This is a genomic window from Mesorhizobium sp. M7A.F.Ca.US.008.03.1.1, from assembly GCF_003997495.1.
Lineage (GTDB): Bacteria > Pseudomonadota > Alphaproteobacteria > Rhizobiales > Rhizobiaceae > Mesorhizobium.
Genome location: NZ_RZRU01000002.1, coordinates 279,882 through 388,695 on the forward strand (window position 1 = coordinate 279,882; position 108,814 = coordinate 388,695).

Annotated in this window: 122 protein-coding genes and 1 tRNA gene (2 of these 123 only partly in view); 60 read left to right on the plus strand and 63 right to left on the minus strand. The window is 63.6% G+C overall.

Annotation, left to right across the window (positions count from 1 at the left end; genetic code table 11):
- Positions 1–473, minus strand: partial view of an ABC-F family ATP-binding cassette domain-containing protein gene (locus EOA16_RS04240; protein WP_127255771.1) — the beginning only. 1,150 nt of this gene lie to the left of the window's left edge; only the first 473 of its 1,623 coding nucleotides appear in the window; it begins with the start codon at positions 471–473; the stop codon falls past the left edge of the window.
- Positions 474–745: 272 nt separating this feature from the next.
- Between EOA16_RS04240 and EOA16_RS04245 the strand changes: the two genes are divergently transcribed.
- Positions 746–1,033 (plus strand): hypothetical protein, encoded by a 288-nt coding sequence (locus EOA16_RS04245; RefSeq protein ID WP_127255773.1) that lies wholly within the window; start codon positions 746–748, stop codon positions 1,031–1,033.
- 162 nt (positions 1,034–1,195) lie between these two features.
- Here the strand turns inward: EOA16_RS04245 and EOA16_RS04250 are convergent, their stop codons facing one another.
- Positions 1,196–1,795, minus strand: a complete 600-nt coding sequence (locus EOA16_RS04250; RefSeq protein WP_127255775.1) for a YdeI/OmpD-associated family protein — start codon at positions 1,793–1,795, stop codon at positions 1,196–1,198.
- Positions 1,796–2,059: 264 nt separating this feature from the next.
- Between EOA16_RS04250 and EOA16_RS04255 the strand changes: the two genes are divergently transcribed.
- Positions 2,060–2,671: a hypothetical protein gene (locus EOA16_RS04255; RefSeq protein WP_164754108.1), complete on the plus strand. Its 612-nt coding sequence runs from the start codon at positions 2,060–2,062 to the stop codon at positions 2,669–2,671.
- Positions 2,672–2,693: 22 nt separating this feature from the next.
- Here EOA16_RS04255 and EOA16_RS04260 read toward each other — a convergent pair whose 3' ends face one another.
- Positions 2,694–3,167, minus strand: coding sequence for a cupin domain-containing protein (locus tag EOA16_RS04260; RefSeq protein ID WP_127255779.1), 474 nt, complete (start codon positions 3,165–3,167; stop codon positions 2,694–2,696).
- Between the two features lie 65 nt (positions 3,168–3,232).
- On the opposite strand from EOA16_RS04260, the gene EOA16_RS04265 reads away from it, so the two are divergent.
- Positions 3,233–3,694, plus strand: coding sequence for a MarR family winged helix-turn-helix transcriptional regulator (locus tag EOA16_RS04265; RefSeq protein ID WP_127255781.1), 462 nt, complete (start codon positions 3,233–3,235; stop codon positions 3,692–3,694).
- 122 nt (positions 3,695–3,816) lie between these two features.
- Positions 3,817–4,545 (plus strand): SDR family oxidoreductase, encoded by a 729-nt coding sequence (locus tag EOA16_RS04270; RefSeq protein WP_127255783.1) that lies wholly within the window; start codon positions 3,817–3,819, stop codon positions 4,543–4,545.
- Between the two features lie 16 nt (positions 4,546–4,561).
- Here the strand turns inward: EOA16_RS04270 and EOA16_RS04275 are convergent, their stop codons facing one another.
- Entirely contained in the window at positions 4,562–5,536 is a 975-nt protein-coding gene (locus EOA16_RS04275; protein WP_127255785.1) for a LysR family transcriptional regulator, read from the minus strand.
- 16 nt (positions 5,537–5,552) lie between these two features.
- Positions 5,553–6,458, minus strand: a complete 906-nt coding sequence (locus EOA16_RS04280) for a S1C family serine protease (RefSeq protein ID WP_013530631.1) — start codon at positions 6,456–6,458, stop codon at positions 5,553–5,555.
- A gap of 195 nt (positions 6,459–6,653) precedes the next feature.
- On the opposite strand from EOA16_RS04280, the gene yghU reads away from it, so the two are divergent.
- The gene (gene yghU / locus EOA16_RS04285; RefSeq protein ID WP_127255787.1) at positions 6,654–7,520 is read left to right on the plus strand and encodes a glutathione-dependent disulfide-bond oxidoreductase; all 867 of its coding nucleotides are present in this window, start codon (positions 6,654–6,656) and stop codon (positions 7,518–7,520) included.
- Between the two features lie 87 nt (positions 7,521–7,607).
- Here the strand turns inward: yghU and EOA16_RS04290 are convergent, their stop codons facing one another.
- A complete protein-coding gene (locus tag EOA16_RS04290; RefSeq protein WP_127255789.1) occupies positions 7,608–7,910 on the minus strand; it encodes a DUF1236 domain-containing protein in 303 nt (100 codons plus the stop codon).
- 623 nt (positions 7,911–8,533) lie between these two features.
- On the minus strand, positions 8,534–8,752 hold the full coding sequence (locus EOA16_RS04295; protein WP_348630308.1) for an exopolysaccharide production repressor protein: 219 nt from the start codon (positions 8,750–8,752) through the stop codon (positions 8,534–8,536).
- Positions 8,753–9,071: 319 nt separating this feature from the next.
- Here EOA16_RS04295 and EOA16_RS04300 point away from each other — a divergent pair, with 319 nt between their 5' ends.
- The 4 genes from EOA16_RS04300 (at position 9,072) to EOA16_RS04315 (ending at position 11,131) form a co-directional block, all read left to right on the plus strand.
- Positions 9,072–9,359 (plus strand): hypothetical protein, encoded by a 288-nt coding sequence (locus tag EOA16_RS04300; RefSeq protein WP_127255792.1) that lies wholly within the window; start codon positions 9,072–9,074, stop codon positions 9,357–9,359.
- Between the two features lie 334 nt (positions 9,360–9,693).
- Entirely contained in the window at positions 9,694–9,900 is a 207-nt protein-coding gene (locus EOA16_RS32840; RefSeq protein ID WP_127255794.1) for a hypothetical protein, read from the plus strand.
- A 647-nt stretch (positions 9,901–10,547) separates the two neighbouring features.
- Complete coding sequence (locus EOA16_RS04310) at positions 10,548–10,847, plus strand: DUF1236 domain-containing protein (RefSeq protein ID WP_127255796.1); 300 nt, start codon at positions 10,548–10,550, stop codon at positions 10,845–10,847.
- Positions 10,848–10,918: 71 nt separating this feature from the next.
- Positions 10,919–11,131 carry a hypothetical protein gene (locus tag EOA16_RS04315; RefSeq protein WP_127255798.1) on the plus strand — a complete coding sequence of 71 codons (213 nt, stop codon included), beginning with the start codon at positions 10,919–10,921 and terminating at the stop codon, positions 11,129–11,131.
- A 304-nt stretch (positions 11,132–11,435) separates the two neighbouring features.
- On the opposite strand, the gene EOA16_RS04320 is transcribed toward EOA16_RS04315, so the two are convergent.
- A complete protein-coding gene (locus EOA16_RS04320) occupies positions 11,436–11,987 on the minus strand; it encodes an isochorismatase family protein (protein WP_127255800.1) in 552 nt (183 codons plus the stop codon).
- Positions 11,988–12,155: 168 nt separating this feature from the next.
- Here EOA16_RS04320 and EOA16_RS04325 point away from each other — a divergent pair, with 168 nt between their 5' ends.
- Together EOA16_RS04325 and EOA16_RS04330 are read left to right on the plus strand one after the other, a co-directional pair.
- Positions 12,156–12,245 carry a putative RiPP precursor gene (locus EOA16_RS04325; RefSeq protein ID WP_127255802.1) on the plus strand — a complete coding sequence of 30 codons (90 nt, stop codon included), beginning with the start codon at positions 12,156–12,158 and terminating at the stop codon, positions 12,243–12,245.
- A gap of 216 nt (positions 12,246–12,461) precedes the next feature.
- On the plus strand, positions 12,462–12,557 hold the full coding sequence (locus tag EOA16_RS04330; protein WP_127255804.1) for a putative RiPP precursor: 96 nt from the start codon (positions 12,462–12,464) through the stop codon (positions 12,555–12,557).
- A gap of 34 nt (positions 12,558–12,591) precedes the next feature.
- Here the strand turns inward: EOA16_RS04330 and EOA16_RS04335 are convergent, their stop codons facing one another.
- The 12 genes from EOA16_RS04335 to EOA16_RS04400 all read right to left on the minus strand — a co-directional run bounded on the left by EOA16_RS04335 (position 12,592) and on the right by EOA16_RS04400 (position 27,091).
- A complete protein-coding gene (locus tag EOA16_RS04335) occupies positions 12,592–13,788 on the minus strand; it encodes a hypothetical protein (protein ID WP_127255806.1) in 1,197 nt (398 codons plus the stop codon).
- A gap of 194 nt (positions 13,789–13,982) precedes the next feature.
- Complete coding sequence (locus EOA16_RS04345; RefSeq protein ID WP_127255808.1) at positions 13,983–14,753, minus strand: exodeoxyribonuclease III; 771 nt, start codon at positions 14,751–14,753, stop codon at positions 13,983–13,985.
- 6 nt (positions 14,754–14,759) lie between these two features.
- Positions 14,760–15,404, minus strand: coding sequence for an alpha/beta fold hydrolase (locus EOA16_RS04350; protein WP_127255810.1), 645 nt, complete (start codon positions 15,402–15,404; stop codon positions 14,760–14,762).
- Positions 15,405–15,613: 209 nt separating this feature from the next.
- Complete coding sequence (locus EOA16_RS04360; protein WP_127255812.1) at positions 15,614–16,735, minus strand: tetratricopeptide repeat protein; 1,122 nt, start codon at positions 16,733–16,735, stop codon at positions 15,614–15,616.
- Positions 16,732–17,637 carry a Ku protein gene (locus tag EOA16_RS04365; RefSeq protein ID WP_127255814.1) on the minus strand — a complete coding sequence of 302 codons (906 nt, stop codon included), beginning with the start codon at positions 17,635–17,637 and terminating at the stop codon, positions 16,732–16,734. Before EOA16_RS04365 ends, EOA16_RS04360 begins: the two co-directional genes overlap by 4 nt.
- 221 nt (positions 17,638–17,858) lie before the next feature.
- Positions 17,859–20,342: a DNA ligase D gene (gene ligD, locus EOA16_RS04370; RefSeq protein ID WP_127255816.1), complete on the minus strand. Its 2,484-nt coding sequence runs from the start codon at positions 20,340–20,342 to the stop codon at positions 17,859–17,861.
- Positions 20,343–20,387: 45 nt separating this feature from the next.
- Positions 20,388–20,612: a hypothetical protein gene (locus tag EOA16_RS04375; RefSeq protein ID WP_127255818.1), complete on the minus strand. Its 225-nt coding sequence runs from the start codon at positions 20,610–20,612 to the stop codon at positions 20,388–20,390.
- Between the two features lie 220 nt (positions 20,613–20,832).
- On the minus strand, positions 20,833–22,038 hold the full coding sequence (locus tag EOA16_RS04380) for a glycosyltransferase family 9 protein (RefSeq protein ID WP_348630309.1): 1,206 nt from the start codon (positions 22,036–22,038) through the stop codon (positions 20,833–20,835).
- A 106-nt stretch (positions 22,039–22,144) separates the two neighbouring features.
- Positions 22,145–23,368, minus strand: coding sequence for a GNAT family N-acetyltransferase (locus tag EOA16_RS04385; protein WP_127255820.1), 1,224 nt, complete (start codon positions 23,366–23,368; stop codon positions 22,145–22,147).
- A 12-nt stretch (positions 23,369–23,380) separates the two neighbouring features.
- Entirely contained in the window at positions 23,381–24,610 is a 1,230-nt protein-coding gene (locus EOA16_RS04390) for a GNAT family N-acetyltransferase (protein WP_127255822.1), read from the minus strand.
- A 7-nt stretch (positions 24,611–24,617) separates the two neighbouring features.
- Positions 24,618–25,925 carry a hypothetical protein gene (locus EOA16_RS04395; protein WP_127255824.1) on the minus strand — a complete coding sequence of 436 codons (1,308 nt, stop codon included), beginning with the start codon at positions 25,923–25,925 and terminating at the stop codon, positions 24,618–24,620.
- Positions 25,922–27,091 carry a glycosyltransferase gene (locus EOA16_RS04400; RefSeq protein ID WP_127255826.1) on the minus strand — a complete coding sequence of 390 codons (1,170 nt, stop codon included), beginning with the start codon at positions 27,089–27,091 and terminating at the stop codon, positions 25,922–25,924. Before EOA16_RS04400 ends, EOA16_RS04395 begins: the two co-directional genes overlap by 4 nt.
- 357 nt (positions 27,092–27,448) lie before the next feature.
- Here EOA16_RS04400 and EOA16_RS04405 point away from each other — a divergent pair, with 357 nt between their 5' ends.
- Both EOA16_RS04405 and EOA16_RS04410 read left to right on the plus strand, forming a co-directional pair.
- Positions 27,449–28,618, plus strand: a complete 1,170-nt coding sequence (locus EOA16_RS04405) for a DUF1972 domain-containing protein (protein ID WP_127255828.1) — start codon at positions 27,449–27,451, stop codon at positions 28,616–28,618.
- Entirely contained in the window at positions 28,615–29,877 is a 1,263-nt protein-coding gene (locus tag EOA16_RS04410; RefSeq protein WP_127255830.1) for a cellulase family glycosylhydrolase, read from the plus strand. Before EOA16_RS04405 ends, EOA16_RS04410 begins: the two co-directional genes overlap by 4 nt.
- On the opposite strand, the gene EOA16_RS04415 is transcribed toward EOA16_RS04410, so the two are convergent.
- On the minus strand, positions 29,840–31,171 hold the full coding sequence (locus tag EOA16_RS04415; protein ID WP_127255832.1) for a VpsF family polysaccharide biosynthesis protein: 1,332 nt from the start codon (positions 31,169–31,171) through the stop codon (positions 29,840–29,842). The genes EOA16_RS04410 and EOA16_RS04415 overlap by 38 nt on opposite strands.
- A 1-nt stretch (position 31,172) precedes the next feature.
- The gene (locus tag EOA16_RS04420) at positions 31,173–33,275 is read right to left on the minus strand and encodes an exopolysaccharide transport family protein (protein WP_127255834.1); all 2,103 of its coding nucleotides are present in this window, start codon (positions 33,273–33,275) and stop codon (positions 31,173–31,175) included.
- 249 nt (positions 33,276–33,524) lie between these two features.
- On the opposite strand from EOA16_RS04420, the gene EOA16_RS04425 reads away from it, so the two are divergent.
- The 4 genes from EOA16_RS04425 (at position 33,525) to EOA16_RS04440 (ending at position 37,942) form a co-directional block, all read left to right on the plus strand.
- Positions 33,525–35,018, plus strand: coding sequence for a formyl transferase (locus tag EOA16_RS04425; protein WP_127255835.1), 1,494 nt, complete (start codon positions 33,525–33,527; stop codon positions 35,016–35,018).
- A gap of 118 nt (positions 35,019–35,136) precedes the next feature.
- Positions 35,137–36,327, plus strand: a complete 1,191-nt coding sequence (locus EOA16_RS04430) for an NAD(P)/FAD-dependent oxidoreductase (RefSeq protein ID WP_127255837.1) — start codon at positions 35,137–35,139, stop codon at positions 36,325–36,327.
- A 370-nt stretch (positions 36,328–36,697) separates the two neighbouring features.
- Entirely contained in the window at positions 36,698–37,729 is a 1,032-nt protein-coding gene (locus EOA16_RS04435; RefSeq protein ID WP_127255839.1) for a hydroxyacid dehydrogenase, read from the plus strand.
- A 102-nt stretch (positions 37,730–37,831) separates the two neighbouring features.
- On the plus strand, positions 37,832–37,942 hold the full coding sequence (locus EOA16_RS04440) for a putative RiPP precursor (protein WP_127255840.1): 111 nt from the start codon (positions 37,832–37,834) through the stop codon (positions 37,940–37,942).
- 75 nt (positions 37,943–38,017) lie between these two features.
- Here EOA16_RS04440 and EOA16_RS04445 read toward each other — a convergent pair whose 3' ends face one another.
- A complete protein-coding gene (locus EOA16_RS04445) occupies positions 38,018–38,227 on the minus strand; it encodes a hypothetical protein (RefSeq protein WP_127255842.1) in 210 nt (69 codons plus the stop codon).
- Complete coding sequence (locus tag EOA16_RS04450) at positions 38,224–38,439, minus strand: hypothetical protein (protein ID WP_127255844.1); 216 nt, start codon at positions 38,437–38,439, stop codon at positions 38,224–38,226. The genes EOA16_RS04445 and EOA16_RS04450 overlap by 4 nt, the downstream gene beginning before the upstream one ends.
- 454 nt (positions 38,440–38,893) lie before the next feature.
- Here EOA16_RS04450 and EOA16_RS04455 point away from each other — a divergent pair, with 454 nt between their 5' ends.
- The gene (locus EOA16_RS04455) at positions 38,894–39,619 is read left to right on the plus strand and encodes a Crp/Fnr family transcriptional regulator (RefSeq protein ID WP_127255846.1); all 726 of its coding nucleotides are present in this window, start codon (positions 38,894–38,896) and stop codon (positions 39,617–39,619) included.
- On the opposite strand, the gene EOA16_RS04460 is transcribed toward EOA16_RS04455, so the two are convergent.
- The gene (locus EOA16_RS04460; protein WP_127255848.1) at positions 39,620–39,958 is read right to left on the minus strand and encodes a hypothetical protein; all 339 of its coding nucleotides are present in this window, start codon (positions 39,956–39,958) and stop codon (positions 39,620–39,622) included.
- Between the two features lie 229 nt (positions 39,959–40,187).
- Between EOA16_RS04460 and EOA16_RS04465 the strand changes: the two genes are divergently transcribed.
- The 4 genes from EOA16_RS04465 (at position 40,188) to EOA16_RS04480 (ending at position 44,034) form a co-directional block, all read left to right on the plus strand.
- Positions 40,188–40,934, plus strand: coding sequence for a helix-turn-helix transcriptional regulator (locus tag EOA16_RS04465; RefSeq protein WP_127255850.1), 747 nt, complete (start codon positions 40,188–40,190; stop codon positions 40,932–40,934).
- 164 nt (positions 40,935–41,098) lie between these two features.
- Complete coding sequence (locus EOA16_RS04470) at positions 41,099–41,404, plus strand: hypothetical protein (RefSeq protein WP_127255851.1); 306 nt, start codon at positions 41,099–41,101, stop codon at positions 41,402–41,404.
- A 220-nt stretch (positions 41,405–41,624) separates the two neighbouring features.
- Entirely contained in the window at positions 41,625–43,595 is a 1,971-nt protein-coding gene (locus EOA16_RS04475; protein WP_127255853.1) for an acyltransferase family protein, read from the plus strand.
- A gap of 112 nt (positions 43,596–43,707) precedes the next feature.
- Positions 43,708–44,034, plus strand: coding sequence for a hypothetical protein (locus EOA16_RS04480; protein WP_127255855.1), 327 nt, complete (start codon positions 43,708–43,710; stop codon positions 44,032–44,034).
- 54 nt (positions 44,035–44,088) lie between these two features.
- Here EOA16_RS04480 and EOA16_RS04485 read toward each other — a convergent pair whose 3' ends face one another.
- Entirely contained in the window at positions 44,089–44,682 is a 594-nt protein-coding gene (locus tag EOA16_RS04485) for a DUF6456 domain-containing protein (RefSeq protein ID WP_127255856.1), read from the minus strand.
- Between the two features lie 250 nt (positions 44,683–44,932).
- On the opposite strand from EOA16_RS04485, the gene EOA16_RS04490 reads away from it, so the two are divergent.
- Entirely contained in the window at positions 44,933–45,214 is a 282-nt protein-coding gene (locus EOA16_RS04490; RefSeq protein ID WP_127255858.1) for a DUF982 domain-containing protein, read from the plus strand.
- 54 nt (positions 45,215–45,268) lie between these two features.
- Positions 45,269–45,631, plus strand: coding sequence for a DUF982 domain-containing protein (locus EOA16_RS04495; protein WP_127255860.1), 363 nt, complete (start codon positions 45,269–45,271; stop codon positions 45,629–45,631).
- 267 nt (positions 45,632–45,898) lie between these two features.
- Here the strand turns inward: EOA16_RS04495 and EOA16_RS04500 are convergent, their stop codons facing one another.
- Positions 45,899–46,570: a GcrA cell cycle regulator gene (locus EOA16_RS04500; RefSeq protein ID WP_127255862.1), complete on the minus strand. Its 672-nt coding sequence runs from the start codon at positions 46,568–46,570 to the stop codon at positions 45,899–45,901.
- A gap of 633 nt (positions 46,571–47,203) precedes the next feature.
- Here EOA16_RS04500 and EOA16_RS04510 point away from each other — a divergent pair.
- On the plus strand, positions 47,204–47,908 hold the full coding sequence (locus tag EOA16_RS04510) for a helix-turn-helix transcriptional regulator (RefSeq protein WP_127255865.1): 705 nt from the start codon (positions 47,204–47,206) through the stop codon (positions 47,906–47,908).
- A gap of 67 nt (positions 47,909–47,975) precedes the next feature.
- Here EOA16_RS04510 and EOA16_RS04515 read toward each other — a convergent pair whose 3' ends face one another.
- Positions 47,976–48,278: a hypothetical protein gene (locus EOA16_RS04515; RefSeq protein WP_127255867.1), complete on the minus strand. Its 303-nt coding sequence runs from the start codon at positions 48,276–48,278 to the stop codon at positions 47,976–47,978.
- Between the two features lie 185 nt (positions 48,279–48,463).
- Between EOA16_RS04515 and EOA16_RS04520 the strand changes: the two genes are divergently transcribed.
- The 4 genes from EOA16_RS04520 (at position 48,464) to EOA16_RS04535 (ending at position 50,691) form a co-directional block, all read left to right on the plus strand.
- Entirely contained in the window at positions 48,464–48,826 is a 363-nt protein-coding gene (locus tag EOA16_RS04520) for a hypothetical protein (RefSeq protein ID WP_127255869.1), read from the plus strand.
- 91 nt (positions 48,827–48,917) lie between these two features.
- Complete coding sequence (locus EOA16_RS04525; protein WP_127255871.1) at positions 48,918–49,499, plus strand: hypothetical protein; 582 nt, start codon at positions 48,918–48,920, stop codon at positions 49,497–49,499.
- Positions 49,496–50,125: a hypothetical protein gene (locus EOA16_RS04530; protein ID WP_127255873.1), complete on the plus strand. Its 630-nt coding sequence runs from the start codon at positions 49,496–49,498 to the stop codon at positions 50,123–50,125. The genes EOA16_RS04525 and EOA16_RS04530 overlap by 4 nt, the downstream gene beginning before the upstream one ends.
- On the plus strand, positions 50,122–50,691 hold the full coding sequence (locus tag EOA16_RS04535) for a hypothetical protein (RefSeq protein ID WP_127255874.1): 570 nt from the start codon (positions 50,122–50,124) through the stop codon (positions 50,689–50,691). Before EOA16_RS04530 ends, EOA16_RS04535 begins: the two co-directional genes overlap by 4 nt.
- A 217-nt stretch (positions 50,692–50,908) precedes the next feature.
- Here EOA16_RS04535 and EOA16_RS04540 read toward each other — a convergent pair whose 3' ends face one another.
- From EOA16_RS04540 to EOA16_RS04570, 5 genes are all read right to left on the minus strand, one after another.
- A complete protein-coding gene (locus tag EOA16_RS04540; RefSeq protein ID WP_127255876.1) occupies positions 50,909–52,195 on the minus strand; it encodes a hypothetical protein in 1,287 nt (428 codons plus the stop codon).
- A gap of 279 nt (positions 52,196–52,474) precedes the next feature.
- Positions 52,475–53,491 carry an ABC transporter permease gene (locus EOA16_RS04550; RefSeq protein WP_027035281.1) on the minus strand — a complete coding sequence of 339 codons (1,017 nt, stop codon included), beginning with the start codon at positions 53,489–53,491 and terminating at the stop codon, positions 52,475–52,477.
- Complete coding sequence (locus tag EOA16_RS04555; RefSeq protein ID WP_164754110.1) at positions 53,488–55,047, minus strand: sugar ABC transporter ATP-binding protein; 1,560 nt, start codon at positions 55,045–55,047, stop codon at positions 53,488–53,490. The genes EOA16_RS04550 and EOA16_RS04555 overlap by 4 nt, the downstream gene beginning before the upstream one ends.
- Positions 55,048–55,279: 232 nt before the next feature.
- Entirely contained in the window at positions 55,280–56,227 is a 948-nt protein-coding gene (locus EOA16_RS04565) for a substrate-binding domain-containing protein (protein WP_013530574.1), read from the minus strand.
- Between the two features lie 282 nt (positions 56,228–56,509).
- The gene (locus EOA16_RS04570) at positions 56,510–58,429 is read right to left on the minus strand and encodes a diguanylate cyclase (protein WP_127255879.1); all 1,920 of its coding nucleotides are present in this window, start codon (positions 58,427–58,429) and stop codon (positions 56,510–56,512) included.
- Positions 58,430–58,647: 218 nt separating this feature from the next.
- Between EOA16_RS04570 and EOA16_RS04575 the strand changes: the two genes are divergently transcribed.
- Positions 58,648–59,349, plus strand: a complete 702-nt coding sequence (locus EOA16_RS04575) for a RibD family protein (RefSeq protein ID WP_127255881.1) — start codon at positions 58,648–58,650, stop codon at positions 59,347–59,349.
- A 234-nt stretch (positions 59,350–59,583) separates the two neighbouring features.
- On the opposite strand, the gene EOA16_RS04580 is transcribed toward EOA16_RS04575, so the two are convergent.
- Positions 59,584–60,468, minus strand: coding sequence for an SDR family oxidoreductase (locus EOA16_RS04580; protein WP_127255883.1), 885 nt, complete (start codon positions 60,466–60,468; stop codon positions 59,584–59,586).
- A gap of 90 nt (positions 60,469–60,558) precedes the next feature.
- On the opposite strand from EOA16_RS04580, the gene EOA16_RS04585 reads away from it, so the two are divergent.
- On the plus strand, positions 60,559–61,392 hold the full coding sequence (locus EOA16_RS04585) for a helix-turn-helix transcriptional regulator (RefSeq protein WP_164754111.1): 834 nt from the start codon (positions 60,559–60,561) through the stop codon (positions 61,390–61,392).
- A 31-nt stretch (positions 61,393–61,423) separates the two neighbouring features.
- On the opposite strand, the gene EOA16_RS04590 is transcribed toward EOA16_RS04585, so the two are convergent.
- Positions 61,424–61,876, minus strand: a complete 453-nt coding sequence (locus EOA16_RS04590; protein ID WP_127255887.1) for an SRPBCC domain-containing protein — start codon at positions 61,874–61,876, stop codon at positions 61,424–61,426.
- Positions 61,877–62,039: 163 nt separating this feature from the next.
- On the opposite strand from EOA16_RS04590, the gene EOA16_RS04595 reads away from it, so the two are divergent.
- On the plus strand, positions 62,040–62,792 hold the full coding sequence (locus tag EOA16_RS04595; RefSeq protein ID WP_127255889.1) for a pseudouridine synthase: 753 nt from the start codon (positions 62,040–62,042) through the stop codon (positions 62,790–62,792).
- Positions 62,793–62,919: 127 nt separating this feature from the next.
- Entirely contained in the window at positions 62,920–63,321 is a 402-nt protein-coding gene (locus EOA16_RS04600) for a VOC family protein (RefSeq protein WP_127255890.1), read from the plus strand.
- 31 nt (positions 63,322–63,352) lie between these two features.
- On the opposite strand, the gene EOA16_RS04605 is transcribed toward EOA16_RS04600, so the two are convergent.
- The gene (locus EOA16_RS04605; protein ID WP_127255892.1) at positions 63,353–63,934 is read right to left on the minus strand and encodes a histidine phosphatase family protein; all 582 of its coding nucleotides are present in this window, start codon (positions 63,932–63,934) and stop codon (positions 63,353–63,355) included.
- Positions 63,935–64,141: 207 nt separating this feature from the next.
- Between EOA16_RS04605 and EOA16_RS04610 the strand changes: the two genes are divergently transcribed.
- Genes EOA16_RS04610 through EOA16_RS33625 form a run of 3 tightly spaced genes read left to right on the plus strand, consistent with a single transcriptional unit; the run spans position 64,142 to position 64,893 of the window.
- On the plus strand, positions 64,142–64,591 hold the full coding sequence (locus EOA16_RS04610) for a universal stress protein (protein WP_127255893.1): 450 nt from the start codon (positions 64,142–64,144) through the stop codon (positions 64,589–64,591).
- A 52-nt stretch (positions 64,592–64,643) separates the two neighbouring features.
- Positions 64,644–64,793 (plus strand): DUF1778 domain-containing protein, encoded by a 150-nt coding sequence (locus EOA16_RS33620; RefSeq protein ID WP_348630310.1) that lies wholly within the window; start codon positions 64,644–64,646, stop codon positions 64,791–64,793.
- Positions 64,771–64,893: a hypothetical protein gene (locus EOA16_RS33625; RefSeq protein ID WP_348630311.1), complete on the plus strand. Its 123-nt coding sequence runs from the start codon at positions 64,771–64,773 to the stop codon at positions 64,891–64,893. Before EOA16_RS33620 ends, EOA16_RS33625 begins: the two co-directional genes overlap by 23 nt.
- A 33-nt stretch (positions 64,894–64,926) precedes the next feature.
- On the opposite strand, the gene EOA16_RS04620 is transcribed toward EOA16_RS33625, so the two are convergent.
- Both EOA16_RS04620 and EOA16_RS04625 read right to left on the minus strand, forming a co-directional pair.
- Positions 64,927–65,676 (minus strand): sulfite exporter TauE/SafE family protein, encoded by a 750-nt coding sequence (locus EOA16_RS04620; protein ID WP_127255895.1) that lies wholly within the window; start codon positions 65,674–65,676, stop codon positions 64,927–64,929.
- 21 nt (positions 65,677–65,697) lie between these two features.
- Entirely contained in the window at positions 65,698–65,982 is a 285-nt protein-coding gene (locus EOA16_RS04625; protein WP_127255897.1) for a hypothetical protein, read from the minus strand.
- 59 nt (positions 65,983–66,041) lie between these two features.
- Between EOA16_RS04625 and EOA16_RS04630 the strand changes: the two genes are divergently transcribed.
- The 7 genes from EOA16_RS04630 (at position 66,042) to EOA16_RS04660 (ending at position 71,849) form a co-directional block, all read left to right on the plus strand.
- Positions 66,042–66,914, plus strand: coding sequence for a LysR substrate-binding domain-containing protein (locus tag EOA16_RS04630; RefSeq protein WP_127255898.1), 873 nt, complete (start codon positions 66,042–66,044; stop codon positions 66,912–66,914).
- A gap of 127 nt (positions 66,915–67,041) precedes the next feature.
- Positions 67,042–67,542 carry an Lrp/AsnC family transcriptional regulator gene (locus EOA16_RS04635; RefSeq protein ID WP_127255900.1) on the plus strand — a complete coding sequence of 167 codons (501 nt, stop codon included), beginning with the start codon at positions 67,042–67,044 and terminating at the stop codon, positions 67,540–67,542.
- Positions 67,539–68,702 carry a saccharopine dehydrogenase family protein gene (locus EOA16_RS04640; protein ID WP_127255902.1) on the plus strand — a complete coding sequence of 388 codons (1,164 nt, stop codon included), beginning with the start codon at positions 67,539–67,541 and terminating at the stop codon, positions 68,700–68,702. Before EOA16_RS04635 ends, EOA16_RS04640 begins: the two co-directional genes overlap by 4 nt.
- A gap of 113 nt (positions 68,703–68,815) precedes the next feature.
- The gene (locus EOA16_RS04645; RefSeq protein ID WP_127255904.1) at positions 68,816–69,604 is read left to right on the plus strand and encodes an ABC transporter substrate-binding protein; all 789 of its coding nucleotides are present in this window, start codon (positions 68,816–68,818) and stop codon (positions 69,602–69,604) included.
- A 117-nt stretch (positions 69,605–69,721) separates the two neighbouring features.
- Positions 69,722–70,393 (plus strand): amino acid ABC transporter permease, encoded by a 672-nt coding sequence (locus EOA16_RS04650; RefSeq protein WP_127255906.1) that lies wholly within the window; start codon positions 69,722–69,724, stop codon positions 70,391–70,393.
- Positions 70,390–71,064: an amino acid ABC transporter permease gene (locus EOA16_RS04655; RefSeq protein ID WP_056591389.1), complete on the plus strand. Its 675-nt coding sequence runs from the start codon at positions 70,390–70,392 to the stop codon at positions 71,062–71,064. Before EOA16_RS04650 ends, EOA16_RS04655 begins: the two co-directional genes overlap by 4 nt.
- A gap of 56 nt (positions 71,065–71,120) precedes the next feature.
- Entirely contained in the window at positions 71,121–71,849 is a 729-nt protein-coding gene (locus tag EOA16_RS04660) for an amino acid ABC transporter ATP-binding protein (RefSeq protein ID WP_164754124.1), read from the plus strand.
- 11 nt (positions 71,850–71,860) lie between these two features.
- Here the strand turns inward: EOA16_RS04660 and arsK are convergent, their stop codons facing one another.
- The 14 genes from arsK to EOA16_RS04735 form a co-directional block, all read right to left on the minus strand.
- Complete coding sequence (gene arsK / locus EOA16_RS04665; protein WP_127255910.1) at positions 71,861–73,102, minus strand: arsenite efflux MFS transporter ArsK; 1,242 nt, start codon at positions 73,100–73,102, stop codon at positions 71,861–71,863.
- Entirely contained in the window at positions 73,095–74,522 is a 1,428-nt protein-coding gene (locus EOA16_RS04670) for an NAD(P)-binding domain-containing protein (RefSeq protein ID WP_127255911.1), read from the minus strand. The genes arsK and EOA16_RS04670 overlap by 8 nt, the downstream gene beginning before the upstream one ends.
- A 44-nt stretch (positions 74,523–74,566) precedes the next feature.
- A complete protein-coding gene (locus EOA16_RS04675; protein WP_056591381.1) occupies positions 74,567–74,887 on the minus strand; it encodes a metalloregulator ArsR/SmtB family transcription factor in 321 nt (106 codons plus the stop codon).
- Positions 74,888–74,950: 63 nt separating this feature from the next.
- The gene (gene arsC, locus EOA16_RS04680) at positions 74,951–75,373 is read right to left on the minus strand and encodes an arsenate reductase (glutaredoxin) (protein WP_127255913.1); all 423 of its coding nucleotides are present in this window, start codon (positions 75,371–75,373) and stop codon (positions 74,951–74,953) included.
- A complete protein-coding gene (arsB, locus tag EOA16_RS04685; RefSeq protein WP_164754125.1) occupies positions 75,370–76,434 on the minus strand; it encodes an ACR3 family arsenite efflux transporter in 1,065 nt (354 codons plus the stop codon). Before arsB ends, arsC begins: the two co-directional genes overlap by 4 nt.
- A 108-nt stretch (positions 76,435–76,542) precedes the next feature.
- A complete protein-coding gene (locus tag EOA16_RS04690; protein WP_127255917.1) occupies positions 76,543–76,875 on the minus strand; it encodes a metalloregulator ArsR/SmtB family transcription factor in 333 nt (110 codons plus the stop codon).
- A 72-nt stretch (positions 76,876–76,947) separates the two neighbouring features.
- Positions 76,948–77,646, minus strand: coding sequence for an RES family NAD+ phosphorylase (locus tag EOA16_RS04695; RefSeq protein WP_127255919.1), 699 nt, complete (start codon positions 77,644–77,646; stop codon positions 76,948–76,950).
- Positions 77,640–78,050 (minus strand): MbcA/ParS/Xre antitoxin family protein, encoded by a 411-nt coding sequence (locus tag EOA16_RS04700; RefSeq protein WP_127255921.1) that lies wholly within the window; start codon positions 78,048–78,050, stop codon positions 77,640–77,642. The genes EOA16_RS04695 and EOA16_RS04700 overlap by 7 nt, the downstream gene beginning before the upstream one ends.
- A gap of 375 nt (positions 78,051–78,425) precedes the next feature.
- The gene (locus tag EOA16_RS04710; protein ID WP_127255923.1) at positions 78,426–79,859 is read right to left on the minus strand and encodes an aldehyde dehydrogenase family protein; all 1,434 of its coding nucleotides are present in this window, start codon (positions 79,857–79,859) and stop codon (positions 78,426–78,428) included.
- Between the two features lie 155 nt (positions 79,860–80,014).
- On the minus strand, positions 80,015–80,482 hold the full coding sequence (locus EOA16_RS04715) for a GNAT family N-acetyltransferase (RefSeq protein WP_127255924.1): 468 nt from the start codon (positions 80,480–80,482) through the stop codon (positions 80,015–80,017).
- A gap of 220 nt (positions 80,483–80,702) precedes the next feature.
- Entirely contained in the window at positions 80,703–80,873 is a 171-nt protein-coding gene (locus EOA16_RS33050; RefSeq protein ID WP_245455850.1) for a hypothetical protein, read from the minus strand.
- Positions 80,874–80,977: 104 nt separating this feature from the next.
- Entirely contained in the window at positions 80,978–81,967 is a 990-nt protein-coding gene (locus EOA16_RS04725; RefSeq protein WP_127255926.1) for an aldo/keto reductase, read from the minus strand.
- 5 nt (positions 81,968–81,972) lie between these two features.
- Positions 81,973–82,308, minus strand: a complete 336-nt coding sequence (locus EOA16_RS04730) for a carboxymuconolactone decarboxylase family protein (RefSeq protein WP_127255928.1) — start codon at positions 82,306–82,308, stop codon at positions 81,973–81,975.
- A 57-nt stretch (positions 82,309–82,365) separates the two neighbouring features.
- The gene (locus tag EOA16_RS04735; RefSeq protein WP_127255930.1) at positions 82,366–82,761 is read right to left on the minus strand and encodes a cupin domain-containing protein; all 396 of its coding nucleotides are present in this window, start codon (positions 82,759–82,761) and stop codon (positions 82,366–82,368) included.
- Positions 82,762–82,901: 140 nt separating this feature from the next.
- On the opposite strand from EOA16_RS04735, the gene EOA16_RS04740 reads away from it, so the two are divergent.
- The 5 genes from EOA16_RS04740 (at position 82,902) to EOA16_RS04760 (ending at position 87,968) form a co-directional block, all read left to right on the plus strand.
- On the plus strand, positions 82,902–83,795 hold the full coding sequence (locus EOA16_RS04740; RefSeq protein ID WP_127255932.1) for a LysR family transcriptional regulator: 894 nt from the start codon (positions 82,902–82,904) through the stop codon (positions 83,793–83,795).
- Positions 83,796–83,939: 144 nt separating this feature from the next.
- Positions 83,940–84,317, plus strand: coding sequence for an ester cyclase (locus tag EOA16_RS04745; protein WP_127255934.1), 378 nt, complete (start codon positions 83,940–83,942; stop codon positions 84,315–84,317).
- Between the two features lie 143 nt (positions 84,318–84,460).
- Positions 84,461–85,516, plus strand: a complete 1,056-nt coding sequence (locus tag EOA16_RS04750; protein WP_127255936.1) for a YeiH family protein — start codon at positions 84,461–84,463, stop codon at positions 85,514–85,516.
- A 147-nt stretch (positions 85,517–85,663) separates the two neighbouring features.
- Entirely contained in the window at positions 85,664–86,719 is a 1,056-nt protein-coding gene (locus tag EOA16_RS04755) for an AraC family transcriptional regulator (RefSeq protein ID WP_127255938.1), read from the plus strand.
- Positions 86,720–86,918: 199 nt separating this feature from the next.
- The gene (locus EOA16_RS04760) at positions 86,919–87,968 is read left to right on the plus strand and encodes a dienelactone hydrolase (RefSeq protein ID WP_127255940.1); all 1,050 of its coding nucleotides are present in this window, start codon (positions 86,919–86,921) and stop codon (positions 87,966–87,968) included.
- Between the two features lie 28 nt (positions 87,969–87,996).
- Here the strand turns inward: EOA16_RS04760 and EOA16_RS04765 are convergent, their stop codons facing one another.
- The 3 genes from EOA16_RS04765 to EOA16_RS04775 all read right to left on the minus strand — a co-directional run bounded on the left by EOA16_RS04765 (position 87,997) and on the right by EOA16_RS04775 (position 90,760).
- The gene (locus EOA16_RS04765) at positions 87,997–88,494 is read right to left on the minus strand and encodes a GAF domain-containing protein (RefSeq protein ID WP_127255942.1); all 498 of its coding nucleotides are present in this window, start codon (positions 88,492–88,494) and stop codon (positions 87,997–87,999) included.
- A gap of 262 nt (positions 88,495–88,756) precedes the next feature.
- Positions 88,757–90,388: a chaperonin GroEL gene (gene groL / locus EOA16_RS04770; RefSeq protein ID WP_127255944.1), complete on the minus strand. Its 1,632-nt coding sequence runs from the start codon at positions 90,386–90,388 to the stop codon at positions 88,757–88,759.
- A 33-nt stretch (positions 90,389–90,421) separates the two neighbouring features.
- Complete coding sequence (locus tag EOA16_RS04775; RefSeq protein WP_127255946.1) at positions 90,422–90,760, minus strand: co-chaperone GroES; 339 nt, start codon at positions 90,758–90,760, stop codon at positions 90,422–90,424.
- 250 nt (positions 90,761–91,010) lie between these two features.
- Here EOA16_RS04775 and EOA16_RS04780 point away from each other — a divergent pair, with 250 nt between their 5' ends.
- Both EOA16_RS04780 and EOA16_RS04785 read left to right on the plus strand, forming a co-directional pair.
- Positions 91,011–91,259 carry a hypothetical protein gene (locus EOA16_RS04780; protein ID WP_013530532.1) on the plus strand — a complete coding sequence of 83 codons (249 nt, stop codon included), beginning with the start codon at positions 91,011–91,013 and terminating at the stop codon, positions 91,257–91,259.
- Entirely contained in the window at positions 91,256–91,522 is a 267-nt protein-coding gene (locus tag EOA16_RS04785; RefSeq protein WP_127255948.1) for a DUF1488 domain-containing protein, read from the plus strand. The genes EOA16_RS04780 and EOA16_RS04785 overlap by 4 nt, the downstream gene beginning before the upstream one ends.
- A gap of 28 nt (positions 91,523–91,550) precedes the next feature.
- Here EOA16_RS04785 and EOA16_RS04790 read toward each other — a convergent pair whose 3' ends face one another.
- The 3 genes from EOA16_RS04790 to EOA16_RS32535 form a co-directional block, all read right to left on the minus strand.
- The gene (locus EOA16_RS04790) at positions 91,551–91,742 is read right to left on the minus strand and encodes a hypothetical protein (RefSeq protein ID WP_024503908.1); all 192 of its coding nucleotides are present in this window, start codon (positions 91,740–91,742) and stop codon (positions 91,551–91,553) included.
- Between the two features lie 70 nt (positions 91,743–91,812).
- A complete protein-coding gene (locus EOA16_RS04795) occupies positions 91,813–91,953 on the minus strand; it encodes a hypothetical protein (protein ID WP_245455851.1) in 141 nt (46 codons plus the stop codon).
- A gap of 196 nt (positions 91,954–92,149) precedes the next feature.
- A tRNA-Cys gene (locus tag EOA16_RS32535) sits at positions 92,150–92,225 on the minus strand.
- Positions 92,226–92,683: 458 nt separating this feature from the next.
- Between EOA16_RS32535 and EOA16_RS04800 the strand changes: the two genes are divergently transcribed.
- From EOA16_RS04800 to EOA16_RS04820, 5 genes are all read left to right on the plus strand, one after another.
- Positions 92,684–93,727, plus strand: a complete 1,044-nt coding sequence (locus tag EOA16_RS04800) for a LacI family DNA-binding transcriptional regulator (RefSeq protein ID WP_127255950.1) — start codon at positions 92,684–92,686, stop codon at positions 93,725–93,727.
- A gap of 63 nt (positions 93,728–93,790) precedes the next feature.
- The gene (locus tag EOA16_RS04805; protein WP_127255952.1) at positions 93,791–95,038 is read left to right on the plus strand and encodes a sugar ABC transporter substrate-binding protein; all 1,248 of its coding nucleotides are present in this window, start codon (positions 93,791–93,793) and stop codon (positions 95,036–95,038) included.
- A 118-nt stretch (positions 95,039–95,156) separates the two neighbouring features.
- A complete protein-coding gene (locus tag EOA16_RS04810; protein WP_127255954.1) occupies positions 95,157–96,083 on the plus strand; it encodes a sugar ABC transporter permease in 927 nt (308 codons plus the stop codon).
- On the plus strand, positions 96,083–96,940 hold the full coding sequence (locus EOA16_RS04815) for a carbohydrate ABC transporter permease (RefSeq protein ID WP_127255956.1): 858 nt from the start codon (positions 96,083–96,085) through the stop codon (positions 96,938–96,940). Before EOA16_RS04810 ends, EOA16_RS04815 begins: the two co-directional genes overlap by 1 nt.
- A 14-nt stretch (positions 96,941–96,954) precedes the next feature.
- Entirely contained in the window at positions 96,955–98,952 is a 1,998-nt protein-coding gene (locus EOA16_RS04820) for a glycoside hydrolase family 127 protein (protein ID WP_127255958.1), read from the plus strand.
- On the opposite strand, the gene EOA16_RS04825 is transcribed toward EOA16_RS04820, so the two are convergent.
- The gene (locus tag EOA16_RS04825) at positions 98,939–100,090 is read right to left on the minus strand and encodes an acyltransferase (protein ID WP_127255959.1); all 1,152 of its coding nucleotides are present in this window, start codon (positions 100,088–100,090) and stop codon (positions 98,939–98,941) included. The two genes, EOA16_RS04820 and EOA16_RS04825, sit on opposite strands and share 14 nt — an antisense overlap.
- A 181-nt stretch (positions 100,091–100,271) precedes the next feature.
- A complete protein-coding gene (locus tag EOA16_RS04830; RefSeq protein WP_127255961.1) occupies positions 100,272–101,000 on the minus strand; it encodes a gamma-glutamylcyclotransferase in 729 nt (242 codons plus the stop codon).
- A 161-nt stretch (positions 101,001–101,161) separates the two neighbouring features.
- Between EOA16_RS04830 and EOA16_RS04835 the strand changes: the two genes are divergently transcribed.
- Complete coding sequence (locus EOA16_RS04835; protein ID WP_127255963.1) at positions 101,162–101,854, plus strand: DUF2270 domain-containing protein; 693 nt, start codon at positions 101,162–101,164, stop codon at positions 101,852–101,854.
- A gap of 88 nt (positions 101,855–101,942) precedes the next feature.
- Entirely contained in the window at positions 101,943–104,264 is a 2,322-nt protein-coding gene (locus tag EOA16_RS04840; protein ID WP_245455852.1) for a cation:proton antiporter, read from the plus strand.
- Positions 104,265–104,296: 32 nt separating this feature from the next.
- Here the strand turns inward: EOA16_RS04840 and EOA16_RS04845 are convergent, their stop codons facing one another.
- Entirely contained in the window at positions 104,297–104,440 is a 144-nt protein-coding gene (locus EOA16_RS04845) for a hypothetical protein (protein ID WP_127255965.1), read from the minus strand.
- Positions 104,441–104,840: 400 nt separating this feature from the next.
- Between EOA16_RS04845 and EOA16_RS04850 the strand changes: the two genes are divergently transcribed.
- The 3 genes from EOA16_RS04850 to EOA16_RS04860 all read left to right on the plus strand — a co-directional run bounded on the left by EOA16_RS04850 (position 104,841) and on the right by EOA16_RS04860 (position 107,104).
- Positions 104,841–105,284, plus strand: a complete 444-nt coding sequence (locus EOA16_RS04850; protein ID WP_023809353.1) for an SRPBCC family protein — start codon at positions 104,841–104,843, stop codon at positions 105,282–105,284.
- Between the two features lie 156 nt (positions 105,285–105,440).
- Positions 105,441–106,589, plus strand: coding sequence for an amidohydrolase (locus EOA16_RS04855; RefSeq protein WP_127255967.1), 1,149 nt, complete (start codon positions 105,441–105,443; stop codon positions 106,587–106,589).
- Positions 106,590–106,630: 41 nt separating this feature from the next.
- Complete coding sequence (locus EOA16_RS04860) at positions 106,631–107,104, plus strand: VOC family protein (protein ID WP_164754126.1); 474 nt, start codon at positions 106,631–106,633, stop codon at positions 107,102–107,104.
- Between the two features lie 20 nt (positions 107,105–107,124).
- On the opposite strand, the gene EOA16_RS04865 is transcribed toward EOA16_RS04860, so the two are convergent.
- Both EOA16_RS04865 and EOA16_RS04870 read right to left on the minus strand, forming a co-directional pair.
- The gene (locus tag EOA16_RS04865) at positions 107,125–108,126 is read right to left on the minus strand and encodes an NADP-dependent oxidoreductase (protein WP_127255971.1); all 1,002 of its coding nucleotides are present in this window, start codon (positions 108,124–108,126) and stop codon (positions 107,125–107,127) included.
- A 60-nt stretch (positions 108,127–108,186) separates the two neighbouring features.
- Positions 108,187–108,814, minus strand: partial view of an alpha/beta hydrolase gene (locus tag EOA16_RS04870; RefSeq protein ID WP_127255972.1) — the 3' portion only. The gene runs 239 nt beyond the window's last position; the window shows 628 of its 867 coding nt (coding positions 240–867); its start codon lies beyond the right edge, outside the window; it ends in the stop codon at positions 108,187–108,189.

The window sequence follows — 108,814 nt, forward strand, 5'->3', positions numbered from 1 at the left end:
TCGCCGTCCATCATCTCCTGCGAAAAGCCGAGACCGTCCAGCACTTCGCGGGCGCGGCCATCCAGCGCATAGCCGTCGAGTTCCTCGAAGCGGTGCTGAGCCTCGCCATATTTTTCGATGATCTCGTCCATCTGGTCGGCCTGGTCGGGATCGGCCATGGCCGCCTCGAGCGCTGCCATCTCGGCCGCGACTTCGGACACCGGCCCGGCGCCGTTCATCACTTCGGCCACGGCGCTGTGGCCTTCCATGTCGCCGACATCCTGGCTGAAATAGCCGATGGTGACGCCGCGATCGACCTGCACCTGGCCTTCATCAGGCTGCTCCTGGCCGGTGATCATGCGAAACAGCGTCGTCTTGCCGGCGCCGTTCGGCCCGACGAGGCCGACCTTCTCGCCCTTCTGCAGGGACGCCGACGCTTCGATGAAGACAAGCTGACGGCCGTTCTGCTTGCTGATGCTTTCAAGTCTGATCATGCGTTGTCCGGGGAATTGGAATTGGGAGGATTTTCCCCGGGCCATACGCGATGACTGGCGTAAGAGAAAGAGGCGCAAGCGCCGCAGCGCTTCACCCTCCCCCTTGTGGGGAGGGTCGGCGCACCTCAGACACACTCCAGAAACAAGATTCAACATCCGGGAAAAACTCGCGAAAACATCGCCTGTCATAACCACCCTCGCGGCGGTCAAGCGGCCTGCGGCACAACGCGAAGAAATGGTCCCGAAACATGCAACGACGTTCGACCGGATGGATGGGTGCCCTGACAGGCATTTCGCTCGCCATGGTGGCGGTCGCGCAATCGGGTGCGGATGCGACGGTCACCCGGAGCGAATATTGCAGCCGGCTCGGCCTTCAACTCGACGGAGCCATCCAAACGAAGGCCACCCCAGGCGCCAGCGCAAGCCAGATCGCCGAGGCAACCGCGCTCCAGGACAAGGCGAACCGGTTTTGTGCCGAGCGCAAACAGGCCCAAGGCATCAGGACCTACGCCAACGCCCTGAAACTCCTTGGCGTGACACCGGTCGACCTGAACCAGTGACATCCGCCGTCTATGCCTATGGCCATAGCGCCGAGGATTGCAGCATCTATTTCTCAGAACACCCGGCTTCGTCATACGGACCCACCGCGTGCACGACGCCATCCGTCAGGGTTACCCGGTCCATCCTCACAGCATTCATCCGCACTCGGACGCCTGAGGGGCTCACTTCCTGCCTTGCGGATGGATCGTCTCGCCGCGCTTCAGCATTGCCACAAACGCCTCGATCTTCTTCTTGCGCCCGGCCTCGGTCTTCATGTTGTGGGTGCGGAAGGCGAGCGCGAAGCGGTTTTGCGCGCTGAGTTTTTCAAACATGGCCTTCGCAGCGGGTTCGGCGTCTATGGCTGCTTGCAAATCATCGGGAATTTTCATCTGCTTGCCGCTGCCATAGGCGCGCGCCCAGCGCCCGTCGGCCTTGGCCGCCTCGACCTGTTTGAGCCCATGCTCGGTCATACGGCCCTCCTCGACCAGCCGCGCCACATTGTCGATGTTGATCAGGCTCCAGATACTCTTCCTGCCGCGCGGCGTGTAGCGCTGCAGGAAGCTCTTGTCGTCCAACCCCTTGCGCACCGCATCGATCCAGCCAAAGCACAGCACCACGTCGATGGCTTGCTTGGGGGTGATCGACTTCAGTCCCGACCCTGCCTTGTGAACCTTGATCCACACTTCGGTTTCCGTGGCGTGGTGCTTGCCGAGCCACGCGTGGAAACTGCCCGGATCCGGGAATTCATGAACCTTGTCGGGATCAACCTTGATCGGCGCCACTAGTTGGCCTGCCTGTTCGGTGTCGCTCGCGCCATCATGTCCTCTGTTTTCACTGCCATCCTGCCTCCGGCATCATGCCCATCGTCATCGACCAGAATGGCACGAGTCGCTGTCAGTTTCCGGCAGCAAACTTGGCGGGCAGGTACGGCGTTCCTTCACGCCCCTCGACCTGAACATTTTTCTCCCGGCCCCGCTGTATAAAATCCCGGAATACCTGCCATGCTCGCGCTCGGGCACGCCATCTCGCTCCCGGGGGAATACGCCATGAAATCTCTGTTGCTCGCCTTTGCGTTGTTTCTCCCCACGGTCGCCCGCGCCGAGCCGATCGAAACCCGGAAAATCATCACGGCTGTGACTGGCGACTTCAACGGCGACGGCGCCGTCGATCTTGCCATGGTGGTGGAGACCGAGCCCGGCCATCCGATGGACGTCCACTTCTTCCTCAGGGACAAGGAGCACAATTACCTCAAACCCGTCGAGATCGTGCACGAGCAGATCCACGGGGAATGGAACGGCTACGACCGGCCGGGTTACAACAACTCCGACACCGAGCCAGAACTGACGATGCTGCCCAACGGTTCGATCAAATTCTACCTGCCTGCGATGGAGATCGGCAGCGAACGGACCGACATGACGCTGACCATCGCCTGGCGCAATGATGCCTTCATCGTCGCCGGCTTTGCCTATGACCACTATGACTATTTGAAGGAGAATGCCGAAAGCGCCTGCGCGTACAATGTGCTGACCGGCAAAGGCACCAGCAGCGAAAAGCAGCCGGACGGCAGCACGAAGCACAAGACCGTCTCGGTCGAAGGCCAGACCATCGCCTTCAAGTACTGGAACCCGGGCACCACCTTCACCGCTTGCGGCGAGTGACCGGCGCCCTCTTCGACCGACTTCAGGTTGGCGGCGGCGCAGCAGGCGTCAGCCCGTGGCGGCGCATGATCTCCATCATCCTGGCCTTGTCCGGCGGACCGCCGGCGGCGGCGTTGAGCAAGCCGAAAGCCTTGCGGAAATAGTCCGGGCCGATCGCCGCCGGCGAGATGACGCACAGCGCCTTCGCATCCATGCTGCCATTGTTGTCGAAGCGGTGGACAGCGCCACGCGGAATGCACAGCGCCTCTCCCGGTCCGACCTCGATCGGCCTGCCATCGACGGTCCAGGTCAGTACGCCGTCAATGCCATAGATCGTCTCTTCATAGTGGTCATGGCTGTGCGCCGGCGCCGGCAGCCGCTGCGCGCCGGGCACCATCAGCTCGAAGGCAGCAACGCTGCCGTTCGAATTGTCGCCCGTCACCAGGAAGCGAACCGACAGACCGGTGGTGCCGATGATTTCGTTGGCTGGATTGACCTGAAGATTCATGACCGACATTGCGCAAACCCCTCCGGTAAACTACATTTACTAGTCATCAGTAAACTTAATTTACCGGATCGTCAATGACCACCTCAACGGAAGTTCTGAAGACCAAGACCGAGAACCTGTTGATCGGCGCCCTGCTGCGCGTGCCGGCACAAGCGATCCAGCGGCGGCTGATCAAGGAGCTCAACGCTGCCGGTTTCGACGAATTGCGCCTGCCCCATATGGCGGTGTTGCAGTTTCCCGGACCGGACGGCGCGCGGCCCGGCACCATCGCCGATCGTGCCGGTATGAGCAAACAGGCCATCAACCAACTGCTCAGCAGCCTCGAAGGATACGGCTATCTCGTCCGCTCAGACATTCCCGGCGACGGCAGTGCGCGCGTGGTGCGATCCACAGAACGCGGCCATGCCGCCTTCTGGAAAATGGTCGATATCCTGCGCGACATAGAGGAGGAGTGGCGCATCGAACTTGGGCCGGAGCGCTTTGCCCAGCTGAAAGCTTTGCTGTTTGTCGTCTGGGAAAGTCCGCTGGTGCGCTGAACCAGAGACGGCGTCCCTGCGCGGCTGACACGATCGGTATTTCCGATGGTGCCATCGGTTCCCTTGACCCACGCCGAACTGCCAATCCCTGCCCTTGTCCATCCAAGCAAAGGCAGAGCGAAATGAGCATTTCAAATCAAAAAATCCTGATCGTCGGCGGCGGCTCCGGCATGGGTCTGGCTCTGGCCAGACGCTGCGTCGAGGCCGGCGCCGAGCTGATCATCGCCGGGCGCGGCGAGGACCGGTTGCAACAGGCGCGCAAGGCGCTGGGCAACCCCGCCGACCTGGAGGTGGCGGCCGTCGACGTCACCCGGGAAGACCAGGTCGCCGCACTTTTCGCGCGTATCGGCGGGCTCGACCACATCGTCAGCACCGCCGCCGACATCGAAGGCGCCTACCAGCTATTGCCGGAGCTTGACCTGAAGGCGGCGCAAAAGGTGGTTGAGAGCAAGCTGTATGGCCCGCTGCTGCTCGCCAAGCACGGCGCACCGCGGCTGGCAGCGACCGGCTCGATGACCTTCGTTTCCGGCATTGCCGCCTACCGGCCGGCCGCACGCGGCTCCGTCGTTGCATCGGTCAATGCGGCGCTCGAAGGGCTGGTGCGGGCGCTGGCCGTGGAACTCGCGCCGATCCGCGTCAATGCCGTGTCACCCGGCTGGGTCGACACCACGATCTGGGCGCAGGTGGCCGGCGATCGCAAGGACGAGACGCTGGCCGCGATGGCCGAGCGGCTGCCGGTCGGGCGGATCGGCCAACCCGACGACATCGCCGACGCCATCGCCTTCCTGATCGGCAATGGCTTTACGACGGGAACGACGCTGCATGTCGAGGGCGGCCATCGCCTGATCTAGATCGCCGCCGCTTCCGTCAGGAGTTGTTTGCAAACAAGGCCTTGGAGCGGTTCGCCGATTCAAGTCCTGAACCAGCCTTGGCGGGCGACGGGACTGGCACCAGCGTGTCGCGCGCGGCAGTGAGCAATTGCTTGAGCGCCGGCGGCTGGACGCGCCGGCGGCGCCAGATCATCGCCAGCGGCGCCGTCTGTGCCTGGCCGGGCCATGGCAGTTCGACGACGTCGCCACGCGCGAGCGCGTCGCTAACGGCAAGGCGTGGAACGAGACCGAGCCCCGCGCCGGCCGCCACCAGCCGCGCAATGGCGCCGATGCTGCCGACCTCAGTGGCAAGTCTGGGAGCGGCAACGCCCGCCTCGGCAAAGGCCGTGTCGAACATGTGCCGGTAGATGCATCCGGGCTCCGTTGCCACGAAGCGCAGTGTGGCAAGGGTGGCCAGGTCATGCTCTGCGCCGCCTTGCCCCGGAGCCGCGACCAGCACCAGCGGTTCGGCTGCTATCGTGCGCTTGGCAAAGTGTTCATCGGACTTGTCCTTCGCGAAATCACGGCGGTCGAAGCAGAAGGCGACATCGATCTCGCCGTCCTCCAACTGGCGCAGCAGCGCGCCGCTGCCCGCCACCTTCATCCGCAGGGTGATGTCGGGATGGTCGGCCTGGAACCCGGGCAGCCAACGCGCCAGCCGGGCGGACGCGATCGTCTCCAGCGCGCCGATGGTCAGCTGCCCACTTGTCGAACCTGCCGCCGCCTGCACGGCCGCGCGCGCCTCGCCATCGAGCCGCAACAAATCTTCGGCGATCGGCTTCAGCGCCAGCCCAGCCGGCGTCAGCTCGAGGCCTGACTTCACGCGCGTGAACAGGGCTGCGCCAAGCTCCGCTTCAAGCGCCTGGATCTGGTCGCTGACGCTCGATTGCGCAAGGTGGACCACTTCTGCGGCGCGCGTGATGTTGCGGCTCCGAGCCACCGCCAGGAAGGTTTTGAGCAGTCTTGGGTGCATCGCGTGGCTGACTCGCCTACTGCAGCTGCGGCTTCTTCAGGAAACTGCCGCGATCGGCGGACTTGACGCGCAGCCAGGTTTCGCGGCCGTCGCGCAACACGCGCATCGGGATCTCTGCACCGGCCGAGCCGCTCTCCCACAGCTTGCGATAGAAATCGGCCAGCCCATCGACCGCGCCATCGCGGATGTCCGAGATGATGTCGCCCTGGCGCAGGCCGGCCTTGGCCGCCGGACCACCTTCGGTCACGCTCATCACCACCACCCTGCCGTCGCTTTCGGCCGACAGGGCGCCGAGCCACGGGCGCGGCGGCTTGGCCACCTGGCCGCGCGTCAGGAGATCGTCGAGAATTGGCGGCAACAGATCGATCGGCACGACCATGTTGATATCGGCGACCTCGCCGTTGCGGCTCATCTGCAGGCGCAGGGAACCAATGCCGAGCAGCGAGCCGTCAGCGCCGAACAGCCCGGCACCGCCCCAGGACGGGTGCGCCGGCGCAATGAAGATCGCCTCGTCCAGCAGATACTCCCAATAGCCGGCGAATTCCTGCTTGGTGACGATCCTGGCCTGCACCGACTGGCCGATGCCGTCGGCCAGCACCACGGCGTCGCCGATCCTGGCCTTGCCGGCATCGCCCAGCGCCACGGCCGGCAGGCCGAGCGGCGCCAGCGCCTGCACCAGCCCAAAACCCGATTCCTGGTCATAGGCCAGCGCGTGCGCGGGGATGACGCGGCCGTCATGGCTGGTCAGCCAGACTTCTTCCGCCTCGGTGATGAGATAGCCGATGGTCAGCACCAGCCCGTCATTGCGAATGACGACGCCACTGCCTTCCCTGAGCGTGCCGAGCGCCCCGGCCGTAAAGGCATCTTCGGGAACAGTGGCCCGCACGGCAACGACCGAGCGCGGATTGGGATTGATGGTCATGCTTTTGTCCTGGGTGGGCTTTGGTGACATCTTCTATAGGTATGCCACGCAGGAGAAGGCGCAAGGGTGAGGAAGAGCCCAATTGCCGATGTTGGCACTCCGGGCATCGATAGTAGTTCAACGCAAGTTGAACTTACACATCCGCAGCCCTAGTTTATGGCGACCTGCCATCCTTCCCCGACACGAGGCCACGAAATGACCGACTACACACCGCCGAAAGTATGGACCTGGAACAAGCCGAGCGGCGGAGCCTTTGCCAGCATCAACCGGCCGATCGCCGGGCCGACGCATGACAAGGAACTGCCGGTCGGCAAGCATCCGTTGCAGCTCTATTCGCTGGCGACGCCGAACGGCGTCAAGGTCACCGTCATGCTGGAAGAGCTTCTGGCGCGCGGCCACAAGGGTGCCGAATACGATGCCTGGCTCATCCGGATCAACGATGGCGACCAGTTCGGCAGCGGCTTCGTCGAGGTCAATCCAAACTCCAAGATTCCGGCCCTGATGGACCGCAGTGGCACCACACCTGTGCGCATCTTCGAATCCGGCTCGATCCTGGTCTATCTCGCCGAAAAATTCGGCGAATTCCTTCCGACCGAACAGCCGGCCCGCGCCGAGGTGCTGTCCTGGCTGTTCTGGCAGATGGGCTCGGCGCCGTATCTGGGCGGCGGCTTCGGCCACTTTTATGCCTATGCGCCGGAAAAGTTCGAATACGCCATCGATCGCTTCTCGATGGAGGTGAAACGCCAGATGGATGTGCTCGACCGCCGGCTGGCCGAGGTTGAATATCTCGGCGGCAAGGACTACTCCATTGCCGACATGGCCGTGTGGCCGTGGTATGGCGGGCTGGCGCTCGGCCGCATGTACAATGACTCCGGCGAGTTCCTGTCGGTGCAGGAGTACAAGCATGTGCAGCGTTGGGCCAAGGCGATCGACGCCCGCCCGGCGGTCAAGCGCGGCCGCATGGTCAACCGTGCTTTCGGCGAGCCTGCCATGCAACTGCATGAACGCCACGACGCCGGCGATTTCGAGACGAAGACGCAGGATAGACTGGCCGCCGAATAGGGCATCGCGGGTCGCGGCAAAGGAAACCCGCCACCGACGCGACGTCGGGGCGGGTTTTTTCCAAGGCCCAGTGCTGCGGGAACCCTCTTAGTGCAGCACTTCCACGATCTGGCGGGTCTCCGGATCGACAAGGACCGTGCGGTCATTGATCACCGCGACGCGGTATTTGACGTCCGGCACCTCACGCAGTTCGACAGTGTCCGGCACCGAAGATCCGAGCTTGAGTTCGACTCCCAGAAGGTTCACCGAGGCAAGCGGTTCCCTCTTGATGTATTCGCGAACGACCGTCTCCTGCTCCGGCTGGACGACGACGACGTTTTCCGCCAGCGCCGCACCAATGCCGCCCATCAGGGCGACGGCGGCCGCCGCACTCGTAAGATAAAGCTTCATGACCATTCTCCTGGTGATAATTAAATTCCGCCCTCATTGGAAACTCCACCGCTGCCGTGCGGTTCCATCGTAACTTCAGAATTGAAGATATTGCGATTTCGGTCCGGATATTGATTTGTTGCTGATCAGACGTTCGGCAGGCAACACGGAAAAGCATGAAAACTTGCACAAATATGTATGGATATTTAGGGGCGAAAAATTCTATCTGAAGCCGGATTGGCGAGCCAATCGGCCTCGCATCCCCTCATCTGGACGATGTGAACGGCTCCGGCACGAAAAAGGCTCGCCCCGCCGGGAGAAGAGCGAACCATGACGGTATCGATGGAGGTGGCAACCTCATCGGTACTGCCAGAGAACGCGAAGCATCAGCACTTGTTCCCCACCTGTCGGCCTGAGCAAGATGCGAAGCCGGTCGCGCATGCATCATGTTCCCATGATTGGCGCTGTGCCGAAATCTCCAGCAGGGATATGCTTAGACCTGGCAGTGTCTCAGTGACCAGATACCTTGCCGTCGGTCGTGATCGCGCTGGCGGCGACGTTCCCCGAGTTTGCCCCGGCGCACGCGCGCGAGTGGACAGCCTGGTATGGAAACGCCATTCCTGATCGGTCTCGGTTACCCGGTCTCAAAGCTGGACACCGTCGCGATGCAATGGCGGGAAGACGTCTACCGGATCCTGGCTCGGCACGATATCGTGTGTGCGCCTGAAGATCAGCCTCACGATGAGCACGAAGTAGCCGACCTGCAGGACAAGCAGCGTCGCTATCGTCCAGGCAAATGCCTCCCAGAAGGAGCCGGTGGCCATATACGTCCAGACCGCGACAATGATGGCCGTGGCTGACATTCCTACGAGAAACTGTCCAAAATACATGTTTTCCCAAAACCATCGAAACCGCGCCTGTTCCGATCAGTCCCTGCCTCATTCCCATTTCCCGCGGACAATATTTCACTATTTTAGCAACTTCGCAAGTAAGCGGCCGGTCGCCGCTACGCGCTCTCCCTTGCGCGACTTGGCAACGGTGGCGATCCGGAGCGCGGCGGGGGCTGGGCTGATGCGCCAGCCGTCGACAATCCAGAAGCACGCGGCTTTGCACTTCGAGCATGGGAACAAACGCAGGCACGCCGAGTTTCGCCTCCAGTTTTTTCAAGGACAGGAGGCCAGCATGGCACCGCGCAACAAACCAAGCGCCGACATCGAAGATGACGCACCGCAGGCGGATGGGCCTACCATCGAGCAGCAGGATTGGGATGCGATCAAGGGCGGCGAGATCCTGCCAGAGTCCGTGCCGGAAAACGGCGACATGCGTTACGGCACCGAAAAAGACGGCGATCTGCCCGACGAGAACGACGACAACGCGTACCAGGACAGCGACGACGCCCTCCCCGATGATGAGGAAGAAGCCGCAATCACGCGCGATCAGACCCGCGAGGGCCGATTCGACGAGACGTGAGCCATTCGTCGCCCAGACATGACTGCCTGTTGTTGAACTTGCCAAAGCCACATTTTCCATGCCCGGTTTGCGGGCAAATGTGCTTGGCCGGCTAAGTTTTCCGCCTAGGCATATATCAGATTTACCTAAAATAGCGGAACATCCAAGGGACATTATCGGAACTGAACAAGGCCCCTTGGACTTTTGCGCACGACGGATAAGACCTTGGTCCTACAGGAAAAAGCAAAAGCCCGGCGTGACCGATTGAAGCTTCCAACGAGGGAACATCGGGCCTCGCTTGTCGTTTGTCGCAAAGGCTCGGCACGCCGGGTGCCATGCCTTGGAGAACAGGGCGATGCCCCACCGATCCACCATCATCAGGACAGGCCATGGCCCAGGAACGGCGATCGCCGTGCTCATGGTTGGATTGACGGCGGTGGGCATCGTGTTCCTCGTCCTCGGCAGTTCGCTCTACTTCAGTGAGCAGCCTGCGGATCAACGTGCCCTGTCTTCGCCGCCCGCTCGATCGATACACGTGACCGACAGCAAAGCGGCAAACTGAACGAGCAACTGCTGAGCGATAGCGAGGTTGACGCCGCACGGCTCTCCAGGCTTCGGCCAGGAAGAACCGCCATTGCCGCTGCTGCGACGCGGCGGCCGTACTGGGGATGGTGCCAGCGGAGCGGACGGCTTCGGACGGTGTTTTGTCCACCGGAGATGCAATGCCAAACATCGCCGTCAAGAAGGATCGCCGATCCATAGTAACCTCCGATGTTGCATAAGCTGACGAAGCGCTCGCTTGCCAAATGAGCAGGCCGGCGCATGGTGAAAAATAGAGGATTCGCCAGCCGCCGGAGCGGCTTGCGAATCCTATCAGCGCAGGAAGGGACGTTGCTGCGCCGATCGACGACATGTCAGACCAGGACTATCCCTATCACCAGAAAGGTGACGGCCGTCGCGAAAATCGGTGCGAGCAACCAGCGCGCTTGGCCAACACTTTTGTCCATCTGTTTCTCCGAATTCCGGGAGACAAACAGCCGTAAACAGAGAGCCGTTCCCGTCGGTAAGACCAATGCGCTCGCGGACCAGACTTAAGTCGCAGGTCCTATCCGACCGAAGCCCCAGCGGGGGAACATTTTCATTTGGCTCAAGTTCAGTTGCCGTCAGCGTTGGACGATTCTGTCATGCTGAGTCGCAAGGAGAAACGGTATGAAAATGCACCTAACGGGCGCCGCAGCGGCGCTATTGCTATTGGCCGGAGTCGGCGCCGTTGCCGCTCAGGACGTTGTCATTCAGCCTGAACAGGACACGGTCATCCGCGAGTATGTGAAGAAGCAGCCCCTCGCTTCGGTCAAGGTTCCCGGTGTGGAACTGAATATTGGTAGCGCGTTGCCGGACACGGTCGAGCTTCATGAGATTCCCAATGTCAAATACCGCTACGTGGTGGTCGACAACCGCACCGTCCTGGTGGATCCGGGCACCCGCAAGATCATCAAGGTCTACGACTGAATCTCGAACTGACCCAACCCGCCGCCAGCCGTGGCGGCGGGTTGCCCAGCTTCCAATCAGGACGAGTGAAGATGATAAGCAAAGCTGTGACATCCACCGCGTTGGGCGTTCGCCTGGCCGATCTCCAGGCCAGGATGCATGATGCGCGGGTGACGGATGCCGACATGAAAACCTTTCAAAAGGTCGCGGCCATCATGGAAGATCGTCACGGCCGGATCGATGGCGACGACCTGATTGCGGCGTCGTTCCTCGCCGATCCGATGCGGGACTGGCAAACGCCCTGAGCGGCATGCCGACAACCAGCAGACTTTTTGATTCCCTGTACCGGGAAAGCGCGCCGAAAGTCTCAGCCGAATCCGCACTTTTGCTCCGGCCTATTCCGCTTTCGCGGAAGTTTCGAGCCGCCTGCAATGTGCAATGTTGCTAATGCGGCGGTACGAGCCGCCCTGGTTGACGCGGGCGCCCGAGCCATCCCAACAATGCGCCCCCCCGTCCGCGTCGACCACGGCAGCCGTTTGGCGCTGTCTTCCCTCGCGAAGTCCTCAAGCCGGCCCGCCTGATAACGCGGCCTGCGGCGACGTTCGGGCTTCAGCCGCCGACAAGCGCCTTTGTGGTCACCAGATTGACGCCGGCCTCGGCGAATTCGCCATTGTGCCTGATGATGACCTGCTCGGCACTCTCGCCGGCATTGTCCAGCGTGCTGTGCGCATCGGATACCACTGTCACGCCGAGCCCTCTGGCGATCGCGCCCTTGACCGTCGCGGCCACGCAAAAATCGGTCTGTGCACCCAGGAGCACGACAGCACCCGCACTCTGCCCGGCAACCCAGTCGCCGAAGGCGGGATTGCTGAAAGCATCGCGCACGGATTTGGCAAAGGTCGGCTCGTCCGCCGCTTGGCCAAGTGCGGGCCAAACCGGCCAGCCCGGTTCATCCGGTGCCAACGGATCGCCTTCGGGTCCGTCATGCCTGATAAAAGCGACCTTGCGCCCGCCGCGCCGCGCCCAGTCGATCACCGCCTTGGTGCGCTCGACAATATCAGGCGCATCATGGATCGGCGGTTCGTGCACGCCGTCGAACATACCGGTCTGGAGATCGATGACGATGAGCGGGGCGTTGTCTGGAAGGCTGGGTGCTGGCATGGGCTTTACATAACACGGCGGACAAGGTGATCAAGATTTCGCTCATTCCGGCGCGCCGGCAAAAAACACCACGCCGTCGCCGCTGGTGGGCGGCCAGTCGCGGATGGTGCGGTCGTTGCCGCCGGTGTCGCATCTGCCATTCTCGCCTGGGGATGAGGAGAAATCACAATGAAGAAGACTTACGCGAAGCCGACCTTCGTCAAGAAGGGCAAGCTTTCAGCCATCACGGCAAACGGCTCAAGTAGCCCCATACTATAGTCCCGGCGCATCTTTGGCCGGATTGCGCCGATGCTGTAGAAATCCTGGAAAGGTGGCAACGGTTTTCCGGCAGGAATTGCATTAAACAACGACTTGGAGAGAGGGCGCCTTGTCGCTCGCCATTGGATTTATTATAGATTTATTACTTTCAGCCCGCGTGGTTGACAGACGGTGGCAGTCTGGCATCATCAGGGTGGGATTTTAGGAGAGTCTGAAATGAAGAAGACCTATGCAAAGCCGACATTTTTGAAAAAAGGGCGTCTTTCCGCGATCACGGCGTTAAACGGCGCCTCGAATCCGACGCCGCAATAATTCCAGCGCCGCCTGATCCTGACGCTTCCAAGCCTCAACGCGTCAAGACAAGGTCGTCCAGGACCATTTGCCAATAGTGTTTCGTCGACAGGCGAACACGCGTTACTGATTTGAGCATCGGGGCGTAATGGAGCGGTGTGAGCGCTGACAGCGTGATCTGATCGCTTGAGATCAGTTGCTCGCCAAGCCAGCTTTCGATCAGCGCCACCTCGCCCTCCGACGCCAGCCAGGCGGCGCTCAGCATGACCGAGTGAAAGCCGAACGGCCGTTCGCAGCTGAATTCGGCCGGCAGCCCGCTGCTGGTGTAGAGCACGAAGTCGCCGGATACATTGCCATTGACATAACCTTGGCTGTCCTTGGTGTAGTCGCGCGCCATCGCATTCAGGTTGCGCCACGCCAATCCGGCATGACCGCCAGGAATTTTCCTGAAGGTGCGCGACGTCACATCGTCGAAACCGATCGTTTCGAGAGCGGCCTCAGTGGCGATGCCGGCGCGTTGCGGCGACAGCAGGCCGAGATCCGCCGGATAGGGCGACAGCGTCAGCCGCCGCTCCAGGCCGCCGCCACTGACGCTGACCGTGTCGGCGCCATCGGTCAGGTCGAAGCTGAAGACCGCACCCGGCGCCAGTGCCCGCGTCTCCAGGACATGCCCATTCCCCGACACGGAGAGGGTCGCTGGTCCATCGCCGGCAACGCGCCCGCTGACGCGGCGCGGCGGTGCCAGACCGACCGGCAGCAGCATCTCCTGCGATACCATCCCGGCCGGCGAACCCGGCAGCGGCTGGAAGTGTCGGGACTGAATGTCATTTTCGCTTTTCGCCTGCCAGCCGGGCGGCACCGAAACCACAAAGCGCCAGTTGCCCGGCTTGCGGATCACGGCCTTTCTGCTTTTCACCGACATGGGGAAATTGGCAAAGCCGGCATTGTTGGTGCGCGCGGACGCGGCGAGCTTGCCGGCTTCGTCATACAGCCGCACCATGATCCCGGCCATCGGCCGGTCTCCGGCGCCGTATTTGCCGTCGCGATCGACATCGAAATAGACGAAGGACGAGTAATTGAGCATACCCCCGCGGGCGTTCCAATCGGTACGGACGGCATAGTCGGCAGCCGGATTGGTCTGCCGCCGTCCCTTGCGGCGGCTGCGCTTCCGCCACAGCAGCCAGGAAACGACAGCAGCCGCAAGCAGCAAAATGGCGGCGGACAGTATCTCGACAGCGCCTAAGTCAGGCATGAAGCCTCGATTCACGAATCTTGTGGGTGATTGCGTTCATGGGCGATCCGGCTGCGTTGGAGTACTTTGCCGACAGGTTATTTGCATGTCGCCAAAAAGCGAACCCGGATTTGGGACAGCGACATGCATCAAGACAAAAGACTTAGAGCGCGTTGCATGGATCCGTTCAAGCGCGACGCATGAAAGCAGTCGCCTTACTTCAATTCCACCCACACCGGCGCATGGTCGCTGGCGCCGTCCTCGCCGCGCACGTCGCGGTCGATGCCGGCGGCGGTCAGGCGACGTGCCAGTTTCTTCGACAGCAGGATGTGATCGAGCCGGAGGCCCGCATCGCGCGGCCAGCGGTTGCGGCGATAGTCCCAGAATGTGTAAAGTGTTTCCTTCGGATGCTTCTTGCGCAGGGCATCAAGCCAACCCTGGTCGAGCAGGCGCTGGAACGACGCCCGGCTTTCCGGCTGCACCAGCGCGTTGTCGTCATAGGAGCGGGTGGCGTAGATGTCGCGCGGCTCGGGCACGATGTTGTAGTCGCCGGCCAGCACCACCGGCAGGCCGGTGTCGAGCAGCTGTTCGGCATGCACCTCCAACCGTTCGTGCCAGGCAAGCTTGTAGGCAAATTTCGGACCGGGCTGCGGATTGCCATTCGGCGCATAAAGGCAAGCGACGATAATGCCATCCACCGCCGCCTCGATATAGCGGCTCTGCCTGTCGGCATCGTCGCCGGGCAAGGCATCGCGGGTCAGCACCGGTTCCGAACCCCGCGCGAGGATGGCGACGCCGTTCCAGGTCGGCTCGCCCTTCCACACCGCGCCATAGCCGGCCGCCGCCAATGCCGAGCGCGGAAACTGCATGTCGCGTGCCTTCAGTTCCTGCAGGCAGACGACATCGGGCTTTGCTACAGCCAGCCATGCCAGCAAATTTTCGAGGCGACTGTTGACGTTGTTGATGTTGAAGGTGGCGATCTTCATCGAAGGTCAGGAAACGATCCGACCCGACCACGCCTTCACCGTCTCGGCCAGTGTCTTCAGATGGTCGGCCGCCGAAAATCCCGAGATGCTCTTGCGTGGCTTCAGATCATGATCGCCATCCTCCAGCCAGATAACCTCGATGCGGTCGGAAAGGTCGTAAGTCGCAACCTCGTCCCTGGTGCCGAACTCGTCGCGCGTGCCCTGGAAGATCAGCGTCGGCGTCTTCAGATCGGCGAGGTGTTTGGTGCGCAATTGCTCGGGCTTGGCCGGCGGATGGAAGGGATAGCCGAGGCAGACCAGCCCTGAAATCTCGCCCTTGCCAAACATCTCGTCGGCAACCATCGAGGCGACGCGCCCGCCCATCGACTTGCCGCCGATGATGAGCGGACCGGTCACGCCCTTGGCCCTGAGATCGGCGATCGCCTTGACATATTCCGGGTTCACCGTCTCGGCCCGCGGCGGCGGCTTGCGGTGGCCGTAGCGGCGGGCGGCCATGTAGTGGAATTCGAAGCGCGCGACCTGGAAGCCGGCTGCGGCCAGCGCTTTGGCGGTAGCGGTCATCGAGGGGGAATCCATCGACGCGCCGGCGCCATGGGCGAGCAGGATGGTGACGGGGGCGTTGTCGTCGCCGTCGAAGAGGAAGGTGGTCATGGGGAAGCCTTTCCATAAAGGCCGAGTTCATTGGCGCCCCCCTCTGGCCTGCCGGACATCTCCCCCTCAAGGGGGGAGATCGGATGTCGCCATCGCTTTCGCAAATCGCCAAAGTAGCAAAGCGAGCGAGACAGCAAAGCAGCCGATCTCCCCCCTTGAGGGGGAGATGGCCGGCAGGCCAGAGGGGGGTGTTCAAGCGCCAGCATCACTCACCCCGCCGTCCGCGCCAGCTGCATATCCACGAACTGCACCCCCTTGGCCGCCACCCGCGCCCATTCCGAATCCGCGTCGAGCTCCAGATAGCGCGCCCACAGCCGCCGCGCCTCCGGCAGATCGCCGGCGTCGAATTCCAGCCTCGCCAGGTTGAACACCGGATCGGCATAGGTCTTGTCGAGCGCGATCGCCTTCTGCAGGTGCCTCCGCGCCGAGGCTTCGCGACCTTGCTCGCTCATCAGCCCGGCCAGGTTGAACCAGGCCTCGACGAAGGCCGGGTCGAGTTTTATCGCATTGATATAGGCGTGTGCGGCGTCCGCCGCATGGCCGCCGGCGCGCAGGCAGTTGGCGCGGTTGAAGGCGGCGATCGCATCGCTCGGGTCGATGGCAAGACAGCGCTGGTAGAGTGCGGCGGCCCCATCATGGTCGCCGCCCTCCTCCGCTGCTTCCGCCTCGGCAAACAACTCTTCCAGCGTGTCGTCGGCTGCCGAACCGGCGTTGCCCAAATCGAACAGCAACTGCCCGTCGAGTTCGCTCTGGCCGCCTTCGAGATAGATCGCGTCGGCGCGCCCATGCTGCGAGCCGACATTGAGCGACTTGGCGGTCAGCGACGCCACCGGGCCGGAGCGGTGGACGGAGCGCGCGATCGCCCCCCAAGTCGCGCCGCTGGCGATGAGCCCGGCATATTTGCGCGCCAGGATCAGGTCGCGGAAGGAATAGGGTTCAGCGCCATGCTCGAACGCATCGAACAGGCTGAGCAGGTCGAGGTCGGAGCCTGATAGCCGCGATTGCTCGATCAGCGATTGCCGCAACAGCGAAGACGTCTCCGGTGTCTTCATCAGTCCGAGAACGCGCAGGAACCCGTTCTCGCTGATCAGCGTTCGCCCGGCCGCGCGCTCGGCCGCGACACGGCGCTCGATCTCGGCATCGCCGTTCCTGGAGAGCCCGGCCTTGGCGAGCAGAGTGCGGCCGAAGACAACATGCGTGGTGCGCCTGGTGACGCCGCGCCGCAGCTGACCGTACTGACGCTCGACCTCACGCGCTGCCAGCCTGAGCGGAAACGCCGCCAGCGCGCCGATGGTGCCGAAGACAGCCCCCGGGACCGCTTGTGCCGTCATTTCTTGCTCTTGCCGACCGCCTTCAGCAGATTGGCCTTCAGCGGATTTTCAGCAGCACCACCCGCTGCCACCTTCTTCGCGGCTGGTTTGGCGACCTCGTCGGCCTTGCTCTTCGACTTGGCCGGCGGCTTCGATTGCGACAGGCTCGCCTTGAGCGCATCCATCAGGTTGATGACATTGCCCCGCTCCGGTGCCGCCGCGATGATCGGCTTGTGGCCTTTCAGCTTCTCGCGAATCATCGTCATGAGTGCCGCCTCGTAGCGGTCCTCGTAATTCTTCGGATCGAAGGTGGTTTCCTTCTGTTTGATCAGCGCTTCGGCGAGCTGCAGCATTTCCGCGTCGGGCTTGCCGGCCGGAATGTTGCCAAAATATTCAGCTGTACCGCGCACTTCGTTCGGGTTCCTCAACGTGCACACGAACATGCCGTTCTCGCGCGCGCCGATCGTCACCACGCGTTCCCTGCTGGACAGCACAAGGCGTGCGATCGCCAGCTTGCCGGATTTGCGCATCGCTTCGCGCAGCACGGCGAAGGTCTCCTCCGCCATCGCGCCGTCGGGCGCCATGTAGTAGGGCGCATCCTGATAGATGACATCGACCTCGTCCTCATCGACGAAGGCCTCGATGTTCATCGTGTGATTGGATTCGATGCGCACCGCGTCGAGATCGGCATCATCGATGATGATGTACTGCTTGTCCTCGTATTCGTAGCCTTTGACCAGATCAGCACGCTCGACGAGCCCCAATTCGGGGTCGACCGGTTTCATGTTGATGCGGTTGTGGGTCTTCTTGTGCAGCTGGTTGAAGCTGATGCGCTCGCTGGCGCTGGTGGCGGGATACAGCCGCACCGGACAGCTGACCAGACTGAGTTTGAGGTAACCTTTCCAACTTGCCCTGGGCGCCATGAAACACTCCTACGCGGCCATGCACTGACATTTGCTGCAGCACTTTCGTCCGAAGGACGATTGGCGCCGCGCAAATCCTACACCGACCCCACACGATACAGGCAAATCCCTGACGAAATCTTCCGCCACGTTTTTGAGGTCGTGGCGGAGAGAATAATTCAAATTGTCGGAAGCGTCGATGGCGTTGGGTTCCTCGCCCCCGCAACGCGGGGGAGAGGAACCTAGTTCTTCAAGGCCGGCAAATCCCGCGCGAACTCATCGATCTCGGCCCACGGATCGCCCGAGGTCGCCAGCAGCCCCGGCAGGGAGGAATAGTTCAGATCCTGCGGCGCATCGATGGATTCGAGGTCGCTCCAGCTGACCGGCGTCGAGGCCGGCAGATTGGTGCGGGCGCGCAAGGAATAAGGGGCTGCGGAGGTGTGGCCGCGCGCATTGCGGTGGTAGTCGATGAAGATGCGCTTCTTGCGGTTGTCCTTGCCCATGGTGGTGGTGAAAGTATCAGGCGCCGTTGTCGCCAGATGCGTGGCGATCGCGCTGGTCGCATGGTGCAGTTTCTTCCAGTCCTGCTTGCCCGTCACCGGCACGGTGATGTGGATGCCGCTGCCGCCAGAGGTCTTAGCGAACGGCACCAGCCCCAGGCGCTCCAATTCGCCCTTGATATGCACGGCGGCCTCGACCACCTCGCGCCAGGTGATCCCTTCTCCCGGATCGAGGTCGAGGACGATCTGGTCGGGTCTGTCGAGGCTGGTGCGGTGGCTGCCCCAGGTGTGGAACTCGACGACGCCGAACTGTGCCAGCGCCAGATACCCTTTCGCGCCTTCGACCGAGAGATAGGATTTGGTCTCGCCCTCGGAATTTGTCGCCTCGAACGTCACCACCGAGGGCGGCATGCCGGTGAAGGCGTGGCGCTGGAAGAAGCAATCCTTCGGCAGGCCGGTCGGGCAGCGCACCAGCGACACCGGCCGGCCGAGGATGTGCGGCAGCATGAAGTCGCCGACCAGCGCGTAATAGACCGCGATGTCGAGCTTGGTCGGGCCGGTCTTGCCGAACAGCCGGCGCGTCGGGTTGGTCACCCAGATGGTGGCAAGGTCGGCCTCGGCGATCAGCCGCTTGCGTTTGAACGAGACCGGCGTCGACAGGCCGACATCCCTCAAACCACGGAAGACGCCATGGCGCAGCGCATTGTCCGAGGTGCGGTTGGCGTAGTGGATCCGCGCCGACAGCAGCGGCCGCACCCAGTTCATCTCGCGCATGATTTCGCGCGGGACACCCTCGGGCGCGGTGGCGCCTTCCCGCAGCGGCTCCAGCCTGGCGAGCAACTCACCGGCGGTGGCGGCATCGAAACCGGTGCCGACCTTGCCGCGATAGTGCAATTCACCATCCTCGAACTCTGCCATACCGAGCGCCGCCAACCCTTCGGCCGCATCGGAGATGGTGAAGCCGGCGATGACGAAGTCTTCCGACAGCAGCGCCTTGGTCTTGGTCCAGCTTTTGCTTCGGCCGCTCTGATAGATGGCCGTGGCGCGCTTTGAGACGACACCCTCCAGCCCAAGTTCCGACGCCTGGTCGTAGAGCCCCTGCCCCGAGCCCTCGACATGGTCGGAGAACTGGATGGCGGAATTGGCGCCGAGGCCCGACAGCATCTGCGCCAGCAGCGCCTTGCGCCGGACCAGCGGCACCTTGGTGAGGTCCCAGCCGTCGAGATGGAGAAGATCGAAGGCGTAGAAATGGAGCTTGCTGCCAGCGCCCTCGGCCAGCGCATCCTGCAGCAGCGCGAAGCGGCTGATGCCCTGGGCGTCGAGCACGACGATCTCGCCGTCGATGATGGCATCGCGGCAGGGCAGCTTCGCGAACGCATGCGGCAGGTCGCCATAGCGCTTCGTCCAGTCGATGCCGCCACGGGTGATCAGTCTGATCACGCCGTCAGTGAGATGCGCCATGGTGCGGTAGCCGTCGAATTTGATTTCGTGCAGCCAGACTTGTTTGGTGTCTTCGCCATCGGGTGGTTTTGGCACCTGCGTCGCCAGTTGCGGCTCGATACGGGCAAGCATGGGGGCCTTGAACGCGCCCGGCAGCGTGCCGGGCTTCAGCGATCCCTGTCTGGGCGCGGGTTTGGCGGCGGGCTTTGCCGGCGCCGCCAGTTCCTCGATGCGTAATCCGGATTTGACGCTTTCCGGCCGGACCGTGAGTATGTCAAGCGCGGTGTCGGCGGCGAGGTCACGCTCCTTGAACAGCAGCCAGATCTTCTTGTTTTCGTCTTCGCCGGGTTTCGGCTTCAGCCGGGTCAGCATCCAGCCGCCATTGAGCTTGTTGCCGGCCAGCCGGAACTTGAAGGCGCCTGTGCGCAAGCTCTTTTCGACATCGTCCATCGGCGCCCAGCTGCCGGTGTCCCAGACGATCATCGGCCCGCCGCCATATTCGCCCTCGGGAATGACGCCCTCGAAGTCGATATACTCGAGCGGATGATCCTCGGTCTCGACCGCCAGCCTTTTGTCGGCCGGATTGAGCGAAGGCCCACGCGGCACAGCCCAGCTCTTCAAGACATCGCCGACCTGCAGTCGCAGATCATAATGGTCTGCGGTGGCGTGGTGCTTGTGCACGACGAAGCGGTTGCCGTCGCTGCTGACGAGCCCGCCAACCGGTTCCGGCGTCTTGGCGAATTCGCGTTTGGCGCGATAGGCTTTGAGCTTTGGTGGAGTCGTCATCGCAAGGATCGAAGCACGGCGGCCAGGAACAAGCCAGTCACGCTCTCAATCGTCGGCGGCCGGCGTCAACTCGAGCTCCGCCGGCGACAGCCCTTGCTGCAACTGGCTTAGCCGGAATTCATCGACCCAATAGGCCTCGCCGTCGACCAGAACCCGGGCCTGGTAGGTGCCCGCCGAAAAACGCCGCGCGGTGATGTAGACCTTGTGACGATCGAGCGCCTTGCGCACCGCGGAGCGCTTGGAATTCTGACCTGTGACGGGACTGAACATAACACTGCCCTCGGTCGCCCTGACACGCAACGCGGCGGCTGTCCGCAGCCTGGCGACTGGCCTCAAGGATGACGGAGACGAGGTGTCCTGTCAATTTCGCGGACGGCGCAGGGTACAGTCCGGCTAAATTTTACCAATCTTTTGACGGTCCTTGGGCCCTTGGCCTGAATCAAGAGGTGAAGCACACGAGTGATAAACTGTGCACGACCGCGCCGCCAAACTATCGTCCGTCGCTGCCGCTCTGCTGCGCGGCTGATATGCCCGAATGAGTAGATTTTTGAACTTCCGTGCCGATGAGATCGAGTGTCGCCGCCGCGACGTCGGCAACCTGAAGCCGCTGGACGCAATAGACCCCACCGGCGTTGTTTTCTTTACACAAACCTGGTGCGATGCATGGACAAGGCATGGACGGCTGGAGCGTTCGGCTGGGGACACCGAACGGTCCCCATTGCTCAGGCCACGTCAGACCGTACAGCCCCACCGCTGGAGTCCCGACAGATGCCGCGATGTGCATCGGCCCGCTCTCATTGCCAAGAAAGATTGAGGCTTCGGCCAACAATGCCGTCAGAACCTCAAGCGAGGCTTTTCCGACGACACTTGCGACCGGCGACGCTGCCATTTCAAGGATCCTTTGCGCGGCAAGCCCTTCATCCGGCCCACCAACGAGCAGAGATCGCAGCCCGGTTTTGGCGTATACCTCATCGATGACGGCGGCAAAATGTTGCGGCGGCCAGCAGCGCCCTTCAAACCTCGCGCCGGCATGAACGGCCACATATGACTTCTTAGCCAAAGCGTTTTCCGCAAGAAGCCTGGCACACTCTTCCTCGGCAGTCCTGGTCGGCTGCAGCCGAGGCGTCGGGTCCTGACAATCCAACCCGAGGGCGCGGAGTGGAGACAGGTTCCTGTAGAGATAATGGGGTCCGCCATGTCCGAAGGTCGCGGCGAGAACGTTTGCAAGCTGGATTTCCCAGAACTTCATCGGATGCTCGGAAGGATCGAAGCCGACGCGAAGTGGAGCCCCGATCAAACGATGCATGATCCGCGAGGTTTTCGAATCGGTAAGGTCGATGCTAAGATCGAATCTTCGACGCCGCAGATCAGAGATGACGCCACGATAGTCGCTCAAACGCTTGAGCAGAGTCCTTCCTCTGCCACGGGATTCAAAGCCAACGGCAACATCGGCGATCCCTTGCGCGACAATGAACTGCTTGAGACCCGGCGCACAAAGCATGGTTACCGATGCTTGTGGATAAGCAAGACGCAGATTGCGAACCAAAGCAGATGTCAGAACGACATCTCCAATGTACTTAGTTTGAATAATGAGGATGGAACGAATCCCATCTCCTAGACTTGCATTCATCAAGATGATCTGCCGAAAACGCCAACTTAAAAAAATCCGCTGGGGACACTCATTTCTGAACGTCAAGCGGCGCTTTCAAATATAGAGCTAACCAACCCTGTCAACAAGCTTGCCGTGCCGGCCTTGGTGCCTCTTTGCATCGGTCGTCGGCAGAACCGGCAAACGCTCGTCCTCAATCCTTCAATCGCCGCAAGCGGCGCGTCAGGCCCTGGACGGCCTTGAGCAGCCGGGGACGCGACCGCGTCATGCCTTCGACCCGGCTGCGCAGCAAAATGGCTGCGTTCGCAGCCCTGCCCCGCACCGTCACCGGTTCGCAGATCTCGGCCAGAACCGAGCTTGAGGCGCCGATATGTTGCTTGTAGCCCTGACCGCCGACCGACAGGTCGAAATAGTCGAAGCCCCGCTCACATCCCCACATCATCAGCTTGCCCATCGTCGTCAGGCCGGGTGAGACATTGGCGACCGCATCCTGGTCGATGCCGAGCAGGAGGGCGTGAAGTGTGCCTTTTCTGACCAGCACATAGATGGAGGCGAGCCAGGCTTCACCGACGCGTAGCCCGAAGAGCCGCACCGATCCGTTGGACAGGCCTTGCAGCGCCGCGGCGCGGTAGAAATCGACGACCGGGGTCTGCGTCAGGAGGTCGAAACGCCCGAGTTCACGAAAACGCTTCAGCCTCAGTTCCAGCAGCACATCCAGGAGTTCCTCGGTCAGATCAGGCGTGTCGGCCTCGACCAGAGCGAGGCCACCAAGCTGTTCGAAGCCGCGACAATGCTTGCGGAAGGCCTTGGCGAAGGACGGCTTGCAGATCCGCTTGATGAGCGTCTCCGGGTCGCCATGCAGGACGAGGCCGGAAGTGACCTGGATGGAATCGCGCGCCACCGAAAGCAATGCCAGCGGATTGACAACGCCGTGGATCTGCTGCGGGATACCCGCGATATGGATGCGATCCGCCGGTGGCAGCACGGCACGGACCGCCGCCCACATGGCGTCGGCACTCTGCCTGGTCCACACTCTCCCCTCCGCCAGGAGCGGCACCGAGTAGTCGCACACGCGGCAGCTCAGCCATTCGATCACGTGGTGGCCGAGGGCCCGGCGCCGCATCAGCGGCAGCAGCATGGCCGGCGCGCCGGTCACGGCGTCACTCACCTCGACGAAGACCAGGTCTGCGTCTTTGGGCATCAGCCGTGCGGCGATTCCTTCGACCCAGGCATAGTGCTGATGGGCAGTGCAGACGCCGTGCGCCTCAAGGAGCAGCCATAGCAGCCTTACGGTGTCGAAACTGGTGTGCAGCCGAGCCGTGAAGCGCGCGGTTGCATCAGCGTTGGCGACAGCCGGGGAAAACAGCCCACCGGGCAAATCCGTTGTCGGAGTCGTTCCCGTCGCGTAGCTTGCCACATGCTTCTCCCGTCATTCTGATCCCCCACGCAGGCGCCGCAAATCCCGCATCAGTCCCTGGAGCCTCTTCAGCAGCCGAGGTTTGGAGCGCACGAACACCTCGGTCCGGTTGCGGACCTCGATGGCTGCGCTCACGGCGCTGCCTCGCACCGTAATCCCGTGGCAAAGCTCGCGCAGGCCCGAACCCACGGCACCCATATGTTCCTTATAACTCTGGTTGCCTACCGACAGGTCGAAATAATCGAAACGGCGACCGCGCGCCCAGCTCATCAACTTGCCCATGATCAGAAGTCCCGGCGAGACATTGGGCACCGCGCCCTGATCGATTGAGATCAGCAGAGCATGAACGGTGACTTGATGGATCAGCAGGTATTGTACCGCGATCAGAGCTTCACCAACACGCAACCCGAAGAGCCGTACCGACCCATCCGACAGGCCCTCGAGAGCAGCGTTTCGATAGAAGTCGACAACTGTCGCCTGCGTCAGCAGGTCGAAGCGGCCCAGTTCGCGAAAGCGGCTGAGCCGCATCCGGACCAGGCCGCCGAAGATGACCTCCACCAGGGCCGGCGTGTTGGCTTCGACCAGTTCCACGTCGCCAAGCCGTTCGAGGCGGCGCCAGTCCTTGTTGAAGGCCTTGACGAAGGATGGCCTGCATAAGCGCTTGAGGACGGTTTCCGGGTCGCCATCAATGGCGAGGCCGAAGCTGGTATGCAGGGAATCGCGCGTGGCCGCGAGCAAGGCCAGCGGATTGGCGACGCCGCTGATCGATTGCGGAATTCCCGTGATCTGGATGCGATCCGCGGGCGGCAGCACGGAACGCACCGCGGCCCACGCGGCCTGCGCCGATTGCGTCGTCCACGGGCTGTCATCGGCCAGCAGCGGTGCCGAATAGTCGCAAACGCCACAGCTCAGCCATTCGATCACCCGATGGCGGAAGGCCGGTCGCCGTATCAACGGCACCAGCATTCGCGGCGCGCCCGTCACGGCATCGTTTACCTCCACGATGAGCAGTTCCGCACCTTGCGGCATCAGCCGCGCGACGATCCCCTCGGCCCAGGCATAATTCTGGTGGGCGGTGCACACACCGTCCGCCTGGAGGCGCAGCCAGAGCGGCCTCACCGCTTCCAGGCTGGTGTGGAGCCGCGCCGTGTAGGCATCGTCGGCGACGACGGTGGCCGGATGGGGGGACTGGCCATCGGGCGAGCCGGTCACCGCAGGAATTTGCACCGCCTGGACTGCCATGTTTTTCCTATCGCTTTGCCGTAGCGAACGGCAGCGTCCGCCGCCATGCGCCCAACCGGCTGTCGCGCGCCTCATCGGGATGCTCGATATTCCACATGCGGTGATGCGCGAAATACCACGATGCCACGAGCACGAACATCTCCGAGACGGCGGAACCCAACAACGCCCACGGCGGAGAGGCGATTGCCAGCAGGGCCGCGATCAGCGCCAGCCCGACGACCGCGCCGCCCGTCGTGATGAACGCGACGATCCGAAAATCGCCGAGTATCTCAAGCACGATGCGGGGCATGATATAGAGCATGATCGGGACAAAATTCGCGATCACGAAAAGTCCGATGAACCAGATCGAAGCGTCCTGGAGAGCCTGGGATTTTATCATCGGCAGGACGAACATGATCGCACATCCATAAGCAAGGCCGCCGAGCCCCATGACGAGCGCCCAGATCTTGGCCTGCATCCACACACGGCCTGTTTCATTGTTCCGCATCAGCCTGGCGAGATCCGGCTGCGTCATGTTGACGAACGCAAGGCTGATGATGCGCAGCGGAGCAAACAGCACCAGAACAGCCGCCAGCGGAGCGTAGGCGGCTGGCCCGGCAATGCCGGCGACCAGCAGCGCCAGACATTGACCCTGGATATTGGTGGTGGTCGCGCTGAATGCCGACCAGCGCAGCTGGGGCCAGAGTCTGACATAGCGTCGCCGCGTCGGCGTGCGGAAGCTGATGCGAAGTGAGCGCCGAGCCAGCCGGACCAGGACGAAAATGCCAAACACATTTGCCGCGGCGAGTGCATAGAACACGGTCTGCAGCGGGTCTTGGACCAACCAGATCGACAGCCCGGTCAGGACACAGCCGGCGACTGTAAAAGCGCCATCGCTGATGGAGACGACCACTTGCTGACGCCGTGCGAAGAAAGCCGTGCGCATATGGCTGCGCAACGACCAGGCACCGACGAAGCAGCCTGCGGCAATTCCGCTTGGATCGCCAAGGACATGCATCAGAACAGCCGTGCCGACGGCCATCAGCAACGCCACGATCAGCGCCGCCGTTCCGAACGCCACGTCATAGGTGTCGACGCCGGCGCTGTTGGTGCTCTTGCTCATCCAGATGCTGGCGGGAACGGCGGTGAGCGACCTGATATAGGAAAGGCCGACACCGCCCATCACCATGCCGATGGCGAAGAGGCCGTAGCCCTGCGCCGACAGCATGTGCAACAGCATGATGTTGAGGGCAAAATGAAAGCCGCTCTGCATCGCCTCGCCACCGATCATCAGCACGAGGCGTCGAACCAGATGGCTCGGAAACGCTAACTTCACGGCCGTGTCTCCGCTTCGCGGGCAGCAGGCTCCCTGCCCGGCCGCGCGATGGCCGTCCTCAGCTTGTCGGAGGCGATCGCGATGATCGCCGCGGCCGCGACCGGCTCGCTGAAGATCGCTTCGTAGCGCGCACGCCCGGCAGCGACAAACCCGCGCCAGGCCTCAGGGGCGAGGATGATCTCCTGCAATTTCGCGCCAAGAGCCGCTGCGTCGCCGGGCGGAACATGCCAGCCGGTCTCCCCGTCGCTGACCACTTCCACCAGCCCGCCGATCGCCGACACAAGCGGCGGCCGGCCATAAGCCATCGCCTCGATGGCGACGCGGCCCAGCGATTCCGGACGCCGCGACGGCACGGTGACGATGTCGGCCCAGCGATAATGCTCCGAGGGGTCGGGAATGAAAGGCAGGACGCTGACGCGCCCGGTAAGCGCCATGGTTTCGACCAGTTCGGCAAGCGCACGCTCGCGCTCGGTGCTTTCGAAGGCGCCGCCGACCAGCCGCACCTCGACCCTCGCCTGGAGTGCTGCCGGCATCGAGGCGATCGCCTCCAGCAGGACCTCCTGCCCCTTGATCCGGTTGATACGGCCGAGCAGCAGCACCCGCAATGGGCGCGTGCCGTCATACGTCATCGGTTCGACCGCCGCCGGCCCGGCAACGCCGTTGTAGACGACATATGCGCGCGCCGACTTGGGATCGCCAAACGCGGCGCGTGTCGCGCGTGAATTGAAGATCAGATCCGCATGGCTCCAGCGCATCAGGCCGACAAGTACCCTGCGCATGGCGCCTTCGGGGATTTCGTGGATGTGCAGGACGGCCTTGTGAGGCAGCAAGCGCGCGGCCAGGGCATAGTCGGCCACGATCGATGTGTTGACATAGACGAGGTCGCAAGATTTGAGGCGCCGCCACGCCCTGAACACGGCAACCGGCAATCGCGCCATCTCGACTGTCGCAAGGCGCGCAATGGCCTGGCGCCTCAGCACCCAGAGCGGTTCGAAGACGATCCGGCTGGCATGCGCTTCCAGAATCTGCACGATCGGCCCGCTGCGCGGCAAGACCACTTCGATGTCGGCCGACGGAAATGCGGCGCGCAGCGCGGCAACGCTCTCCGCGAAGCTGCGGTCGGAACCATAGAGTTCATAACCCTGATGAACGCAGGCAATCCGCATCTTTATATCCCGCCGGGTGCTACCACCATCGCGCTGGGCGATTGTGGCAGAAGCCCGTCCGCAAGAATCATGCCCGGTTCGATATGTCCGACTATCGGTTCGATATGTCCGACTATCGCCTCGACACGTCCGACTCCCAGCCGTACGCCCCTGGCATTGCTTCGTTTCGATACAGCTACGCACAGAAGGGTTGACCGAGAATGAAACAACCACCGGGTTCAACACCGTTTTTTTACAACCCAGCGCGATGATCCCCTCCCAGGATACCGAAATCGGGAGATGGCACGGAAGTTGCCGTCTCTTCCTATAAATTAAGCTATATCTAATATACAGAGACATGTGAAAGTGCCGCCGGCCATGAAACCAGAAACGCCCGCCATTCTGATCCTGGGGACCCGCGGCATACCCGCGGCCCATGGCGGCTTTGAAACCTTTGCCGAAAAACTGGCGCTGTTTCTTGTCGGGCGCGGTTGGAAGGTCGGCGTCTATTGCCAGGATGAGGTCGAGCGGATCGACCAGAGGGTGCGCAGCGAAACCTGGCGCGGCATCGAGCTTATTCACGTCCAGGTCGCCTCCAAGGGACCGCGCGCGACCCTGGAATTCGACTGGCAATGCGCACGCGACGCCGCCAGGCGACCGGGCGTCTGCCTGGTGCTCGGCTACAATGGCGCGGTCTTCCTGACCTGGCTCAGGCTGAAGCGGCGCAAGATCTTCACCAACATGGACGGCATCGAGTGGCGTCGCCCCAAATGGGGGATGGCGGCGCGAACCTGGTTCTGGCTCAACGAATGGATCGGCGCCTGGGCCTCGCACCGGCTGGTCGCCGATCATCCCGCCATCGCCGATCACCTGGCGACGCGCCGGCCGCGCAGCGCCATCGCCACCATCGCCTATGGCGCCGATCCGGTGGCATCAGCGCCCGAGGCGCCGGTCCGGGCGCTCGGCCTTGAGCCCGGGCGCTATCTGGTCTCGATCGCGCGCATCGAACCCGACAACAACATCCTGCCGATCGTCGAAGCCTTTTGCTCCGCCAAGCGCGACATGAAGCTGGTGGTGCTGGGAACGCTGTCCGACGACATTCCCTACCATGCCGCCATCCGCAAGGCGGCGAACGGCTCGGTGGTCCTGCCGGGCGCCATTTACGACCAGGCAACGGTGAAGGCACTGCGCTTCCACGCCCGCGCCTATCTGCACGGCCACACCGTGGGCGGCACCAACCCGTCGCTGGTCGAGGCGCTGGCGGCCGGCAACATGGTGATCGCGCACGACAATCCCTACAACAGGTGGACCGCGGGAGCGGCGGCGATCTACTTCACCGACAAGGACAGTTGCGCCGAGCGGATGCAGCAGGCGCTGGACGATGATGTCCTGGTCAAGGCCTGCGGCGTTGCCGCCAGGGCGCGCGCCCACGAAGCCTTTCGCTGGGACGATGTCCTGCTCGCCTATGAAAACGAGGCCTATCATTTGCTCGGCGTGACCATCGCCAAGACCACCGCGATGGACCACGCATCGCCAGGAACCATATGACAGGCTGGTCGCGCCGGCGGGTGCTGCGGACGGCGCTTTCCACTGCGGCGGCTCTAGGCTCGCTCCCGGTCGCACCAATCGCTCGCGCCGCCGCTGGGCCGCGGTTTCGGCGCGGCGTCAACGCCTGGCCCTGGTTCTCGCTGACGCGCGAATTTCCCGCCCCCCGTACCGACTATGGCTGGCCGCCCTTCCAGTCGCAACGGCCGGTGCCGACCCCAGACGACCTGCGTCGGCTGCGCGAGACCGGGCTCGATTTTATCCGTCTGCCCGTCGATCCCGGCCCTTTCCTGGCCGCCGATGCCAAGACGCGCGGCAAGTTGCTCGACATGCTGGACGCGGCTGTCACGGCCACCCTCGACGCCGGTCTCGGCATCATCGTCAACATCCAGGCCAATGCCGCCACCCATTACTGGAACCCCGACCGCATGGTCTCCAGCACCGTGGCACCCGCCTTCGATCTCTATCGCGGGCTGGTCGGCGAGCTTGCCGGCAGGCTGGCGCGGTTCCAGCCCGGCAGGGTGGCGCTCGAGCCGGTCAACGAACCGGCGCAGGCTTGCGCGTCGAACGTCTGGTTGCAAATTCAGCTCGCGCTTCTGACCGCGGCAAGGGCATCGGCAGCGAGCCTGCCGCTGGTCGTCACCGGAGGCTGCGGCTCGATGGTGAGCGGACTGACCGCGCTCGATCCGGCACCGCTGTCGCCCTTCGAGCCGATCCTGTTCACCTTCCACTTCTATGAGCCCTATCTGTTCAGCCATCAGGGCGCGCCCTGGATGCGCGAGCCCGTCTACCGGTCGCTCAACAATGTGCCGTGGCCGGCATCCGCCGGCTCGCTGGAACAGACGCTGGCATCGGTCAGGGCGCGTATGGCGCAGGACACCGAAACCCCTGAAGATGCCAAGCAAGCAGCCTATGCCGAGACCGAGCGTGTGCTGAAAGTCTATTTCGACGCCCAGCCCGACCGCTGGTTTGTCGACAAGTATCTTCGCCAGGTTCGCGACTGGGGAGATGTCCATGGCCTTGCGCCGGAACGCATCATCATGGGCGAGTTCGGCGCGCTGCGCACCGACGCCCGCTATGTCGCCGCGCCCAACCCGGATCGCGGGCGCTACATCGCCGATGTCAGGCGGAGCGCCGAGGAACTCGGCTTCGCTTGGGCACTGTGGGATCTCTTCGATGGCATGGGCATGATGGACGACACCACCCGGGCGCTGGACCCCGATATCATCGCGGCGCTTGGCCTGACCATGCCGGCGGACTGACCGGCCTGAACGCTGCCCGCGCCGGCCGGTAGAGCACCAATGCCAGCACCACGAACTTGGTCAGCAGCGTCGTCTTCGATGCGACGCTTTCCGAGGTGTTGATCAGGATGACCCAGCCCAGCATCGGCAGCCAGATGCCGGGATGGCAGCGGCGCGCCACCTCGAACAGGAACAGCACGAAGCCGAACGTCAGCAAAAGGGTGAAGAAGGCGCCCTGATAGAGGACCGTGCGGATGATCGGGTTCTCGATGCCCTGTTCGAGACCGTTGATGCGGCGCAGACTGTCGATCAGCTCGACATCCGGTCCGACGATCAGATCGCGCAATTCCAGGTGCTTGAAGAGTTCGAACATCTCGACGCGGGCATTGGCGCTGCCGCTGTCCGACACAAAGCGCTCCAGCAGCGCGTCGAAGAAGCCCAGATATGCCGCCACTATGATGACGACCGGCAGTAGCGCGGCAAGCATGAAGCCGAGTGCCGCACCCAAGAGATTGACGCGGCCTTGGCGCAATTTGGTGGTGCCCTGAAAAAGCAGGTAGCAGCCGCCGAGCACCACCGTCGTCACCATCGCGGTGCGGCCGCCGAAGGCGACGAGTGCCGCGCATTGCAGTCCGATCAACCCTATCCGCACCGGCATCGACAGGGATCTGGCACCGGAGAGCAGCGCAAGCACATAGATCGACGTCACCATGGCATTGGCAAGCGGATGCCCCTGCAGCGCGCTCGAGCGCAGATCGGTGGTAAACGCCACGCCGTCTAGGCGATAGGGGAAGATAAGCGTCTTGGTGGCGAACTCGAAAAGGGCAAGCAGCGCATTCGCCGTCATGACCACGTGAACGACGGTCTGCAGCCCGGCGAAGGTCCTTTCGTCGTCCTCGCTGAGCATCAGCACCAGAAGTGCCGCGGCCACGAACGTATCGATCATGCCGGCCATGCCGGGCCGCTGCCTTGCGATGACGACGAACAGAAGCACGATCGATATGGCGGCCATCAGCGCGCTGGCCGGCCGCCTGTCGGCGAGATGGGCGATATGGCCGACCGGATTGCCTGATGCGCAGGAGCGCCAGACAAACAGGAGGACGATGAGATAGGTGGACGGATGGATCTTGGTCGCCGGGTTGCCGAACAGACCATCATAATTGTAGCCGACCAGCCACAGCATGCCGCCCGAGATGCTGAACAGCACCGCTACCGCCGCGATCAGTCCGAAGCGCGTCAGCGCATCGACCGATGTGCCGGCGCGGGGTGCGGCAGCACCATGGTTCGAAGCGCTTGCGCTCCAGCTGGCCGCCATATCAGGCGGCCTCGTCGACCAGCAAGGCGGCTGTCGGCAGGCGCCCCATGACGGAGACCGCCTGCGACGTCGTCGTGACGTCGCGCATCGGGGTGGCGTTCAGCGTGGCGACGAGCACGATCTCGTCGGCCATGGCGACCAGCGGCGAGGCATTGAGATTGTCGGCCAGCGCGCCGCCGTCGATGACGACGAGCTCGAAGCTCCGGCTGGCCCGCGCCAGCATCTGCTGCGCAAAATAGATGCCATGCGCTTCCTGGAAGACCGCCTTTGAGCGGCCCCTGCCCAGCACGGCAACGTTGCTGCCGGCGGCGTAATGGCTGACGGCCTCGAAGGCGTACTCGCCGCGCAGCACATCGAGGATTCCCGGCTGCGGATCCTTCTGGTCGCCGCCGCCGGCATTGGCATCGATGAACAGCACACGGCTGCCCCTGGACGCCGCGGCATTGGCCAGCAGCCGCGCCACCCGGCTGCGCTGCGCCCCCTCGCCCGGCGACGACGTCACCAGGATGGAAGGCACCAGCGGCCAGTCCGCCGGACGCTGGCCCGAACTGAACATGCGCCTCAGCGCAAGGCCGACGACGGCATCGGTCTTCTGGCTGGAGGCGGCGGCGCGCGCCCCGCCGAAAGGCCACCAGCGCGCGCCGGTGTCTGACTTTGCCGGCACCACGCCCAGCACCGGCGCGTCGATGGCCGACTGCATCTGGGCGCTGGAAAGCACTGTCGGCGAGGAATATTCGGCGATCAGCGCCAGACCGGTGCCGAGCCCAAGGCCGCCGAATATCGCACCCAGCAACAGCAGCGGCAAAGGCGGCCAGCTCTTCTTCAAGGCGGGCATGGCGTTGGAAATGATGCGCGCATTGGTGCTGTCGACATTGATCTGCTCGCGCGTCTCCTGGGCGCGCTGGAGATAGTTCGAGTAGACGGAGCGCAGCGCCTCGAGATCGCGCTGCAATTCGCGCAGCCGCACCGAGGCCTGGTCGGTGTCGAGCGACTTGCTCTTCATGCCCGTGACCTTGGCTTCCAGCGCCTGCTGGTTGGCCAGCGCCCGTTCGTAGTCGGTCTCGGTGGCGGTGGCGATGCGGCCGAGTTCGCGCGCGATCAGCTGGCGCGTGTCGCGCAGCTGCTGCTGGGCTGCCATCAGCGAGGGATGACGCGGCCCCAGCTCCGTGCCGAGCTGCGAGACCTGGTCGACCAGCGTCGCCTCTTGCGCCCGCAGGCTCGAAATCACCGCCGAGCGCATTGCTTCCGAAGTTGCGTCCGCCGTGCCGCTCTGCCGGCGCATCTGGTCGACCTGCGCCTTCAGCGCCGCGGTGCGGCTCTGCGCCGCCGAAAGCTGCGTGTTGATCTCGGTCAGTTCCTGGTCGCTGACCAGATTGCCCGCCGCCATCACCATATTGTTGGCCGATTTGTAGGCCTCGACGGCGTTTTCGGCCTGCTGGACGCGCTTGCGCTGCTCGTCCAGCCGCGCGGTGATCGACTCGGAGGCGTCCTTGGCCATTTTCGCGCGCGCGCTCGCCTGGTCGACCAGGTAGGCCTGGGCGATGGCGTTGGCCAGGAGGGCGGCCTTGTCGGCGCTCTTGGCGGTGACGATGACGTCGAGGACCAGCACCTTGTCGGCCCGCTTCACCGCCAGGCGCCGGCGCAGCGCGTCGAGTGTCTGCACCGACCTGTCGCCCTCGGCTGATGCCGAACCCAGCAGGCGCGACAGCAAGCCCTGCCCGTTGAATTCCGGATCTTGCGTCAGGTTTGTCGCCGCGATCGCCCGCATCAGCACGCCTGTCGACTGGACCACGCTGACCTGGCTCTCGACCTGCGTGATGCCGCCATCGGGTGAGATACGGCTGGGATTGACGTCGTTGGTGACCACCTGCAGATCCTGCGGATCGATCAGGATTTCCGCAGCCGAGCTGTAGAGCGCGGGCGTGAAAAGGCCGTAGAGCAGGGCGGCCAGCGTCAGCAGTGCGACGGTACCGAAGATCCAGAACCGGCGGCGCACCAGGATGCGCTTCAGATCACCCAGTTCGACAGTCGAAGCAGCGTATGATCCCGCGCGCGCCGCATCCGGAGAGTGTTGCTGAGGAACCATGGGCAGGGATGATTGCATGGCTGCCTCCGACAATACTCCATAGGCCGGCAAGATCAGTTTGCGGCGCTAACCTAGCTATTCCTCCAACTGTTAAAACATTGTTAATTATGTTGAGAGGTGAGGTGAATTTTGGCACGCGGTTTGCTTAAAAATATACATATCGAGATGTTGGCTACGCAGCGAGCGGAGACGGATGCAAATGGGGTTACAATTTGACCGGACCGGCCTGGCCGACAAGGCCGGGCACCGCCTTTTCGGACCTCCAAAATGCAGATAAGCCTACGCTTGGACGGCGACTGCGTCCGCGCCTTTCACGTCACACTGTTGGAGCGCCTCGCCGCGCTCGACGACGTCGAACTGTCCGTCGATATCAGGCCGGCGGGCGACGGCATTCCGCGCAGCGCCGCGGCCCTGTTTCAACTCGAAACGGCGATCCACGGACTGTCCCATGATGGACTGGCCAAGCGTGTGCCGCTTTCGGCGCTCGCGCCCTACCGGCAGTCCCCCGCTTCGCCTGACCTGGTCGTCGACCTCTGCGGCGATGTCAGGTTGGAAAGCATACGGGCCTGGCGCGTCACCTATGACGGCGCCAGCGGCGAAGCGGCCTTGCTGGCCCTGATCCTCGCAGGTCGCACGCCGCTTGCCCGCATCGAGGAGAACGGCGTTGCGATCGCCGCCGGGCGTCTGGGCACCGAATATGGCGGCATCGCGCTGGCGTCCTTCCAGGATATGCTGGCGCGCACGGCAAGCCTGATCATAGCTGCCCTGTCGGGCGCGGCAAAGTCCGTGCCTGATCTGCCCGAACCGGCGCGGGCAGGCCCGCCACCGATGCCCTCGGCCGGCAAGCTTGGGGTCAGAGCCGGCAAGGCGCTGGCGCGGCGGATCGTTCAGAAGATCTATCACCTTTGCTACAACGCGCCGCACTGGAAGGTCGGCTGGCGGCAAACCGGGGGCCGCGATCTGTTCGACCTGCGCGCGCATCCGGCGTCGGGTTGGCAAGAGCTGCCGGACGACGGCAGCCGCTTCTACGCCGATCCGTTCCCCATCCTCTACCAGGGCCAGCTGACCCTGTTCGTCGAGGACTATATCCACCGGCTCGGCCGGGCCATCATCTCCGCCGTCCCCTTCGGCCCGGCAGGCCCGCTCGGCCGCCCTGAGCCGGTGCTGGAGCTGCCCTACCATCTCTCCTACCCCTTCGTCTTCGAGCGCGACGGCGAGGTCTGGATGGTGCCGGAAAGCTGCGCCAACGGCACGGTCGATCTCTACCGGGCCACTGCCTTCCCCGGCGGATGGGTCAAGGAGGCGACGCTTCTGTCCGGTGTCGTCGCCAGCGACGCCACGCTTGTCGAGCATGGCGGCGCCTGGTGGCTGTTCGCCACCGTCCGCGACGGCGGCGGCGCCTTCTCCGACGCGCTGCATCTGTGGTCGGCGCCGGATTTTCGCGGCCCCTGGACGCCGCACCCCAAAAATCCCGTGCTGATCGACATCGCCTCGGCGCGGCCGGCCGGTCGCATGGTCAGGCGCGGCGACGACCTGCTGCGCCCGGTCCAGGACTGCCGCAGGAGCTATGGCGCGGCGCTTGGCATCGCACGCATTTCTCACCTTGATTTGATCGGCATGGAGCAAGTCGTTGAAACCATCTTAAATCCGGGTGCGCTATGGAGTGGGCGCAAACTTCACACACTGAACGAGGCTGGCGGCTTTGAATTCATCGACGGCTCGGCGATCGCACCGCGCTGGAAGCAGCGGGCCCGCGATTAACCTAAACATTGGTTACTACCAGGCACGCGCCCCGGTTGCTTGCGGTTGATTTAGGTCCGGAAGACATTTTCTACCGGAGATTGTGAAACGTGCAGTTGCCACCAGAAAGGGCAGCAAGATGAGTACCGCAGAGGCTGGCCAAACTGAAGTCGAAGTGGCGATCATCGGCGCGGGAATGGCCGGCACCACCTTGGCAATGGTGTTGGGACAAGCCGGGCGCAAGGTGGCGCTGATCGATCCGCACCGCGTCCATCATGAGGAGTTCCGGGCCGAGAAGATCGGCATGGATCAGATGCTGCTGTTCGAAAAGCTCGGCCTCGATGCGACGGTGAAGCGTCTCGTCACCTCGACGACCGACACGCATGTCTTTCGCCTCGGCCAGTTCTTCGCGCATGAGAAGAAGACTGAATTCACATTCTCCTATGGCGCGCTGATCAATGGCCTGCGCGACGCCTTGCCTCCGCAGGTGCCGCTGACGGTCGGCAAAGTGACCGAGGTCTCGACTGGACCGGACCGGCAGCGGCTTGTGCTGGCCGACGGGACCGTCATCGATGCCCGCCTGCTGGTGGTGGCAACCGGTCACGGCGAGGCGGTGCGGCGCGCCGTCGGGGTTGAGCGTATCGAGCAATCGAAGGCGCATTCACTGTCGATGGGATTCGACCTCGCCATCTCGCCGCGCGATTTCGGTCATCAGTCCGTCACCTGCTACAGCAGGCGGGCCGCCGACCGTGTCGCCTACATCAGCGTCTTTCCCCTCGGCGACAAGATGCGGGCGAACATGTTCCTCTATCGCAATGTGGCCGAGCCGTGGACGCGGGCGTTTCGCCAGGAGCCGCAAAAGATGCTCTGCGAACTGATGCCCGAAATAGCAGCGCGATGCGGCAACTTCGAAGTCGCAAGTCCTGTCGAGGTCAGGCAGATCAGTCTGAGCACCACGCAAGGCCACCGCCGCGACGGGGTCATCTTCATCGGCGATGCTTTCTGCACGACGTGTCCAACGCCGGGCGTCGGCATCGGGCGCGTGATGACCGATGTCGACCAGCTCCATTCGGTTCACATTCCACGCTGGCTCGAAACACCAGGCATGGCGGCTGACAAGATCAACGCCTTCTATGACGACCCGGTCAAGGTGGCTGCCGATGAGGATGGCATGCGGGTGAGTTACTATGCCAAGTCGATTACTGCCGACACCGGCCTGGAATGGCGCGTAAGACGCCTGCGCAACAACACCGCGCGCCGGCTGATGATCGTCGGCCGTAAGGTCCGGCATCTGGGACAACGGCGGGCACCCGTGGCCAATATACGATAGGGCGCGACCAGTCGCCTATCGATTGCCGCTATTGATTGCCCTTGTCAGGCGAATGAGTCAGGCGCCAATCAATCACTGAGGATCGGCGGAGGTGTCGATGGGGCAGCCTGGGCCGTGACGCCCGAAAGCCTGTCGCGCTTCTGCAGGGTTGGTTTCTCGTATTTCTTCACTGTAAGTGCCCTCCAAATTGGTACGGCACCAGCAGAACCAATTCCGTGCCTCGTGTCAATTGTGTCATTACTGGTCCTTACGGCGTTTCCGCGCCATCGTGGTCAAACGGTTCTTCACTGTCGCATTGCCGGCACTCCGCGCGGTGTTGTAAATCGTTTCATCCAAGGTATTTTGGCTATTGGGAACAGAGGGAATAGTTATGTCCAACAGCGCCTTGCCGCTGGTCATCAGTGCGCCGGAACCACGCACGCTCGACCTGATCTTCACAGCCCGGCAGCTGGCGCGGCTCAAGGCGCACTATCGCATTGTCGAGACGACCGCTGACGGCGTCGCGAAACTGCCGGCCGACGTGCTGGCCGAGGTGCGCTACATCATCGGCCAGCCGCCCATATCGCCCGAAACGCTCGACCGGATGAAGGCGCTGCGCTGCGTCTTCAATGTCGAGACCAACCTGATCAACAACATGCCCTACGAGACCTTGTTCGCGCGCGGCATCCATGTCGTCACCACCGGACTGGTGTTCGCCGAGCCGGTCGCAGAGCTTGGCCTTGCCATGGCGCTCAACCTCGCCCGCAACATCGTCGATGCCGACCTCGCCTTCCGCCAGGGACAGGAACTGTGGGGCGGCGACGGCAACCAGACGGCGCGGCTCTTGTCCGGCGCCGATGTCGGCATCATCGGGTTCGGCGACCTCGGCCGCGCGCTCAACCGGCTGCTGTCGGGGTTCCGCACCCGCACCAAGGTCTTCGATCCCTGGCTGCCGCCGTCGATCCTCATCGACAATGGCGTCGAGCCGGCCTCGCTCGACGAGGTGCTGACGAGCAGCGACTTCGTCTTCGTCGTCGCTTCGGTAACCAGCGAGAACCAGGGCTTCCTCGGCGCGAACGCCTTTGCTTCGATGCGCAAGGGCGCCGCGTTCATCCTGCTCAGCCGCGCCGGCGTCGTCGATTTTTCTGCGCTGATGGCGGCGGTGAAGAGCGGCCACATCGTCGCCGCCAGCGACGTTTTCCCCGAAGAACCGCTGGCGCGGGACCATCCGGTGCGCGCCCTGCCCGGCTTCCTGCGCTCGGCTCACCGAGCTGGCGCGCTCGACATCGCCTTCAAGCGCATGGGCGACATGGTGCTGGAAGACATGGACCTGATCGACCGCGGCCTGCCGCCGCTGCGCTCCAAGCGCGCTGAGCGCGAGACGGTTTCGCGCATGCGTTCCAAGCCGGCCGACAGGAATTGAGGCGTGGATTTCGTCCCGGTCGGCCGACCCTCGACCAGGTCGGCTAGACAAGAGTGCGGCCGGCGATGACGCTGCCGCAATCGAACTCTCAGGAGGGAAGCCATGAAGAAGACCTATGAAAAACCGATGCTGTTCAAACGGCAGAAACTCTCCGCCGTGACGGCGCAGCAAGCCACTTCAGGAGCGATAGGGCCGACAGGCCCGACAGGCTGACGCCTCACGGCGTCCAATGAAGGCAGCATTGGATGTGCCCGCGGGTCGGCGGCGAAACGGCAGTCGCTCGCAACTTCAGTGTTCATGGCTGCTCTTCGCTCTGCGGGCAACCGCTTCCATAAAAGAGCGGGCGGCAGCGTCACAAGCCGTTCTGGACGGTCCGTTCGCGGACAGCACGACCTCCGCGGCCTTCCGCGACATGCCGTATTTCCGGGCGAAGACCGCAGCGTCGTAGGGTTCGTTTTCGGCTGCCGGTGTCGCGGACGTGATCCTGGCCTTGGTCATTGGCGGGTCCGCCTGAAACTTTCGAGCAACTCGCCTTCATTGCGGCAGCCATTCTGAAACAGCGAAAACACCGTGGCTGCCAGCCGCTGCACGTCCGATTCGCCTGACATGCGGTCAAGTTTGCGCTCCAGGCAGACCCGATCGAAGACGCGCTGGCACAGCTGCAGATCGGAAGGATGGAAACCGGGATTGCGCTTATGAAGGCCCGACATAAGAAGCCCCTTTCGGAGCAGCGACCACTTCCTTGACGCTGTAGCTCAAAAAATGAAATCGGACTGAGCAAGAGTCAACATCGGCCTCATCACAGTAAGTATCGTACAATTCTCCCGCCGGTCCGCCCCTCTTTTTTCGAACGGTTCTCAGGCCCGGCGCGACATGGCGCTTTGTCATTAGCCGGCGGGATTTTATCGACCTCACCGTGATCCGACGCTCTCAAGAAATATGTCGGTTTTGTACCAAGTGGCCTTTGGTACGTTTCCGACACTAACATTCAGGCCGATCTTTTCATATGCGAACGGGCGTTGGGGGGCGCCGTGCTTCGAATCTCACATCGCATTCATAGCTTTATTCGTCCTGCGCCCCTATACTCAGGCCATCGTCCGCACGTTTTTACGGGCACGGACGGCTGGGAGACTGGATGGCTCTTGCCCTGCATTGGGCCACGCCATGTCTGATCCCAACAAAAACCATCAATACCGAAATCAGCTGCTGCGGCGGATGCCCGCGGCTGACCTAGCGCTGCTCGAACCGCATATGCAGCGTTGCGACCTGCCGTTGCGCATGATGCTGGTGACGCGACAAACCCCGATCGAGGCCGTCTACTTCATCGAACAGGGTATCGGTTCGGTGGTCGCCAGCACGGCGAGCGGCCAAGAGGCCGAAGTGGGCTTCATCGGCTTCGAAGGCATGACGGGATACTCCCTGGTGATGGGCGACGACCGCGCGCCGCATGCCTGTTATGTCCAACTCGAAGGCGAGGCGATCCGCATCGAAGCTGGCGCTTTCAAGGCAGCATTGGCGGCAAGTGCGACCTTGCGCATGTTCCTGCTGCGCTTCGTCAACGCGCTACAAACCCAGGCCGGCTGCACCGCCCTCGTCAACGCGCGGCTGAAGCTCGAGGAGCGGCTGGCGCGATGGCTGCTCATGTGCGACGACCGCGTGGCCGGCGAACATCTCGCCATTACCCACGAATTCCTGGCCATTATGCTTGGTGTCAGGCGGCCAGGCGTCACCGTCGCCCTCCAGCTGCTCGAAGGCCGCGCGTTGATCCGCTCGCGTCGGGGCGAGATCGTCATTCGTGACCGCGCCGGGCTGCTGGAACTCGCCAATGGCAGTTACGGCGAAGCCGAGGCCGAATATGCAAGGCTGATCGGGGAGATCGGCGCGGCCTGATCAGGAGCGGTTGCCGCCGGCATCCGGCTTGCCCGATGAAGCCTTGCCGGGCGGCGCCGCACCGCCTTCAAATGCGCCTCGGCCAATAGGCCCATCCCCGTCGATCGGTCCATCCCTGTCTATCGGCCCATCTCTGCCGATCGGCCCATCCCTGCCGATCGGCAAGCCGGCATGCTCCAGATTTGCAAGCTTGCACTTCGTCTGCTCGGCCGCCGCTCCGACAAGGCAGTCGATGGTGAACATGGCACCGGCGTGCTCGCTTGCCGCGACCGCCTTGCGGATCTTCGTCAATTGCGCTTGTGTGTAGTCCAGAAGCTCGACCAGGCCGGTATGATCCAAACCGCCCTCCATTGCAGGATGTCGAGAGGCCGATCTGAGGTCGCTCTTGGCACCGAAATACGCCCATTTACGCGGCTTGCATAGCCGGACTGTCACAATCGTACAGTCGGCGCGCTACCGGATCCTTGCCGTATTGGCCAAAGGTCCATCTTCGCACCCTCGCTATGTCATGCAAGTGTATATAAGCTATCGCTTGAATACTGGTCCGTACGTCTGTCGGGGAGATGTCGTGCCAATTCGCGAGAATCTCGCCGCCAATCTCAGGCGGCTGGTCCAACGCCACGCTTCCGTCAGCGCGGTGTGCCGTGAGCTTGGCATCAACCGCACCCAATTCGAGCGCTATCTGCAAGGCAAGGCGGTTCCCAACAAAGCCACCGCCAAGCTGATCTGCGACTATTTCAAGATCGGCGAGGATGTGCTGTATCGCGAGCCGGCCGCTGCGGCAGCCAAGGGCGACAGCAATGCAACGCTGCGCCAGGCACTGTACGAGAACATGGTGCGGCCGCCGTCGCCTGCCATCGCCGGAGGCACCTATTTCACCTATTTTTCGATTCCCGGCCGACCCGATTTTTTGATGCGCTCGGTCACCTTCGTGCGGCGTGAGGCCGATCTCGTCACCTTCAGGCGAGTGACGCGCTGGGCTCCGGGCGATGGCCAGGGTGGCGCGAGAATACCCGGCAACCATTATGGCGTGGCGATCTCGCGCCTGAACTGGATCTATTTCACTGGCATCAACCGCCGCCAGACAAGCGAGCCCTCGATCATGACCGTACAGTGGGCTCCCATCTCCGAACCGGTTCTGGTCGGCAGGGCGATCGTCCTCACCGGATCCGGGCCGGCCTTTGTGTCGGTCATCATGCGGCAGGACGTCACCAGGATCAGCATGAGGCGAGCGATGCAGATGGCCCATATCATCAGTCTCGACGATCCCAGCGTCGATCGGCTGGTGGTCAGTCTTGCACGAGAGACCCGCTAAACTCGCTTCTTGCGGGAAAAATCGGGGAAAGTTTCAAGTTTTTCGACTATATTTTTCTTCGTTTCGGGATTTTTGCGCAAAAAATGCCGGAACTTTCACCCAAACCTGTCGTTTTCCAACTGATCGTTGCTTCGACGATCCCAAAGCAACAGGAGGAATACGCCATGAACACCAAGATGATCTGTTTCGGCGCGATGACGCTCTCGATGGTTGCCGGCTCCGCGCTGGCCGCAGGCAACACCGGCACGTCCGCTCTCGACGATCCGGCCAAGATGCAGCCCTTCTACACCGATAGCGGCATGAAGACGATGGTCAGCAACGACGACTTCGTGAAAGCCTGGAAGGCCCTTACGCCGGACGACCAGACCGCGATGATGAAGGCCTGCGAGGACGAGGCCAAGGACGCCACGGCGGCCAACAGCCATCCCGAATTCTGCAGTAGCGTGAAAGCGAACGGCGGCAGCAAGTAGCAATCCAGCGAACCGATGCGAAACAGCCCCTTAGCGGGGCTGTTTTTGCGTCTGCCGCAGGCCGTGTAGACAAGCCAGCCACGCAAGGATCGAGCCCGGCCGGCACGCCGGCCCATCTCCCATTTCCCGCCATGTTGCACTGCGACAAATTTATTGCATTGCGATATCGGCCTGCCCGAGCGACACTGCGCAAGGGCTGGGCTTGCACGAAGGAGCCGTCGTGGCAGCATCGTTCCGGCCGGACATACAAGGATTGCGCGCGCTGGCCGTCGGCGGCGTCGTCGCCTTTCATTTCGGCCTAACCGCCCTGCCCGGCGGCTTTGCCGGCGTCGATATCTTCTTTGTCATTTCCGGCTATCTCATCACAAGACACCTGCTGCAGGAGATCGGCGACAGCGGCCGGCTGAACCTGTGGCGCTTCTATGCCCGCCGTGCCCGGCGGCTGCTGCCGGCCTCGCTGTTCGTGATCCTCGCCACGCTGGTGGCCGGCGCCTTCATCCTGTCGCCGGAGGAACAGGCGCTCTATTCGAAGGGCGCGATGTTTGCCTCGGCCTATATGATCAACCTGTGGCTGATCCGCTGGTCGTTCGACTATTTCGCCTCCGACGCCGCCAACAACCCGTTCATCCATTTCTGGTCGCTGTCGGTGGAGGAGCAGTTCTACCTCGCATGGCCGGCGCTGCTTGTGTTCGCCGCATGGCTGCGGCCGGGCCGTCGCATGGCTATCGTGGCGATCGGCGTCACCGGGCTGGTGTCGTTCGCCGTCTGCGCCTGGCTGACCAGCGTGGCGCAGCCCTGGGCCTTCTATTTCTCGCCGCTGAGGGCCTGGGAGTTCGCAGCCGGCGGGCTTGCCAGCATGGTGCCGGCAAGTTTCCTGCAGCACCATCCGCGGCTGCGCGCCGTGCAAGGCTGGCTCGGCCTTGCGCTGATCGTGCCGGCTTATCTGCTGCTGGACGAGGCTCTGCCCTTCCCCGGCCTGCTGGCGCTGCTGCCGGTCGCCGGCACGGTGCTGCTGCTGGTCAGCGGGGCAAGCGAGCACCAAGCCGGCCGGGAGATCGGCAAGCAGGCTGGCAGCCTCGCGGCTCTCCTGTCGCTGCCGCCCATGCAATGGATCGGCAAGCTCTCCTACTCGCTCTATCTCTGGCACTGGCCGGTCATCGTCTATGCCGGAATGGTCACCGCGGAGCTTTCAGGCCTGGACAGGCTTGCCTGCCTGGCATTGACGCTGGTGCTCTCCATCTTCACCTATCACGTCATCGAGAACCCGGTGCGACGCAATGGCTGGCTGATGGCCAACGCCGCCCGCGCGCTCATCCCCGCCGCGCTGCTGACCGGTGCCGGCGTGGTCGCGGCCTACGCCAACGCCAGGCTTGCCGTGCACGAACTCGACCCGGAACAGCGCGTCATCGCCGAAACCGCGGCGCGTCCTTCCACCGCGCGCGCCAGGGGCGGCTGCGTGCTCGACTACGAGACCGTGACCCCTAAGCCCTGCGTGTTTGGTGCCAAGAATGCCAAACGCACCATCGCGCTGTTTGGCGATTCACATGCCGACCACTGGTCGACGCCGCTGATCGAGGTTGCGCAGAAGCGCGATTACGAGGTGGTTACCTGGCTTAAGTCCTCGTGCCGGGCGTCTCGGCTGTCGACATGGTCGAGCAAGCTGAAGCGCGACTACTCAGAATGCGACCAGTGGCGCGAGCAGTCGATCAAGGAGATACTCGCGCTGAGGCCGGCACTGGTGGTGATCTCGGAGATCGCCCTGACCAGTTCGCGCAAGATGGCGGCCGGCAAGGATGAGCCCGACAGCCAGGACGCGGAGTGGAAGGCGGGCCTGCGCTCGACGCTGGATACGTTCAGCAACGCCGGGCTGAAGGTCGCCTTCATCCGCGACGTCCCCTTCAACGACGAGCAGGTCGACACCTGCGTGGCGCGAGCGCTGTGGCGGAGCGAGTCGCCGTCGCTCTGCGACCAGACACGCGCCTATGCCGCCAACGACGCGATGGCCTCGGTGGAGCGCGAAATCGTGCGCAGCATTCCGAACGCCAGCTATGTCGACATGACGGACCAGTTCTGCAACCAGACCACCTGCCACGTCTTCATCGGCGGCAAGATCGCCTTCCGCGACCGCCATCACCTGGCGACGGCATTTGCCGAGACGCTGGAGGGGCCACTGGAGCGAGCCTTGTTTTAGGCGCTGCGCCCGGTCAGCGCCCGGTCCGCATTGTTCATCACATCTTGCGAATCTACGGAACGGGGCCGCAGCTCAGGGGTTATATTAGCTCAACCTTTAAAAGGAGGCAGCTATGAAGAAGCTCCTGCTTGTTTCGGTTATCGCCATTGCTTCGGCGGCGGCGATGATTGCCCCTGCGGATGCCCGCAGCCGTATCACTATCGGCATTGGCGGCTATACAGATGACTATTACGGCGACGACTACTACGATGGTTACGACTATGGTGATCGCTACGTCTATCGTGACCGCTACGTCCATCGCCCCTATTATCAGTATGACGTCTACGACAATGACTACCGACCGCGTTATTTCCACAACCGCCACCATTGCCGCATCAAGCTGATCAAGCACTGGCGCCATCACCACAGGATCATCGAAAAAATCCGCGTCTGCAGATGACTTGATCATTTGGTACGGGTCCGGCCGGCATCCCCGGCCGGATCCATTTCACCCTCACCGCCTCATCATCATCCCATAATGCACCGCCAGCAGATCCAGCCCCACCTTCAGCAGCTTCGTCACCACGTTCCGGCCCTCGCCGGTCTGCTCGGACAGGCGCTTGAGGGAACCGTCCGCGCAGCAGACTTGTCGCACCACGGCGGCCACCTCCCAATGGCCTAGCGCTCTTGTGGCGGCGGCATAGGCCCTGCCGGCGTCGAGAACGCTGTCGGCGATGCCGCCGCCCTCGCGGCCGCCGTCGACACGCTCGGTCCATCGCATCGGCTTGACGCTCGCCTGCTGGCTGCAGCGGAAATCCTCGCGGTAGCGCAGTCCGGCCTCCCGCTGCTGGCGCGACAGCGAGGTGATGCCGATGAGCGCATCGATGGCGCGCACCCGCACGATGCCGCCGGTCGCGGCGTAGCCGTCATTCGACACTTCGTAGACACGGGCAGCCTCCAGCGTGCCCGCCGCCAGCCGCTTGCGGCCGAAGGCGTCATCCCTGAGCGCGAAATCATGGCCGATCTCGCGACGTATGCGCACCTGCTCGGCCTCGCCCTTCGGCAATTTCGGCGCCTGCGGTTTTGCGGGTCTGGTCTTTTTGCTCATGGGAGGCTCCTGGTTGGGGTGGATGGTGGAAGGCCGGCAAGTGGCGATCCTTCGCGCACCTGGCGCCCTGCTGGGCATCTCCCGCAGTCGACAGAGCGGAGCGGGCCGCCGTTGGGTTGGCCTTCAATGAACCGAAGGTCATCACCTCTTCGCCACTGCGCCAGCATCCTTGCCGCCCGGCATCCAGGCTGATGGAACCGGCGCGAGTTTTCGACGTTATGTCGCGTCCATGCCAAGGGGAGGTTCGCCGATGACAGCCTTCATGCCGGTTACCGTGCGCTTTTGCGATAACAAAACCATGCTGGTCAGTTCGGTGGCCGGGGCCGCCGAGGCACTGCGCCACCAATGGCCCGACAAGACAGCACCTGGCTTTGTCGAGGCTTCCCGGCTGGTTGCGCTCGCCGTCGACGGCATCTGCTGCCCGCGCATCGCGTTCGAGGCCTTCACCAGGGCGGCCAAGCAGCAGAACATACTGGTGGCTAGGCCCAAAAGCCGCGCCCATGACTGGCTGGATGCAGTGGCTAGCCCGTGAGGATCGCGCGCCGGCCGAAAAATTGATGCAACCCGCCGCCATCGGGGCGCGTTTATGGATGCGGTAGCTGGAGCCGCGCGCAAAGCGAAGGTGAACGCCGTGGGTACGATGAAAACCGGAGTGCCGCTCAAAGTGCGGGTGGAAGATGAGATCGAAGAGATCGACAGCGTCAGCGAAGCCGCCGATTTTCTGCAGCGCTGGCCGCTGGAGCGGCGCGGCCATGTGTACCGCAGCGCGCTGAACGCCTGCAGCGCGGCGATCGCCGCGCAGATTTCGGAAGCCGACGCCATGAAGGTGTTTACCGGCTTTGCCCGGGTGACCGGCATATTGATCGCCGAAGGCAACCCGGCCATGGCGATGGACGCACGGAGCGTACAGAGCCGCACGCCCAAGCAGGGCCGGCAGATGCCGAAATAGGGTTTTGACGATAAGGCCGCCGCCTCTTTCTCCCCGTTCACGGGGGTGAGGCGTGGTCCGCGCAGCGGACGAAAAGCCAATTGCTTGGCTTTTCGAACAGCGAACGCCCGGCAAGGCAGTGAGGAGCGGCGCCAGCGCTTCGGTAAGTCGCTCCTGAGCCAGATGCTTGAAGTTCATATCTGCTTTCACCCCCTACGTCGGTGCTGCTCCCATCCGCCTCCCAGCACCTTCTCCCCCCGTGAGTGACGGGGAGAAGGGACGCTTCACTCACCCTGCCGCCACAAAAACACGGCGGCGAAAGCGCGCCTCGTGATAGGCGCAATAGCTTTTCAGCCCCTTGGTGCGCATGCCGCAGCACAGCATGTTGGCGTCCGGGCGGCTGCCTAGCGCATCCCCCTCTTCGGCAATAGAGCTGTCCGGATCCACTTCCACCGTCAGATCCAGCGGCGCCCGGCAGCGTGAAAACAGGCAATCGATGAAGCGCATCGCCACGCCGTGCGGCTGCCGGCCGCTGGCCGCGCGCGGCGGCGCCGGCATCTCCAGGCGATAGGCTACGCCGTCGGCGACCAGCACACCCGCCTCGCGCACGAACGAGCGGGCGCGCCTGGGCCGGGCCACTTCACGCGCATGGATGTCCTTGGCGGCAAGCACGCCATGCATCTTGCCGACGACAGGCGTCGCAGTCGCCGGCGTGCCATTCGCCCGCTTGCCTTCAGCGCGCTTGCTCCCGGCCTGTCTGGCTCGCGGCGGCGGCCCCTTGCCATTGGCAAAACCGATCGCGCCCAGCACGGCGTTACGGTGCACGATGCCGATAATGGCGTCGCGCGACACCGGACTGCCACGCAGCGCGCTGAACGCGACTGCAAGCCTGGAGGCTGAAAGCCCTTCCTTCAGCCAGCGGCCGATCTCGTGCAATTCCGCGTCGCTATAGCTTGCCATATCCAGTTCCATCCAAAGTTCTGCCTTCGGCCGCGCGTCGTCAGGCAAGCGTCAGGGTTTGACCCGGTTGGCCGGGCCGCGATCGGGGTTGTCTTTTTCAAGCCGGCTTGGCGCCCGGGTCAGCCTCTGCGGGCCAATCCCAGCCAGCGAGTCTCAGCCGGGATTGGGCCGATCGCAGGCTCGAAAGCCGCGCTTCGGCGGTTTTCCTGTCGGGCGCGGAAATCGCCCTGCCCGTTGCCAGGTCGAGCAGGATCACGGTGCCATCCTCGGTGCGGATGCACGACCGAGCAGGCCGGCCGGCGCCATGCCGGTCGAATTGGGGGCCGGAGCCGTTGGGAGCGGCGGCTCCGGCCGTTCCGGTCGCCGGAGACGGGCGAACCGGACCCGAGGCTGGTGCATTGAAGCACCGAGCCTCGGGTTTCACCCCGGCCGGGGAGGAGGACGGCCGCGGCGAAAGGGAATGGGTGCCGGCGACAGTCGCCGGATGCGCCTCGCATGAGGCCGGCGCCTCGCATGAGGTCGGCGCCTCGGCGCCATGGAAGCTGGACAGGTTTTGCATGATTGGATATAAGCATAACTCAAAACATTATGCAAGCCATTCTTTCATAGACGAGAGCCACTTTCATCGCTCACATGGGTGCCATGGCAAAAACGGAACTGTCGATCAAGGTCGGGGCGGCGATCCGCAAGGCGCGCAAGCAGCGCGGCCTGGTCATGCGCCACATTGCCGAGCACAACGACACCGATGTCGCCGCCGTCGGCAACTGGGAAACCGGCCGCAATCTGCCCAAGACCGAGAACCTCCTGAAGACCGCCGCCTTCCTGCGCGTCGACCCGGTGGCGCTGGGCCAAGGGCAGGTCGTCTTCCTCGACGATGCCGGACCGGTCGCCGATGCGGAGATCGTCACCGATGCCGGTCCGCTACCCGCCGGGTCGATGGATATCGAGGTGCTGGGCGCGGCCGTCGGCGGCGACGATGGCGATTTCACCTTCAACGGCGAGCCGGCGGGTTACGTCCAGCGCCCGCCGGGCGTGCGCAACCTGCCGAAGGTGTTCGCCCTGCACGTGCTCTCGGATTCCATGGTGCCGCGTTACGAGCCCGGCGACCTGATCTATTGCGGCGGCCGCGACGCGGTGCCCGGCGACCATGTGGTGATCGAGATCTTCCCGGAGGAAAACGAACGCAACGGCAAGGCCTTCATCAAGAAGCTGGTCAAGCGCACCGCGGGTGAGCTGGTCGTCGAGCAGTACAACCCGCCGAAGACGCTGACCTTCGACCGCTACGCCATAAAACACGTCTGGCGCGTGATTCCGCTGAAGGAGTTGCTAGGGTATTGAGGACGGGGCGCTCTTTCTTCTCCCCTGTGGGAGAAGGTAAAACCAGCACACTTCCTTTCGACAAAACTCAAGCCCGCCGCGACCCCTCCAGCGGCACCTCGCGGTCGCTCAGCATCCGCGCTTCGCTGAGCACGCGCTGGCGCTCGTCGATGAATGCCGCCTGGATCGTAACGGTAGCGCCCGGCAGCCCGTCGGCGCGGCAGGCCGAGCAGACGATGCGGCCCGACAGGGCGGCCAGCGGCGTATTGCCCGTCACCCCGAACCGCTTCAGCTGATCGGGCCGCCACCAACGGTTGCGGCCGCAATCGGTGCACTCCACCGAGATCGAGGCCACATGCGCGACCACTGGTTCCCTGCCCGGCAATGCCATCGCCCCTCCTGCGTCTTTTGTTCCTGATTTGTTCGCATATTCCTGCGTTTTGCGCCGGGAGTCGAGTCGCAGTTTTCAAACAGTCCCAAAAGTTTTTCTTCTAGATTTATTTGAGTTATGCTTATATTAGATCGTAAATGTGAGTCGGGGCGTGCCCCACCGCCACATCAAGTCCGGGAGTGACAATGGACGCCGCCGATTTTGCCCGCGCCTGCGGTTATACCGGCGACAGCCCTGCCCTGCTTGAAGCCTTCGAAGCCATCCGCCGCAACGGCATCGCCCACGCCCGTCAGGATCACGTCAAGCGCAAGGCGGTGATCGACGAGTTGAAACAGTCGCAGGCGCTGTTCCTGGCCGCGATTGGCCCGGCGCTGTCGGCGCACGAAGCCATCGAGGACGCCGCCCGCTTCATCGCCTGCTGGCGCAACATGCCGCGCTGGCGCCAGGAGCGGCGCCTGCCCGACCTGATCAGGGCCAAGCAACAACGGCTGGTGGCGCGCTATTTTCGTCGCCATGGCCATCTTCTGTGGGCGCGCGAAGCAGCGTGAGGACTGGGCCAGCCATTTGCGGGTTCCATCAGCAATTTTTTCTTTCTAGACTGCACAGGGGTGGCTGATCGTTCGACGTGCATAGTGTGGAATGTTCAAGACTGCCCGTTCAAAATTTCAAACCTGGATAACGGCCGGCGCGGGAACCATCGCCGCCCTGCTCGTCGCCGGCCTGATGGGCGCGTTCGGCGCCCTGCCCGCCCACGCCCCGCCGCAATTGCCGTCCGATGCCGCCATCGATGCCGGACCCTGGCGTGTCCAGCCGGTGCGCGCCTATGTCAGCCGCGCCAAGGTCTATGGCGTGCCGCTGAAACCAGGCCAGAAGGCGTTGGTGCTGGAGGCCGACATGACCAACCGCACGGCGCAATCCGACAAGGCCTATTTCAATGTCTTCAAGCCGGACGGGATCGACCTGCCCGATCCCCTGCCGATGATCGCGCTTGCTCGCGATTCGACGCTGACGCCGGAACTGCATCCCGGTATGACCGAACGCATGGCCTATGTCTGGCCGCTTGCCCGCGACGCCGCCGTGCCGGCAAATCTTAGCTTCGGCGTCACCGCCGAAATCTTCAAGCCGCGCGACAACCTTTACGGCACGCCGGGCTGGTTCAATCCCTATCGGCTCGGCACCGTCGCCATGCCGGTCGCCGACCTGCCCGAGAGCGGCTCATGAAGATCCGGGCCATCGGCAATCTCCTGATCCTATGCGCCACCGTGGCGCTCAGCTACGGCATGCAGGTGTCGAAGCCGCACTATGCCGAGCTCACCGCACCGATCCCGATCGATGGCGCCATGCACGACACGGTGCGGGCGCGCAGCTTCGATGTCCGCCTCGACAAGGTGGTCTTTGCGCGAACGCTGAAGACCAACCAGTTCGGCCAGGAAAGGCTGCTGACCACCAGCGGCCTGTGGGCGGTGGTGACGGCCGATCTCACCGCCACCAGCACCTCCACCACGGTGGCCGGCGGCACCTGGCAAGGCCCGACCGGCCTGCGCTACCACCACACGGAGCGACTCAGCTATCGCCAGGACATGCCGCCGCATGCCGTCGATCCGGATTTGGAAAGAAACGGCCTGTTCGTGTTCGAGGTACCGCCGGACCAGATCCGCGGCGCCAGCCTGCTGGTCGCCGCGCGCCGCTTCGCCCCGCTCGACGCCCAAGCCCGCATCAGCCTCGACGCGGTACCGACCGGCGCCGACGGCCAGCCGACAGATGTCTTGCCGCTATACGATCTCGACGCCCCTGCACCACCGCAGGGCCAGACACAGCAGGGCCAGACGCAGCAGGGCAAGACATGAGCACGGTTTCAACCGACATAGACCCAGCCAGCGGTGGCGAGACAAAATGGCGTCGGCGCGGTCTTGTCGCACTCGCCATCCTGTTGCCGCTGACGCTGGCCGAAACGAGCTATGACAGCGTCCGCGAATGGCTGCACGGCGAAGACCTCATCGCCAGGGATGTCGAATTTGGCCAATCCATGCCGTTCGGCGGCAGTGACTGGCGGCTGGCCGATTTGCGCGGCGGTAAGGCCGGCCGCTTGCCCGACCACGCCTTCGCCGTCATCGCCACCTTCTCCGTGACGGTTGGCGACCCCGATCTGCAAAAGCAGTGGCTGGGCTGCAAGGTGATGCTGACCGACGCCGCCGGGCGCCGCTGGCTGCCCGACTTCATCTCCGGCGTCAGCCTGCCGGACGGCGTGATGAACTGCACCTCGGCGATCTTCTCCGGCGCCAAGAAGGGCGACATCATCACCGTCGGCGAAACCTTCATCGTGCCCGAGGATGCAGTCAAGACCATCCGCCCGGCTGTTGGGCTGGGCAGCGAACGGCCCTGGTATTTGCGTTTTCAGCGGCCGCCGAAGTAGCTCCGACGCTGACGCCCCCCTCTCTACGTCTCTATACGGGGAGAGGGTAAGGGTGAGGGGCTGCGCCAACGCTACGGCAAGTGGCTTTCGAGCCTGACCTCCAGGTTCTCAATTCTGCCGCGTAGGCACCGCCCCTCATCCGCCTGCCGGCACCTTCTCCCCGTATAGGGACGGGGAGAAGGGAAGCGCTCCAACACCCTCGCCCTACCCCGCAGCCTCAACCTTTTCCGCCCCCCTTCGCCATCGAAAACGCCGTCTCCAGCACGGCGGCGAGAAAGCAGATGCGCAGCGGCTCGATCAGGATGCCGGTGGAGGAATCCTGGAACGGGCTGCCGAACAGCAGCGTCACGCCATGCGAAAAAATCTGCCAGACGTCGAGCTCGTGCGGGCCGATCAGCCGCGTCGCCCACAGCCATAGCCAGGCAGCGCCCCAGTCGAGCAGGCGGTAACCGACGACCAGCGTGCACAACAGCACCAGGCTGGAGCTCACCGTCAGCCGCACGCCGTTGGCGATCGGCAGATAGCGCGAGCGGTAGCCGGCGATGAAATGCTCGACGAAATCGCGCAGGAATTTCGGCAGGCCGGCATAGCGCTGGCCGGCGCGCTCCAGCCGACCGTGCACGCGCATCAGGGCAGCATCGTCGCGCACGTCATAGCCATAGATCAGCGCCGCCATCACCAGCCAGATCAGCGGCAGAAGCATGAAGAAGAACAGGTTGATCGCCACCGTCGACGGCGCGATCGACTCGACCGGCACCATGGGTGCGGCCGATGCCATCGGCACCGGGCTCGCCAGCCCGTCGACTGACGCTTGCAGGGCCGACCAGAAATTGCGGCTCATCAGCCATTGCAGCGCCGTGTCCTTCCAGCGGCTGATCACATAGAGGCCGACGAAGATCCAGTTGGTCTCGCAGATCACCACGACGATCTGCCAGAACGAGGCGGCACTTGTTTTAGCCTGCATGAATTTAGCCAGCCGGCGGATCAGCCACGACACCGCCACGGAGACCAGCAGCCAGCGTGAATCGAGCACGTCGAGCACATTGGCGCTCTGGCCGAAATCGGCCTGGTCGAGCGTCGCACGCGAATATTGCCGCACGATGTCGCCCAGAAATCCCCAGGCGGCGTAATAGGCGAAGAACGGCAGCAGCGCGATGGTGATCATGCGCACCAGCCGCGAGCCGCGCCGGTCCGCCTCGGCACCCGGCTCCGTTTGCGCCTCAGCGGTTGCGGCCTTGTCGGCGCTGCGCTGCGCGGCCAGCACATGCGGCAGGCCGGGGCGCAGCACATGGAACATCGCCACCGTCACCACCAGCTGCGCCAGCGCCACCAGGGTCAGCATGGCCAGCCCGGCGAAATGATTGGCCAGCGCCACGCGTGCCGCCAGTTGCATCAGGAGATCGCCGACCAGCACGCCGATCAGCACCAGTGCCATGAGCTGCGGCCAGAATCGCCGCAGCAGCGAAAAACCTAGGGTGATCGGTCTGATCATATCGGCAAACATGAGGTTCTCTCACGATGCCACCCGCCAAAACCTTTCTAGCAAAGCATGATTGTTTTGCAAGGAATGGGGAGGGGGTCACCTATCAGGGGGAGGTGCGAGGCGCCCCCCTCTGTCCTGCCGGACATCTCCCCCTCAAGGGGGGAGATCGGCAGTTTCGTCCTCGCCGCTTTCCCTTCAATGTTGAAAATTGGCGAAAGCAGTCATGACATCCAATCTCCCCCCTTGAGGGGGAGATGTCCGGCAGGACAGAGGGGGGGGTAAGGGCAGGCCTTCCGTCCCTCACCGTCTCACCCGCGATTTCAGCCAGCGATCAAACGCCACCGCCAGGATCAGGATCAGCCCGATGACGATGCTTTGCGTATACGACGATACGTTGTTGAACTGCAGCCCGTTCTGCAGCACGCCGATGAGCGCCGCGCCCACCACCGTGCCGCCGACAGAGCCGATGCCGCCGAACAGCGAGGTGCCGCCGATGACGACGGCCGAGATGACCGTCAGCTCGTAGCCGATGCCGGCGACCGCTTCCGAGGAGTTCAGCCGCGCCGACAGCACGAAGGCGGCGAGCCCGGCGAAGAAGCCGACGATGACATAGACCGAGACCAGGATACGGTCGACGCGCAGGCCCGACAGCCGCGCCGCTTCCGCATTGCCGCCGACGGCATAGACGGCGCGGCCGTAGCGGGTATAGCGCAGCACGATGTGGCACAGGATGGCGGCCGCCGCGAAGATCAGCGCCGGCACCGGCACGGGGCCGATCAGCCCGGTGCCGAACCAGCGCATCGAGGCGTCGAAGCCCGAGATCGGGCCGCCATTGGAGATGGTCAGCGTCAGGCCGCGAAACACCGTCAGCCCGCCCAGCGTGACGACGAAGGGCGGCACCTTCAGCCGGGTGATGACAAGCCCCTGCACTCCGCCTGCGGCGGCACCCACCACGACGGCGGCCAAAAGGGCGGCGAACCAGCCGAAACCTTGCGTGCCGGAGGTCGACAGCGACAGTGTGTTGGCCGAGCCGCCCTTGGCGACCACAGCGGCGACCATGCCGCAGAAGGCGAGCAGCGAGCCGACCGACAGGTCGATGCCGGCGGTGAGGATGACGAAGGTCATGCCGAGCGCGATCAGCCCGGTGATCGATATCTGCCGCGTGATGTTGAACAGGTTGATCGGATCCATGAAGCTCGGCTTCAGCACGGTGAAGACGATGATCAGCGCCACCAGGAACAGCAGCGGTCCGAAGCTCATCAAAAGCCGCGCGAAATTGATGCCGCCGCGCTGATCCTGTTCCCCCGCCACGCTCATAGTGTCTCCTTGCGGTCGAGTGCCATCAGTTCCATCAGTCTTTCCTCGTTTGCCTCGACGCCCGGCATCTGGCCGGTGATGCGTCCCCGGCGCATGGTGACGATGCGGTCCGACACCGCCAGCACCTCCGGCAATTCGGACGAGATCATCATCACCGCAATGCCGCGCGCCGCAAGCTGCACCAGGATCTGGTGTACTTCCGTCTTGGCGCCGACATCGACGCCGCGCGTCGGCTCGTCGACGATCAGCACCTTGGGATCGCGCGCCAGCCAGCGCGCCAGGATCACCTTTTGCTGGTTGCCGCCGGACAGGCCCTCGATCGCCTGCTCGGCCGAGGCCATGCGGATCGACAGCATCTTGCGAAACCCGGCCAGCGCATCGCGCTCGCGCCGCTCAGCCATGAAGCCGAAACCGTTGCTGAAGCTGCCCAGCGAAGCAATGGAGAAATTCGGCAGGATGCCCAGCGCGGCAAAGATAGCCTGGTGCTTGCGGTCCTCCGGCACCAGGCCGATGCCGAGAGCGATCGCGTCGGCTGGCGAGGCCGGCGCGATCTTGATACCGTCGAGCGTGATGGTTCCGGCCGCGATGCGGTCGGCCCCAAAAATGGCGCGCGCCAGTTCCGTGCGGCCCGAGCCGACGAGACCGGCAACGCCGAGGATTTCACCGGCCTTGAGATCGATGTCGACGCCGTCTAGCACGATGGCGTGGGGCGCCTCGGGGTCGCGTACGGTGCGCAGGCCGCGCACCGACAGCACGACATCGCCGGCCGCCGCGCGTTGCGCCGGCCGGGCGTAGAGCTCGGACGCCGCGCGGCCGACCATCTTCTCGATGATTTTGGGCAGGGCGATCGGTCCACCCTCACGGTCGAGATGTCCGGCCAGCCGCCCGTCGCGCAGCACCGTCATGCGATCGCATATGGCGGACGCTTCCTCCAGCCGGTGGGTGACGAACATGATGGCGACCTTGTCCTTGCGCAGCCGATCCATGATCGACAGCAGCCGCTGCACCTCGGTCTCGGTCAGCGCCGAGGTCGGCTCGTCCATGATGATCAGCCGGCTTTTCAGCGACAGGGCGCGGGCGATCTCGACCAGTTGCTGTTCGGCCACCGACAGCGCCGACACCGGCGTCATCGGATCTATGGAGAGACCGACGCGGGCAATGATCGCACGCGACTCTTGCTCCATGCGCCTCCAGCTCACCAGCCCGAACCGGCCGATCGGCGCGCGGCCGATAAAGATATTCTCCGCCACAGTCAGCGTCGGGATCAGGCTCAGTTCCTGGTAGATGGTGACAATGCCGAGCCGCTTGGCATCCTGCGGGCTGGACGGATGATAATCGGCACCGTCGAAAATGATGCGGCCGCCCGACGGCGGCATGACGCCCGAGAGGATTTTCAAGAGCGTCGATTTGCCGGCGCCGTTCTCGCCCAGCAGGCCGAGGATCTCGCCGGGGCGGATATCGAGCGAGACATCGCTGAGCGCGGTCACGCCCGAGAAATGCTTGGTGATGCCTTCGACGGCAAGCAGGATGGGTGATGGCGAGGATGCTTCAGCCAATGACAAAGGTCCCTCCCTTTATGCAGTTCATGTCGGCGCTTGAACACCCCCCTCTGTCCTGCCGGACATCTCCCCCTCAAGGGGGGAGATTGGCAGCTTCGCCTTCGCTGCTTTTTCTTCAACGTTGAAAATTGGCGAAAGCAGAAGCGACATCCGATCTCCCCCCTTGAGGGGGAGATGTCCGGCAGGACAGAGGGGGGTGCTGTCCCGCCGGCTTGTCAACCGTAAGCGCCTACTTCGTCTCGCCAATCCGCTCCGCCTTGTCGAGATTGTCCTTGCCGATGACGATCGGCGTCAGCAGCACCAGCTTCTCCTTCGGCTCGGTCTTGTCCTTGGCAAAGGCCACCGCGATGCGCACCGCGGTGCGCGACTGCTCTCCGGGAAACTGCTCGACGGTGCCGGCAAGCTTGCCGTCGCGCACCGCGACCAGCGCTTCCGGCAACGCATCGAAGCCGTAGATCTTGACGTCGGTGAAGTTGCGCGCCGCACAGGCCTCCATGGCGCCCAGCGCCATGTCGTCATTGGCGCAGACGATGGCGTCCGGCTTGCCATTGGCGGCAAGGCCGGCCTCGGTCACCGACAGCGCCTCGGCGCGGGCGAAGTTGGCGGTCTGTTCGAAGACGATCTGATACTTGTCCTTCAAGGGATCGAGCACATTGTGCACGCCCTTGTTGCGGTCGATCGCCGGGCCGGCGCCGGGCTGGCCCTGCAGATGGAACAGCTTGGCGCCGTTGGGGAACGCCGCCACCACGGCGTTGGCTTCCGCCTCGCCGCCCTTCACATTGTCGGCGCCGACATGGGCGAGGATGCCCTCGACGCCGTCAACGCGGCGGTCGATCGTCACCACGGGAACGCCGGCCTTGACCGCTTCCTCGATGGCCGGCGCCAGTGCGTTGACGTCGAGCGGCGAGATGACGATGGCGTTGACCTTCTGCACCAGGGCGGCCTCGATGTCGGCGGTCTGCTTGGTGGCCGAGTTCTGGCCGTCGCTTTCGGTCAGATTGACGCCTTGCGTGGCGGCTTCCGCCTTGATCTCGTTCAGCATGTGCACGAAGAACGGAAAGCCGAGACTGGGCACCGAGCCAAGGATGGTGAGCTTGTCCTGCGCAAACACCGAAGGCGCGGCAACCATCATGGCGCCGAAAGCAGCGGACGACAGCAGGAATTCACGTCTGTTCATGGGATCTTCCTCCACAAGAACGCACGACCCGAGAACCGGGATCGGTTTCAGGAAGGATCATGCGTCGGTTCAAAGTGTGGAGCATCCTCCCTGCGCCCGAAAACGCATGCCGCTCCAGCTGGCCGCCGCTGTAAAAAGAGCCTCCCACCGACGCCTGCGCAGGGATGCTAACCCAGGGCCAACCATTTGTGCAACATCGATATAACAGGGCTGCCCAGCAAATTATCGGAATTGTCGGATTTTTGGTTTGCGGGCATGGACGCCACTACCCAGGCTGAGCCCTCACGGCCGGCCTCGTGCGCCTGTCGCGTGCGGCTCGCTCACATGCGGGCGCCAGCCGTGGACCCGGTCCCGCCCGGCAGCCTTGGCGCCATAGAGAGCCTCATCGGCACGCCGCAGCAGATCGGCAATCTCGACCGGGGCACTGCCGGTAGCAAAGGTTCCGACGCCGATGCTGATCGTGACGATGCCCTTTTCGCTACCAGCATGCGCAAGCCCGAGGTCGCGAACGCGGGCTCTAAGGTTTTCGGCGATCACGAAGGCGCCGCGGGCATCGGTTTCGGGCAGGATGAGCGCGAACTCCTCGCCCCCGTAGCGGGCTGCCGCATCGGCCGGCCGGCGGGCCATGGCCTTGATGCAGCCGCTGACGGCGCGCAGGCACTCGTCACCGGCCGGGTGGCCGTAGTGATCGTTGAACCGCTTGAACCAGTCGACGTCGATGATGAGCAGGCTCAGCGGCGCCATGCTCCGCTTGCCGCGTGCATGTTCGCGCGCCAGCGCTTCATCGAAGGCTCGGCGCGTCAGCAGTTCGGTCAGGCCGTCTCGATTGGCCAGCAGGTTCAGCTTCTCGTTGGCTGCGAGCAATTCGGCCTCGACATGCTTGGCATCAGTGATGTCGGAATAGACGCTGAGACTGCCGCCATTGGCGGTCGGCCTCGTCCTGACATCAAGCCAGCGTCCATCGGCAAGCCTGACCTCCTGGCGGTTGCTGGGAAGCTTCCGCGATGCCACGATGCCGCCGATCCAGTCCTCGACCCTGTCCGGCGGCACGAGTTGCTCGCCGCGCGCGGCCGAGATGCGGAGGATATCGCGATAATCGGCACCGGCTATCCGGATGTCGGTCGTCTGCGGAAACAAGGCAATGTATTGGGCGTTGCTGAGCACCAGTTTGCCATCCCGATCGAACATCACCAGGCCGTCGGCCATATGCGTCAGGGCGTCCGCCAGCCGGACACGGCTTTCAGCCAGTTCGTCCTCCAGTTGCCTGCGCGTGGTGATGTCGCGATTGTGCGTGATCAGCCCGACGATGGTTCCGCTCTGATCCCGGAACGGCGCTTTCAGCGTCGACAGCCAGCCGTCGGGTCCGTCTCCGTGATGAAGGCGCTGCTCGATGGTGGAGGGTACGCCGGCCGCGAGAATGGCGAGCTCGTCCTCGTGAAATTTCCGGGCCGTTTCTCGCGGATAGAAATCGAAATCGGTCTTGCCGATCAGCGCGTTGGTATTCACGGCCCGCATTAGTCTCGCGGTAGCCGGATTCGCGGCGATGAACCGGCCCTCCAGATCCTTGACGTTGAGGCAATCGGGCAGCGCCTCGACGACCGCCTTGTAGATGCGCCGCGATTGCAGTGCCTCAATGCGGCGCCGTTCCTGGTAGAGCGCAAGTCCCGACAGTATGATCGAAAGAAAGATCAGCAGCGACGTCGGCAGCGCCACTTCCGGCAGCACCGCCCGCATGATCTCCCTTGGCAGGGCGAGCAGGCTGAGCAGCGAGCTGGCGGCGGCCGTTGCGGCCAGGATCAGGATGTCGACGCGGCCGGGCGCGCGCCCTCTCAGGGCGAGATGGCCGGCAATACCGATCAAGGTGGAAATAGAAATGCCCATGGCGCCCGCGAAAACGCCGATGCCACCTTCATGAAAGCGGAAAGCAACCGCAAGCAGCCCGGCGACGACGCAGGCGACCGGGCCGCCGAAGAAGCCCGCCAATGCGATCATCGTGCCGCGCAGATCGACGAAGACGCCGGGTTGCAACTGCATCGGCGTCAGCATCAGGATGATGGCGCCGGCTCCCATCAGCAGACCGAAAGCCGTCGCCCGAGTCAAAGCCGCCTTGCGGTCCAGCCACACATGGGTGTGGATCCAGACGGAAACGAACATCGCCACGACGGCGAGATTGGCCAGCAACTCGGACCAGGGTGAACCCATGCTTCGCGCGTCCATTGATGCGTCGACCATAGGCGACGCGGCCCTTGTGGATACGCCGCGCAAGAAAACAAAGGGTTACGGCGCGGGTTTGAATTGTCGCGATATGCGCACAAGGGCTGCGTGACCGGGCCGATAAGCCGATCGCTGCTTTCATTTCTTCGGCCCAGCGCTACTTTGAACTCAGCTGAGCTTTCGAAACTCCTGACATGAGAACCCGCATGAAGCCGCAAATCATCTGCCATATGCTTGCATCCCTTGACGGCGGCCTCCACCCCAGCCGCTATACCAGGAGCCCCGATGGCACCCGGGCCGAGTGGTCAAGCCTTTATGAGCAGATCCACAACGACCTTGCGGGCGACGCCTGGATCGTCGGCCGCGTCACCATGGCCGAGATGAGCAAGGCCGGCGCGCATCCGCCGGCCAATGCCGGCAAGGTCGACCGGCCCTATCATTTCGCGCAAATGGGTGCGGGCAGTTATGCCGTGGCGCTGGATGCCTCAGGCAAGCTTCACTTTTCCAAACCCGACATCGGCGGCGATCATGTCGTGGTGTTGCTTGGGCGTGACGTTGCCGACAGCCATCTGGCCGAACTCGCATCCGACGGCGTGTCCTATATCGTCGCGGAAACGGCGGACATGGATCTCGCTGCGATGCTCGAGGTGCTCGGGAGTGAACTCGGCATCCGCCGGCTGCTGCTCGAGGGCGGCGCCGGCATCAACGGTTCTTCCCTCGCGGCCGGGCTTGTCGATGAGCTGAGCCTTCTCGTGGCGCCTGCCATTGATGGGCGCGCGGCAAACCAGGCCTTCGTCGAGTTCGGCGAGAGCGGCCTGGCAGGCAAGATGCAACTGTCGCTGAAGAGCTGCGAGGCGCTGGCGCATGGGCTCGTCCATCTGCGCTATGCCGTCAGCCCTGGAGCATGATCCCTAAAAGTCGTCATCCTGGGGCGAGCAAGGAGCGAAGCGACGCAGCGCAGACCCCAGGATCCATGCCGGGACTCGGAAGCCCCGCAGCGGTGCAGCATTCTGCTCCGCTGCACTCTACGATTAGGGTCGTGGCATGGAGCCCAGGGTCTCCGCGACGGAGCTGCGCTCCTGCTTTGCCCGAGGATGACGAAGTTCAGAGGCTTCGGCTCACCTCGAACGTTGCCAAGCGCCTCAATACCGCATGGCGTCGAGATCGGCGATCAGGGTCGGGCCGGTCGGATGCCAGCCGAGCCTTGCCTGGGTCAGCGCGCTGGAAGCCGGCAGATCCATGGGGGCGAACATCGCCATCCAGCCGAAATGCTCCGCCGCTTTTTCCGGCGCGATGGAAACGACCGGCAATTTCAGGCCCCGGCCAAGCGCCTCGGCGATTGCGCGCACGTCGACACCTTCTTCGCCGACCGCGTGATAGCGCGCGCCGGGCTGCCGCTTTTCCACGGCGAGCCGGTAGAGGCGCGACGCGTCGAGCAGATGGCCGGCGGAGAAGCGATTGCGGCCTTCGCCGACATAGGCCGAGACGCCTTTTTCACGCGCGATCTCGATAAGCGGCGAGATGAGGCCCTGCTTGACCGGGTTGTGGACCTGCGGCAGGCGCACCACCGAGACATTGATGCCGGCCTCCAGCAAGGCATTGCCGGCCAGTTCCGACGCGATGCGGGGATTGGGATGGCTGGCGTTGAAGACGTCCTCGACCGCCAACTGGCCATGCCCAGGGCTGCCCATGCCGACGCCGGAGGTGATCACCAGCGGCCGGTCGGAGCCGGCCAATGCCTGGCCGAGGGCTGCGATGACGTGCTTGTCCTTTTCGCAATTTTCGACAAACCGGGAAAAGTCATGGTCGAACGCCGTGTGGATCACGGCCTCCGCCTTGGCCGCGCCGTCGCGCAAGGTCTCGGGCTCTTCGAGGGTTCCCCGGTGCACCTCGGCACCCGCGGCGGCCAGCGCCTCGGCGCCGGCGTCGGAGCGGGTCACGCCGACCACCTGATGGCCAGCCTTGATGAGTTCGGGAACCAGCGCCGAACCGATGAAACCGGTCGCGCCGGTGAGAAAGATACGCATGCAAAATCTCCTGCACAGTTGCCTGCGTAATATCGTTGGTCTATTATTCTATTAAAGTGGTGACCTTATCATGGTATAATGGCTAACAGGATGCCCTCCAATTCCACCGGCTCACTGGCAGCGTTCTTGAAAGACCGGCGCACGCGGCTCGATCCGGCGTCGTTCGGGTTTTCCGGGCGCAGGCGCACGCCGGGGCTGCGCCGGGAAGAGGTCGCCCAGCGCGCCAACATAAGCCCGACATGGTACACATGGCTGGAACAGGGCCGAGGCGGTGCGCCCTCCGCCGATGTCCTCAACCGCATCGCCAAGGGACTGCTGCTGACCGAGGCGGAACGCGAACATCTTTTCATGCTCGGGCTCGGGCGCCCGCCCGAGGTCCGCTACAGGGGCGTCGAGGGCGTCAGCCCACGGCTGCAGCGCCTCATCGATACGCTCGATGCCAGCCCCGCCATAGTCAGGACCGCCACCTGGGACGTCGTTGCCTGGAACCGCGCCGCGCGGGTCGTGCTGACCGACTACAGCGCCCTGCCCGAAGGCGAGCGCAACATCCTGCGCTTCATGTTCCGCAGCCCTGTCATCCGCGCCAGGCAGCACGATTGGGAAAACCTGGCCCGCTTCGTGGTCGCCTCGTTCCGCGCCGATGCGGCGCGCGCCGGCGCGGTTTCAGAGGTCGCCCAGCTCGTCGACGAACTGTGCAGCGTCAGCCCCGAGTTTGCCGCCCTGTGGCGGGAAAACGACGTGCTCAGCCACGGCGACGGGACAAAGCGCCTGAAGCACCCGGAACTCGGTGACATCGAGCTGGAATATTCGGGGTTCGCGGTCGATGGCCGGCCGGATTTGAGCCTGACCGTCTACAACCCGGTCGACAGCGCGGTCGCCGACCGCATCCGCGCGCTGGCTCTCGCCCGACACCCCAAAGGATAGGGCCGGACGTCCGCGGGGATGACGACCGCCCTCAAGCGCGCTCGCAGACAGCCTTCAGGATCTGCAAGGTCGGACCCCAGTAGAGATCGGCGTGCGGACGGATAGCCGGTTCGGCGAAGTCGCTGAGCGTCAGTGTCAACAGCGTTCCGCCATCCGCCGGCGCCAGATCGAAGCTGACCACAGTGTGGTTTTCGGGCACGTCCGCCAGCCGCGAGGCCGACAGCGTGCTCCAGTAGCCGTACGCGAAGCTCTTTTCCGGTTCAAAAGCGCGGATGGTGCCATGGTTCTCGAACGGCATTCCGTGCAGCAGTCCGCGCATCATGATCGCGCCACCGGTATGCCCTTGCAGGCTGACGGTCAACTCCTCGTCGGACATCCATTGCGGGATCATTTTTGGCCTCGTCAGTATCCGCCAGACCGTGGCCGGCTCGGCACCGATGACGACGGTCTTGATGATCGGCGAGATGTCGGGAGACTCACTCATGCGAAGCAAGTTTATCGCGGATGCGGCGGCGACAATATCGCAGGTCCAAGAACCGCGGATGCCGTCATTGCCCCTTCCCCTGCGTACGAAGGCAGCAGCATCACGCTTGCGAAGCGATCGCGGCCCGTGGCATCTGTCGGCTCCACCGGCACAGACGGGCAGCATGACACCACGCCAGACACGGCAGAGCGGCAGGCAGGCGGCGCCCGGCGTCAGTCTCAACCGCGCGCTGTCGAAGCTTGGCCTGTGCTCACGCACGCAGGCCGAGGTGCTCATCGTCGAAGGCCGCGTGCGCGTCGGCGGCAAGGTGGTGCGCGATGCAGCCCTGCGCGTCGACCTCAACCGCGACCGCATCGTCGTCGACGACAGGCCGGTGGTTGCCGAGCGCAAGGTCTATCTCATCCTCAACAAGCCGCGCGGGCTTGTCACCACTCGCGACGACCCCCAACAGCGCGACACCGTCTATGCCTGCCTGGAAGGGCTCGATTTGCCCTTCGTCTCGCCGGTCGGCCGCCTCGACAAGGCCAGCGAAGGCCTGCTGTTGATGACCAATGACACCCAGTTTGCCAACCGGCTGATGGACCCGGCCTCGCATTTGCCCAAGACCTATCACGTGCAGATCGGCACGGTGCCGGATGCGGCGATGCTGGACAAATTCCGCGCCGGCGCGACCGTCGACGGCGAGAACCTGACCGCCAACTCGATCGAACTCTTGCGCAGCGGCGGCCGCACCGCCTGGCTGGAGATCGTGCTCGACGAAGGCCGCAACCGCCACATCCGCCGGCTGCTCGCCACGCACGACGTCGAAGTCAAGCGTCTCATCCGCATCGCCATCGGCGGCCTGCCGCTCGGCGACCTGGCCAAGGGTACGGCACGGCATTTGACAGCAGAAGAGTTGGCGCTGCTGGGTGGGTGATCCCCGCGTGTCGTCGATGTCGGCGGCCTTGCATCCGCGCCACCTCCTGACAGGAAGCTGTCAGGAGGCCTGGCCTATAGGTGACTCATGGGCCGGGCCGCGGCTCCACCAATCCAGGAGCAAAACAATGAATTTCGTCTCTGTCCGCATCATCACGTCAGACGTTCAGCGTCTCGTGCGCTTCTACGGCGAGATCACCGGCATGCCCGTGACGGTCTACACGGAAGACTTCGCCGAACTGGTGACACCGGCCTGCACGCTGGCGATTGGCAGCACGCGCACCTTGATGCTGTTCGGCGGCGACATCGCTCGCCCCGCCGACAACCACACCGTCATCATCGAGTTCCGCGTCGGCGACGTCGATGCTGAATTCGCCAGGTTCTCGGACATCTTAAGGGATGTTACCGTGCAGAAGCCGACCACAATGCCCTGGGGTAATCGCTCGCTGCTGTTTCGCGACCCCGATGGCAATCTGGTGAATTTCTTCACGCCGGTAACCGCCGAGGCGATCAGGAAATTCGACAGGTAGGGCGGAAGCCGCGCCGCCGGCCGAAGCTGCTCTACTTCTGGTTCCATTCGCGAATGACCGGCTCGCTCAAATCATGCTCGTAGCCGAGCACGCTGATGCTGGCCGTATCGAGCACGAGCAGCGCGCCGCCCTCGGGTGGCAGCCCGATCCAGCGCGCCGCCAGCACGCGCAAAAAATGCGCGCTGGAAAATACCAGGATCGAGCCGCCAGCTTCATGAAACTGTCTGACGACCACATCCGCCCGCGCGCCCACATCGGCCGCCATCTCGCCCTTTGGACAACCATCGCGAAACACATTCCAGCCGGGGCGCTCGGCCAGTATCTGTTTTGTCGTCAGCCCCTCATAGGCGCCATAGTCCCACTCCTGCAGATCGTCCTTCTTGACGCTCTGCGCGCTGAAGCCGGCCAGCACGCTGGTGTTGTAGGCGCGCTGCGACGGGCTCGACCATACGGCCGAAAAAGACAGGCCCTTGAGCCTGTCCGCGACACCCCGCGCGGCGGCTTCACCAACCGGCGTCAACGGCATGTCGGTGCGGCCGGTATGCTGCCCCGAAAGGCTCCATGCCGTCTCACCATGCCGGACCAGATGGATTTGGGGATACGCGTTGCTCATGGAGTGCCTTTCAGTGTCGCCGGCACCTTAAGCGACGATGCGGCAAAGGGGAATCCGCTTGGCACAAAACTGCGTGGTCGCCTTGCCTTGATCCGCGGCGGGCCGGCCCTGTGATCAGCCCTACGTCGCAACTATATCAAGGCCAGCCTCCACAAGGCTCCCGCCACCACGAGGGCATCGGCCCTTGCACAACAAGTCGAGATCATCATGTACAAACATCTGCTCATCGCCACGGACGGATCTGAACTGGCCGACAAGGGCGTTGCCCACGGCCTGACGTTGGCCAAGGGCCTCGGCGCCTCCGTCACCTTCGTTACCGTCTCGGAACCATTCCCGATCTTCGCCTGGGGCGGCGCCATGGCCGGCTACGCCGCCGGCGATGAGTTGGTCGCCTACAAGGAAGAGGCAGGCCGCTATGCCAAGGAAGTGCTCGCCAAATGCAAGGCCACGGCGGATGCCGCCGGCGTCTCCGCGGAGGTCGTGCATGTCGAGGACAAGCGGCCCGCCGAAGCCGTCCTGGAACTGTCGCAGGCCCTGGGCTGCGACCTGATCGTTATGGCCTCGCATGGCCGCCGCGGACTGGGCAAGCTGCTTCTCGGCAGCCAGACGGCGGAAGTGCTGTCCTACACGGAGATTGCGGTTCTGGTGGTGCGGTAACAGACAAAGGAAATAGCCATGCCTCGCAACGGATTCCCCCGAAGCGAAAGCCGTGATCGCACGTGCGGCCGTCTTGTCGAATGTCGGCCTGACCGAGTTCGTTACGCGCTCCGCACTGCGTGACGCCCAGGCTGCGATCGAACGCGCGGAACATTCTTGCACTGTCAGAACGGGACAGTCTGCGCGTCCTCGACCTGCTTGAAAACCCGCCCTCCCCGACCAACCGCCTTATCCGCGCGTCAAAGCCATCAAAGCGGTGGCGCGCCGCTGTCCCTAGTCCTGCCTTTCGCCGCGATCGCTAAGGCAATAGCTGCATTCTGAACGCCTGCCACAAGCTACAGAATACCGTCACCCATGAGATAGCCCCCCAGCGCCAGCAACCCCACGAAGAATACCGCGCGGAAGGTCTCAACGCTCATCGTCTGGCGCAGCGCCTGGCCGGCGAACATGCCGGCCAGCGCCGGCGCGAGGGCTGCGACCGACCCCACCAGTTGCGCGCTCGGCGACGCCAGGGCGCCGGTCCTGAACAGTCCGATGGCGAGCGCTGCCGTCGACACGGTGAAGGACAGGCCGAGCGCCTGGATCAGGTCTTCCCTGCCCAGCCGCAGCGATTGCAGATAGGGCACCGCCGGGATGACGAAGACGCCGGTGGCGCCGGTGACCAGTCCGGTTGCCACCCCGACCAGCGGTGACAGCAAGGCTTCGTGGCGCACCGACGTGGTGAAGCCGGCTTTGGCGAGGCCGAGGATCGCATAAAGCACCAGTGCGGCGCCCAGCCCGGCCGAAGCCGCGCCCGTATGCGTGCCGGTCAGCAGGCCGGCGCCGGCAACGGTGCCGAGCATCACGCCGGCCATCATCGTCCACAGCCGCTTGCACAGGCGGCCGAAGGAGGGGCCGGTCAGCAATTGCCAGAGATTGGTGACCAGCGACGGGATCAGCAGCAGTGCCGCGGCCTGCGCTGGCGGCATCGTCACCGCCAGCAGGCCCATCGCAACGGTCGGCAGCCCCATGCCGACGACGCCCTTGACGAAGCCGGCGGCGAGGAAGACGACGCAGATCCAGGCGAGGACGCCGGCGCTCAGCATGATGGTATCTTCAGGGCCGGATCAGTCATGCAGCAGCATATCGGTTGCGTCGGCATCCGGGCTGGCGGCCTTTGCCGGCGCCGCATCGCGGTTGGTGGATACGACCGTCGCCGCGTATCCCCGCAGGCCTGATTCTGCTCTTGCCATGGCAAGGCCCGCCACGGCAATGGCCAACACGATCGCCGTGCTTTCAAGAATGCCGAGCCGCCTGATGTCCGTTCGTTCATCACAATTCTCCTTGGAAACTGTTTGACGAAGATCCCGGCCGATCACAATGTGGACGTTGCGCTGCCAGCCTTCGGCCAAGACGAAGGCTGGAGGGCCGACCGCCTTCCCGGGCGCCGAATATTCGCAGGAGCAAAACAATGCGCTTCGATCTGGTCGATCTCAGGCTGTTCCTGCTGGTGGCCGAACGTGGCAGCATCACCCATGGCGCCGAGCTTGCCGGGCTGGCCCTGGCCTCGGCCAGCGCCCGCATCAAGGGCATGGAGGAGCGGCTCGGCGCACCGCTGCTGGAGCGCCGCCGCCGTGGCGTGGTGCCGACGGCCGCCGGCCAGGCGCTGCTGCATCATGCGCGTGCCGTACAGAACCAGGTCGAGGCGATGGCCGGCGACCTCGCCGCCTATGCCGATGGCCTTCGCGCCCGCGTGCGGCTGATGGCCAACACCGCCGCCACCAGCGAGCTTCTGTCCAGAATCCTGCCCGCCTTCCTGGTCTCGCACCCCCGGATCGACATCGATCTCGACGAGCGCCCCAGCCACGAGATCGCGCAAGCCGTGGCCAGCGGCGCCGCCGATCTCGGCATCGCCGCCACCTGGGCCGGCCTGTCGCATCTCGAGCAGAAACCGTTCTTCATCGACCGGCTGGTGGTGATCGCCGCGCGGAACTGGCCAGGCCTCGAAGGCCGCACCACCAACCTCGCTGAGGTTCTCGGCGAATCCTTCGTTGGCCTCGGCGCCGGCCATGCGCTGCAGGAGCACATCGCCCGCCAAGCCGCCCGCCTCGGCGGCCATCTGCATTTTCGCATCCGTGTGCCTGGACTCGACAATGTCTGCGGGCTGGTCGCGCAAGGTGCGGGCATCGCCATCGTGCCGGAAAGTGCCGCCCGCCGCTCGGCGCGGACACTGCGCACATTGCGGCTGACCGACGACTGGGCGACGCGCCAGCTCAACCTCTGCGCCCGCCGCTTCGACGAGCTGACGCCACAGGCGAAGCTGCTGGCCGCCGCGCTGGTCTGAGCCCTGACAGCGACCATCCCCAGCAGCGCTGAATCATTGCCTTGCATTTCAAATATTCGTGACGTAGCTTGTTTGCACATTGGCAAAAAAATCGCCAATCTTTTTTCCTTTTGTGAAAGACGAGACTTTGCGGGAACATCTCGATCTGACCGATCGGCGGCTGGTCAAACAGCTGTCGCAGGATGCACAGCCGGGGATCAACCGCCTCGCCGAGATCTTGGCGATTTCGGTGCCGACGGTGCGCACGCGGCTGCGCAACCTGCTTGACCGCAACCTGGTCAAGATCGTCGGACTGCTGAATCTGACCGAGCGGCCCGAACTAATCTCGGCCATTGTCGGCATCAACGCACAGGGGCGCGGCCGGGCTCGCGAACTGGCGCAGCGCATTGCCGAACTGCCCTTCGTCAACTCGGCCTCGGTGGTCACCGGGCGCTTCGACATCATCGTCGACGTGACGGTGGCCGGCGACGTCGCCGACCTCTACCGCGTTACCAGCGAGTTGATCCCGGGCGCCGGCGAGCCAGGCGAAGTCGTGCGCAGCGAAACCTTCGTCGTCATGGCGTCCTGCAACAAATGGGTCAGCCTGCCGGAAGGCTGCTGGTCGGACGACCGCAAGGAGCCGGCATGAAGATCGCGGTACTCGGCGGCCTCGGCCTGCAAGGCCGGGCGGCAATCGCCGACCTAGTCGCCAGCGACGGCGTCGAGGAAATCGTCTGCGTGGACACCGCGCCGGATGGCCCGGCCCGGCTTGCCGGCCTGACCGATCTTGCCCGTGTGCGCTTCGTCGTGCCTGAGGGCGCGATCGGACCGGCGCTGGCCAGTGTGCTTGGTGATGTTGACGCCGCCATCGACCTGTTGCCGCAGCCGCTGATGCGCGAGGCGGTGCAGGCCGCGATCGCCACCCGCACACCGCTGGTCACCACGAATTACGCCAAGTCGATCACCGACCTGGCCCCGGCCGCCGAACGGACCGGTGTCTCGATCATGACTGAATGCGGGCTCGACCCCGGCATCGACCTCGTGCTCTACGCGCGCGCCGCCAGGCAGTTCGATTCGATTTCTTCGATCGATTCCTATTGCGGCGGCATCCCCGAACCGAAGGCGATGGCCAAGCCGCTGTGCTACAAGGTGAGCTGGAATTTCGACATGGTCCTGGTCAGCCAGAACCGCGACAGCGTGATGATCGAGGACGGAAAACGCGTCGCGGTGCCGGCCGGCCAGCAGCACGACAACCCCTTCATCCATGAGATCGAGGTCGCCGGCCTCGGCAGGCTCGAAGCCTTCCCCAATGGCGACGCGCTGCACTATGTCGAGATGCTGGACGCCGCAAAAGGGTTGCGCCGCTCCGGCCGCTACACGCTGCGCTGGCCGGGGTGGTCGGCCTTCTGGGCGCCGCTGAAGGAGCTTGGTTTCCTCTCTGAGGACAAGGTGCCCGGCACCTCCAACAGCCCGCGCGAATTCCTCGGCCGGCTGCTCGGCCCGCAACTGCAATATGGCCCCGGCGAAAAGGATCTTTGCGTAATGCGCAATGTCTTCTCCGGCCTCGAAGGCGGCCGCACCAAAACAGTGACGTCGGACCTGATCATCGAACGCGATCTCGTTTCCGGCCTGTTCGGCATGAGCCTCGGTGTCGGCTATCCCGCAAGCATCGTGGCGCAGATGCTGGCGCGCGGCGAGATCACCAGACCTGGCCTGCTCAACCCGCTGCTGGATGTGCCCGACATCAGGTTCTTCGATGAGCTGGCCAAGCGTGGCATCACGGTTTCCGAGACGGTGGCACGGGACTGAGGAGAAAAGATTTTCGAACGGTGGCTGCCGCCGGCAACGGCGCTGCCGCTCAAAAAGCACCCCCCAGGGGTGAAACAACAACGTGGAACAATAAAACAAGGAGGAATACCGAAATGAAGATTGCCAGACTTTTCATCGCCGGACTTGCGCTTGCCGGCCTCACCGCCGCGGCCAGTGCCGGAACGCTCGACGATATCACCAAGCGCGGCGAGTTGCGCGTTGCGGTGCAAACCCAGGGACCGCCCTTCTCGCTGGTCGGCGCCAATGGCGAACGCACCGGCAGTTCGGTGGAACTTGCTGAACTGATGGCCAAGGAAATGGGCGTCAAGATCACCTTCCTCGACTTCGACTGGGACGGCCTGATCCCGGCACTGCTGTCGGGCAAGGCCGACCTCTTGGTCGCCGACATGACGCCGACGCTGGCGCGCGGCATGAAGGTCGCGTTCACCACGCCTTACATGTACACGGGCAGCACCGTCTTCACCAAGGCCGACAGCAAGTTCAAGACCACCGAGGACTGCAAGGCCAAGGGCACCAAGATCGCCGTGCTGCTCGGCGCCACCGGCGAAAAGGAAGCCAAGAACGCTTTCCCCGACGCCGACATCAAGAGCTACAAGGGCGGCGGTCCGCTGCTGCTCGACGCCGTCAACAACGGCCAGGCCGATTGCGGCGTCAACGACGTCTCGGCGGTCAAGGGCCAGTCGACCGCCTATCCGGCCGGCAGCTTCACCATCATGCCGGACCTTCTGTCGAAGGAGCCGCTTGCCTTCGCCACCCGCTATGACGAGCCGGACCTGTTGATCTGGATGAATCTGTTCCTCAACCAGGTCACCATCGACGGCCGCCTGCAGAAGAACCTCGACTACTGGGTCAATTCCGACGCCTGGAAGAAGGATCACTAAGGAATTAGCGAGTAGGAAGTAGCGAGTAGCGAATGGCCGTTCCGGCCATACTTTGCCGCTCCCTAATTCCCTACTCGCTATTCGCCCTTCCCGTGCTCTGGGGATTTTCACCCAACGATGCTCGAAAATTTCAGCTTCCGCACCATCGTCGAATACCTGCCGCTGTTCGGACAGGGCCTGGTCACGACCGTCTGGCTGTCGGCGCTGTCCTTTGTCGGCGCGCTCATCGTCGGCATCGTGCTGTGCGCCATGAACCTGCAGCGCGGCTGGCTGTTTCGCGTGCCGGCCAAGGCCTATATCGATGCCGTGCGCGCCACGCCCTTGCTGGCGCAGCTCTATTTCCTCTATTTCGGCTTGCCCCGGCTCGGCTTCGTCCTGCCTGAGTTGGTCGTCGGCATCCTGGCGTTGTCGCTCAACAGCGGCGCCTATATCGCTGAAATCATTCGCGCCGGCATCCTGTCGATCCCGCGCGGCCAGGTCGAGGCCAGCGTCGCCTCGGGCATGACCTATGTCCAGCGCATGCGCCTTGTCGTCCTGCCGCAAGCCTTCAAGGTGACGATCCCGCCGCTGCTTGGCCAGGCGATCGTGCTGGTCAAGGATTCCGCCCTTCTGTCGCTGATCTCGGTTTCCGAACTGACACGCGCCGGCCAATTGCTCGCCTCCGACCGCTTCATGCCGGCGGAAGGTTTCCTCACCATCGCCGCCTTCTACCTGCTGCTCTATTACGGCCTGAAAGGACTGGCTGGCCTCTCCAGCCGCTGGCTCGGCACAGCGGGGGCGCGGACATGATCTGGCAACAGCTGCAAAGCCTCGCCGGCTCCTATCCGCTGGCCCTGCGCGGCCTCGGCATGACCGTGGTGCTGTCGCTGATCAGCCTGGTGCTCGGCACCTTGCTCGGCTTCGGCCTCGGCATCCTGCGCACCGGCGGCAACCGGCTGATCTCGGGCTTGATCGGGGCCTGGGTCGACCTGATCCGCGGCACGCCATTCCTGGTGCAGATCTTCCTGATCTTCTTCATCCTGCCGGAGTTCGGCATCGAGCTCGACGCCTTCACCGCCGGCATTATCGCGTTGACCAATCTGGCCGCCTGCTTCATCTGCGAGATCGTCGTCGCCGGCATCCGCTCGGTGCCGACCGGCCAGGTCGAGGCGGCACTCGCGTCCGGCCTGTCGCGCTGGCAGCGCATGCGCCAGGTGGTGCTGCCGCAGGCGATGCGCATCGTGCTGCCGCCGCTGGTCGGGCAATATGTGCTGCTGATCAAGGATTCTTCCGTTGTCTCCGCCATCGGCCTCACCGACCTCACCCGCGTCGGCTGGCTGGTGGTGCAGCGTGTGCCCAACGGCCTCCTGGTCTTCTTCCTCGTCGGCGTCGGCTATTTCATCGTCTGCTATCCCTTGATCATGCTGGCCCGCCGGCTCGAACGCCGCATGGGTGCCGCACATGGCGAGGTACAGTTGTGACAGCCAATCCCAAAGGGCCAACCGCCATGACCAAAACCGGCATGACCAAAACCGGCATGATCGACTTTCGCGGCGTCAACAAATGGTTCGGCTCGCTCAATGTGCTGAAGGACATCACGCTCAGCGTCGAACCGAAAGAAGTGGTCGTCGTCTGCGGCCCGAGCGGCTCCGGCAAGAGCACGCTGATCCGCTGCGTCAACGGCCTGGAGGCGATCAAGGACGGCGATCTCGTCGTCGATGGCCAGCGCCTTGGCGACCCCGCCACCAACATGACGCAGCTGCGCACCGAGATCGGCTTCGTCTTCCAGTCGTTCAACCTCTACCCGCACAAGACCGCGCTCGAAAACGTCACGCTCGCCCCCATCCATGTCCGGAAGATCCCGCGCGCTGAAGCTGAAAAAGCAGGCCGCGAACTGCTGGCCAAGGTCGGGCTTGCCGACAAGGTCAACGCCTATCCGGCACAGCTCTCCGGCGGCCAGCAGCAGCGCGTGGCGATCGCGCGTTGCCTGGGCATGCGGCCCAAGATCATGCTGTTCGACGAGCCGACCTCGGCACTCGACCCCGAGATGATTTCCGAAGTGCTCGACGTCATGGTCGCGGTTGCCGAGGAAGGCATGACCATGATGGTGGTAACCCACGAAATGGGCTTTGCCCGCAAGGTCGCCCAGCGCGTGGTGTTCATGGACGCCGGCGCCATCGTCGAAAGCGGCACGCCGGAAGAATTCTTCTCGCACCCGAAGACCGACCGCAGCCGCGCTTTCCTGAGCAAGATTCTGCGGCACTGAAGCAGGGTCGGTCAGGTCGCCTCTTCCGGGCTGCCGCCAATCGCGAACGCGACCCGGCCAGCGCGCCGTCTCAAAAGCGCGATGGCGAGGAAAGCGATGACGCCGCTCGCCGCGACGACCGCCAGCACCCATAGCGAATTGGCGACGGATGTCCGCGCCATCATGAACGCGAGCGCGAACGGCGCGAAGGCCGAGGTAAACTGACGGGCAGCGCTCGCCCAGCCGAGCCGCGCACCGTAGCCCTCGCGGCCGAAGAGTTCGAGCGGCAAGGTGCCGCCGACGATGCTGGTGAGGCCGGAACCGAGGCCGAACAAGAACACGAACAGGAAGGCGCCGGGCAGCCATGGCGTGGTCAGCAGCAGCGCGCACAGCCCGGCCGTGAGCAGCAAGGCTGCGATGACGGCAAGGTGCGTCTGCTGCAGGCGCCCGCCAAACAACATGTTGATCAACCGGCTGGCGACCTGCGCCGGCCCGAACAGCGTCGAGACGAAGAGGCCGGCGGTGCCGAGCCCAAGGGCCGCCGTCAGCGGCACCATGTGGATGAGGATCGCCGACAGCACGAAGCCCTCGGTGGCGAACCCCGCCAGCATGAGCAGGAACGCGGCCCGGCTGCGCCGCGCATCGAGCGGCGCGCCCGCTTCATGGGACGACCCGCGCTCTTGGCTCGCGGCCGTCACGTGACGGCTCGACAGGCGCATCATCCAGGCGTGGATCGGTAGGCAGAGCCCGAGATTGAGCGCGGCGAACAAGAGATAGACCTCGCGCCATGTCAGCTGCGCATGCAGCGCCGAGGTCAGCGGCCAGAACAGGGTCGAGGCGAACCCGGCGATCAGCGTCAGATGGGTGATGCTGCGCTGCGGTCGGGGAACGCCGATCTGCACGATCGCAACGAAGGCCGCGCTGTAGAGGACGAAGCTGGAGGCCAGTTCCATCGCCAGCAGTGCCAGGACGAAGGTCACGCGGCCGGGCGCGACGGCGCACAGCGCCAGCGCCATCGCGGCCGCGACCGAGCCGACGGCCATCATGCGGCCGGCGCCGAAGCGGTCGGCCCACCGCCCGGCAGTCGGCGCGAACAGGCTGCCGGCAAACAGCGAGGCGGACAGGGCTGCGAATACCCAGCCTTCCGTCAGGCCGAACTCCTTGGCCATTGCCGGCGCCAGGATCGAGAAGCTGTAATAGAGCGTGCCGTAGCCGATGATCTGGGTCAGCCCAAGCGCCCAGATCGCCTTGCGCAGGACGGATCGGTCAGGCATCGACGCCGGCCGCCATATTCTCTCGCGTCTCGGTGGCCGGCGCGGTGGCGCAGCCGCAACCCGATGCGCCGGTTGCCTTGGCGTCCGCATCCCTGACGCAGCAGGCATCGACAGCGGCGGGGGCGGGCCCGCCACAGCAGCCGGCGCTTTCCGATACCGTCACGACACCGACGGCGCTGCACACGCCGGTCTCCGGCAGCACCAGCCGCACCTCGCGGGCCGCGGCATGGTCTCCGGCAATATCGGCCACCACCGAGCGGACCTGCTCGTAGCCGGTCGCCATCAGGAAGGTCGGGGCGCGGCCATAGGATTTCGAGCCGACGATGGTGAAGCCGGGTTCGGGATGGGAGAGTTCCGTGATCCCATGCGCGGGGACTGTACCGCACGAATGAAAATTCGGATCGATCAGCGGCGCCAGTGCCGGCGGCGCTTCCACGGCGGGATCGAGCGCGATGCGGATTTCGCTGAGGAACGACAGATCGGGCCGGAAGCCGGTGGTGACGACGATGCGGTCGACGGGCAGGCTGAACGGCTTGCCACCCAGGCTGGCGTCGATGACGAGCCCTTCGCCTTGGGCCTCAATGCGGTTGACGGCGAAGGGCGCCAGCATGTTCAGCCTGCCGTCCGTCATCGCCTGCCTGGCGGCCAGCCCAAGCGCGCCGCGTTCCGGCAACTGGTCGTTCAGCCCGCCGCCGAGCAATCTCTCGATGCTGGCGTGGCGCAGCGCCCAGAAGATTTCGGTGCCCGGCGCCGCATCCTGCAGTTCCATCAGCGCCAGCGCGACGTTGATGGCCGAGTGCCCGCCGCCGATGACCAGGACGCGCTTGTCCGCATAGTGTTCTCTCGCCTTGCCGACCACGTCGGGAATGCCATAGGCGATGCGTGCCGACGCCTCGCCTTCGCCGGCAACCGGCAGCCCGTCGACGCCGATCGGATTTGGCCGCCACCATGTTCCGGACGCGTCGATGACGGCGCGCGCGAGAACGCGGTGTTCGCCGCCGGCATCGCGATAGCGGATGACGAAGGGCGCGTCCTTGCGGCCCTCATTGGCGACCTTGTCATGTCCCTGACGGGTGATCGCGGTCACCTCGGCGCCAAGCTTCAAATTGGCGGCGATCGCGGGAAGCCGGCCAAGCGGCGCCAGATAATCGCGCACGATCTCGCCGCCGGTCGGCAGGCCCTGGCTGTCCGGCGCCGTCCAGCCGGAGCGGTCGAGCAGCGCCCGCGCCGCCGCATTGATGTTGTATTCCCACGGCGAAAACACCCGCACATGGCCCCATTCGAGCAACGCGGCGCCTACGCTTTCGCCGCGCTCCAGGACGAGCGGACGGATGCCGCGCTCGACCAGATGCGCCGCGGCAGCCAGCCCGACCGGGCCGGCGCCGATCACCGCGACGGGTAGGTTTGCCATCATGTCCATAGGTTCGATCCTTCCGGTATGTTCGAATTAAAGGCGCAAAAAAATCAAGCCAGTGCTTTGCCGACGGCGGGCGCACAAGTGGCGTCGGCGCAGCACTCGTCGGCGAGATAGCCGATCAGCGCATTCATGCCGGGATAGTTGGCGCGGCAGATCAGCGTCGTCGCTTGCCGCTCCTGCGTGACAAGGCCGGTGTCGACCAGCCGCTTGAGGTGGTGCGACAGCGTCGAGGACGGAATGTCGAGCTTGCCCTGGACACTGCCGACGGCAAGCCCGTCATCACCGGCGCGCACCAGGATGCGATAGAGCTGAAGCCGCGTCGGGTTGCCGAGCGCTTCGAGTTGGGCGGCTGCTTTTTCGAGTTTCATGGAAATAGGCTATGCGAGACTTTTCGCGCCGTCAACTCAATTTCGAAAATTATGGAAATAGTGTCAGACGTCTCGCTTGCCTGGAGCGTAAATGACCACCTCGCCATCCTCCTTGGTGAACGCGCCGATCTCCGGGTTGGGCAGGATGTCCAGCACCCTTTCCGACGGCCGTGCCAGGACGACGCCGAGCGGGCTGACCACGATCGGCCGGTTGATCAGGATCGGATGAGCCAGCATGAAATCGAGGATCTGCTCGTCGCACCATTTCGGGTCGGCAAGGCCGAGTTCGGCATAGGGCGTGCCCTTCTCGCGCAGCAGGTCGCGCGGCGTCATGTCCATCGCCGCGATCAGCTCGACCAGCCTTTGTCGCGACGGCGGCGTCTTCAGGTATTCGATCACCTCCGGCTCCTCGCCCGACTGCCGGACGATGGCCAGCGTGTTGCGCGACGTGCCGCAATCGGGATTGTGGTAGATGGTGATGGTCATTTCGAGGCCCTCTCAGTCGACATGGTATTCCGGACGGCGCCGCCCTTCTCGTACCAGCCCTTGCTGCGGTTCACGATCCACACCACCGACAGCATGACCGGAACCTCGATGAGCACCCCGACGACGGTGGCAAGGGCCGCGCCCGAATTCAGCCCGAACAACGCGATCGCGGCGGCCACCGCCAGCTCGAAGAAATTCGACGCGCCGATCAGCGCCGATGGCCCAGCCACGCAGTGCCGCTCGCCGCTAAGGCGGTTGAGCAGATAGGCAAGACCGGAGTTGAAATAGACCTGGATCAGGATCGGCACTGCCAACAGCACGATCACCAACGGCTGTGCGATGATCTGCTCGCCCTGGAAGCCGAACAGCAGCACCAGCGTCGCCAGCAAGGCAATCAGCGACAAGGGCTGCAGCGTGGCAAGCAGGGCATCGAGTCCGGCCTGTCCCCTCGCCGCCAGCAGCCGGCCCCGAACCAGCTGCGCGACGATGACCGGCGCGACGATGTAGAGCCCGACCGACAGCATCAGCGTGCCCCATGGCACGGTGATCGCCGACAGGCCGAGCAGCAGGCCGACGATAGGCGCGAAAGCGACGATCATGATCGCATCGTTGAGCGCTACCTGCGAAAGCGTGAAATTCGGCTCGCCGCGCGTCAGGTTCGACCAGACGAAAACCATCGCCGTGCAGGGCGCCGCGGCGAGGATTATCAGCCCGGCAATGTAGGAATCGATCTGCACGGTGGGCAGCCACGGCCGGAACAGCCAGCCGATGAAGAGCCAGCCCAGCAGCGCCATCGAGAACGGCTTCACCGCCCAGTTGATGAACAGCGTCACGCCGATGCCGCGCCAATAGGTGCCGACCCTGGCCAGCGAGGCGAAATCGACGCGCAAGAGCATCGGCACGATCATCAGCCAGATCAGCACGGCGACGGGAATGTTGACCCTGGCGATCTCGGCCGACGCGATGGCGCCGAACACGCCCGGCAGCAGATGACCGAGCACGATGCCCGCGACTATGCACAGTGCCACCCACACCGTCAGATATTTCTCGACGAAGCCGATGCCGGGCCGCACCGCCTCACTCGCGGTCAGAGCGTGATCGGTCATGATGATTTTCCTTTTTTGGACGGCGCGCGACAGATGTTGAATATCCGGGCAGCCATGCGCGGCTCAGCAGTCACAGGTCACGGCATTGATGACCGGACGGCAGAGCTCCGGCGCGCCGTTGCAGCAATCTTCCATCAGATAGGCCAGCAGGTCGCGCAAGCCGGTCATGTCGGCGACGTAGCGCACGGTCCTTCCGTCGCGTTCGGGGCGGATCAGCCCGGCATGGGCGAGCACCTTCAGATGCGCCGACATGGTGTTCTGGACCGTGTCCAGTCTCGTTGCGATCTCGCCCGCCGGAATCCCTTCCGGCCCGGCACGCGCGAGCAGCCGGAAGACATCCAGCCGCGTCGCCTGGCCAAGTGCGGCCAGCGCGTTCAAAGTGCCCTTCTTATCCATATCCGAATCCTTGGATTTATGGATTCGTGAATATCGACTCCCCCAGGATCTGTAAAGGGTATCCGCCCGCCATCACGTGACGGCAAGCACCTTTCCCGTATCGTGCTGGCGCACGAAGTCCACGCGGGCGCCGTCCCAGTGGTAGCTGTAGTGGCGGCCCTGCACCGGAATGGTAATGACATCGGGCCAGAAGATGCCGATGCAGCTGCCGCCCGGCATGCGCACGCTGTTCCACACCAGCCCGTCACTGCCTCCCGCCCGCAGCGCCCGCCCTTCCGCCTGCGAGGCGGAATAGTCGTCCGGATCGAGCACGCCGGGCACGGCGTTGACGTCATCGAGGTCGCGGTCGACGCTGCCGATCAGCACGCGGAAATCCGCCGTCCAGCCCGGCCCCTCGTTGGTGGCCCGCATGAATTTCTGGTGGTGGTGGATGGTTTCGGCGAGCGCGACGTCCTCGCTGTCGCCGGCATAGTAGATGCCGTAGCTGCCATCCGAGAAGCGACCGGGCCGCAGCGTCGAACAGTGCACGAAGGGCGCCATCACGAAGCTGGCGCCGGGGCCGGAAATCCGCCTTGCGGCAGCCACCTTGCCGAGGTCGCCGATCTCGAACCTTATACGCGGGTTGGTCTTCGCCTCGACCGAGGCCAGCGCCTCCCAGTCGCGCGGATCAGCAATGTCCTCGAACAGGTCGATCGGCGGGTGGATGGAGCGGATGATGCGGAAGGTCTGGTGCCAATGGACGCCGCGCCGGACCGCAAGCCCACTCACCATGCACCACGCTCCGCATCGAGCCATTCGCGCATCGCCGAGAGATCGGAAATTTCGCCGCGCAGCATCAGGTCAAGCGCCGACTGGCCGCCAAAAGTGGCATTGGGCTTGCGGATCCAGGCATAGCCGCGCGCCGGTTCCGTGAACAGATAGCGCAGGCCCTTATGGATGCCCATCAGGTGCGCCATGCGGGTGCGCAGGTCACGGTCGATCCTGCCGACGCCGCCTTCCTTCCAGCGTGCCCATGTGCGTGCTGACATACCGCCAAGCAGGATGCAGGCCTCCAGGTCGGTGAGATTCCAGGCCTTGAACAGATTGACCGTGGTGCGCGCCAGAGCGCCAGCCTCGTCATCCGATATGACGCTGCCAACCGTGGCCGGTGTCGTGACAATGGACTGAAGCTGCATTTTGTTGCCTCGCTATTGGCAGATATATAGCATGCATTTGCCAATTGGCAAAGAGCAGCGCTGCGAGGCAGGCAAACTGGTTCGCAACGATGATCGTTTCCACCTTGGCGGACCACCAATCGCCGAGGCCAGCGCCGCCCCTCATCGCCCTGCCGGGCACTTCTCCCCGTATAGTGACGGGGAGAAGGGGCTGGCCGCAACGCTGGCGCCCTACTTGCAACGCTGGTGATTGGCGAAACCGGCGATGAGAGCATCCTCCCCCCGTCACTATACGGGGAGAGGATGCCGGCAGGCAGGTGAGGGGCGGCGCCAACTTTGGGCGATTGGCCCAGATCCAGAAGTTGCGCACCGCATGTCGCGGCGCGCTGTTGGTACCTACTCCGCCGCCTCATACCCCGCGATGCCCTTGATCTCGAGGAAATCCTCGAGCCCATATTCGGCATATTCGCGACCGTTGCCCGACTGCTTGTAGCCGCCGAACGGCAGGCCGGCGTCCCAGGTGGGATAGTTGATGTAGACATTGCCGGTGCGCATGCGCGCCGCCACTTCGCGCGCCTTCTTCATGTCCTTGGCCTGGATATAGGAAGCGAGGCCGTAGACGGTGTCGTTGGCGGTCTCGACCACCTCGTCGACGCTGTCATAGGGCATGATCGCCAGCACCGGCCCAAAGATCTCCTCGCGCGCGATGCGCATGTCGTGGGTGACGTCGGCGAACACCGTCGGTCTGACATAGTAACCGCGGTTGAGTTCGGCCGGACGGCCGGGGCCGCCGGCGACCAGCGTCGCACCTTCGTCGATGCCGGCCTGGATCAGGTCCTGGATCTTGTCGAACTGGACCTGGCTGACGACCGGGCCGAGCTTGGTGCCGGCAGCGTCGGCGGGGCCGACGGTGAATTTATCCGCGGCCGCCTTGGCATAGGCGGCCGCCTCGTCATGGCGATCGCGCGGCACGAACATGCGCGTCGGCGCGTTGCAGGACTGGCCGCTGTTGCTGAAGCAGCCGGCGACCCCCTTGCTGACGGCGCTTGCGAGGTCGACATCCCCTAACAGGATGTTGGCAGACTTGCCGCCAAGCTCCTGGTGCACGCGCTTGACCGTATCGGCGGCGGCCTTGGCCACCAGGATGCCGGCGCGGGTCGAGCCGGTGAACGACATCATGTCGATGTCGGGATGGCTGGACAGCGCCTGGCCAACGCCCGGTCCGTCGCCATTGACGAGGTTGAACACGCCCTTCGGCACGCCGGCTTCGTCCAAAATTTCGGCGAAGATGATTGCGTCGAGCGGCGCGATCTCGGAGGGCTTGAGCACCATGGTGCAGCCGGCGGCAAGCGCCGGACCGACCTTGCAGGTGATCTGGTTGAGCGGCCAGTTCCACGGCGTGATCAGGCCGACGACGCCGATCGGCTCCTTGACCACGAGATGGTTGCCCTTGACGTGGCGGAATTCGAAGTTCTTCAGCACATCCGCCATCTTCTGCAGATGCGCCAGACCGATACCGACCTGGCTGTCCAACGCCATCTGGCGCGGCGCGCCCATCTCGCGCGACACGGCAACCGCCAGATCGGCGCTGCGCTTCTTGTAGACAGCGATGATGCGGTTCAAGAGTTCGAGCCGCTCGCCGACCTCGGTGAAACCAAAGCTGTTGAAGGCGCGCTTGGCGGCAGCCACCGCCTTGTCGACATCGGCCTTGGAGCCTAGCGAAATCTGCGCAACGGCGTCCTCATTCGAGGGATCTATGACGTCCAATGTGTTGGCCACAACAGGATCGACCCACGCGCCATCGATATAGAACTGCAGATTGTGTGACATGGTTTTCTCCTTGGCCGCATGGCCGCGCCGGGCCGTCATATCTGGGTGGAGATAACGATGCACAAACGCCGCTGTCAAACGCAACCCCCGAAGTGGTTGAGCCAGTGCGGCAGTGATTGAGCCAGAGCGCTTTGGGCCAGCTTGGATAGTCGGCGTTACCCGGCTAGCCGCTTGCTCATATAGACCGTCACGCCGTTCATGAACGGCTCCTGGCGGTCGATCGTATAGCCATTCTTTTTGTAGAGCGAGACATTGGCCTCGAAGGCGCCGTTGGTCAGCAGGCGAAGCTCGGCACGGCCTGCTTCGATTGTCTTGCGCTCGGCCCGCTCGAGCAACAGCCGGCCGATCCCCCTGCCCTGCGCGTGCGGCGCCACACAGACATTCTCGATCCAGAGATGATCGTTGGCCAGCATGGTTTCGATCATCCCGACGATGCGGCCATCCTCGACGGCAACATCGAACTGATGTTCCAGCAACGCCTTGTCGTAATCGGCGCGCATCGGCAGCGGCTCGCGGCCGATCACCGGCACCCATTTGGCATAGGCGGCGCGAACGGTATCCCTGATGGCGGCGGCATCGGTCGGCGCGGCCGGACGAAGCCGAATGGAAGAATTATTGGACATAACAAAGCTCCAGATATGGAAAACCCCGCCGACCTGTTCAGGTGGGCGGGGCTGGAAACGAACGAACCGGATCTATCCTGCCGGCCTTTGTCGTCGCGCAATCAGTCTACCGCTCCGCACTGTGCAGCGGCGGCGTCGCTTGGTGATGGCTGGCGCGAGGACGAACATGGCACCAAGCGGGAACAGGAAGAGCGGCGCGTCAAGACACCTACAACGGCTTCTAATACTCCTGCGCCGTCGGCCTGAACAGTATCTCGTTGATGTCGACCTCGTCGGGCCGGCTCATGGCAAACACCACCGTTCCGGCAAAGGAATCGGCGGGATGGCCACCCTGTCGTAGAGTGCCACGCACGCCTTCGGCGACATCGGCCTCGGTGACGCTGGCGGGCAAGCTCGATCCGGCATTCAATCCGGCACCCAGTGGCTATGCAAGCATGGTCATAAGTGCACCCGTCTTGAGACCGGTTGACGCATCTGGCTCTCCTGCGCCTGGCTCTAGCGATCGATCCTCGCTTCCTGTTGCGGAGAATAGCGCGCTCCTTGTACGGCGATCGCCGATACCGCGTTCTCGATGTCGGCAAGATCGTTCGCCGTCAGCGCGACAGTGGCCGATGCGATGTTCTCTTCGAGGCGATTGAGCTTGGTGGTGCCGGGGATCGGAACGATCCAGGGCTTCCGCGCCAGCAACCAGGCGAGCGCGACCTGTGCTGATGTCGCCTTCTTCTCGGACGCGATCTCGCCGATCGCGTCGACCAGCGCCTGGTTCGCCTTGCGGGCGTCTTCCGCAAAACGCGGCACGGTGTTGCGGAAGTCGCTGCTGTCGAATGTCGTGCTGGCATCGATGGCGCCGGTGAGGAACCCCTTGCCCAGCGGGCTGAAGGGCACGAAGCCGATCCCCAGCTCTTCAAGCACCGGCAGGATCGCCTCTTCCGGTTCACGCCACCAGAGCGAATACTCGCTCTGGACTGCGGCGACCGGCTGTACCGCATGCGCGCGCCGGATCGTGCGCACGCCGGCTTCGGAGAGACCGAAATGTTTCACCTTGCCTTGGCTGATCAAGTCCTTCACAGCGCCCGCCACCTCTTCGATCGGCACGACCGGATCGACGCGGTGCTGGTAGAGAAGATCGATGTGGTCGGTCCTCAGTCGTCTGAGCGAGGCCTCGACGACGTCACGAATATGCTGCGGCCGGCTGTCCATGCCATCGTGTCCGGCTGTCCCGGCGATGTCGATGCCGAACTTGGTGGCGATCACCACCTGGTCGCGGATCGGCTGCAGCGCCTCGCCGACGACCTCCTCGTTCGTGAACGGTCCATAGACCTCCGCCGTGTCGAAGAAGGTGATGCCACGTTCGAACGCCGCCCTGATCAGGTGGACTGCATCCGCCGTCTCCATCGGCTGTCCGTATGACTGGCTCATTCCCATGCAGCCGAGCCCGATGGCCGAAACTTCGAGACCGCTGTTTCCAAGTGTGCGCTTCTCCATTGTCGTTATCCCTTCTTCTCGGCGTCGGCTTGCTCGAAGACCTTGCGGGCAATGCCCAGAGCCGTGGCTGCCGTTGGCCAACCGGCGTAGAAGGCGAGATGCGTAATGGTTTCGATGAGTTCGTCGCGGGTGACACCATTGTCGAGCGCGCGCTTCATGTGGAAAGGCATTTCATTGACCCGGTAGCCCGAAATCAGGCTGGTGACGGTGACGAGGCTGCGGTCCCGCGGCGACAGGCCGGGGCGCTCCCAAACGTCGCCGAACAACACCTCGTCGGTGTACCTGCCGAGCGCGGGAGCGATATCGGAGAATGGGCTTTTTAGCCCTGGAACATCGGTCATGGTGGTCTCCTTCGTAGAGTTCGGGCGTTGAATTCGGCGCCACGCGCCGATGCCTGGTCAAATCCCGTATTGTTCGTCGCTGACATGCTCCAACCAGTCGACGACTTTGCCATCGAGCGCTTCGGCGATGGCGATGTGGCTCATCGCCGTGGTCGGCGCGGCGCCATGCCAATGCTTCTCTCCGGGCGCGAACCAGACGACATCGCCGGGAAGGATCGGTTCGATCGGGCCGCTTTCGCGCTGCACCAGGCCTTCGCCCGAGAGGACGATCAGCGTCTGGCCAAGCGGATGCGTATGCCAGGCGGTGCGCGCACCGGGCTCGAAAGTCACGGTGGCGCCGCTGACCCTGGCGGGCTCGCTCCCCTTGAACGGCGCGTCGATGCGCACCGCGCCGGTGAAATAGTCGGCCGATCCCTTGGCCGAGGCGTGAGAGCCGTTTCGCGTGATGTCCATGGTTTTGTCCCTTCCTGGCGACAGGCACGACACGACCGCCGGTCTTCAGAGGCGCCCGGTGCGATGACGCCTATCTAGGGTCTGCGATTGGTGCCGATTAGGTGCTATATCCAGCATGATCTTATGAGAGGAGCTCATGAATGCCGCGTGACAATCTGAATGAGCTAACCGCCTTCCTCGCTGTCGCGCGCGAGGAAAGCTTCACCAGGGCGGCGGCCAAGCTAGGGGTTTCCCAATCGGCGCTCAGCCACACGGTGCGGGCGCTGGAGGAACGGCTGGGCGTCAGGCTTCTGACCCGCACCACGCGCAGCGTCTCGCCGACCGAAGCGGGCGAGCGACTGGTTCGCACCATCGGACCGAGGCTGGACGAGATCGAGACTGAGCTCACCGCCTTGAGCGCCTTGCGCGAAAAACCCGCCGGCACCATCCGCATCACCGCCGGTGAGCATGCCGCCGATGCGATCCTGTGGCCTGCCCTGGCGAAATTCCTGCCAGCCTATCCCGACATCAAGGTCGAAATCATCGTCGACTACAGCCTGACCGACATCGTCGCCGGGCGTTTCGACGCCGGCGTGCGGCTGGGCGAGCAGGTGGCGCGCGACATGATCGCGGTGCGCATCGGCCCCGACATGCGCATGGCGGTGGTCGGATCGCCGGCTTATTTCGCCACCCGGCCAAAGCCGCGCACGCCGCAGAACCTGACCACCCACAATTGCATCAATCTGCGACTGCCGACCTATGGCGGGCTCTACGCCTGGGAGTTCGAGAAGGCCGGGCGCGAACTGAAAGTGCGGGTCGAAGGCCAGCTGGTGTTCAACACGGCTGCGCTGCGCATGAACGCGGTGCTCGCCGGCCTCGGCCTTGCCTATCTGCCGGAGGAACAGGTGACGGCCCATCTCGCCGACGGCCGGCTGGTGCGTGTGCTCGCCGACTGGTGCGCGCCTTTCCCCGGCTACCACCTCTATTACCCCAGCCGCCGGCAAGCGACGCCGGCCTTCTCGTTGATGGTCGACGCCTTGCGCTACCGCGGCTAGAACAGGAACCGGGTTTCCGGAAAAATCATGCTCGAAACGAGCAGATAGAGCCCATCCGGATTCGGGAACAGGCTCTCCATCTGGACTGCACCCGCAGCCGTTCTATCTTTTGCTGGACCCAGACCAAGCACCGGAGCCATCGCCGTGACAGTGACCGACCTCTATCGAGGCTACATCGCCTGCCTCAACAATCAGGACTGGCAGAAGCTGCATCGCTTCGTTCATGACGAGGTGCACTACAATGGCGACCGCGTCGGGCTGTCGGGTTACCAGGAAATGCTGGAGCGCGATTTTCGGGAAATCCCGGACCTCTATTTCGACATCCAGCTGCTGATCGCCGAACCACCGTTCATAGCCAGCCGCCTTCAGTTCAACTGCACGCCGAAGGGAACCTTCTTCGGCCTGCCCATCAACGGCCGGAAGGTCTCCTTCAGCGAGAACGTCTTCTATGAATTCCTCGACGACAGGATCAGGAACGTCTGGTCGGTGATCGACAAGGCGGCCATCGAAGCGCAGCTTTAATCCAGGTCGGCGAGAAGGCGACGTCTGCACAGCCAATGCCCGATCGATCGTTCGTAAAAATCGATCGTTCCAACGAAAATAATTCGTTGGAAAGATTGGTTAAGGAATGACATTCTCCCCGCGTACTCGCTTGGAGCATTGCATTGTCTTCCGTTTCCCACTTCGCGAACGATATTCCGAAAAGCGCGTTTCCTGCCGATCTGACAAAAGGGCGAAAATCCCTCAATTGGAATGGCATCGTCCCCGGCATCGTCCTTGTGACGATGATCACTGCGGTCGCCTTCTCGGCCCGCAATGTTTCCGGCTTCGCGCTGTTCAGTCCAATGATCCTCGCCGTCGTCGCCGGCATGATCTACTCCAACGTGCTGGGCACGCCGGTGCACGCCAAAGCCGGTATCGCATTCTCGCAAAAGCGCCTGCTGCGCTTCGCCATCGTGCTGCTCGGCTTCCAGCTGACGCTGGGCCAGGTCGTCTCGATCGGCGCCGGCGGCGTCGGCATTGTCGCGGCGACGCTTGGCACCACTTTCGTTTTCACCATCACGCTTGGCCGGCTGATCGGCGTCGACGCCAAGCTGGCACAGTTGATTGCCGCCGGCACCTCGATCTGCGGCGCCTCGGCCATCGTCGCCACCAACATCGTCACCGATGCGCGTGACGAGGACGTCACCTACGCCGTCGCCTCGATCACCTTGTTCGGCACCGTCGCCATGCTAGGCTTCCCGCTCATGGCGCCCATACTCGGCCTCGACCAGCACGCTTTCGGCCTGTGGGCCGGCGCCTCGATCCATGAAGTGGCGCAGGTGATCGGCGCCGGCTTTCAGAACGGCACCCAGTCCGGCGAGATCGCCACCGTTGCCAAGCTGACCCGCGTCGCCATGCTGGCGCCGATCGTCGTCGCGCTCGGCCTGATGGCGCGCCGCAGGAGCAGCAGTGAGGTGGCGGCGCGGCCGCCCATGCCGTGGTTCGTTGCCGCCTTCGTCGCCGTCGTGGCGCTGAACAGCCTCGTCACGGTGCCAGCCGAGGTGAAGTCGGCAATGGCGCTCGCCACCACCATCATGCTGACCATGGGCCTGGCCGCCATGGGCTTGCAGGCAGACATCTCGCAATTGCGCTCGCGCGGCCTGCGCCCGCTGGCGCTCGCCTTCTCGGCCTTCCTGTTCATCGGCTGCTTCAGCCTGATGCTGGTGAAGCTGGTCTAAGCTGGGCGATGCCCTAGCTCCCACCTCCCCCTTGTGGGGAGGTCGGAGCCTAGGTCTGGCAAGTGGGCGCCACGTAACCCATTGGGAATCAAAACCACATCGGCTAGGGTCCGCTGAAAGACCGACACCCCAGCACTCGACGGACTCATGCCGTTTGTTCCCCTGCCCTTTGTCGTCGCCCTGTTGCTGTTCATCCTGCTTTGGGTCGTCGCCAGGCGCGAGGATGAGGCAGCGCCAAACCTGCCGTTTCTTGGCCTGATCCTGCTCAACGCGCTGCAATCGGTGTTCACCGGTCTGCGGTGGGGCTACGGCATAAGCGAAGTGGGCTATATCGCTCCGGTTACCGCCGCAATATTGCCGTCGCTGCTCCATGCCGGCGTCTCGAAGCTTGTCCGCACCAGCGACCGTCGATGGCCGACCCTGCTTGCGCTCCACGCAACGCCCGCCGCCATCGTCATCGTGCTGGTGGTTTTTTGGCGCGACGCGATCGACGTGGCGCTGATATCGATCGATGTTATCTACGCCGCCGCCATTCTCTGGCTGCTTCGCTCCGGCGCGGACGGGCTTCGCCTTGCCCCTTTCGACGGCGCGGTCCCGGTCTATAGGGCCATCCTTTTCGCAGCGGCGGCACTGTGCGTGTCGGGAATGGTCGATATGCTGGTGTCTTTCGACCTCGCGTCGGGGCATGGCGCTCGCGCGGCGACCGTGATCGGCTTCGCCAATCTTTTCATCCTCGTCATTGTCGGCGCGGCGGCCGCGGCGGCCAGCCAAAGTCGTGTTCCGCTCAATGCCGCCGAGCCCGCCGAGGCTTCGTCCCCACCCGACGCCAGCCAAGACGCCGACACGATCCGTCGGGTCGATGAAATGATGCAGGACAGGAAGCTTTACCGGGACGCCAATCTCAACCTCAACCGCCTTGCCCGGCGCGCCGGAACTCCGGCACGGCAGATTTCGGCGGCGATCAACCGGGCCACGGCCAGGAACGTCTCGCAATATGTCAACGGATACCGCATCACCGAGGCCTGCCGGCTGCTGACCGAGACCGATCAGTCGGTGACGGAGATCATGCTTGCGGTCGGATTCCAGACCAAGTCGAACTTCAACCGCGAGTTCCGCCGCCTGACGGATATGACGCCGGTCGCCTGGCGGGACCGGAACGCGCCTGGCATGCCGCCCTCGCTTGCGAGCCCGGCGGGTGGCTGAAACCGGCAGCGCCATTCCCCATTGAACCGTCCTCAATCGCGATAGGGCACGTCCTCGATCGCGATCGAGGTCGCGGGCTTCGCGCCGATCCGCCGATATCACGGCGTCAACACAGCAATCGAACATGACCGCCAGCTTGTCCGGACGCTGAAGCTTCTGGGCTCCTGCCATGGCGGCGCGTTCGACAACGGAGATTTCAATGAAATTCTGGACCATGCTTTGCACCGTCATTGTCTCGACAATGCTGATGCAACACGCGGCTGACGCCGGCGGCAATGTCGGCGTTCACCAGCTTCCCGCCCCATCCGTGGAACGCGGCACCGATCTCGATGTGACGGTCTGGTATCCGGCGCAGCCGGGCGGCGAGAGAACCACGCTTGGCGACACCGCGCTTTTCGTCGGAACGTCGGCCCAGCGCGATGCGCCGATCGCCGGCGGAAAATTTCCGCTCATCCTGCTTTCACATGGCGCCGGCCTCGCGGGAACCCCGCAAGCCCTGAGCTGGATCGCAACGCCGTTGGCCGGGCAGGGATTTGTCGTCGCCGCTCCCACACATCCGGGAAATACGGGGAAAAACAAATCCGCCGCCGAGACGATGAAACTCTGGCTGCGGCCCGCCGACCTCACGGCAACCCTGACCGCGATGGAGAAGGACGCCTTCTTCAGAGAGCACCTCGAGCAAGGCAAAGCAGGCGTCCTCGGTCTTTCCATGGGCGGCAACACGGCGTTGGCGATAGCCGGTGCCCGCGTCGACCCGAAATTGCTCGCGGCCTATTGCGATACGGACCTGCTCAATGCTTCGCTTTGCGACTGGGTCCTGCAAAGCGGCGTTGATCTTCATGCCATGGATTTGCAGCCCGCCGGTCGTGACAACAGGGACGAGCGCATTCAATTCGCCATGGCGATCGATCCCGCCCCATCCGATGTTTTCGACGCCAAGAGCTTTGCCGGCATCAAAATTCCGGTCGATATCGTCAATCTTGGCCGTCCGGGGAAGATCCCCGTGACCGCCGATGCATCCGGGATCGCAAAGGCAATTTCAAAGGCAAGCTATGCGACGATCGAGGATGCTAGCCATTACAGCATGTTCGCTGAATGCAAACCCGGCGCTCCCGGCATCATCGCATCCGAACAGATCGGCGATCCGGTGTGCGACGATGGTGGCGGACGATCGCGCGGTGAAATCCACGCGCAACTGATCGACATGGCGATCGCGGCTTTCAATCGTGCGCTGAAGACCGGTCCGTAGGTGTGGCCGCTTCCTGCCAGCGCGTCGTTCAGTCCTCGAACGAACTCGCCGCGGCATAGATCGCCGCAAGCGCCTCGATGCCGGCCTGGTCGGCGCTGTCGAACCGACCAGGCGTTGGGCTGTCGAGATCGAGCACGCCGAAGACGCCTTCATCGTCCTCCAGCAGCACCACCAGTTCCGAGCGCGAGTCGGCATCGCAGGCGATATGGCCGGGAAAATCGTGCACGTCCTTGATCAACATCGAGGTGCCGAGTTCGACCGCGGTTCCGCACACGCCCTTGCCGACGGCGATGCGTACACAGGCCGGCTTGCCCTGGAACGGCCCGAGCACCATTTCCTCGTCCGACTGCAGGAAATAGAAACCGGCCCAGTTGAGGTCCGGCACCATCTGGAAGATGAGGGCCGCGGTGTTGGCCGCATTGGCGATCGAATCGCGCTCGCCGTCGAGCAGCGCCTTAAGCTGAGTGGCGAGGTCGCGGTAGAACGCGGCCTTGTCTGAGGTGCTGATGGCCTTGGCCGCAAACATGAACGTGTCTCCGTATCGAGGATAGCGGTTCGTCCGATCGCTTGCCAAAGTCGGGCGAGCTCCGCAACCAGACGGCCGCCTGGACAGTCTAACGTGGATTGCGTCCCCTCCGAAAGCCGCAAGATCAGGAGTGCCTCCCGGCACTGAGCCGGGGCGGCAAGGCAGCTATGCGTAAACTTTGCGATGGATCATCTTGAGAATCATGACGGCCCCGATCGGGGCCGCCATTCACATCTCAAACAGATCGGACAAGTCCCGGGTTTTAGTAGCCGCCCATGCCGCCACCGCCGCCACCCGCAGGCGCGGCATCCTTGGCCGGGATGTCGGTGATCATCGCTTCGGCGGTGATCAGAAGGGCCGCGATCGAGCCGGCGTCCTGCAGTGCGGTGCGCACCACTTTCGCCGGATCGACGATGCCTGCCTTGATCATGTCGACATAGACCTCGTTTTGGGCGTCAAAACCCTGATTGTGGTCCTTGCTGTCCGTGAGCTTGCCGACGACGATCGAGCCTTCGACGCCGGAATTCTCGGCGATCTGGCGGATCGGCGCTTCGAGCGCCCGCAGCACGATCGTAATGCCGGCCGTGACATCGGCATTGGCGCCGGTCAGGCCGCCAAGCACCGAGCGGGCACGCAGCAGAGCCACGCCGCCGCCGGGCACGATGCCTTCTTCAACCGCCGCGCGCGTCGCGTTCAGCGCATCGTCGATGCGGTCCTTCTTTTCCTTGACTTCCGACTCGGTGACGCCGCCGACGCGGATGACGGCAACGCCGCCGGAGAGCTTGGCCAGCCGCTCCTGCAGCTTTTCCTTGTCGTAGTCGGAGGTCGTCTCCTCGATCTGGCCCTTGATCTGGGCGACGCGCGCCTGGATCGTCGCCTTGGTGCCGGCACCGTCGATGATCGTGGTGGTGTCTTTCTCGATCAGCACGCGCTTGGCGCGGCCGAGCATCTCGATGGTGACGTTTTCAAGCTTGATGCCGAGGTCCTCGGAAATCATCTGGCCTGATGTCAGCACGGCGATGTCTTCCAGCATCGCCTTGCGGCGATCGCCGAAGCCCGGCGCCTTGACGGCCGCGACCTTGAGGCCGCCGCGCAGCTTGTTGACGACCAGCGTCGCCAGAGCCTCGCCCTCGACGTCCTCGGAGATGATCAGCAGCGGCCTGCCGCTCTGCACCACCGCTTCGAGGATCGGCAGCATCGCCTGCAGATTGCCGAGCTTCTTCTCGTGGATGAGGATGTAGGGCTCTTCCAGCTCGACGCGCATCTTGTCGGCATTGGTGACGAAATAGGGCGAGAGATAGCCGCGGTCGAACTGCATGCCTTCGACGACGTCGAGTTCGGTCTCTGCGGTCTTGGCCTCCTCGACAGTGATGACGCCGTCATTGCCGACCTTGTCCATCGCCTTGGCGATCATCTCGCCGACGCTGGCATCGCCATTGGCGGCGATGGTGCCGACCTGTGCGATCTCGGCCGACGACTTGACCTTCTTGGCGCGCGCCTGGATTTCCTTGACCACGGCAGAAACCGCCTGGTCGATGCCGCGCTTCAAATCCATGGGATTCATGCCGGCGGCGACCAGCTTGGCGCCTTCGCGCAGGATCGAGGCGGCCAGCACCGTGGCGGTGGTGGTGCCGTCACCGGCGAGGTCGTTGGTCTTCGAGGCCACTTCGCGCACCATCTGGGCGCCCATGTTCTCGAACTTGTCGGCAAGCTCGATTTCCTTGGCCACCGTCACGCCGTCCTTGGTGATGCGCGGCGCGCCATAGGCCTTGTCGATGATGACGTTGCGGCCCTTGGGGCCGAGCGTGACCTTCACCGCGTTGGTGAGGATCTCGACGCCGCGCAGCATGCGGTCGCGCGCGTCGGTGGAGAATTTGATTTCCTTGGCAGACATGATTTTTATCCAGTTCGTTCGGAGAAAATGAGGTCAGGCAGCTTTCTTGGCGGCCACGGTCTTGTCGGTTGCGGCCGTCTCGCCCTTGTCGATAATGCCCATGATGTCGGCTTCCTTCATGATCAGAAGGTCCTCGCCGTCGATCTTGACCTCGGTGCCCGACCATTTGCCGAACAGGATGAAGTCGCCGGCCTTGACGTCGAGCGGAACAAGCGCGCCGTTTTCGTCGCGTGCGCCAGGGCCGACAGCGATGACTTCGCCCTCCTGCGGCTTTTCCTTGGCAGTGTCGGGGATGATGATCCCGCCCTTGGATTTGATATCGCCTTCGGCGCGACGAATGACGACGCGGTCGTGGAGTGGCCGAAATTTCATGGGAACTTTCTTTCTGGGGCCGGCACAGGCGGCCACGCCCGTCCTCTATAGACGCGTTGGCACTCGATAGATAGGAGTGCCAAAAATTATTCGCGGACCACAATAAATATTCAAAAGTATTATTTTGGCTGGCCGTTTCGTGATATCCGCAGAATGTCAAATAATTCAAAAGATTGAATTTTGCCGATCGAGTGCCTATTTATCGGACAAGTTCACTTTCACGATTTCAGGCACAAGGGAGATTTCTTCGATGGCTGAAGGCAATCAGACGATCATGGAAAAAGCTGAAGCCCGCTTTGTCGACAAGCAGAAGAAGACAGCGGAGAAAAACAAGGCGACCGCCGAATATATGTCCGAGGCAAGAGCCAGGGAGATCAAGACGGCAAGGCTGAGGGAGCTTCGGCTGGCCAAGGAAGAGGCCGACCGTGTCGCCGAGGCCCTCAATCCGACGCCCAAGAAAAAGCGGGTGACCAAGAAAGTCACGGAGGCCAAGACATGACCCTCACCTTCCCCAACCGCAGCCGCAGCTATGACGAAGCGGGCCAGCGCATTCGTTTCGTCGGCCATGACGGCATGTTCCAGATCTCGTTTTCCGTTGCCGCTGACGCGATGGCCAAGATGCGGCCGGGCACTGCTGCCGATGAAGCCGGTTATCTCCAGACATTCGACACCGAGAGCAGCGCCATCCGCGAGGTGGCGTCGAAGGCCTACGACCGCACCCACAGGAGCATGTATGTGCTGACGGCGGCCGATTTCGGCTGAAACGGCGGCGAGTTGGCGCTGACCGTGATCAGGTCTTGCGCTCGGCCCGTTCGCGGCGTTTGACATCGCGGACATTCATCTGCACGACCATGTCTTCGGCCTCGCGCGGCCCCATCCCGACCATCACCTTTTGCCGGACCACCGCAGGCTGGCCGGTGAAGACATCGATGATGCTCCAGCTCTGGGGAAGCTCCATGCGCAGCGTGTAGCGGTTGGCCATCCCGGTCAGCCCTGCATCATGAAAAACACGGCGCCCAGGATCAGCGCCGTCCAGGCGATGATCGACAGTTTCAGCACCATGCCGCCATGCGCGCCAGAAACTCCCGCAGGCGCGACACGACACCCGCCGACCGGACCCGCGCCGCCGCGAAGGCGACAGGGACCTTGAGGCCCAGTTTTCCAAAGACAGGCAGCAGCGACGGTTCACGCACGAAAGGCCTCGAATGTCAGGGAAAAGCGAAGCAAGAACGCTCGGCTCCCTTCCATAGCACTCTTTTCGCGAGTGCCGGCATGCCAAATGCAAGACAAGACGCTTTAACGGCCGTCCGCACCGCCTTCGTAACGCACAAATCTATTCGTGGGGACTGCCCTTGGGGCAGATTGGGACTGCAGCTCGACGCGAAATTTTGGAGGCCTCGCCTCGGGATCGAACCGAGGCTTCAGAGATTTGCCGTCTCCAGCGTAGCCGCTCCGCCACGAGGCCATGGCTGTTGAAGTAGCGGCCTAATATTTACGGAAAGGTTAATCCCGAGGGATTGTTCAGAATTTTCGGCACGATCTTCAGAGCGTCCGCCAGCACATGTGGCGGCCAGATTTGCAGCCCGGCCGCGCCAACCCTTTGCCGGACCTCGCTTTCCGCGCGCGCCGCGATCCTTCACGCCTCAGGCGGCAGCCCGCCCCGTCTCGACCGAGGGCCTCCAGCACTGCGACTGGCGCTCTTCCCCTGAGCTATGCTGCCTGCACTGCTTTACCCCGCGTTGCATTCGGAGGAAGAGGAGCCGAGGCCCAATCAACTTTTTCCCTTGAACGGCGATCCAATCTGGCCTAGCTTCAGCTGAGAAAAGGTTTTCTCAAGCGATTTCGATCGGACCCGGCCACCTGCCGGGCCTCATTCAGGTCGGCAAGAGAAAACCTTTTCCCAACTAAGGGACTCTCGGCGCGATGCCATCGGACGATCTGCCTGCTCCGGTCTTTTCCAAGCCAGTCACCTTGCGTGACGTGGCCGCGCAGGCCGGGGTCAGCGTCGCCACCGCATCCAAAGCGCTCAACAGCCAGGGCCGGATGACAGCCGAGACGCGCGAACGCATTCGCGAGACCGCCCGGCGGCTTGGCTTCCGGCCGAACAGCCTGGCGCAAAGCCTGCTCCGGCGCCGCAGCTTCACCGTCGGCCTGCTCACCAACGATACCTATGGCCGCTTCTCGCTGCCGCTGATGTCGGGCATTTCGGACGCGCTGGTCGACAATGGCGTCTCGGTGTTCCTGTGCAATGTCGAGGAGGATCCGCGGCTGGGCCAGATGCATGTCGACGCCATGCTCGACAAGCGCGTCGACGGCATCATCGCCACCGGCAAGCGCATCGATCGCCACCTGCCTGTCGACCTCTCCAATCTGCGCGTCCCGGTGATCTATGCCTTCACGCAGCCCGACCCCGACGCCGTCGCCTTTGTCTCGGACGATGTTGGCGGCGCCCGGCTGGCCGTCGAGCATTTCTGCCGGCTTGGCCGCAAGCGCATCGCCCACGTCACCGGGCCGGCGAGCTTTGCCGTGGTGCACGCGCGCGCACAGGCTTACCGCGACGTACTCGTCGAAAACGGCCTCACGGTCAGCGAGCCGCTGCTCGGCCCCTGGTCGGAAGCCTGGGGCCACCAGGCGGTTGCGCAACTGTTCGACGGCAAAAGCGAAAGGCCGGATGCGGTCTTCTGCGGCAACGACCAGATCGCGCGCGGCGTCATCGATGCTCTGCGCGAACGCGGCCTCGACGTACCCAGGGATGTCGGCGTCATCGGCTTCGACAATTGGGAGATCGTGGCCGAGGCGACGCGCCCGCCACTGACCTCTGTCGACATGAACCTGGTCGCGCTCGGGCGCGAGGCCGGGTTGACCCTGCTTTCGCTGGTCGGCGGCAAGCCCGCCGCGCCGGGCATTCGAAAACTGCCGTGCCGGCTGGTGGTGCGGCAGTCATGCGGCCATCCACCGGGTGGCTGAAAACGAAGCGCCGCGCAATCGGCGCCAAGCCGCGGATCGCGGCCAACCTTGGAGGAGGAGAACATGAGGAACCTGATTGCCAAACTGGCCCTGGCCGCTGCCGTTCTGGGTGGCGGTCTGGGCACTGCCGCTGCCGAGACCGCCAACATCTGGGTGCGCGCCGACGGCTCGAATTTCATGCCGAGAATCGTCGATGCCTACAACAAGGCGCACACCAACCAGGTCAAGCTCGACATCATTCCCAATGCCGAGATCATCCCGAAATACGGTGCCGCTGCCGCCGGCGGCACGGCGCCCGACGCGCTGTCGCTCGACCTGATCTACACGCCCTCCTTCGCCGCCGCCGGCCAGCTGGAGGACATCACCGACTGGGCCAAGTCCCTGCCCTATTTTACCAGCCTGTCGCCGGCGCATGTGAAAACCGGCACCTACAAGGACCACATTTACGGCCTGCCCTTCTCCGCCGACGCCTCGGTGCTGATCTGGAACAAGAAGCTGTTCAAGCAGGCCGGCCTCGACCCCGAAAAAGGCCCTGTCAGCTGGGCCGAGATCGCGGCCGATGCCGAGAAGGTCAACGCGCTCGGCGGCAACATCAAGGGCTTCTACTTCTCCGGCAATTGCGGCGGCTGCAACATCTTCACCTTCACGCCCCTGATCTGGGCGTCGGGCGGCGACATCCTCTCGGAGGACGGTTCGAAAGCGACGCTGGACAGCCCGCAGCTGCGCGGCGCCATCGATCTCTACCGCTCGATGGTCAAGAAGGATCTGGTTCCGGCGGGCGCGCAGACCGATACCGGCGCCAACTTCTTTGCGGCATTTGCCGCCGGCAATATCGGCATCTCGCCGTCCGGCGCCTTCGCCATCGGCGCGCTCAACACCCAGTATCCCGATATCGACTACGGCGTCACCTTTCTGCCGGGCAAGGACAGCGGCTGGTCGTCCTTTGCCGGCGGCGACAATTTCGTCGTCACCAAGGGCACCACGAAACTGCCCGTGGTGAAGGAGTTCCTTGACTTCGCCTATTCGCTTGAAGGCCAGACAATCCTTGCCAAATACGGCAGCCTGCCGGTGCGCGGCGACATCGCCAAGGAGGCGCTGAAGGATCTCGATCCGCGCTACCAGGTCGCCGCCGAGGCCATGGCCAAGGGCAAGACACCCTATTCGGTGGTGTTCAACGATCTGATCAACTCCGCCAACGGGCCGTGGACGCAGATGATCAACGAGGTCTTCTTCGGCGACGATGTCGACGGTGCCATAGCCAACGCACAAGAGACGATGCAGTCGATCATCGACCAGGCGCCGCAGAAGTAGCGGCCGCCTACCCGGCCACCCGCCCGTCTCCCTGGGTGGGTGGCCGGCGCGTTCGTTACCCTCCCGAAAAGGGGGGGGGTGGGCGGCCAACTGTATCCGACGGAAGAACAGGCACGGCATGAGCTCTATCACAACCGCAGCAACCCCTGCCCCGCCCCGCGCCCGTAAGGTCGCCAGCCGCCAACAATGGATCGGCCTGCTTTATGTCGCGCCGGCCGTCGCGCTGGTCGTCGTCTTTTTCCTGATCCCGCTCGGCATGACGGCGTGGATGTCGCTGCACAACTGGCCGCTGATGGGCGAGCACAGCTTTATCGGCCTCGGCAATTATGTCGCCATCCTGCGCGACATCAGGTTCTGGAACGCGCTGCGCTTCACTGGCTACTACACTGTGATCGTCACCATCGCGATCTTTGTGGTCGCCTTCCCTCTGGCGCTGTTCGTCGAACGGCCGCGGCCGCTGACCAATCTCTACCGGACCATGTTCTTCATGCCGGCGGTTGTCGGGTTCGCCTCGGCCAGCCTGCTCTGGTCATGGCTGTTGAACGTCGATTCCGGCCTGTTCAGCCCGGCCGCCTATGACCTCGGCTTGATCGACAGGAAGTTCAACCTTCTGGCCACCTTCCAGCCGGCCTTCTGGTCGATCATCGTCATGGTCGTCTGGAAGGTCGCCGGCTTCACCATGATCATCCTGATGGCCGGCCTGCAATCGATCCCGCAGGATCTGCAGGAGGCGGCCGTCATCGACGGTGCCGGGCCTTTCGCCAGGTTCAGGGCGATCACCCTGCCGCTGATGCGCCGTACGCTGGCGCTGGCGCTGATCCTGTCCGTCGCCGGCTCGATCCTCGCCTTCGACCAGTTCTACATCATCCTGCGAGGCGGCCCGCGCAACCAGACGCTGACGGCGGTCTACTGGATCTTCAACCAGTCCTTCGTGTCGTTCAAGCTAGGCTATGGCGCGGCGCTCTCCATGGTGCTGCTCGTCGTCCTCGTGGCGCTCAGCCTCGTCCAGCTTTGGCTGTTGCGCAAACCGGAGGGCCTCGACTGATGGCGCAGGCCGCATCCCGTAACCGCAAGCTCCTCGCCCGCATCGGCGAGCATTCGACCGGCATCATCGCCTCGGTGCTGTTTGCCGCGCCGATCGTGTGGGCGGTGCTGTCGGCGTTCAAGCCGGCGGCCGAAGCACGCCAGCCGCCGCTGCCGCCCTGGCCGACATCAGGCTTCTCGCTGGAGAACTATGCCACGCTCAACAGCTTCGGCGACGGGCTGTGGGTCTCGGCGCAAAACAGCATCTATGTCTCGGTGATGACGGTGGTGCTGTCGGTCGCCGTCAGCGTGCTGGCCGGCTACGGCTTTTCGCGGTTCCGGTTTCCGTTCAAGGACCTGTTCTTCATCCTCATCCTGTCGACGATCATGATCCCGTTCCAGTCGATCCTGACGCCGATCTTCCTGGTGCTGACCAAGCTTGGCCTGCACAACACGCTGACCGGCCTGGTCGGCGTCTATGTGACGCTGCAACTGCCGTTCTCGATCTTCATGATGCGCAACGCCTTCGACGCGGTGCCGCGCGAGATCGAGGAGGCCGCTCGCATGGACGGCGCCAGCAATCTCACCATGCTTTTGAAGGTGATGCTGCCGCTGGTCTGGCCGGGCGTCGTCACCATCGCCCTGTTTGCCTTCCTCGGCGCCTGGAACGAATTCCTCGCCGCTCTCGTGCTGATGACCGATCAATCCAAGTTCACGCTTCCGGTGATGATGACCGCACTGCAGTCGGGCCGCTTCGGCGCCATCGACTGGGGCGCGGTGCAGGCGGGCGTCACCGTGATGATGGTGCCTTGCCTCATCCTGTTCCTGGCGCTGCAGCGCTTCTACATCCGCGGCCTGATGGCCGGGGCCGTCAAATAGAATGGAGTAAGTTCATGACCGCATCGCCATCCACAAAATCGGCGCCATCCACAAAATCGGCCAAGTCAAAGCTCGCCTTCCGCCCGCTGCCGGTGCCGCAGGTCGATGTGCACGGCTTCTGGGGCGACCGCGCCGACGCTGTGGCCACGCGCACCGCCGACATCCTCTACGAGCGCTGCGTCGAGGCCCGCATGCTGGAGCAGATCGATCCGGACCGCCCCTCGCCCGGCATAGTCATCCCCTTCCACTCGCCCTCTCCCGACGAAGCCGACCGCCAGGGCGCGGAATTCACCGGATCGACGGTGACCACGCAGATGTTCTGGGATTCCGATCTCGGCAAGACGATCGAGACCGCAGCCTATTCGCTCTACCGGCGCAAGAATCCCGAACTGGAGAAGAAGATCGATGCCGTCATCGACATGTATGGCAGGCTGCAGCAGGAAGACGGCTATCTCTCCAGCTGGTATCAGCGCATCCAGCCCGGCAAGCGCTGGACCAATCTGCGCGACTGCCACGAGCTCTATTGCGCCGGCCACCTGATCGAGGGCGCGGTCGCCTACTACCAGGCGACGGGAAAACGCAAGCTGCTCGATATCATGTGCCGCTATGCCGACCACATCGCGTCGGTGCTTGGCCCCGAGCCCGGCCAGAAGAAGGGCTATTGCGGCCACGAGGAGATCGAGCTGGCGCTGGTCAAGCTGGCACGGGTGACCGGCGAGCGGAAATATATGGAGCTGGCCAGATACTTCATCGATCAGCGCGGTCAGCAGCCGCATTATTTCGACGAGGAGGCTCGCGCCCGCGGCGCCGACCCGAAGGCCTATCATTTCAAGACCTATGAATACAGCCAGTCGCACATCCCGGTGCGAGAACAGGACAAGGTCGTCGGCCATGCGGTGAGGGCGATGTACCTCTATTCCGGCATGGCCGACATCGCGACCGAATATGGCGACGATACGCTGCGAGCAGCACTCGACCTTCTGTGGGACGATCTCACCACCAAGAGCCTCTACATCACCGGCGGACTGGGGCCGTCAGCGCACAATGAGGGGTTCACCAGCGACTATGACCTGCCCAACGAGAGCGCCTATGCCGAAACCTGCGCCGCCGTCGGGCTGGTGTTCTGGGCCAGCCGCATGCTCGGCATGGGGCCGAACGCCCGCTACGCCGATATGATGGAGCGCGCGCTCTACAATGGCTCAATCTCGGGCCTGTCGCTCGACGGTTCACTGTTCTTCTATGAAAACCCGCTGGAAAGCCGCGGCAAGCACAACAGGTGGAAATGGCATCGCTGCCCCTGCTGCCCGCCCAATATCGGGCGCATGGTCGCCTCGATCGGCAGCTATTTCTACAGCCTGGCCGATGATGCGCTGGCCGTTCATCTCTATGGCGACTCGATCGCCCGTTTCGACATATCGGGCGTTCCGGTCAGCTTGACCCAGGCGAGCAGGTATCCCTGGGACGGCGCCGTCGAGATCACGCTCGAACCGCAGGCGCCGGTCGAATTCACCTTGCACCTGCGCATTCCCGCCTGGAGCGCCAGTGCCGGGTTGAAGGTAAACGGCGAGGCCATCACGCTGGCTGAAATCACCAGCGACGGCTACGCCGCGATCAAGCGGACATGGAAAAAGGGCGACAATGTCCGGCTCGATCTCGAAATGCCGATCGAGCGGCTCTATGCCAACCCGCAGGTGCGCCAGGATGCCGGCCGCGTCGCGCTGTCACGCGGCCCGCTGATCTATTGCGTCGAGGCATCAGACAATGACGGCCAGCCGCATCGCCTGACGCTGCCGCGGACGGCCACCATCGAAGCGCAGCACCGTCCGGAACTTCTCGGCGGCGTGGTGACGCTGTCGACCGCGGCGCTTGCCGATGTCTCCGACGGCTGGCAGGACGGGCTCTACAGGCCCGAGCCGCCGGCCACCGCCGAGACGCGCCTGACCGCCATTCCCTATTTCGCCTGGGACAACCGCGAACCCGGCGAAATGCTGGTGTGGCTCAGGGACGGGTGAGCGAGGTCGGTGTATCGGCGATGACCGATCCAATCTCGGTCGCGATCGATGCCGCGGTTCCGGGCTTTTGGTCCACATAGCGCATTCGCAGGCGCAGGAATGGCGCCTCGACGCAGGTGTAGCTGAGGTAACCGATCGGGATCGTCGCCACGAAGCACAATGCGGACCAGAGACATGCGACGTAGAAATTGCTGATGCTCATAATATTCGTATCTATGAACGCCGCCCATTGCATGACGAAGAACAGGTGCAGAAGGTAGATCGAATAGCTGTAGGCCCCCGCCTTCTCCAATATCCTGAACGGCGCGCTTGTTCGCTTTCTCGAAAAGCTCGTGTCGTAGTAGGCGATGCCGAATGAATAGGCTGCCGCCTCCAGGGTTGGCAGGATGATCCATATCCAATGAGGCGACGGATAACGGCCCAGGTGGTAAAATCCCCCGGCTGCATCGAACCACCAGAAGACCCCCGAAAAGGCCGTGAGGACGGCCAGCGCCAACCAGTGCTGGTTCTTCGCGTAGGCACGCAGTTGGAAGGCAAGAATGCCGGCCAGGAACTGATCCGCATGGCCTATGATGGTGACGGACGCCGCTGACTGCACTTCGCCCATCTGCACATAGAGGACGGACCTCAGCACAATGGCTGCCGCGATGAACAGCAAGGGGGCAAACACAAACCGCCTGGATGCCATCAGCAAAAACGGCAGCAACAGGTAGAAGTGCGCTTCGATCGTTATCGACCAGCCTCCATTCGAAAGGGTGGGAAGAAGAACCCCCAAGCCGACGCCCGTGAAATACCCGTCGAGGGACTGGCCGGCCAGGTACCTGCGGCAAGCCTCGATCCATATCACAACCAGCAGTAGCGGAAGCAGCCTGAGTGCCCTGTTGGCAAAGAAGGGCAGATAATTGATCTGTTTTCCATGGAGCAGCTTGGCGAACAGGTAGCCGGAAAGGGCCATGAACAGGGAAACGCCAGTATGGCCTTCATCCAGAACGCTGAAGATGGGAAGAGCCGGCACGAAGTCATAAGGCACGGGGCCTTCAGGAGAAGCATGAAGGAAATGCCAGCTAAAGACTAGAAAGGCCGCCAGGCCACGAATATGATCCAGCGCTGGATAATGCTCTCCGGTCGAGGATTTCATGATGTGCCCACGCGCACCGTGTCCTGCGCCGGTGTTCAGGTCATCGTTGGGCCAGAACTGTTTTCAATTCATTAAATCCTCACTGCGGAGACTTCCGAAATCAGAGATTTGCTTCGCAAGGTGCCGTGGCCTGCAAGCATCCGGGGCCAAACACGACTGAATCGTGCCGCGTCTGAGCGGATCACTTCTGGGCGATGGTCAGCCCGATCTCCTCGGCCACCATTTCCTGCAATCGCCACAGATTGCGGTCGCGGATGCCGCAGGCTTCGAGGTGGCGGATCGTCTCGAAAAGATATTGCGCGCCCGAGCCCCAATGACCGACGGCTGTCACCAGCGTCGCCGCGATCGCCTGCTTGTCGAGCTTGCCGGCATAACGCGGATTGGCGGGATCGACGACGAAGCCGAGCGCGCGACATGGGCCGCCTTCGGTCCTGACCTGCAGCCAGCGCGGCACGTTGACGGCGGGCAGGATGGTCATTTCGCGGCGCAGCAGCGCTTCGAGGTTAGCCGCCACCGGCTCCGCGATCTCGAACACCATGCCCTGGCACTGGCCGCCGCGATCGAGCGCCATCATCAAGCCGGGCTGCTCGACCGTGCCGCGAAAACGCTGCACCGTGAAGCAGAACGAACGATGCCAGCCGCTGGCCACTGCGCGTTCTCCGCCCCTCACCTCGCCGGCGGGCTTCCACAGCAGCGAGCCATAGGCAAATAGTTTCAGCGGCCCGGCCGGAGCGCCGGCCAGCACCTCGTCGCGGATGCGCGCATAGTCGGCATCGGTCATGTGAACCATGCCCGGCGTCGGCCCGGCATCCTCGACCACGCGCATGGTGCGGGCGACCAGCGCCTCGGTCAGCGCCATCGGCGCTTTTCGCGGAGTCCTCAACGATGCGGCGGAAATGGCCTTGCTCATCCTCACGCTCCCAGCCCCACCGCCATGTTGCCGAAGGCCGGAGGATTCTCAAGGGGCCGTGCAGCCGACATAGGTCGACCGGCCGATTCCGCTCCGCGCGACGCGACGCGACAGGGAACAATGTTGCCGGCAAACTGTTCTAGTCTTCGCCGGAGGATATCATGAACGATGCGTCGGCAAAGCCCGCGGGCCCCGTCCTTTCATCGACGGAGCGCGTGAACACGCTGTCGCATTTTCACCGTGCCGAGATCGCGCGCATGGCGGGATGGCGCGATCGGCTCGACAGGACGACCAACTGGGCGATCACCGTAGTGGCGGCGCTGCTTTCTGTGTCGCTGTCGACAGCCAGTGCGCATCACGGCGTGCTGCTGTTCGCCATGCTGCTCATCCTGCTGCTGCTGTGGATCGAGGCGCGCCGCTATCGGTTCTTCGATTTCTATCGGGCTCGCGTGCGTCAGTTCGAGCGCCACTATTTCGCGCAGATCTTCTCTCCGCAACCCGACTTCGCCTCGGATTGGCTGCTCATCGTCGGCGAAGGCCTGCGCGCGCCGAAATTCCTGCTGTCGCAACGTGTCGCGCTGGCGCGCCGCCTGCGGCGAAATTACCTCTATCTCTTCCTGATCCTGCTGCTGGCCTGGGTGCTGAAGATATCAACCCCCAGCCTTCAGGCCTCAGGTGTCAGGACCGGCTTTGTCGGCTCGCTTCGCGAGGCCATCGACAGCGCTGCCCTAGGCCCGATTCCCGGTGTGGCGATCGTGTTCTTTGTGGCGGCTTTCTATGTCGGGCTGCTCGCCTTTGCCTTCTTCGCGGCCGGCGACGACGGCGAACTTTCCTTCGGCGACGTCCATGTTTGACGTCGATGTCTGGCGACAGGCGGCTGCAACGCAAATGGCCGCCCGCGCGTTGTGATGGTCAGTCCGCCGAGGCGTTTTGAGGGAATCCATGACCTGTCGATCGGCAACGACGTCACGCAGCATTGCGCTGGCCATATTCGGCTTGGCGTCGGCAGGCAATGCCTTCGCCGCGCAGCCGGTCGGCCACGCCTCTGGCATGGGCGGCTCGGCGGAGGGGCTGTTCGTCGCCGAGATCGTCTTGCTGCTTCTGGTCGGCCGCGGCCTGGGTGAGATCTTGCAACGCTTCGGCCAGCCGGCGATCATGGGTCAGTTGATCGGTGGCATCCTGCTTGGCCCTTCCCTGTTTGGCTGGCTGTGGCCCGAGGCGCAGCACCTGATCTTCTCGACCGATCCGGCGCAGAAAAGCATGATCGACGCCGTCTCGCAGCTCGGCATTCTGCTGCTTCTGTTGTTGACCGGCATGGAGACAGACCTGCGGCTGGTGCGCCGGGTGGGTGCGGCCTGTTTTTCGATTTCGATCACCGGCGTCGTCGTGCCCTTCGGTTGCGGCTTCGCGCTGGCGCAGTTCCTGCCTGATACGTTGCTGCCCGATCCGACGCAGCGCATCGTCGCCGGGCTGTTCCTCGGTACGGCACTGTCGATCTCGTCGGTCAAGATCGTCGCCATGGTGGTGCGCGAGATGAATTTCATGCGCCGCAATCTCGGTCAGGTCATCATCTCCTCGGCGATCATCGAGGACACGATCGGCTGGCTCGTCATCGCCGTCACCTTCGGTATCGCCACCAATGGCAGCCTGCAGATTTTGCCGCTAATCACCACGGTCGCCGAGGTGGCGCTGTTCATGGTGTTCTCCTTCACCATCGGCCGCCGTCTGGTGTTCACGCTGATCCGCTGGAGCAACGACTCTTTCCGCAGCGAATACGCCGTTATATCAGTCATCCTCATCATCATGGGCGTGATGGCCCTGATCACCAATCTGATCGGCGTCCACACCGTGCTCGGCGCCTTCGTTGCCGGCATCCTGGTCGGCGAATCGCCAATCCTTTCCGCCCACATCGAGGGCCAGTTGCGCGGCGTCATCACGGCACTCTTCATGCCGGTCTTCTTCGGCATGGCCGGCTTGTCGGCCGACCTCACCGTGCTCACCGATCCGACCTTGGCGCTGCTGACGCTGGCCCTGGTGGCGATTGCCAGTGTCGGCAAGTTCGGCGGCGCCTTTATCGGCGGTCGGTTGGCCGGCATGTCGCTGAAGGAGGCGACCGCCGTCGGCAGCGCCATGAACGCGCGCGGCTCGACGGAGGTCATCGTCGCCAGCATCGGCCTGTCGATGAACATCCTCTCCCACAACCTCTTCACCATGATCGTCACCATGGCCGTGATCACCACGCTCGCCATGCCGCCAATGTTGCGCTGGGCGCTCGGCCGCCTGCCCGTCGCCGATGGCGAGAAGCAGCGCGTCGAGCGCGAGCTGCTCGACGAACGCGGCTTCGTCTCGAAGCTGGAGCGGCTGTTGCTGCTGGTCGACGACAGCCCGGCCGGCAAGTTCACCGCCTATCTCGCCGGACTGGTTGGCGGCGGTAGCGGCATGCCGACCACCCTGCTCCATCTCAAGGACGGCAAGCTCGCCAGCCCGACCCGCGACAAGGGCCCGGAGCGGTCCGAGCGGGAAGTGAAGAAGGGTGCGCAGAAAAGCGCCAAGGCCGTCAGCAAGGCCGAGGACACCCTGGTCGAGAAAGTCCATCTGACCACCCGCACCGAATCCGAGGCCACCGCCGCGACGATCGCCGAGGAAGCCCGCAAGGGCTACGGTTTGCTGCTGCTCGGCCTGGAAAATGCGTTCACGGCGAAGGGGTCGTTCACACCGGCGCTGAACGACATCACCGAAGGGTTCGACGGCCCGCTATGCCTGGTGCTGAACGGCGCCAGATCCACCGGCAAGATGCCGGTGCTGAGGACCGGAACCACCATACTGGTTCCCGTCAACGGCACCGAAGTGTCACGCCGCGCCGCCGATCTGGCCCTGGCGCTGGCGCGCCCGCACCGGGCGCGGGTCAAGGTGCTCTATGTGTCGCAGGCGGCACGGCAAGGCGGCAAGACCACCTCCGTCTCGCATCGGCGCGAGGAAGCCATGCTGAAAGACATTGCCGATCTGGCGGTTCGTTATGGCGTGCAGGTTGACACTGCCATCCGCACCCGCGCCACGCCGGACAAGGCGATCGCCAGGGAGGTGGCCAAGGGCGCTGCCATGGTGGTGATGGGTGTCACGCAAAGGCCGGGCGAAGAGCTGTTCTTCGGCGATACCGCGACGGCGGTGCTCGACGTCGTTACCTGCCCCGTCGTGCTGCTGGCCAGCGAGCGTATCCGTTCCGCGGAGGCCAGGGCAGAGGTGGTTGCCGAGATCGACGCCTGATCTGCCTTTTCACAGGAGACGGATTTTCGCGCCTAGATACCGAAGAACTGCTTGCCAATCATGTAGCCCAGTGCCGCCACGACCAGCGGAAACAGCGCTGGCGCGGCCCTGCCTAGAAGGGAGGCCTGCTGGTCTTTCGCCGGCGTATAGCGTGCATTGCCGAGATTCTTGGTCATTGCTTGCCTCAGGTTCGAAAGACTCATTAGCAAATGCTGATTAACAGCATGGCCGCATTAACGGCCTGATAGGAAATCAACTCTGATCTGATGCAAATTCTAATGATCGGCACGTGGGCGGCAAAGACGCGCTGGAGGCGGCGGACGAACCGCACCGGCTCTGAAGCTGGCGTTCACCTGCTAAATCGGGTTCCTGAGCCATCTTGTTGTTCAGGCGCGGTTTTACCGATCGGCGCGAACGGCCGCCCGAGCTTCGTGTTGATAGGTGCGGGGTCGAACGGCATGCCCGCGGCGCAGGCAGGCCGCATCCCGTCGAAAAAATTCGCAAACCAATGTCGGACTGGTTACGCCTTGTTCGTCCTTGGGGTATCGAACAGGCATTTATGAAAGGATCCAGCATATGCCCGGCACCGTACGTTTGCACCGCGTTCTGACGACCAGCCCGGAAAAGGTCTATCGCGCCTTCGTTGAAGCGGACGCGCTGGCCAAGTGGCTTCCGCCAAACGGCTTCACCTGCACGGTCCATAATTTCGAGGCAAAGGTCGGAGGCACGTTCAAGATGTCGTTCCGCAATTTCACCACCGGTGACAGCCACTCCTTCGGCGGCGAGTATCTCGAACTCGTTCCGGGCGAGCGCCTGCTCTACACCGACAGGTTCGATGATCCCAACCTGCCCGGCGAGATACGGGTGACCGTGGTCTTGAAAAAAGTGTCGGTCGGCACAGAAATCGACATCACCCAGGCCGGCATTCCAGACGTCATTCCGGTCGAGGCCTGCTATCTCGGCTGGCAGGAGTCACTCAGAAATCTGGCAAAGCTCGTCGAGCCCGAGATCAATCAATAGGCGGCAAGGGCTGGGAGAACGGTCGTTTCTGGCCTGCCGAAGCCTGAAACTTGGACTGTGGCGGGAACTGCCCTTTATCGCTAGCAATTCATCATTGCGTTTGACACCCCCTGTGACGGACGTGTCGATGAAGAATGCAGCGGAGGCTGAAAAAGCATGACTCTGACCAATCGAGACATCGTCGAGTTGACGGCGTGGAGGCGCCAGCTGCACCAGAATCCGGAAATCTCGAATGAAGAGGAGAAGACGGCAAAGGAGGTCGTCGCCTTCCTCGCCGACACGGGACCGGACAAGGTGCTGACACAGCTCGGCGGGCACGGCGTAGCGGCCATATATGACAGCGGCAAAGCGGGGCCGACGGTGCTGTTCCGCTCGGAACTCGATGCCTTGCCTATCGAAGAGCTCTCAGGCGTGCCGCATTCGTCCCACGTGCCGGGCAAGTCGCATATGTGTGGCCATGACGGACACACCGCGATCCTGGCATCCCTCGGCCGGCAGTTGGGGCGCGAGCGGCCTGCAAGCGGCCGCATCGTGCTGATGTTCCAGCCGGCGGAGGAAACCGGCAATGGTGCGGCTGGCGTCGTCGCCGATCCCCGCTTCGGCGAGATCGCGCCGGATTTCGCTTTCTCGCTGCACAACCTGCCTGGCGTGCCGTTCGGCGAGGTGCGGCTCAAGCCCGGCGTGGTCAACTGTGCTTCACGCGGCATGCGCATCATGCTGGAGGGCAAGACCGCCCATTCGTCCATGCCGGAGACCGGCATCTCGCCAATGCTGGCGATCAGTGAGCTGATGCCGGCGCTGCCGGCGCTCGGGCGCGGAACCTTCGCCGATGACGACTTCTCAATGGTCACCGTCACCCACGCCGCGATGGGCGAAGCCGTGTTCGGCATCGCGCCGGCTCACGCCGAGGTGTGGGCAACGCTGCGCACCCGGCGTGATGAGCGCATGGCAAACCTGTGCGTTGCTGCCGAAGCACTGGTCGCCAGGATCGCGGGCGAGCATCGCCTTTCCGCCCGCTGGGACTATCACGAGATCTTCGTCGCCAGCGTCAACGCGCCGGACGCGGTGGAGCATCTGCGGCGCGCGCTCGATGAAGAGGGCATATCGCACGGCGAAGAGGCCCTGCCGATGCGCGCCTCGGAAGATTTCGGCCTGTTCGGCCACAGTGCTTCGTCGGCGATGTTCTTCCTCGGTGCAGGCGAGCGGCACCCTGCCTTGCACAATCCCGACTATGACTTTCCCGACGACCTGATCCCGATCGGGTCGAGGATCTTCATGCGCACGGCACGCAATCTTCTGGGCTGACAGATCAACTCCGACCCCGAAAGGAACACGCAATGCCAAAGATGCCAAAGAACACGATTTGCCTCTGGTTCGACAAGGACGCCGAGGCTGCGGCGCGCTTCTACGCAGAGACCTTTCCCGACACCAGCGTGGGCGCCGTTCACCGTGCGCCGAGCGACTTTCCGTCCGGCAAGAAAGGCGACGTGTTGACGGTCGAATTTACCGTTGCCGGCATTCCCTGCATCGGATTGAACGGCGGCTCCACATTCAAGCAGAGCGAGGCCTTCTCGTTCCAGATCGCCACCGACGATCAGCAGGAAACCGACCGCTACTGGAACGCCATCGTCGGCAATGGCGGCCAGGAGAGCGTGTGCGGCTGGTGCAAGGACAAATGGGGCGTGTCCTGGCAAATCACGCCGCGCACGCTGACCGAGGCCATGGCGGCCGGCGGCGAGGAAGCCAAACGCGCCTTTGATGCGATGATGGAGATGACGAAGATCGACGTCGCGGCGATCGACGCAGCCCGGCGCGGCTGACCTCTATCGCAGCTGAGTTGCTATCTGACCTTGACGACGACCTTGCCCTTGGCGCGTCCTGTTTCGACATAGGCCAGCGCCTCATTGGTCGCCTCGAAGGGAAATATCCGGTCGACGACCGGGCGGATCGCGCCGGATTCGATGAGCGATGCGATCTTGCTCAGCTGCTCGCCCTGCGCCCACATGAAAAGGAACGAGAACGTCACGCCACGCCGCTTGGCTTTCACTCGAATACCGCGACTCAGCAGGCGCAGCACCAGCCTCAGCACCACGTTCAGTCCCTTTTCCCTGGCGAATTCCGGATCCGGTGGGCCGGAGATGGAGATGAGCTTGCCACCCGGTTTCAGCACATTCAGTGATTTTTCAAGTGTCTTGGCGTCCTGGCTGTTCAAGACGACGTCGTAGCCCGAAAGGATTTTCTCGAAATCGTCTTTCCTGTAGTCGACGGCGACATCGGCGCCGAGTCCCTTGACCAGACCGGCACTCGCCGCGCTCGCCGTGGTCGCGACGGTCGCGCCGAGATGCTTCGCCAGTTGGATGGCGAATGTCCCCACGCCGCCGGAGCCGGCTTGAATGAAGATCTTCTGTCCCTTCTTCAGGTTGGCCCTTTCGATGAGCGCCTGCCAGGCGGTCAGGCCGACCAGCGGGATCGAGGCCGCCTCCTCCATGCTGAGGTTCCCGGGCTTCAGGGCCACGTCGGCTTCATCCATGGCTATGAACTCGGCGAACGTACCGATCCGGCCATCGCGCGGCCGCGCATAGACGTCGTCGCCAAGTTTGAATGTGCGGACTTTCGATCCCACGCGGACAACCCTCCCGGCCACGTCGTGACCCAGAATGAAGGGCCGGCGATAGGGCAGGATAAGCTTGAACTCTCCGGTTTTGACCTTGGAATCGAGCAGGTTCACCGCCGCGGCGTGGACCTCGACGAGGACATCGCTGTCCCCGAGTGTCGGCTCCGGCATTTCGGCCAGCCGCAGAGTGCCGTTCTTGCTGTATTTGTCGACGACGAATGCCTTCATGGCAGTGACTTTCTGAGAGATTGTTGATGTTCCGGGACGAAACCGCCCCGATGAAAGGTGTCAGGCCTCGAGAAAGGCCGACGCTTTCGGAACGAAATCCGCGTGGTGCTGGAACACCCCGCCATGGCCGGCATCCGGATAGATCACCAATTGCGCCCCCGGAATGCGGCGGGCGAGATCGTGGGTGTTGCCACTGGGCACCATCCTGTCGTGATCGCCGTTTGCGATCAGCGCGGGGATGCGGATGACACTCAAATCTTGCGGCGCCTGCAGTCCATAAGCCTTCACCGCCCGGAGTTGCGCGCCGAACGCGCTCAGCGACACCGGCTTATCGCGATCGGCCTGGCGCTCCGTCAGCCGCTGCAGGAACGCCTTTGCGGCGCGGCGCCCATTCGCCGTCCTTGTGAAGAAGAGATAGTATTTCGGATCCCGAAGAGTAAGCGCCCCCTTGATCATGTCGACGATCGTCAACGGCGTCACCTTGTCGATGCCTTCGCCACCGGCCGGCCCGGTGCCGGCCAGGATTAGCTTGCGCCCAAGCGTGGGCTCGGTCAGTACGATCTCCTGCGCCACGAAGCCGCCAAGTGAGAAACCGAAGAGATCGACTTGATCGAACCCAAGCGCCCGGACAAAGGCGACAGCATCCCGTGCCATCTCGGCAATGCTTGACGGCGTTTTGCCGCCCGAA

Bases quoted from the DNA above. Each gene is read 5' to 3' on its own strand.
- EOA16_RS04510 (WP_127255865.1), top strand. From the start codon at position 47,204: ATGGGTGCCATGGCAAAAACGGAACTGTCGATCAAGGTCGGGGCGGCG.
- EOA16_RS04420 (WP_127255834.1), bottom strand. From the start codon at position 33,275: ATGCAATCATCCCTGCCCATGGTTCCTCAGCAACACTCTCCGGATGCG.
- EOA16_RS04425 (WP_127255835.1), top strand. From the start codon at position 33,525: ATGCAGATAAGCCTACGCTTGGACGGCGACTGCGTCCGCGCCTTTCAC.
- EOA16_RS04695 (WP_127255919.1), bottom strand. From the start codon at position 77,646: ATGGTGAGTGGGCTTGCGGTCCGGCGCGGCGTCCATTGGCACCAGACC.
- EOA16_RS04415 (WP_127255832.1), bottom strand. From the start codon at position 31,171: ATGGCGGCCAGCTGGAGCGCAAGCGCTTCGAACCATGGTGCTGCCGCA.
- EOA16_RS04740 (WP_127255932.1), top strand. From the start codon at position 82,902: ATGCCGCGTGACAATCTGAATGAGCTAACCGCCTTCCTCGCTGTCGCG.
- EOA16_RS04490 (WP_127255858.1), top strand. From the start codon at position 44,933: ATGACAGCCTTCATGCCGGTTACCGTGCGCTTTTGCGATAACAAAACC.
- EOA16_RS04335 (WP_127255806.1), bottom strand. From the start codon at position 13,788: ATGCCTGACTTAGGCGCTGTCGAGATACTGTCCGCCGCCATTTTGCTG.
- EOA16_RS04655 (WP_056591389.1), top strand. From the start codon at position 70,390: ATGATCTGGCAACAGCTGCAAAGCCTCGCCGGCTCCTATCCGCTGGCC.
- EOA16_RS04800 (WP_127255950.1), top strand. From the start codon at position 92,684: ATGCCATCGGACGATCTGCCTGCTCCGGTCTTTTCCAAGCCAGTCACC.
- EOA16_RS04345 (WP_127255808.1), bottom strand. From the start codon at position 14,753: ATGAAGATCGCCACCTTCAACATCAACAACGTCAACAGTCGCCTCGAA.
- EOA16_RS04845 (WP_127255965.1), bottom strand. From the start codon at position 104,440: ATGACCAAGAATCTCGGCAATGCACGCTATACGCCGGCGAAAGACCAG.
- EOA16_RS04525 (WP_127255871.1), top strand. From the start codon at position 48,918: ATGTTCAAGACTGCCCGTTCAAAATTTCAAACCTGGATAACGGCCGGC.
- EOA16_RS04785 (WP_127255948.1), top strand. From the start codon at position 91,256: ATGACCCTCACCTTCCCCAACCGCAGCCGCAGCTATGACGAAGCGGGC.
- EOA16_RS04470 (WP_127255851.1), top strand. From the start codon at position 41,099: ATGAACACCAAGATGATCTGTTTCGGCGCGATGACGCTCTCGATGGTT.
- EOA16_RS04405 (WP_127255828.1), top strand. From the start codon at position 27,449: ATGAAACCAGAAACGCCCGCCATTCTGATCCTGGGGACCCGCGGCATA.
- EOA16_RS04455 (WP_127255846.1), top strand. From the start codon at position 38,894: ATGTCTGATCCCAACAAAAACCATCAATACCGAAATCAGCTGCTGCGG.
- EOA16_RS04495 (WP_127255860.1), top strand. From the start codon at position 45,269: ATGGATGCGGTAGCTGGAGCCGCGCGCAAAGCGAAGGTGAACGCCGTG.
- EOA16_RS04660 (WP_164754124.1), top strand. From the start codon at position 71,121: ATGATCGACTTTCGCGGCGTCAACAAATGGTTCGGCTCGCTCAATGTG.
- EOA16_RS04820 (WP_127255958.1), top strand. From the start codon at position 96,955: ATGACCGCATCGCCATCCACAAAATCGGCGCCATCCACAAAATCGGCC.
- EOA16_RS04320 (WP_127255800.1), bottom strand. From the start codon at position 11,987: ATGCCAGCACCCAGCCTTCCAGACAACGCCCCGCTCATCGTCATCGAT.
- EOA16_RS04595 (WP_127255889.1), top strand. From the start codon at position 62,040: ATGACACCACGCCAGACACGGCAGAGCGGCAGGCAGGCGGCGCCCGGC.
- EOA16_RS04605 (WP_127255892.1), bottom strand. From the start codon at position 63,934: ATGAGCAACGCGTATCCCCAAATCCATCTGGTCCGGCATGGTGAGACG.
- EOA16_RS04275 (WP_127255785.1), bottom strand. From the start codon at position 5,536: ATGCACCCAAGACTGCTCAAAACCTTCCTGGCGGTGGCTCGGAGCCGC.
- EOA16_RS04515 (WP_127255867.1), bottom strand. From the start codon at position 48,278: ATGGCATTGCCGGGCAGGGAACCAGTGGTCGCGCATGTGGCCTCGATC.
- EOA16_RS04730 (WP_127255928.1), bottom strand. From the start codon at position 82,308: ATGACCGATGTTCCAGGGCTAAAAAGCCCATTCTCCGATATCGCTCCC.
- EOA16_RS04445 (WP_127255842.1), bottom strand. From the start codon at position 38,227: ATGACCAAGGCCAGGATCACGTCCGCGACACCGGCAGCCGAAAACGAA.
- EOA16_RS04360 (WP_127255812.1), bottom strand. From the start codon at position 16,735: ATGACGGCACAAGCGGTCCCGGGGGCTGTCTTCGGCACCATCGGCGCG.
- EOA16_RS04570 (WP_127255879.1), bottom strand. From the start codon at position 58,429: ATGGGTTCACCCTGGTCCGAGTTGCTGGCCAATCTCGCCGTCGTGGCG.
- ligD (WP_127255816.1), bottom strand. From the start codon at position 20,342: ATGACGACTCCACCAAAGCTCAAAGCCTATCGCGCCAAACGCGAATTC.
- EOA16_RS04325 (WP_127255802.1), top strand. From the start codon at position 12,156: ATGAAGAAGACTTACGCGAAGCCGACCTTCGTCAAGAAGGGCAAGCTT.
- EOA16_RS04310 (WP_127255796.1), top strand. From the start codon at position 10,548: ATGAAAATGCACCTAACGGGCGCCGCAGCGGCGCTATTGCTATTGGCC.
- EOA16_RS04585 (WP_164754111.1), top strand. From the start codon at position 60,559: ATGCCCTCCAATTCCACCGGCTCACTGGCAGCGTTCTTGAAAGACCGG.
- EOA16_RS04580 (WP_127255883.1), bottom strand. From the start codon at position 60,468: ATGCGTATCTTTCTCACCGGCGCGACCGGTTTCATCGGTTCGGCGCTG.
- EOA16_RS04575 (WP_127255881.1), top strand. From the start codon at position 58,648: ATGAAGCCGCAAATCATCTGCCATATGCTTGCATCCCTTGACGGCGGC.
- EOA16_RS04825 (WP_127255959.1), bottom strand. From the start codon at position 100,090: ATGAAATCCTCGACCGGAGAGCATTATCCAGCGCTGGATCATATTCGT.
- EOA16_RS04650 (WP_127255906.1), top strand. From the start codon at position 69,722: ATGCTCGAAAATTTCAGCTTCCGCACCATCGTCGAATACCTGCCGCTG.
- EOA16_RS04710 (WP_127255923.1), bottom strand. From the start codon at position 79,859: ATGTCACACAATCTGCAGTTCTATATCGATGGCGCGTGGGTCGATCCT.
- EOA16_RS04610 (WP_127255893.1), top strand. From the start codon at position 64,142: ATGTACAAACATCTGCTCATCGCCACGGACGGATCTGAACTGGCCGAC.
- EOA16_RS04550 (WP_027035281.1), bottom strand. From the start codon at position 53,491: ATGAGCGTGGCGGGGGAACAGGATCAGCGCGGCGGCATCAATTTCGCG.
- EOA16_RS04850 (WP_023809353.1), top strand. From the start codon at position 104,841: ATGCCCGGCACCGTACGTTTGCACCGCGTTCTGACGACCAGCCCGGAA.
- EOA16_RS04760 (WP_127255940.1), top strand. From the start codon at position 86,919: ATGAAATTCTGGACCATGCTTTGCACCGTCATTGTCTCGACAATGCTG.
- EOA16_RS04485 (WP_127255856.1), bottom strand. From the start codon at position 44,682: ATGAGCAAAAAGACCAGACCCGCAAAACCGCAGGCGCCGAAATTGCCG.
- EOA16_RS04835 (WP_127255963.1), top strand. From the start codon at position 101,162: ATGAACGATGCGTCGGCAAAGCCCGCGGGCCCCGTCCTTTCATCGACG.
- EOA16_RS04860 (WP_164754126.1), top strand. From the start codon at position 106,631: ATGCCAAAGAACACGATTTGCCTCTGGTTCGACAAGGACGCCGAGGCT.
- EOA16_RS04735 (WP_127255930.1), bottom strand. From the start codon at position 82,761: ATGGACATCACGCGAAACGGCTCTCACGCCTCGGCCAAGGGATCGGCC.
- EOA16_RS04430 (WP_127255837.1), top strand. From the start codon at position 35,137: ATGAGTACCGCAGAGGCTGGCCAAACTGAAGTCGAAGTGGCGATCATC.
- EOA16_RS04535 (WP_127255874.1), top strand. From the start codon at position 50,122: ATGAGCACGGTTTCAACCGACATAGACCCAGCCAGCGGTGGCGAGACA.
- EOA16_RS04260 (WP_127255779.1), bottom strand. From the start codon at position 3,167: ATGTCGGTCATGAATCTTCAGGTCAATCCAGCCAACGAAATCATCGGC.
- EOA16_RS04715 (WP_127255924.1), bottom strand. From the start codon at position 80,482: ATGTCCAATAATTCTTCCATTCGGCTTCGTCCGGCCGCGCCGACCGAT.
- EOA16_RS04440 (WP_127255840.1), top strand. From the start codon at position 37,832: ATGAAGAAGACCTATGAAAAACCGATGCTGTTCAAACGGCAGAAACTC.
- EOA16_RS04690 (WP_127255917.1), bottom strand. From the start codon at position 76,875: ATGGATAAGAAGGGCACTTTGAACGCGCTGGCCGCACTTGGCCAGGCG.
- EOA16_RS04450 (WP_127255844.1), bottom strand. From the start codon at position 38,439: ATGTCGGGCCTTCATAAGCGCAATCCCGGTTTCCATCCTTCCGATCTG.
- yghU (WP_127255787.1), top strand. From the start codon at position 6,654: ATGACCGACTACACACCGCCGAAAGTATGGACCTGGAACAAGCCGAGC.
- EOA16_RS04315 (WP_127255798.1), top strand. From the start codon at position 10,919: ATGATAAGCAAAGCTGTGACATCCACCGCGTTGGGCGTTCGCCTGGCC.
- EOA16_RS04410 (WP_127255830.1), top strand. From the start codon at position 28,615: ATGACAGGCTGGTCGCGCCGGCGGGTGCTGCGGACGGCGCTTTCCACT.
- EOA16_RS04600 (WP_127255890.1), top strand. From the start codon at position 62,920: ATGAATTTCGTCTCTGTCCGCATCATCACGTCAGACGTTCAGCGTCTC.
- EOA16_RS04245 (WP_127255773.1), top strand. From the start codon at position 746: ATGGGTGCCCTGACAGGCATTTCGCTCGCCATGGTGGCGGTCGCGCAA.
- EOA16_RS04295 (WP_348630308.1), bottom strand. From the start codon at position 8,752: ATGTCAGCCACGGCCATCATTGTCGCGGTCTGGACGTATATGGCCACC.
- groL (WP_127255944.1), bottom strand. From the start codon at position 90,388: ATGTCTGCCAAGGAAATCAAATTCTCCACCGACGCGCGCGACCGCATG.
- EOA16_RS04640 (WP_127255902.1), top strand. From the start codon at position 67,539: ATGAAGATCGCGGTACTCGGCGGCCTCGGCCTGCAAGGCCGGGCGGCA.
- EOA16_RS04330 (WP_127255804.1), top strand. From the start codon at position 12,462: ATGAAGAAGACCTATGCAAAGCCGACATTTTTGAAAAAAGGGCGTCTT.
- EOA16_RS04670 (WP_127255911.1), bottom strand. From the start codon at position 74,522: ATGGACATGATGGCAAACCTACCCGTCGCGGTGATCGGCGCCGGCCCG.
- EOA16_RS04725 (WP_127255926.1), bottom strand. From the start codon at position 81,967: ATGGAGAAGCGCACACTTGGAAACAGCGGTCTCGAAGTTTCGGCCATC.
- EOA16_RS04375 (WP_127255818.1), bottom strand. From the start codon at position 20,612: ATGTTCAGTCCCGTCACAGGTCAGAATTCCAAGCGCTCCGCGGTGCGC.
- EOA16_RS04780 (WP_013530532.1), top strand. From the start codon at position 91,011: ATGGCTGAAGGCAATCAGACGATCATGGAAAAAGCTGAAGCCCGCTTT.
- EOA16_RS04500 (WP_127255862.1), bottom strand. From the start codon at position 46,570: ATGGCAAGCTATAGCGACGCGGAATTGCACGAGATCGGCCGCTGGCTG.
- EOA16_RS04700 (WP_127255921.1), bottom strand. From the start codon at position 78,050: ATGCAGCTTCAGTCCATTGTCACGACACCGGCCACGGTTGGCAGCGTC.
- EOA16_RS04810 (WP_127255954.1), top strand. From the start codon at position 95,157: ATGAGCTCTATCACAACCGCAGCAACCCCTGCCCCGCCCCGCGCCCGT.
- EOA16_RS04590 (WP_127255887.1), bottom strand. From the start codon at position 61,876: ATGAGTGAGTCTCCCGACATCTCGCCGATCATCAAGACCGTCGTCATC.
- EOA16_RS04815 (WP_127255956.1), top strand. From the start codon at position 96,083: ATGGCGCAGGCCGCATCCCGTAACCGCAAGCTCCTCGCCCGCATCGGC.
- EOA16_RS04265 (WP_127255781.1), top strand. From the start codon at position 3,233: ATGACCACCTCAACGGAAGTTCTGAAGACCAAGACCGAGAACCTGTTG.
- EOA16_RS04530 (WP_127255873.1), top strand. From the start codon at position 49,496: ATGAAGATCCGGGCCATCGGCAATCTCCTGATCCTATGCGCCACCGTG.
- EOA16_RS04540 (WP_127255876.1), bottom strand. From the start codon at position 52,195: ATGTTTGCCGATATGATCAGACCGATCACCCTAGGTTTTTCGCTGCTG.
- EOA16_RS04790 (WP_024503908.1), bottom strand. From the start codon at position 91,742: ATGGCCAACCGCTACACGCTGCGCATGGAGCTTCCCCAGAGCTGGAGC.
- EOA16_RS04765 (WP_127255942.1), bottom strand. From the start codon at position 88,494: ATGTTTGCGGCCAAGGCCATCAGCACCTCAGACAAGGCCGCGTTCTAC.
- EOA16_RS04630 (WP_127255898.1), top strand. From the start codon at position 66,042: ATGCGCTTCGATCTGGTCGATCTCAGGCTGTTCCTGCTGGTGGCCGAA.
- EOA16_RS04565 (WP_013530574.1), bottom strand. From the start codon at position 56,227: ATGAACAGACGTGAATTCCTGCTGTCGTCCGCTGCTTTCGGCGCCATG.
- EOA16_RS04365 (WP_127255814.1), bottom strand. From the start codon at position 17,637: ATGGCGCCCAGGGCAAGTTGGAAAGGTTACCTCAAACTCAGTCTGGTC.
- EOA16_RS04755 (WP_127255938.1), top strand. From the start codon at position 85,664: ATGCCGTTTGTTCCCCTGCCCTTTGTCGTCGCCCTGTTGCTGTTCATC.
- EOA16_RS04865 (WP_127255971.1), bottom strand. From the start codon at position 108,126: ATGAAGGCATTCGTCGTCGACAAATACAGCAAGAACGGCACTCTGCGG.
- EOA16_RS04520 (WP_127255869.1), top strand. From the start codon at position 48,464: ATGGACGCCGCCGATTTTGCCCGCGCCTGCGGTTATACCGGCGACAGC.
- EOA16_RS04255 (WP_164754108.1), top strand. From the start codon at position 2,060: ATGAAATCTCTGTTGCTCGCCTTTGCGTTGTTTCTCCCCACGGTCGCC.
- EOA16_RS04480 (WP_127255855.1), top strand. From the start codon at position 43,708: ATGAAGAAGCTCCTGCTTGTTTCGGTTATCGCCATTGCTTCGGCGGCG.
- EOA16_RS04830 (WP_127255961.1), bottom strand. From the start codon at position 101,000: ATGAGCAAGGCCATTTCCGCCGCATCGTTGAGGACTCCGCGAAAAGCG.
- EOA16_RS04390 (WP_127255822.1), bottom strand. From the start codon at position 24,610: ATGGCAGTCCAGGCGGTGCAAATTCCTGCGGTGACCGGCTCGCCCGAT.
- EOA16_RS04620 (WP_127255895.1), bottom strand. From the start codon at position 65,676: ATGCTGAGCGCCGGCGTCCTCGCCTGGATCTGCGTCGTCTTCCTCGCC.
- arsK (WP_127255910.1), bottom strand. From the start codon at position 73,102: ATGCCTGACCGATCCGTCCTGCGCAAGGCGATCTGGGCGCTTGGGCTG.
- EOA16_RS04280 (WP_013530631.1), bottom strand. From the start codon at position 6,458: ATGACCATCAATCCCAATCCGCGCTCGGTCGTTGCCGTGCGGGCCACT.
- EOA16_RS04840 (WP_245455852.1), top strand. From the start codon at position 101,943: ATGACCTGTCGATCGGCAACGACGTCACGCAGCATTGCGCTGGCCATA.
- EOA16_RS04435 (WP_127255839.1), top strand. From the start codon at position 36,698: ATGTCCAACAGCGCCTTGCCGCTGGTCATCAGTGCGCCGGAACCACGC.
- EOA16_RS04645 (WP_127255904.1), top strand. From the start codon at position 68,816: ATGAAGATTGCCAGACTTTTCATCGCCGGACTTGCGCTTGCCGGCCTC.
- arsC (WP_127255913.1), bottom strand. From the start codon at position 75,373: ATGACCATCACCATCTACCACAATCCCGATTGCGGCACGTCGCGCAAC.
- EOA16_RS04300 (WP_127255792.1), top strand. From the start codon at position 9,072: ATGGCACCGCGCAACAAACCAAGCGCCGACATCGAAGATGACGCACCG.
- EOA16_RS04855 (WP_127255967.1), top strand. From the start codon at position 105,441: ATGACTCTGACCAATCGAGACATCGTCGAGTTGACGGCGTGGAGGCGC.
- EOA16_RS04350 (WP_127255810.1), bottom strand. From the start codon at position 15,404: ATGACCACCTTCCTCTTCGACGGCGACGACAACGCCCCCGTCACCATC.
- EOA16_RS04400 (WP_127255826.1), bottom strand. From the start codon at position 27,091: ATGCGGATTGCCTGCGTTCATCAGGGTTATGAACTCTATGGTTCCGAC.
- EOA16_RS04270 (WP_127255783.1), top strand. From the start codon at position 3,817: ATGAGCATTTCAAATCAAAAAATCCTGATCGTCGGCGGCGGCTCCGGC.
- EOA16_RS04290 (WP_127255789.1), bottom strand. From the start codon at position 7,910: ATGAAGCTTTATCTTACGAGTGCGGCGGCCGCCGTCGCCCTGATGGGC.
- EOA16_RS32840 (WP_127255794.1), top strand. From the start codon at position 9,694: ATGCCCCACCGATCCACCATCATCAGGACAGGCCATGGCCCAGGAACG.
- EOA16_RS04805 (WP_127255952.1), top strand. From the start codon at position 93,791: ATGAGGAACCTGATTGCCAAACTGGCCCTGGCCGCTGCCGTTCTGGGT.
- EOA16_RS04775 (WP_127255946.1), bottom strand. From the start codon at position 90,760: ATGAAATTTCGGCCACTCCACGACCGCGTCGTCATTCGTCGCGCCGAA.
- EOA16_RS04675 (WP_056591381.1), bottom strand. From the start codon at position 74,887: ATGAAACTCGAAAAAGCAGCCGCCCAACTCGAAGCGCTCGGCAACCCG.